General features: G+C 53.5%; 106 protein-coding genes (2 of these 106 cut by a window edge). 23 read left to right on the top strand and 83 right to left on the bottom strand.

What is annotated here, in order from left to right; genetic code table 11:
- Positions 1-133, bottom strand: partial view of a YitT family protein gene (locus AC0YNX_RS21645; protein ID WP_475817790.1) — the 5' portion only. The gene continues 734 nt to the left of window position 1, outside the view; only the first 133 of its 867 coding nucleotides appear in the window; its start codon is at positions 131-133; its stop codon lies beyond the left edge, outside the window.
- Positions 134-858: 725 nt separating this feature from the next.
- Between AC0YNX_RS21645 and AC0YNX_RS21640 the strand changes: the two genes are divergently transcribed.
- From AC0YNX_RS21640 to AC0YNX_RS21630, 3 genes are read left to right on the top strand one after another with little or no spacing between them, the layout of a single operon-like run.
- Positions 859-1,308 carry an Lrp/AsnC family transcriptional regulator gene (locus AC0YNX_RS21640; protein WP_475817789.1) on the top strand — a complete coding sequence of 150 codons (450 nt, stop codon included), beginning with the start codon at positions 859-861 and terminating at the stop codon, positions 1,306-1,308.
- 1 nt (position 1,309) lies between these two features.
- Positions 1,310-1,915, top strand: coding sequence for a chromate transporter (locus tag AC0YNX_RS21635; RefSeq protein ID WP_475817788.1), 606 nt, complete (start codon positions 1,310-1,312; stop codon positions 1,913-1,915).
- An 11-nt stretch (positions 1,916-1,926) separates the two neighbouring features.
- Complete coding sequence (locus tag AC0YNX_RS21630) at positions 1,927-2,463, top strand: chromate transporter (protein WP_475817787.1); 537 nt, start codon at positions 1,927-1,929, stop codon at positions 2,461-2,463.
- Positions 2,464-2,574: 111 nt separating this feature from the next.
- Here the strand turns inward: AC0YNX_RS21630 and AC0YNX_RS21625 are convergent, their stop codons facing one another.
- On the bottom strand, positions 2,575-2,763 hold the full coding sequence (locus AC0YNX_RS21625; RefSeq protein WP_475817786.1) for an H-type small acid-soluble spore protein: 189 nt from the start codon (positions 2,761-2,763) through the stop codon (positions 2,575-2,577).
- Between the two features lie 6 nt (positions 2,764-2,769).
- Positions 2,770-2,934: a hypothetical protein gene (locus AC0YNX_RS21620; RefSeq protein ID WP_475817785.1), complete on the bottom strand. Its 165-nt coding sequence runs from the start codon at positions 2,932-2,934 to the stop codon at positions 2,770-2,772.
- 129 nt (positions 2,935-3,063) lie between these two features.
- Here AC0YNX_RS21620 and ku point away from each other — a divergent pair, with 129 nt between their 5' ends.
- Genes ku through ligD form a run of 3 tightly spaced genes read left to right on the top strand, consistent with a single transcriptional unit; the run spans position 3,064 to position 5,948 of the window.
- Positions 3,064-4,008, top strand: coding sequence for a non-homologous end joining protein Ku (ku, locus tag AC0YNX_RS21615; RefSeq protein WP_475817784.1), 945 nt, complete (start codon positions 3,064-3,066; stop codon positions 4,006-4,008).
- Positions 4,009-5,049: an ATP-dependent DNA ligase gene (locus AC0YNX_RS21610; protein ID WP_475817783.1), complete on the top strand. Its 1,041-nt coding sequence runs from the start codon at positions 4,009-4,011 to the stop codon at positions 5,047-5,049.
- On the top strand, positions 5,046-5,948 hold the full coding sequence (gene ligD, locus AC0YNX_RS21605; protein ID WP_475817782.1) for a non-homologous end-joining DNA ligase: 903 nt from the start codon (positions 5,046-5,048) through the stop codon (positions 5,946-5,948). The genes AC0YNX_RS21610 and ligD overlap by 4 nt, the downstream gene beginning before the upstream one ends.
- 112 nt (positions 5,949-6,060) lie before the next feature.
- Here the strand turns inward: ligD and AC0YNX_RS21600 are convergent, their stop codons facing one another.
- Positions 6,061-6,999, bottom strand: a complete 939-nt coding sequence (locus tag AC0YNX_RS21600; protein ID WP_475817781.1) for an aldo/keto reductase family protein — start codon at positions 6,997-6,999, stop codon at positions 6,061-6,063.
- 157 nt (positions 7,000-7,156) lie between these two features.
- Here AC0YNX_RS21600 and AC0YNX_RS21595 point away from each other — a divergent pair, with 157 nt between their 5' ends.
- Positions 7,157-7,489: a winged helix-turn-helix transcriptional regulator gene (locus AC0YNX_RS21595; protein WP_475817780.1), complete on the top strand. Its 333-nt coding sequence runs from the start codon at positions 7,157-7,159 to the stop codon at positions 7,487-7,489.
- A 74-nt stretch (positions 7,490-7,563) separates the two neighbouring features.
- On the opposite strand, the gene AC0YNX_RS21590 is transcribed toward AC0YNX_RS21595, so the two are convergent.
- The 5 genes from AC0YNX_RS21590 to AC0YNX_RS21570 form a co-directional block, all read right to left on the bottom strand.
- Positions 7,564-8,586 carry an HD-GYP domain-containing protein gene (locus tag AC0YNX_RS21590; RefSeq protein WP_475817779.1) on the bottom strand — a complete coding sequence of 341 codons (1,023 nt, stop codon included), beginning with the start codon at positions 8,584-8,586 and terminating at the stop codon, positions 7,564-7,566.
- 220 nt (positions 8,587-8,806) lie between these two features.
- Positions 8,807-9,388 (bottom strand): RNA polymerase sigma factor, encoded by a 582-nt coding sequence (locus AC0YNX_RS21585; RefSeq protein WP_475817778.1) that lies wholly within the window; start codon positions 9,386-9,388, stop codon positions 8,807-8,809.
- A 92-nt stretch (positions 9,389-9,480) separates the two neighbouring features.
- Positions 9,481-10,659, bottom strand: a complete 1,179-nt coding sequence (locus AC0YNX_RS21580; RefSeq protein WP_475817777.1) for a glycerate kinase — start codon at positions 10,657-10,659, stop codon at positions 9,481-9,483.
- A gap of 88 nt (positions 10,660-10,747) precedes the next feature.
- Entirely contained in the window at positions 10,748-11,956 is a 1,209-nt protein-coding gene (locus AC0YNX_RS21575) for a stalk domain-containing protein (protein WP_475817776.1), read from the bottom strand.
- Between the two features lie 97 nt (positions 11,957-12,053).
- On the bottom strand, positions 12,054-12,686 hold the full coding sequence (locus AC0YNX_RS21570; RefSeq protein ID WP_475817775.1) for a phosphatase PAP2 family protein: 633 nt from the start codon (positions 12,684-12,686) through the stop codon (positions 12,054-12,056).
- Positions 12,687-12,822: 136 nt separating this feature from the next.
- Here AC0YNX_RS21570 and AC0YNX_RS21565 point away from each other — a divergent pair, with 136 nt between their 5' ends.
- Positions 12,823-13,698, top strand: coding sequence for an SDR family oxidoreductase (locus AC0YNX_RS21565; RefSeq protein ID WP_475817774.1), 876 nt, complete (start codon positions 12,823-12,825; stop codon positions 13,696-13,698).
- Between the two features lie 8 nt (positions 13,699-13,706).
- On the opposite strand, the gene AC0YNX_RS21560 is transcribed toward AC0YNX_RS21565, so the two are convergent.
- The 4 genes from AC0YNX_RS21560 to AC0YNX_RS21545 form a co-directional block, all read right to left on the bottom strand.
- Positions 13,707-14,555 carry a protein phosphatase 2C domain-containing protein gene (locus tag AC0YNX_RS21560; RefSeq protein WP_475817773.1) on the bottom strand — a complete coding sequence of 283 codons (849 nt, stop codon included), beginning with the start codon at positions 14,553-14,555 and terminating at the stop codon, positions 13,707-13,709.
- Positions 14,556-14,729: 174 nt separating this feature from the next.
- Positions 14,730-15,683 (bottom strand): glycoside hydrolase family protein, encoded by a 954-nt coding sequence (locus AC0YNX_RS21555; RefSeq protein ID WP_475817772.1) that lies wholly within the window; start codon positions 15,681-15,683, stop codon positions 14,730-14,732.
- A gap of 201 nt (positions 15,684-15,884) precedes the next feature.
- On the bottom strand, positions 15,885-16,172 hold the full coding sequence (locus AC0YNX_RS21550) for a DUF6171 family protein (protein WP_475817771.1): 288 nt from the start codon (positions 16,170-16,172) through the stop codon (positions 15,885-15,887).
- Positions 16,172-17,674, bottom strand: coding sequence for an alpha-N-arabinofuranosidase (locus tag AC0YNX_RS21545; protein WP_475817770.1), 1,503 nt, complete (start codon positions 17,672-17,674; stop codon positions 16,172-16,174). The genes AC0YNX_RS21550 and AC0YNX_RS21545 overlap by 1 nt, the downstream gene beginning before the upstream one ends.
- A 169-nt stretch (positions 17,675-17,843) precedes the next feature.
- Between AC0YNX_RS21545 and AC0YNX_RS21540 the strand changes: the two genes are divergently transcribed.
- Complete coding sequence (locus tag AC0YNX_RS21540) at positions 17,844-17,981, top strand: hypothetical protein (protein ID WP_475817769.1); 138 nt, start codon at positions 17,844-17,846, stop codon at positions 17,979-17,981.
- Between the two features lie 125 nt (positions 17,982-18,106).
- Positions 18,107-18,463 (top strand): YmaF family protein, encoded by a 357-nt coding sequence (locus AC0YNX_RS21535; protein WP_475817768.1) that lies wholly within the window; start codon positions 18,107-18,109, stop codon positions 18,461-18,463.
- A gap of 57 nt (positions 18,464-18,520) precedes the next feature.
- On the opposite strand, the gene AC0YNX_RS21530 is transcribed toward AC0YNX_RS21535, so the two are convergent.
- Together AC0YNX_RS21530 and AC0YNX_RS21525 are read right to left on the bottom strand one after the other, a co-directional pair.
- Positions 18,521-19,141: a TetR/AcrR family transcriptional regulator gene (locus tag AC0YNX_RS21530; protein ID WP_475817767.1), complete on the bottom strand. Its 621-nt coding sequence runs from the start codon at positions 19,139-19,141 to the stop codon at positions 18,521-18,523.
- 5 nt (positions 19,142-19,146) lie between these two features.
- A complete protein-coding gene (locus AC0YNX_RS21525; protein WP_475817766.1) occupies positions 19,147-19,596 on the bottom strand; it encodes a hypothetical protein in 450 nt (149 codons plus the stop codon).
- A gap of 144 nt (positions 19,597-19,740) precedes the next feature.
- On the opposite strand from AC0YNX_RS21525, the gene AC0YNX_RS21520 reads away from it, so the two are divergent.
- Positions 19,741-20,484 (top strand): MOSC domain-containing protein, encoded by a 744-nt coding sequence (locus AC0YNX_RS21520; protein ID WP_475817765.1) that lies wholly within the window; start codon positions 19,741-19,743, stop codon positions 20,482-20,484.
- A 553-nt stretch (positions 20,485-21,037) separates the two neighbouring features.
- On the opposite strand, the gene AC0YNX_RS21515 is transcribed toward AC0YNX_RS21520, so the two are convergent.
- The 12 genes from AC0YNX_RS21515 to AC0YNX_RS21460 form a co-directional block, all read right to left on the bottom strand.
- Entirely contained in the window at positions 21,038-21,823 is a 786-nt protein-coding gene (locus AC0YNX_RS21515) for an ABC transporter permease (RefSeq protein WP_475817764.1), read from the bottom strand.
- Positions 21,824-21,832: 9 nt separating this feature from the next.
- Entirely contained in the window at positions 21,833-22,639 is an 807-nt protein-coding gene (locus AC0YNX_RS21510; RefSeq protein WP_475817763.1) for an ABC transporter permease, read from the bottom strand.
- Positions 22,636-23,613: an ABC transporter ATP-binding protein gene (locus tag AC0YNX_RS21505; protein ID WP_475817762.1), complete on the bottom strand. Its 978-nt coding sequence runs from the start codon at positions 23,611-23,613 to the stop codon at positions 22,636-22,638. Before AC0YNX_RS21505 ends, AC0YNX_RS21510 begins: the two co-directional genes overlap by 4 nt.
- 238 nt (positions 23,614-23,851) lie before the next feature.
- On the bottom strand, positions 23,852-24,925 hold the full coding sequence (locus AC0YNX_RS21500) for an ABC transporter substrate-binding protein (protein ID WP_475817761.1): 1,074 nt from the start codon (positions 24,923-24,925) through the stop codon (positions 23,852-23,854).
- Complete coding sequence (locus tag AC0YNX_RS21495; RefSeq protein WP_475817760.1) at positions 24,922-25,752, bottom strand: ABC transporter permease; 831 nt, start codon at positions 25,750-25,752, stop codon at positions 24,922-24,924. Before AC0YNX_RS21495 ends, AC0YNX_RS21500 begins: the two co-directional genes overlap by 4 nt.
- 9 nt (positions 25,753-25,761) lie before the next feature.
- Positions 25,762-26,598: an ABC transporter permease gene (locus AC0YNX_RS21490; protein WP_475817759.1), complete on the bottom strand. Its 837-nt coding sequence runs from the start codon at positions 26,596-26,598 to the stop codon at positions 25,762-25,764.
- Positions 26,595-27,692, bottom strand: a complete 1,098-nt coding sequence (locus tag AC0YNX_RS21485) for an ABC transporter ATP-binding protein (protein WP_475817976.1) — start codon at positions 27,690-27,692, stop codon at positions 26,595-26,597. Before AC0YNX_RS21485 ends, AC0YNX_RS21490 begins: the two co-directional genes overlap by 4 nt.
- A gap of 194 nt (positions 27,693-27,886) precedes the next feature.
- Positions 27,887-28,366, bottom strand: coding sequence for a DinB family protein (locus AC0YNX_RS21480; protein WP_475817758.1), 480 nt, complete (start codon positions 28,364-28,366; stop codon positions 27,887-27,889).
- 152 nt (positions 28,367-28,518) lie between these two features.
- A complete protein-coding gene (locus AC0YNX_RS21475) occupies positions 28,519-28,785 on the bottom strand; it encodes a hypothetical protein (RefSeq protein WP_475817757.1) in 267 nt (88 codons plus the stop codon).
- A gap of 289 nt (positions 28,786-29,074) precedes the next feature.
- Positions 29,075-29,929: an aminoglycoside 6-adenylyltransferase gene (locus AC0YNX_RS21470; protein ID WP_475817756.1), complete on the bottom strand. Its 855-nt coding sequence runs from the start codon at positions 29,927-29,929 to the stop codon at positions 29,075-29,077.
- A 19-nt stretch (positions 29,930-29,948) separates the two neighbouring features.
- Positions 29,949-30,872, bottom strand: a complete 924-nt coding sequence (locus AC0YNX_RS21465; protein ID WP_475817755.1) for a 5'-nucleotidase — start codon at positions 30,870-30,872, stop codon at positions 29,949-29,951.
- A gap of 31 nt (positions 30,873-30,903) precedes the next feature.
- Positions 30,904-31,461 carry a hypothetical protein gene (locus AC0YNX_RS21460; protein ID WP_475817754.1) on the bottom strand — a complete coding sequence of 186 codons (558 nt, stop codon included), beginning with the start codon at positions 31,459-31,461 and terminating at the stop codon, positions 30,904-30,906.
- A gap of 303 nt (positions 31,462-31,764) precedes the next feature.
- On the opposite strand from AC0YNX_RS21460, the gene AC0YNX_RS21455 reads away from it, so the two are divergent.
- Both AC0YNX_RS21455 and AC0YNX_RS21450 read left to right on the top strand, forming a co-directional pair.
- Positions 31,765-32,709: a GH25 family lysozyme gene (locus AC0YNX_RS21455; protein WP_475817753.1), complete on the top strand. Its 945-nt coding sequence runs from the start codon at positions 31,765-31,767 to the stop codon at positions 32,707-32,709.
- Positions 32,710-32,802: 93 nt separating this feature from the next.
- Positions 32,803-33,726, top strand: coding sequence for a GH25 family lysozyme (locus AC0YNX_RS21450; protein WP_475817752.1), 924 nt, complete (start codon positions 32,803-32,805; stop codon positions 33,724-33,726).
- A 66-nt stretch (positions 33,727-33,792) separates the two neighbouring features.
- Here the strand turns inward: AC0YNX_RS21450 and AC0YNX_RS21445 are convergent, their stop codons facing one another.
- Positions 33,793-34,743 (bottom strand): NADP-dependent oxidoreductase, encoded by a 951-nt coding sequence (locus tag AC0YNX_RS21445; RefSeq protein WP_475817751.1) that lies wholly within the window; start codon positions 34,741-34,743, stop codon positions 33,793-33,795.
- 124 nt (positions 34,744-34,867) lie between these two features.
- On the opposite strand from AC0YNX_RS21445, the gene AC0YNX_RS21440 reads away from it, so the two are divergent.
- Complete coding sequence (locus AC0YNX_RS21440) at positions 34,868-35,749, top strand: LysR family transcriptional regulator (protein WP_475817750.1); 882 nt, start codon at positions 34,868-34,870, stop codon at positions 35,747-35,749.
- 81 nt (positions 35,750-35,830) lie between these two features.
- Positions 35,831-36,058, top strand: a complete 228-nt coding sequence (locus tag AC0YNX_RS21435; protein WP_475817749.1) for a small acid-soluble spore protein H — start codon at positions 35,831-35,833, stop codon at positions 36,056-36,058.
- Positions 36,059-36,229: 171 nt separating this feature from the next.
- Here AC0YNX_RS21435 and AC0YNX_RS21430 read toward each other — a convergent pair whose 3' ends face one another.
- The 13 genes from AC0YNX_RS21430 to ggt form a co-directional block, all read right to left on the bottom strand.
- Positions 36,230-37,021, bottom strand: coding sequence for a phytanoyl-CoA dioxygenase family protein (locus tag AC0YNX_RS21430; protein WP_475817748.1), 792 nt, complete (start codon positions 37,019-37,021; stop codon positions 36,230-36,232).
- Between the two features lie 199 nt (positions 37,022-37,220).
- Positions 37,221-38,357 carry an ABC transporter substrate-binding protein gene (locus tag AC0YNX_RS21425; protein WP_475817747.1) on the bottom strand — a complete coding sequence of 379 codons (1,137 nt, stop codon included), beginning with the start codon at positions 38,355-38,357 and terminating at the stop codon, positions 37,221-37,223.
- Between the two features lie 59 nt (positions 38,358-38,416).
- Positions 38,417-39,736, bottom strand: coding sequence for an amidohydrolase family protein (locus AC0YNX_RS21420; protein WP_475817746.1), 1,320 nt, complete (start codon positions 39,734-39,736; stop codon positions 38,417-38,419).
- Positions 39,736-40,518, bottom strand: coding sequence for an ABC transporter permease (locus tag AC0YNX_RS21415; RefSeq protein ID WP_475817975.1), 783 nt, complete (start codon positions 40,516-40,518; stop codon positions 39,736-39,738). Before AC0YNX_RS21415 ends, AC0YNX_RS21420 begins: the two co-directional genes overlap by 1 nt.
- A gap of 111 nt (positions 40,519-40,629) precedes the next feature.
- Positions 40,630-41,958, bottom strand: a complete 1,329-nt coding sequence (locus AC0YNX_RS21410; protein ID WP_475817745.1) for an FAD-binding oxidoreductase — start codon at positions 41,956-41,958, stop codon at positions 40,630-40,632.
- A 16-nt stretch (positions 41,959-41,974) separates the two neighbouring features.
- Positions 41,975-42,778: an ABC transporter ATP-binding protein gene (locus AC0YNX_RS21405; protein ID WP_475817744.1), complete on the bottom strand. Its 804-nt coding sequence runs from the start codon at positions 42,776-42,778 to the stop codon at positions 41,975-41,977.
- A gap of 34 nt (positions 42,779-42,812) precedes the next feature.
- Positions 42,813-43,613: a creatininase family protein gene (locus AC0YNX_RS21400; RefSeq protein WP_475817743.1), complete on the bottom strand. Its 801-nt coding sequence runs from the start codon at positions 43,611-43,613 to the stop codon at positions 42,813-42,815.
- 14 nt (positions 43,614-43,627) lie between these two features.
- Positions 43,628-44,494, bottom strand: a complete 867-nt coding sequence (locus AC0YNX_RS21395) for a fumarylacetoacetate hydrolase family protein (RefSeq protein ID WP_475817742.1) — start codon at positions 44,492-44,494, stop codon at positions 43,628-43,630.
- Positions 44,472-45,755, bottom strand: coding sequence for an amidase (locus AC0YNX_RS21390; RefSeq protein ID WP_475817741.1), 1,284 nt, complete (start codon positions 45,753-45,755; stop codon positions 44,472-44,474). Before AC0YNX_RS21390 ends, AC0YNX_RS21395 begins: the two co-directional genes overlap by 23 nt.
- 72 nt (positions 45,756-45,827) lie before the next feature.
- Entirely contained in the window at positions 45,828-46,253 is a 426-nt protein-coding gene (locus AC0YNX_RS21385) for a cupin domain-containing protein (protein ID WP_475817740.1), read from the bottom strand.
- A gap of 16 nt (positions 46,254-46,269) precedes the next feature.
- Complete coding sequence (locus AC0YNX_RS21380) at positions 46,270-47,046, bottom strand: cysteine hydrolase family protein (RefSeq protein WP_475817739.1); 777 nt, start codon at positions 47,044-47,046, stop codon at positions 46,270-46,272.
- A gap of 2 nt (positions 47,047-47,048) precedes the next feature.
- Positions 47,049-48,788 carry a CocE/NonD family hydrolase gene (locus AC0YNX_RS21375; RefSeq protein WP_475817738.1) on the bottom strand — a complete coding sequence of 580 codons (1,740 nt, stop codon included), beginning with the start codon at positions 48,786-48,788 and terminating at the stop codon, positions 47,049-47,051.
- A gap of 392 nt (positions 48,789-49,180) precedes the next feature.
- Positions 49,181-50,767, bottom strand: a complete 1,587-nt coding sequence (gene ggt / locus AC0YNX_RS21370; RefSeq protein WP_475817737.1) for a gamma-glutamyltransferase — start codon at positions 50,765-50,767, stop codon at positions 49,181-49,183.
- Between the two features lie 167 nt (positions 50,768-50,934).
- On the opposite strand from ggt, the gene AC0YNX_RS21365 reads away from it, so the two are divergent.
- Positions 50,935-51,411 carry an Lrp/AsnC family transcriptional regulator gene (locus tag AC0YNX_RS21365; RefSeq protein WP_475817736.1) on the top strand — a complete coding sequence of 159 codons (477 nt, stop codon included), beginning with the start codon at positions 50,935-50,937 and terminating at the stop codon, positions 51,409-51,411.
- A gap of 80 nt (positions 51,412-51,491) precedes the next feature.
- Here the strand turns inward: AC0YNX_RS21365 and AC0YNX_RS21360 are convergent, their stop codons facing one another.
- From AC0YNX_RS21360 to AC0YNX_RS21300, 13 genes are all read right to left on the bottom strand, one after another.
- Entirely contained in the window at positions 51,492-52,379 is an 888-nt protein-coding gene (locus AC0YNX_RS21360; protein WP_475817735.1) for a carbohydrate ABC transporter permease, read from the bottom strand.
- Between the two features lie 23 nt (positions 52,380-52,402).
- Positions 52,403-53,299: an ABC transporter permease gene (locus AC0YNX_RS21355; RefSeq protein ID WP_475817734.1), complete on the bottom strand. Its 897-nt coding sequence runs from the start codon at positions 53,297-53,299 to the stop codon at positions 52,403-52,405.
- An 84-nt stretch (positions 53,300-53,383) separates the two neighbouring features.
- Positions 53,384-55,150, bottom strand: a complete 1,767-nt coding sequence (locus AC0YNX_RS21350) for a type 2 periplasmic-binding domain-containing protein (protein WP_475817733.1) — start codon at positions 55,148-55,150, stop codon at positions 53,384-53,386.
- Positions 55,151-55,337: 187 nt separating this feature from the next.
- On the bottom strand, positions 55,338-56,765 hold the full coding sequence (locus AC0YNX_RS21345; protein ID WP_475817732.1) for a helix-turn-helix domain-containing protein: 1,428 nt from the start codon (positions 56,763-56,765) through the stop codon (positions 55,338-55,340).
- Positions 56,762-58,489 (bottom strand): cache domain-containing sensor histidine kinase, encoded by a 1,728-nt coding sequence (locus tag AC0YNX_RS21340; RefSeq protein ID WP_475817731.1) that lies wholly within the window; start codon positions 58,487-58,489, stop codon positions 56,762-56,764. The genes AC0YNX_RS21345 and AC0YNX_RS21340 overlap by 4 nt, the downstream gene beginning before the upstream one ends.
- Before the next feature lie 145 nt (positions 58,490-58,634).
- Positions 58,635-59,426: a ChbG/HpnK family deacetylase gene (locus AC0YNX_RS21335; RefSeq protein ID WP_475817730.1), complete on the bottom strand. Its 792-nt coding sequence runs from the start codon at positions 59,424-59,426 to the stop codon at positions 58,635-58,637.
- A gap of 17 nt (positions 59,427-59,443) precedes the next feature.
- Positions 59,444-62,278, bottom strand: coding sequence for an alpha-L-rhamnosidase-related protein (locus AC0YNX_RS21330; protein ID WP_475817729.1), 2,835 nt, complete (start codon positions 62,276-62,278; stop codon positions 59,444-59,446).
- Between the two features lie 48 nt (positions 62,279-62,326).
- Complete coding sequence (locus tag AC0YNX_RS21325) at positions 62,327-63,166, bottom strand: helix-turn-helix transcriptional regulator (protein ID WP_475817728.1); 840 nt, start codon at positions 63,164-63,166, stop codon at positions 62,327-62,329.
- A 142-nt stretch (positions 63,167-63,308) separates the two neighbouring features.
- Complete coding sequence (locus tag AC0YNX_RS21320) at positions 63,309-64,358, bottom strand: zinc-dependent alcohol dehydrogenase (protein WP_475817727.1); 1,050 nt, start codon at positions 64,356-64,358, stop codon at positions 63,309-63,311.
- A gap of 113 nt (positions 64,359-64,471) precedes the next feature.
- Entirely contained in the window at positions 64,472-64,936 is a 465-nt protein-coding gene (locus AC0YNX_RS21315) for a hypothetical protein (RefSeq protein WP_475817726.1), read from the bottom strand.
- Positions 64,937-66,655, bottom strand: coding sequence for an outer membrane protein assembly factor BamB family protein (locus AC0YNX_RS21310; protein ID WP_475817725.1), 1,719 nt, complete (start codon positions 66,653-66,655; stop codon positions 64,937-64,939).
- Positions 66,656-66,829: 174 nt separating this feature from the next.
- Entirely contained in the window at positions 66,830-68,269 is a 1,440-nt protein-coding gene (locus AC0YNX_RS21305) for a collagen-like protein (protein ID WP_475817724.1), read from the bottom strand.
- Positions 68,270-68,436: 167 nt separating this feature from the next.
- Entirely contained in the window at positions 68,437-69,531 is a 1,095-nt protein-coding gene (locus AC0YNX_RS21300) for a YheC/YheD family endospore coat-associated protein (protein ID WP_475817723.1), read from the bottom strand.
- Between the two features lie 194 nt (positions 69,532-69,725).
- Here AC0YNX_RS21300 and AC0YNX_RS21295 point away from each other — a divergent pair, with 194 nt between their 5' ends.
- Positions 69,726-70,616, top strand: a complete 891-nt coding sequence (locus tag AC0YNX_RS21295) for a hypothetical protein (protein ID WP_475817722.1) — start codon at positions 69,726-69,728, stop codon at positions 70,614-70,616.
- Positions 70,617-70,708: 92 nt separating this feature from the next.
- On the opposite strand, the gene AC0YNX_RS21290 is transcribed toward AC0YNX_RS21295, so the two are convergent.
- From AC0YNX_RS21290 to AC0YNX_RS21230, 13 genes are all read right to left on the bottom strand, one after another.
- Complete coding sequence (locus tag AC0YNX_RS21290) at positions 70,709-72,268, bottom strand: sigma-70 family RNA polymerase sigma factor (protein ID WP_475817974.1); 1,560 nt, start codon at positions 72,266-72,268, stop codon at positions 70,709-70,711.
- Positions 72,269-72,370: 102 nt separating this feature from the next.
- Complete coding sequence (locus tag AC0YNX_RS21285) at positions 72,371-73,276, bottom strand: phosphotransferase (protein WP_475817721.1); 906 nt, start codon at positions 73,274-73,276, stop codon at positions 72,371-72,373.
- Between the two features lie 36 nt (positions 73,277-73,312).
- Positions 73,313-74,212, bottom strand: a complete 900-nt coding sequence (locus tag AC0YNX_RS21280) for a DUF3895 domain-containing protein (protein WP_475817720.1) — start codon at positions 74,210-74,212, stop codon at positions 73,313-73,315.
- A gap of 214 nt (positions 74,213-74,426) precedes the next feature.
- Positions 74,427-75,239, bottom strand: coding sequence for a sugar phosphate isomerase/epimerase family protein (locus AC0YNX_RS21275; protein ID WP_475817719.1), 813 nt, complete (start codon positions 75,237-75,239; stop codon positions 74,427-74,429).
- Complete coding sequence (locus AC0YNX_RS21270) at positions 75,236-76,360, bottom strand: Gfo/Idh/MocA family protein (RefSeq protein WP_475817718.1); 1,125 nt, start codon at positions 76,358-76,360, stop codon at positions 75,236-75,238. The genes AC0YNX_RS21275 and AC0YNX_RS21270 overlap by 4 nt, the downstream gene beginning before the upstream one ends.
- On the bottom strand, positions 76,357-77,220 hold the full coding sequence (locus AC0YNX_RS21265) for a sugar phosphate isomerase/epimerase family protein (protein ID WP_475817717.1): 864 nt from the start codon (positions 77,218-77,220) through the stop codon (positions 76,357-76,359). Before AC0YNX_RS21265 ends, AC0YNX_RS21270 begins: the two co-directional genes overlap by 4 nt.
- A gap of 174 nt (positions 77,221-77,394) precedes the next feature.
- Positions 77,395-78,372 (bottom strand): aldo/keto reductase, encoded by a 978-nt coding sequence (locus AC0YNX_RS21260; RefSeq protein WP_475817716.1) that lies wholly within the window; start codon positions 78,370-78,372, stop codon positions 77,395-77,397.
- 100 nt (positions 78,373-78,472) lie between these two features.
- Entirely contained in the window at positions 78,473-79,351 is an 879-nt protein-coding gene (locus AC0YNX_RS21255) for a fumarylacetoacetate hydrolase family protein (RefSeq protein WP_475817715.1), read from the bottom strand.
- 24 nt (positions 79,352-79,375) lie between these two features.
- Positions 79,376-80,395, bottom strand: a complete 1,020-nt coding sequence (locus AC0YNX_RS21250) for a DUF4432 family protein (RefSeq protein WP_475817714.1) — start codon at positions 80,393-80,395, stop codon at positions 79,376-79,378.
- A gap of 14 nt (positions 80,396-80,409) precedes the next feature.
- Positions 80,410-80,736, bottom strand: a complete 327-nt coding sequence (locus tag AC0YNX_RS21245; protein ID WP_475817713.1) for a cupin domain-containing protein — start codon at positions 80,734-80,736, stop codon at positions 80,410-80,412.
- Between the two features lies 1 nt (position 80,737).
- Positions 80,738-81,775, bottom strand: coding sequence for a zinc-dependent alcohol dehydrogenase (locus tag AC0YNX_RS21240; RefSeq protein ID WP_475817712.1), 1,038 nt, complete (start codon positions 81,773-81,775; stop codon positions 80,738-80,740).
- Between the two features lie 63 nt (positions 81,776-81,838).
- Positions 81,839-82,615, bottom strand: a complete 777-nt coding sequence (locus tag AC0YNX_RS21235; RefSeq protein WP_475817711.1) for an SDR family NAD(P)-dependent oxidoreductase — start codon at positions 82,613-82,615, stop codon at positions 81,839-81,841.
- Positions 82,616-82,634: 19 nt separating this feature from the next.
- Complete coding sequence (locus tag AC0YNX_RS21230; RefSeq protein ID WP_475817710.1) at positions 82,635-83,753, bottom strand: mandelate racemase/muconate lactonizing enzyme family protein; 1,119 nt, start codon at positions 83,751-83,753, stop codon at positions 82,635-82,637.
- Between the two features lie 268 nt (positions 83,754-84,021).
- Here AC0YNX_RS21230 and AC0YNX_RS21225 point away from each other — a divergent pair, with 268 nt between their 5' ends.
- The 3 genes from AC0YNX_RS21225 (at position 84,022) to AC0YNX_RS21215 (ending at position 88,266) form a co-directional block, all read left to right on the top strand.
- Positions 84,022-84,681, top strand: a complete 660-nt coding sequence (locus AC0YNX_RS21225; RefSeq protein WP_475817709.1) for a GntR family transcriptional regulator — start codon at positions 84,022-84,024, stop codon at positions 84,679-84,681.
- 1,045 nt (positions 84,682-85,726) lie between these two features.
- Positions 85,727-86,074 (top strand): Ig-like domain-containing domain, encoded by a 348-nt coding sequence (locus AC0YNX_RS21220; RefSeq protein WP_475817708.1) that lies wholly within the window; start codon positions 85,727-85,729, stop codon positions 86,072-86,074.
- Positions 86,075-86,286: 212 nt separating this feature from the next.
- Positions 86,287-88,266, top strand: coding sequence for a methyl-accepting chemotaxis protein (locus AC0YNX_RS21215; RefSeq protein WP_475817707.1), 1,980 nt, complete (start codon positions 86,287-86,289; stop codon positions 88,264-88,266).
- Positions 88,267-88,688: 422 nt separating this feature from the next.
- Here the strand turns inward: AC0YNX_RS21215 and AC0YNX_RS21210 are convergent, their stop codons facing one another.
- The 5 genes from AC0YNX_RS21210 to AC0YNX_RS21190 all read right to left on the bottom strand — a co-directional run bounded on the left by AC0YNX_RS21210 (position 88,689) and on the right by AC0YNX_RS21190 (position 93,573).
- Positions 88,689-89,498 (bottom strand): phytanoyl-CoA dioxygenase family protein, encoded by an 810-nt coding sequence (locus tag AC0YNX_RS21210; RefSeq protein ID WP_475817706.1) that lies wholly within the window; start codon positions 89,496-89,498, stop codon positions 88,689-88,691.
- A gap of 37 nt (positions 89,499-89,535) precedes the next feature.
- Positions 89,536-90,285, bottom strand: coding sequence for a hydroxypyruvate isomerase family protein (locus AC0YNX_RS21205; protein ID WP_475817705.1), 750 nt, complete (start codon positions 90,283-90,285; stop codon positions 89,536-89,538).
- Positions 90,286-90,422: 137 nt separating this feature from the next.
- Complete coding sequence (locus tag AC0YNX_RS21200; RefSeq protein ID WP_475817704.1) at positions 90,423-91,256, bottom strand: sugar phosphate isomerase/epimerase family protein; 834 nt, start codon at positions 91,254-91,256, stop codon at positions 90,423-90,425.
- A 33-nt stretch (positions 91,257-91,289) separates the two neighbouring features.
- On the bottom strand, positions 91,290-92,342 hold the full coding sequence (locus AC0YNX_RS21195; protein WP_475817703.1) for an oxidoreductase: 1,053 nt from the start codon (positions 92,340-92,342) through the stop codon (positions 91,290-91,292).
- A gap of 121 nt (positions 92,343-92,463) precedes the next feature.
- Entirely contained in the window at positions 92,464-93,573 is a 1,110-nt protein-coding gene (locus AC0YNX_RS21190; RefSeq protein ID WP_475817702.1) for a Gfo/Idh/MocA family protein, read from the bottom strand.
- Between the two features lie 181 nt (positions 93,574-93,754).
- Between AC0YNX_RS21190 and AC0YNX_RS21185 the strand changes: the two genes are divergently transcribed.
- The 3 genes from AC0YNX_RS21185 (at position 93,755) to AC0YNX_RS21175 (ending at position 95,967) form a co-directional block, all read left to right on the top strand.
- Positions 93,755-94,591, top strand: coding sequence for a lysophospholipase (locus AC0YNX_RS21185; RefSeq protein WP_475817701.1), 837 nt, complete (start codon positions 93,755-93,757; stop codon positions 94,589-94,591).
- A gap of 217 nt (positions 94,592-94,808) precedes the next feature.
- Positions 94,809-95,081 carry a CD3324 family protein gene (locus AC0YNX_RS21180; protein ID WP_475817700.1) on the top strand — a complete coding sequence of 91 codons (273 nt, stop codon included), beginning with the start codon at positions 94,809-94,811 and terminating at the stop codon, positions 95,079-95,081.
- Positions 95,082-95,235: 154 nt separating this feature from the next.
- Positions 95,236-95,967: a Stf0 family sulfotransferase gene (locus tag AC0YNX_RS21175; protein ID WP_475817699.1), complete on the top strand. Its 732-nt coding sequence runs from the start codon at positions 95,236-95,238 to the stop codon at positions 95,965-95,967.
- Positions 95,968-96,163: 196 nt separating this feature from the next.
- Here the strand turns inward: AC0YNX_RS21175 and AC0YNX_RS21170 are convergent, their stop codons facing one another.
- The 11 genes from AC0YNX_RS21170 to AC0YNX_RS21120 all read right to left on the bottom strand — a co-directional run.
- Positions 96,164-97,072, bottom strand: a complete 909-nt coding sequence (locus tag AC0YNX_RS21170) for a phytanoyl-CoA dioxygenase family protein (RefSeq protein ID WP_475817698.1) — start codon at positions 97,070-97,072, stop codon at positions 96,164-96,166.
- Positions 97,073-97,154: 82 nt separating this feature from the next.
- Entirely contained in the window at positions 97,155-98,729 is a 1,575-nt protein-coding gene (locus tag AC0YNX_RS21165; protein WP_475817697.1) for an ABC transporter substrate-binding protein, read from the bottom strand.
- An 85-nt stretch (positions 98,730-98,814) separates the two neighbouring features.
- Entirely contained in the window at positions 98,815-99,768 is a 954-nt protein-coding gene (locus AC0YNX_RS21160) for a carbohydrate ABC transporter permease (protein WP_475817696.1), read from the bottom strand.
- Positions 99,769-99,780: 12 nt separating this feature from the next.
- A complete protein-coding gene (locus AC0YNX_RS21155) occupies positions 99,781-100,722 on the bottom strand; it encodes an ABC transporter permease (RefSeq protein ID WP_475817695.1) in 942 nt (313 codons plus the stop codon).
- Positions 100,723-101,128: 406 nt separating this feature from the next.
- Complete coding sequence (locus AC0YNX_RS21150; RefSeq protein WP_475817694.1) at positions 101,129-102,754, bottom strand: response regulator; 1,626 nt, start codon at positions 102,752-102,754, stop codon at positions 101,129-101,131.
- Entirely contained in the window at positions 102,747-104,561 is a 1,815-nt protein-coding gene (locus AC0YNX_RS21145) for a sensor histidine kinase (protein WP_475817693.1), read from the bottom strand. Before AC0YNX_RS21145 ends, AC0YNX_RS21150 begins: the two co-directional genes overlap by 8 nt.
- Before the next feature lie 108 nt (positions 104,562-104,669).
- Positions 104,670-107,003 carry a glycoside hydrolase family 3 N-terminal domain-containing protein gene (locus AC0YNX_RS21140; RefSeq protein ID WP_475817692.1) on the bottom strand — a complete coding sequence of 778 codons (2,334 nt, stop codon included), beginning with the start codon at positions 107,001-107,003 and terminating at the stop codon, positions 104,670-104,672.
- Complete coding sequence (locus tag AC0YNX_RS21135; protein ID WP_475817691.1) at positions 106,969-108,369, bottom strand: MATE family efflux transporter; 1,401 nt, start codon at positions 108,367-108,369, stop codon at positions 106,969-106,971. Before AC0YNX_RS21135 ends, AC0YNX_RS21140 begins: the two co-directional genes overlap by 35 nt.
- A 2-nt stretch (positions 108,370-108,371) precedes the next feature.
- Positions 108,372-109,808 carry a hypothetical protein gene (locus AC0YNX_RS21130; protein ID WP_475817690.1) on the bottom strand — a complete coding sequence of 479 codons (1,437 nt, stop codon included), beginning with the start codon at positions 109,806-109,808 and terminating at the stop codon, positions 108,372-108,374.
- A gap of 647 nt (positions 109,809-110,455) precedes the next feature.
- Positions 110,456-113,014, bottom strand: a complete 2,559-nt coding sequence (locus AC0YNX_RS21125) for a beta-mannosidase (protein ID WP_475817689.1) — start codon at positions 113,012-113,014, stop codon at positions 110,456-110,458.
- Between the two features lie 98 nt (positions 113,015-113,112).
- A protein-coding gene (locus AC0YNX_RS21120; protein WP_475817688.1) for an SdiA-regulated/phytase-like domain-containing protein crosses the window boundary here: on the bottom strand, positions 113,113-115,343 show its 3' portion. The gene runs 238 nt beyond the window's last position; the window shows 2,231 of its 2,469 coding nt (coding positions 239-2,469); its start codon lies off the right edge, out of view; it ends in the stop codon at positions 113,113-113,115.

The following is a 115,343-nucleotide window of genomic DNA, read 5'->3' as shown; positions in this document are numbered from 1 at the left end:
TACCACCGTCAATGATGTTGTTCGGCACAAGAAAAATCTCAAGCGCAACCGCTACAAGCGCAGCGCCAATCGTAAGAAATACAATTCTAAGGAGCAGTTCTAGTTTGGTCATCCGATAATGCTGTTTAGCCATATGATCCCCCCTCAAAGCTTCGCTGAAACGCGAAAAATAAGCTTATTTATCCATTATACCCTTTTTTAAGCCAAAAACCAAATATAAAGCCGTGTTATCTTCATCTTTTAAATATTTACATCTTCCAATCGTCATCTTTCGATATTTTGATGCATTCGTTTTACCCGACTCTCATTCAACTATTCGGCCCCCACTCACCAGCTCCAGCAACCGAAAGTCGCTTTCCCATCTCTAGCGCTCATCCCTCGCCCGTTTCACTTTTGAGAGTCGGATTTCGCGACTTTCTCCTTCGTCCCAGCGCGACGCTCATGGTGAGAGAACCTATATGTTCTCTCACCAATCAAACATTCTGGATCAGCAACCACCATCGCTCGGACCATCACCTTTTCCACTCTGCCCCTACGCCGAGAGCGGCTTTCCCCCCTCTCACACACGATTTCCCGCCATTTCCGCCTCCGAGAGAAGGTTTTCCCGCTCTCAACAAGCATCTCCCGCCATTTTCACCCCACCGCCTGTGCCGAGAGCAGCTTTCCCCTCTCTCGCACACGATTTCCGCCATTCCTGCCGCCGAGAGAGGTTTTTCCCGCTCCCAGCCGTCATCCACTCATGCGCTCACCTTCTCCCAACTCCCTATTGCCCCCGCCGCCAAAATAGGTTACTTTTAAACATATCGAAATAATATATACGCATACACTTACTATTCGCATACATAAGGAGCCAACAACATGCCAATTGACGATATAGACCGCCAGATCATCCGTCTCCTGAACAAGGACGGACGCATGTCCTACACTGACCTCGCGAAGGAGGTCGAGTTATCCCGCGTTGCTGTGCAGGCACGCGTCGCCTCGCTCATGGAGAATGGCGTCATCGAGCGCTTCTCCGCCGTGGTCAATCCGGAGAAGCTTGGCATCAATGTGTCGGCGTTCTTCAACGTCGAGGTGGAGCCGCGCTACCTCTACGAGGTCGCAAACCGGCTCGCCGATGAGCCGGTCGTAACGAGCTTGTATCATATGTCCGGCCCGAGCAAGCTGCATATGCACGCGCTGTTTGCGAATAATCAGGAGATGGAAGCATTCCTCGTCGGAACGCTTTATAAGCTCGAAGGCGTCACGAGCGTCGACAGCCAAGTGCTAATTACACGGTACAAAAGCCGCATGGGAATGAGGTTATAACATGACCACCACCGCTCCAACCTTAAGAACCTACACTCAGCTCTGCTGGGCCATGATGAAGACCGGCATTCTCGGCTACGGAGGCGGGCCGTCGATTATCCCGCTCATCCGCTACGAAGCGGTGACGAAGCACCGCTGGCTGGCGGATGAGGAATTTGGCGAGATTCTCGCCCTCGCCAACGCACTGCCTGGCCCTATCGCGACGAAGCTCGCAGCCTATCTGGGCTACCGGCTCAAGGGCGCACTCGGCGCAATGCTCTCGGTGCTCGCCCACATCCTGCCTTCGTCCATCGCGATGCTGTCGCTGTTGTCCGCGGTGAACTACTTGAGCCACTCCGCCATCGTCCGCGGGATGATCAGCGCCGTCGCACCGGTCATCGCCGTTATGCTCGGCGTCATGGCGTACGAATTCGGCGAGCGCGCCGTGAAGGGACTCGGACGGAAGCTTGGCATCATCATGCTGCTCATATCCTTCGCGTTGCTCCAGCTGCTCGGCGTCCATCCCGCGATTGTGATCGTGCTGTTCCTCGCGTACGGCGCGATGCATTTCAAGCTGCTCAGCCGCCTGCAGCGTACCAAACCAACCGAAGATTCGGCGCAGAAATGAGGCTCGCCTAAATGGAATGGCTCAAACTAATATTTGGCTTCTTCATCGCCAACGTGCTCGGCTATGGCGGCGGTCCATCCTCGATCCCGCTTATGTATCAAGAGATTGTGACTCACTATCATTGGACGGACGATGCGGAATTCTCGAACATTCTTGCGCTCGGCAACGCGCTACCGGGTCCGATTGCAACGAAGATTGCGACCTATGTCGGCTACGAAGCCGCCGGCTGGGTTGGTATTGCCGCAGCGCTGATCGCGACGATCGTTCCATCCGCAATCGCGCTCATCATCCTGCTGAAGGTGCTGAAGAAGCACCGCTCATCGCCTATCGTCAAAGGCATGACGCTGCTCGTGCAGCCCGTCATCGCCATTATGATGGTGCTGCTCACCTGGCAGATGGGCAGGACATCGGTCCATGACATCGGCATCTGGCAAGGGTTAATTATTGCCGCCATCGCCTTCTGGGCGATGCAAATCCGCCGAATCCATCCCGCACTCGTCATCGTAGCGGCATTCGTATACGGAGGACTAATCCTCCCATTAATCTAATCGCCGACTAGGCTTCTGTACTCTCGCTTCCTCCGCCATTCTGATCGCCGCACAACAAAGAGCGCCCCAAGCCTCGGTTATCCGAAGCTAAGGGCGCTCCTCTACTCTAAGCTACTCTTCGCCTTCCTCTTTCAGCCGATCGCACGAGACCGTCTGTGTATTCAGCGGATCGGAGCCAACCTGCACGGTTGCCATCCCATTCACTTCATCCACATTTTCGATCCAGACCGGCTCCCCGCTCAGTTGAACGGAGAATGTATCTTTCGAGCTGTAAATTTGCATTGCACGCTTTGTATCCATTGTTCGCTATTCCCTCGCTTCTTGCTCCATTGTATCCGTGGTGGATTCAGCAATTAACCCGTTGTTCAAGGTCACTTGCCCGCCGCCTAATCCTTCATTCACCATCCGGTCAATGTCCATAAAATAATCTTCGCGGCCTTCATGTGATTTGTCGTTAGCCGTATCGGCCATCTCAGGTTGCCTCCTTCAGATGATGATCTTGGTTCGTGCTAACCAAAAATATGCCCGTTCCGGCTTACTTTCATGCATTTGAGGGAACACTGATACTATCGTTCAATTACAGGGTGAGGGGGAAATAAGATGCACACGGTTTGGAAAGGGGCCATTAGTTTCGGGCTCGTTCATGTGCCTGTCAAAATGTTTTCAGCTACCGAGGATAAAGATATTTCGCTCAAAATGATCCACCGCGATTGCGGGAGCAATATTAGCTACATCCGCAAATGTCCGACCTGCGACGTCGATGTCGAGTGGGACGATATTGTGAAAGGTTACGAGTATGAGAAGGGCCGCTACGTCCTGCTTGAGAAGGACGAGCTAGAGTCTCTGTCGAGCGATGCGACGAAGACGATTACGATCCTGGATTTTGTCGCGCTGGAGGAGATCGACCCGATCTATTTTCAGAAGACCTACTACCTCTCCCCCGATCAGGCAGGCGGCAATGCGTACAATCTGCTGATGGAAGCGATGCGGCAATCCAGCCGTATTGGCATTGCGAAAGTGTCGATACGCTCCAAGAGCTCGCTCGCGGCGATTCGCATTATCGACGACTGCTTGGCGATGGAGACGATCTTCTATCCCGACGAAATTCGCTCTGTCGACCAAGTGCCCGGACTGCCTGAGACGGTAAACGTCAATGAGAAAGAGCTGATGATGGCGCGGATGCTGATCGAGCAGCTGTCGACTCCTTTTGAGCCGGCAAAATATACCGATGATTATCGCGCTCGTCTGATGGATCTCATTCAGCACAAAATCGCCGGTGAAGACGTAAGTGTTGCGCCTGAGCAGCAACGCACGAATGTGCTTGATCTCATGGCTGCGCTGCAAGCGAGCCTTGAGGCCGTGAAGCTGCCGCCAACCGCACCAGGCGGCGTGGATACAGGTGCAGCCAGCAAGCCGCCGGCTGCTTCTGCCGAGCCAGCTCCTGCCGCAGTTTCGGAAGCCGGCAGCGCTTCAGGATCCGAAGTCGTCGCCAAAGTAAAAACACCCCGCGCTCGTAAGACAGCGAAGAAGGAAACGGTGTCCTAGATGTCAGCGCACAATCAGGAGCAGCCGTGGGCAGATGAAGCTTCTGCGTTAGCGGCAAATTTGAGCAGCGGCGGCGCATTGCAGCCGCTCGCTCTTCCGAATGAGCCGATGGCTCCGATCTCGGACGACGAGCTGCCTATCGGGAGCGATTGGGGCTACCAGCTCAAGTGGGACGGCGTTCGGATGCTTGCTCGTTTGGATGGATACGGGAATGTGGAGATCTTTTCGCGGAAGCTGTATTTGAAGAATAGCATCTACCCGGAGATCGTGTCGCTGCTGGAGTCTAAGGCTAAGAAGCTCGGTCCCTGCCTGCTCGATGGCGAAGTCGTCTGGTTTGACGGCGTAAGGCCGAACTTCCAGCATGTCCTGAAGAGAGAACGTTCACGGTCCTCTCTGCTTCAACCTGCCACAGATACGGATGCGAGAGCGCCGCTGAACGGCGGACTTGTCTATGTGCTGTTCGATTTGCTCGCGGATGAGAGCGGCGACCTGCGGCAGCTGCCCTATGAGGAGCGGCATCGCAAGCTGATGGAGCTCTGCCCTGCTGATGATCCACGCATGTTCGTGACGGAGCTGTTCAAGGACGGAACAGCACTGTGGGAGTGGGTGCAGACGAACAGCTGGGAAGGTGTCGTGAGCAAGCGGCTCAGCAGTCCTTATCGGGAAGACAAGAAGCATCGCGACTGGCTGAAGAAGAAGATCGCTATCGTGCTCGATGTCGATATTGTGGGGCTGAAGTGGCGAAACGGCATTGTGGCGAGCCTCATTATGGAGCATGAAAGCAGCTATCTCGGCAGCGTATCGCTCGGGCTGAACGATGCGCTTCGGCGTGTAATTGCATCGACATTTCGTCCACAGGGCTCGCAGCTCGCAGTTGTCGCCTGCCCTTTTCCGGTTATGCCCGAAGATTTGCGTAAAGAAGAAATCCAGTGGTTATCGCTACCGTTCAAATGCCGTGTGACCGGGCTAGAATTCACTTCCGCCGGGCAGCTGCGCCATCCGAAGCTCGTTACTTTCTTGCCGAAGGAGCCGCTCTCATGAGCGCCCGTTCGGTTAAAGGAACGATCGTCGTCGAAGGACAGGAGTTGACTATCAGCAATCCCGAGAAGCTTCTCTTCCCGGAGAAGGGGATTACGAAGGCGATTTTTTTGCAGCGGCTGGCTGCACTCGCTCCTTGGTTGATCAAGCACTGCCAGGACCGGATGCTGACGACGATTCGGTTTCCCGATGGCGTGGATGGCAAGTCTTTCTACCAGAAGAACTGCCCGACGCCAGCTCCTCCTTTCGTCGAAACGGTAGAGCATGAGAGTATCTCGTATGTGAAGCTGACGTCGCTTCCGGTGCTGCTGTGGCTCGGTAACCTGGCCTGTATCGAATACCACGCTTCGTTCGATCGCATCAGCAATCCCGCCTATCCGACCGAGTGGATTCTCGATCTCGATCCAACGCTAACCGAGGAGCCGCGCATTATGGAAGCCACGCTGCTCGTTGGGGATTTGCTTCGCTCGCTAGGGATTGAATCGACGCCGAAGACGTCTGGCGCAACCGGCGTGCAGGTTATCGTACCGCTTGTTCCCGAGCTGACCTTCGATGAATTACGCGTCATCGGGGAGTTCGTCGGCAACTATTTGTCGGACAAGCATCCGCAGCTGTTTACGATTGAGCGGCTCAAGAAGAACCGCGGCGATCTGATCTATATCGACTACTTGCAGCATTACAGCGGCAAAACAATCATCGCTCCCTACTCCCCTCGCGCGCGCCGTGCTGCCAGCGTCTCCACACCGCTCTATTGGGACGAAGTGCGCCGCGGTGTCTCGATTACGGACTACCATTTGCTGAACATCGAAGAGAGACTCTTGCAAGAAGGCGATCTGCTGGACAAAGTTGCTCCTCAGTCGCTTCGGTCGATTTTGCAGTTTATTGGCGGGAAGAATCGGTAGAGGGCAAATAGAGTTGCGTGGAGGTCCTGAATTTCCGAGAGCGGAGTGCCACCGCGCAAACACAAACACACAAAAACCGGACCCGCGAGGGTCCGGTTTTCTTCTTCTACTACTATCCCAAAATCGCTTCGATACGCGTCAACACATCTTCCGACAACTTGATGCCGGATGCGTTCACGTTCTCCACGACCTGCTCCGGACGGCTTGCGCCCACAAGCGCGCTTGCGACGTTCGACTGGCGCAGAATCCACGCAATCGCCAGCTGGCCAGTCGTGATCTCCAGCTCCTTCGCAATCGCGGACAACGCGCCGACCTTCGCGATTTTCTCCTCGGTGATGCCTTTGCGCACCCAATCGAGCTTCGCTGCACGGCTGCCCTCTGGAATCGCAGATACGGAAGTATATTTTCCAGTCAGAAGGCCTTGCGCAAGCGGCGAGAATACGACTTGTCCAATGCCGTTCTTCTCTCCGTACGGAATGACTTCCTTCTCGATGTAACGCTCAAACATGTTGTAAACCGGCTGGCTCACAACGATGCGGTCAAGCAGATAACGGTCTGCAGTCGCAAGCGCGTCTGCCATTTGTGATGCCGTCCACTCGCTAACGCCGGCATATAGAACTTTGCCTGAACGAATCAGATCGTCGATTGCACGAAGCGTCTCATGCAGCGGAGTTTCTTGATCGTAACGGTGGCAATAGAAAATATCGACATAGTCCGTGTTAAGCCGCTTCAAGCTCGCGTTCGCTTGCTCGATGACATGCTTGCGGGAGAGGCCGCGGTCATTCGGGCCATCGCCCATCGGCCAGAACGCTTTGGTTGCGAGAACATACGATTCACGCGGATACGCCTTGATCGCTTCGCCGAGCAGCACCTCTGCCGCGCCGCGCTCGTACACATTGGCTGTATCGAAGAAATTAACGCCGAGATCATAGGCGGTTTCAATCGCTTTCACCGCATTCTCACGTTCAACATAACCGCCATATGTAAGCCAGCTTCCAAGGCTGATCTCACTTACTTTAAGCCCGCTACCACCAAGTTTTCTGTAATTCATCCAATATCCCTCCTGAATCCATTTACGCGAAACCCGCGCAAAACCTATTCTACTTTCATTAGTATAAAATTTAAAGTAGTGAAAAAAACATCAATATATTATACTAATTATATATACTATACTTCTTGTTACTAGCTTCTCAGAAAGGATGGAGTCAATGACTACCAATAATTATATCCCGAAAGTGCCTGCTTTCATCGAGTGCAATATCGAGAAGACCCTTGACGTCATCGGCGGCAAATGGGCATTCCTCGTGCTGCGAGAGCTGTTCGGCGAGAAGCGCCGCTTCGGCGAGCTGCAGCGGCTGATTCCTTCGGTGAGTCCGCGAGCACTGACAAGCACACTGCGACATCTCGAGAGCCAAGGCGTGCTGGAGCGGCATGTGTTCCCGACCGTTCCGGTTACGGTTGAATATTCATTAACGCCGAAGGGCATCGATCTTCACCAAATTCTGCATGAAATGAAGCTGTGGGCCGCGAAGTGGACCTAAACGCAAAAAAAAAAAAGAGCAAGTGAAGAGCGCGCCACCTGATGTGCCGTCCTTCACTTGCTCTTTTTACATTGCTATAGTCCGATAATCCGTTTAATTTGCAGCTTACGCTCACAAGACAGGTCAACGAAGTCCTCGCCTACTTTAACAAGCGGAGCTTCTTCATCATGCGGATTAATATAAACGATTTCCCCTTCGCGGTCATCCGTGAGCACGACCTTCTGGCCGATCATTTTCGTCGTTATATTCTCCAGGAAGACAGCGACGATACGCGGATCAAGCTTGCCGAAATAGCCTTCGCGCAGCTCGCGGACAACTTCATAGAACGGCAGCGCCTTCTTGTACGGACGCTCTGATGACATCGCATGGAAAATATCCGCAACCGCTACGATCTTGCTGAATAGATCAATTTTGTCAGAAGGCAATCCAAGCGGATAGCCCCCGCCGTCTTCCCGTTCATGATGCTGCAGCGCGATAAGCGCCGAACGGTAGCTGATCCCTTCGGTCTTCTTCAGGATATCGTAGCCAAGAACGGTATGTTTCTTCACAAGCTCGAACTCTTCTTCAGTCAGCTTGCCTGGTTTATTAATAATCTCCGACGGGATCTTGACCTTGCCGATATCAGCCAGCGTAGCTCCAAGAGTAAGCGCTGTCAAATCAACTTCGCTTAATTGCAGCCACTTGCCGATCATTGTTGAGAGAATGCCAACGCCGATATTATGCTGATAGGTATAATCCCCTTGCGCCTTGACCGCTTCGAATAATTCGAAGATATTCGGATGCCCAGCAACGCTCTTGACCGCTGGAATGATGTCATTCTCAAGCTCATTCATCGGCACTTGGCCTGATTGCTGAATGGTGTCATACATCGCTTTGGCACGATTCATCACTTGTCCAACTGCTGCGCGAGCCGTCACCGATTGCGATGAATTCCGCTCAAGGTCAACCAGATCGAATAATATGGAGACATTGTCGATGTTATGCTTCTCTAGCAGCGCCAAATGCTCTTCCAGAAGCACGCTGCCTGCCGGAAGGATCGTAACGCCAAAATGATTGACGACGTCATGTTTTAATGTTTTTCCAATAAAATGTTGCATTCAGCGCCTCCAACGACCATATGTATTCTCTCTCCCGAGGAGGTAAATCTTGTATTACTAATAATGTACCATGCCTATGTAGCTAATGTCCCATGGTATTGATTTACAGATTACAAAATGAGACAAAAGAACTATATTCGTGTTAGGTTTTATGCCGAATTATACAAAAAAAGGCAGCGGAGGCCACTGTCTTTTGATTGGTAAGCTATTCAGTTGGAGGTTAAAGCTCTCCCGTCATTAGCGCAGTCGTCCAGCGGTCGACTGTATAGGGCATCGGCGGCGACAGCTTGCGCCTTGCCGCGCGTTTGCGCTTAATGCCTGTTTCCTGCGCGCGAGCGCGGCCCCGAAGAGTCAGCTTGGAGCGGTGAAGCACCATCTTCACGGCGGGAACCGAGCAATTCAACTCTTCCGCAATGTCTTGATACGTGTAGTCGAACACCTCGGCAAGCAGCAGCATCTCCATCTCTCGTTCGGACAGATGCTCGGTTACCCATTCCAGCGTGCCGCGCACGGAAGCATAGTTCGGATCATAATGAGGCTGCAACAGCGCCTCGTCGATCGGAACGATGATTCCGCGCCGCCTGCGATGCGCATCGATGTGCAAATTGCGTGCGATCTTGTTCAATAAGGAGCGCGGATGGCGAAGCTTGCCTGTATCCCGGTAGTGCTTAAATGCCCGAAGAAGCGTCTCCTGCAATAGATCCTCCGACTCCCATTTCGATGCGGTCAAATAGTAGCAATAAGCCCGCACGTGGGGCAGATGCGGCTTCACGTCTTCTTCAAACTCGGTCCACGGTGCCATGCTTCTAATCCCTCCTTACTTTACGTTCATGTTCGTTATTGACCTTAGTCTAACAGCCTATTATGAACATGAGATGAAAATAAGCTTAAGATTTAGAAGGAATTTTCTAATAAACCGAATAGCTGTGCCGCACAGGCTTCGGTAAAGTCCAGCGTCTGAGCCATAGCATCCTCAAGGCTGCAAGGGCCTGGCACTATGGAGAAGGCGCTCACCTTCCCGAGCTGGCGCAGCGCTTCGCCAGACAAGCTCTTCGTGCCGCATAGGATAATAACCGGAATCTCCAGCGGCCGCGCAGCCCGGCATACGCCTGCCGCGACTTTGCCCGACAACGTCTGCTCATCGAGCTTCCCTTCGCCTGTAATGATGAAGTCCGCATCCTTCACTGCCTCCGCGAAGCCGGATGACTCCATCACAACGTCGATGCCGGGACGAATCGACGCATTCATAAAGCCGAGCATGCCGGCACCCATTCCTCCGGCTGCGCCGCCGCCAGCGACGCCGAGCACATCGATGCCGCGAAGCGTCTGAATCTGTTCTGCCAAGCGGCGCAGGCCCGCATCGAGCAGCGCGACATTCTCCGGCGTCGCGCCTTTCTGCGGGCCGAACACCGCCGACGCGCCTTCAAGGCCGCATAGCGTGTTCGTCACATCGCAGGCGATCGTGAACTGCGCTTCCGCTAGGCGCGGATCGAGTGCGGCGTCATCGAGCTTCGCGAGCCGCGAGAGCGCTCCGCCGCCCTCTGCGAGCGGATGCCCCGCCGCGTCCTGCAGCTGCAAGCCGAGCGCCTGCAACATTCCGGCACCGCCGTCATTCGTCGCGCTGCCGCCGAGGCCGACGATGAACTTGCGGTACCCGTGATCCAGCGCATGCTTGATTAGCTCCCCAGTGCCGCGCGTCGAGGTGAGGAGAGGCTGCCGTTCCTCCGGCTGAAGCAGCGGCAGGCCGGAAGCTTGCGCCATCTCAATGACCGCAGTGATGCCGTCGCCAAGCACGCCATAATGCGCCGTAATGCTTCTGCCCAGCGGGTCGGACACGACCGTCTCTACCCGGCTGCCTCTCGTCGCATGGACAAGATTATCCATAATGCCCTCTCCACCGTCCGCGAGCGGCAGCTCCACAAGCTCCGCTTTCGGCGTTATGCTGCGGATGCCCCTTGCAATAGCGGCACATAATTCACGCGCTGACGCGGAGCCTTTAAACGAATCCGGTGCAATGACGATCTTCATCCGGCCAATCGCCCCTTTCATGCCATGTAAGGTTGATACCTTCATTATAACGCCAAGCCGCGCCACATCCACCTATAAAAAAAAGCCCTGCCCGCTCCCTTAGAGGGAGATCAGGCAGGACTTCTATCTTGCACTACGAGTCAAGGAACTCCGTGCTCAGCTCTTCAGGACCTGGCATAAGCAGCCATTTGCCATCCTCTTGCTTCTTCGTATGGAAGACATACAAGGAACGAACAGGCGTAAATTCGCCATCCATCGTGTAATCTATCTTGAACGACACAAGCACCAGCGCTTCCGTTTCGTACATTTCCACAACCGCACTGCGCTCGAGCGTCATTTTCACTTCTGTATCTGGATCGTCGAACACTTCTTTAGTAGAATCCACCTCATCCTGGAAGCCTTCAGCGCCAGGTACGAGCGTTGCAGCGTACGCAGTGATATCCTTCGCGTTCGTAGCTGCCGTTTGCGCGTCCAACACTGCGTCGATCGCAGCTTTGTCCGCATCTTCTACGGTCACTTCTTGCTTCCAAAGCGCGTCGACATCATTAATTTCGCTAGACATCTGCTCGATATCGTAAACCGCCCATTTGCCATTATCTTTGCGAAGCGTATAGACGATTTCGCTCTGCATGCTTGGGTAGAAGCTGTTGTCGCCGCTTACTTTGTACGTATGCTCCAACGTCGACACGACCGCTTCCGCCGCCGAGTATGATTCAAACGTCATCTCGTCATATTCCGTCTTCGTATGCATCCGCGAGAACTGATCGCGAATCGCTTCGTTAATCTCTTTGCCGTACGGTGCTGCCGAATGAATAAGTGCCATAAATGCATCTGCATCCTGCTTGTCCTCAGCTACAACCAATTGGTTCAATACAGCAACGACTTCCGCCTTCTGCGCAGCAGTTGGCCCTTTATCGACAATCGTCACGAGCTTCTTCGTGCCATCCCAGCTCACTGTCTTGTCCGACAATGTAGCGATGAAACGAACGCCAACCATCGTGCGGCCGCTAATCAGCTTCATCTCGCCGTTCACAGGCACCTTCTTGCCGTCAACAAGCGCAGTCGTACCCGTTGGCTGCATTTGAATGCTGCGTACCTCCGACTTTGCTTTGATTGTCTTCGTCGCAGCGTTGTAGTCGATCGAGTAACCGAGCTTCGTGAACAACGTACGGAATTCTACGTAAGTTTTGTCGTTTAACAGAACTGGCGGCGCCGGGAAAATAACCCATTCCCCGTTCAGCTTCACTTTAATATCTTTCTGCTGTGTTGCTGCGGAAGCGGTGCCAGCTGCCATTGTCATGACGATGAGCAAGGCAAGAACAATCCCCATTAAGCGTTTCATAGTAAACCTCTCTTTCAGAAATAACAATAGATTTATAACAGAGTTATTTTATAGATAGTTACAGCTTTTTACAATCCTCCAAATGTTGCATTTGTCCCTACTGTTGCGCCGTATGAACTTGCCTGCTCGCGCGAAAACGGAATAGACGGATGCACATGGCCACCCAGCAGCCGCTAAGCCAATAACCTGCAAGCACATCCGACGGATAATGCACGCCAAGATAGACGCGGGCAAGGCCGATACAGATAATCATGCAAGCACTGAAGAGAAGCAGAGCAATGCGCCATCTTCTAAGGTGAATATGCCGCCAGAGCAAGTAGGTGATGAGAAAATAAAACGTAAACGCCGCCATCGAATGTCCGCTTGGATAGCTGTAGCCCGCCTGTTCCGCAAGCCGGTGAATGTCTGGACGAGCGCGTTTGTAAATGTCCTTAATGACATGATTGAGCAAGGTTGAGCCTAGCATGCCTCCGAGCAAGAGCACCAGCTCCTTGCGGTGCTTCAAATAGATATACAGAATAATAGAAAGAACAAGCAGCGCCGGAATAAGCACCACGGACGAACCGATCATCGATAGAAACTTCGCGAGTGATGTTAGCGTATCGTTCTCCCACCCTTGAACGGTAGAGATGATTGTAAGGTCAAACTGCGAGAGCTGATCGCGCTCTACGAGCATCGACAACACTTGGAATCCCGCAATAGCGAGAAGGAAGAAGACGAGCCAAAGCAATGAAATGAACCCCTTTATTTAAGTTTGGATAGTCGTGACCGTTTCTGTCAGTGAACATCGGTTACACTGATGAAGTGAGATTTCGGATCAAGTTAGGAGCAATGAAACCATTATGACAATGAATATGAATATGAATATGAAACCATTAGAAGGCCGGGTAGCCGTCGTCGCTGGAGCTACTCGCGGCGCCGGACGAGGCATCTCTATCGCCCTCGGCAAGCTGGGCGCAACTGTATATGTAACCGGCCGCAGCACGCGCGGCAACTTGTCCGACATGGGCCGCAGCGAGACAATAGAAGATACGGCGGAGCTCGTCACCGCTGCCGGCGGCAAGGGCATTGCTGTACGCACAGATTACTCCGTAGAGGAGGACATCCGTCGGCTGTATGAGCGTGTTGCTGCAGAGCAGGATGGAAGGCTTGATATTCAAGTCAATGATATATGGGGCGGCGATCCACTCACTGCATGGGGCGAGCCGTTCTGGCAGCATTCTCTGCATAACGGCCTGCTCATACAGAAGCGCGGCGTCCATACGCATATGATGGCGAGCTATTACGCGGCGCCGCTCATGATCGCGCGCGGCTCCGGGCTTATTATTGAAATTACCGACGGCTTCGACTACCGATACCGCGGCAATTTGTATTACAGCCTTGCCAAAGTTTCCGTCATCCATCTGGCGGAGGCGATGGCAGCGGACCTTAAGCCTCATGGGGTAACTGCCTTAGCTCTGACACCGGGCTTCCTCCGGTCGGAAGCGATGCTCGATCACTTCGGCGTGGCGGAAGCCAATTGGCGAGATGCGACGCAGCAGGACGAGCACTTTATTGAATCGGAGACGCCTGCTTTCGTCGGCCAAGCCGTCGCTTGCCTTGCTGCCGATCCTGAGGTGTCCAAGAAGAGCGGCAAAATCCTCACTTCATGGGATTTGTCGGACGAGTACGGCTTTATTGATATTGACGGCAGAAGTCCGCATTGGGGCCGCTATGCCGCGAAGCATGGCTTCTATGAATAGTTAGGCGTTCATGGCAGGTCGATCCAAATCGCTGTCTTATCGTCAGACTTCTTCAGCCGCGGGAACTGCATGCAGTCCGGGTCCGACTCTTCGAGCGCGGTCAGCCACTCGATGTAACGCGTCAGACCCATCTCGCGAACGAGCGAAGCGATCTGGGAGGCGCTGTCTTTGTCCGGTTCGCCGGGCGGCTTCGGAATGTACAAGCCGTCGGAGAAGAGCAGCAGCGCTTGCACATTCGTGCGGCTAACACGGCCGAATTCGGCGTAATCGGCGAACGCCGGATCGCCGTTAATGACGCTATATCCGCCGTCCGCACTCGCAAGCGCTCTGCCTTCTTCGATTTGCGCTTTGCTGTGCTCCCACAGCTCCGCCCGCGTCGTCAGGCCGGCTTCGATGCCTGCTGTCCAGACCGCCTTCGTCCGGTCATCGACATGGGCAAGCTGATCATTCGTCACGATGCGAATCGTGCCGTCCGTATAGTAGACCGCAAGCATGCAATCGCCAGTCTGTGCAAAGTCAATCCACTTGGGCGCGAGCCTCACAAGCACGGAGCAAGCGCTCCACACCGCCTCCTTGCGCTGCGCCTCGATTCCGGCTTCCGCCATCGCTTGGCGCAGCGCGTCATTCGCCTGTCCGAGCAATTCCATGAGGCTGAGCTCAGCATCTACCGATTCGCTGCAGGTTCGAGCTATGAGCTGAGAGGCGAGATAACCGCCGGTTTCTCCGCCTGGTCCGGTGTAAGGAACAAGCGAGGTCGCGCCGTCAATGACGCCATAGATACCTAGCGAATCGTTACTGATGAGCGCATCTTCATTCCATGCACTCACTCCGCGCTGCGTAATTGTTGTTGGTTTCATCTTCGTTAATTGCCCCTCCAGTCGACGTATTGTTCCTGATTCTCGTTTAAGCTTATGATAGACAAGAAACGAAGGCAAATCCAATCCACTCGTCTATTCACGGCGAGAAAAAGCCCGAATCGCGCAATGTTACTTGAGAGCGCAGGTTCGGGCCTTTATATTTGATGTCGCTAACTACCCTTTACGAATCGAGGAAAGGCAGATCTGCGAGGAGAGATCCCACGTATACTTGCCGCGGCTGCCCTCATAGATCATGACGAAGTGTTCCTCCGTCTCTGCAATAGCAGGGAACCAGATTGCGCCGCCATCCTCTGACCCCTTAGCCCCGCAGCCGAAGATCGGGTTGCCGGGATGCGACTCCCAGTTCAGCAAGTCGTGGGAACGCGCCAAGCCGAAGAAGTCTGGCTCATCGGCCAAGTACGCACTAGCCCCGTAAATCATGTAGTAATATTCCTCATCCTGCATCAATCTGACCGTTACAATCGATAGGCTGTCCCATCCACCCGTGCGGTCTTGGAAGATCGGTTCATCCGACACAGGCGTGAAATGAATGCCGTCCTCCGAGCTTGCCAGATGCAGCCGATAGCCGTTGTCGCTGAACATCTGATAAATCATATAGACTTTGCCATCCTTCACAATGACCTCAGGCGCACGTCCATCCATAATTTTGCCGTACTTTGTAAAATGCTCGCCGTCGCTGCTGATCGCAAGCCCCACCGAATCCGGGCCATCGCCAACCGCAGAGTAATAGAGGAACACTTGGTCCTGCCACACGACCGATGCCGGGTCCAGCACGTCCGTGCTATCGAATTCTCCAGGCGCGCCTGCGTCCACGATAGGCTCGCCGCCGTTCAAATCCTGAATCTCAATATTATCTGCCGTTAATTGAATGACTTCCGCGACAGCGAGACGGTCATGGCGCTTGCCGTCCGTTCCCGGCTGAATGCCGTTTCCGCGGTAATAGAGCAGCTGCTTGCCCTTAAATTCCAGAAAATCGGGATTTGCGACCCAAATGCTCTTCCATGTCTCTCCGCTAGCCGGAATAACCGGATTATTCGCCGAATGGCTCCAACGAAGGCAGTTTTGCCGATAGTCGTTCGTAAAGAGATTCCACAATCTTGTACTCATGTCCTTGCCCCTTATATGTAGGATGAATGACAATATCGTTCCGAAAATGGCGAGCTGCTGCTTACATCAATTAGAGGACCATTATGCTGAAGGAAACCTAGCACAATCTCTGCACCTTCGGAATTCGCTTCATTATAAACGATTTCCCCGCTCGTTAGCTCGATTATTCCAAAAAAGAAATGGAACGTTCATCACTTGGCTTCACGCCCACATCGAGCCGCTCGGATGCGGGCAATCCTTCGCCGCCATCTTCGCCCTCACTTGGACGAAGCAGCCGCAATGGGCGCAAGTTGTGGCATATTGGAGCGATGGACATGCTTCGCAGCTTCCAAGCCGCGCCTCGTACTTCGCATCGCTGACGCAGCTTTCCGGATGCAGCGCCAGCTTGCGCAGGACGCGTTCGAGCTGCTCATCCGTCACGTGCACGGAGGCGCTGCAGCCCTTGCAGCCCTCTCTTGGCTCAGCGCCAGCGCTGATTGCTGGCATCATTATCCTGCCTGAAGCACAGCAACCGACGCCGGCGGCAGCGTCACTTGAATGCGACCGTCCGCACTCACCGCGATGCCCGTCAGTTCGACTGGCTGTACTTGCTGCGGCTGCTCCACGGTGTTATGCGAATGGATGGCATCGCCTTGCAGCAATCGGCCGCTAAGAGGAAGCTTGGCCGCGCCATTCGCCGCATCCGCAAGCCCGCGAAGCTCAATCGTCACGACCGCTTCTTCGTCGTGGCTAAGATTGCACAAGCTGACATGGATGCGTCCCTGTTGATCGCGCGTCGCGGAAACGCTCGTCTGCGGGATGGATTCGCCGCCTTGCGTATACGACGCAGGGCGATGATCGACATCAAGCGCCTCCGCATCCTGATGCACTTTGAACATCTCGAAGACGTGATAAGTCGGCGTAACCGTCATGCGTGCGCCTTCCGTCAGAACGACCGATTGCAGTACGTTGACCGTCTGCGCAATATTCGCCATCCGCACTCGGTCATGATGCTTCTGGAAGATATGCAAGGTCGCGGCTGCGACAAGCGCATCCCGCATCGTATTCTGCTGATAGAGGAAGCCCGGATTCGTGCCCGGTTCGACATCATACCACGTTCCCCACTCGTCGACGATAAGGCTGACTCGCTTCTGCGGATCGTATTTGTCCATGATCGTCTTATGTTTGGCCACGAGCTCATCCATCACAAGCGCCTTGCGAAGCGTCAAGAACCATTCGCTTGTCTCGAAGTCCGTCGCAGACCCTTTCTCCGCCCACGTATGCGGAACTGTATAATAATGAAGAGTTAATCCATCCATGTACCGCGCCGCTTCGCGCATGAGCACCTCGGTCCACTCATAGTTGAAGTCATTCGCTCCACATGCGATTCGGAAGATCTTATTGTCGCCGTAGTTGCGCACATACGTCTGGTACCGGCGATAGAGGTCCGCATAATATTCTGGCCGCATATTGCCGCCGCAACCCCAATTCTCGTTGCCGACGCCAAAGTAGCTGACCTTCCAAGGCTCTTCCCGGCCATTAGCCGTACGCTCGGACGACATCGGCGACTCGCCGTCAAACGTCATATATTCAACCCATTCCTGCATCTCTTGAACCGTGCCGCTGCCGACATTGCCATTTATATAAGGCTCGCAGCCAAGCAGCTCGCACAGCATCAGAAACTCATGCGTGCCAAAATGATTGTTCTCCACCACGCCGCCCCAGTGCGTATTAATCATCCGCTTGCGTGTTTCCCTTGGACCGATGCCGTCCTTCCAGTGATATTCATCGGCGAAGCAGCCTCCCGGCCAGCGCAGCACCGGAATCTGCAGCCCGCGCAGCGCTTCCAGCACATCATTGCGGATACCTCTCGTATTCGGGATGCTGGAGTCCTCTCCAACCCAGATGCCTTCATAGATACAGCGGCCCAAGTGCTCGGCGAAGTGCCCGTAGATATTGCGGTTGATGCTGCCAGTTGAACGATCGGTATGAATGACGACGCGGTTTGACATGTAGGATGTGCATCTCCTTTTAGATTATAATATTGAATTAATATAAATATTAATTAATAAATAAAATAGCTACTTATAAGTACATTAAACTACAGACCGTTCTACTTTTCAACGCTTTTATTGGAAAGACTGTTTAGAAAAAGGACTAGAAACGGGCGATACACCTATCATGAAGCCAAGAAACCGGCGATCCCGAATTTCCTTGTTAACGATCCACTATGCGCTGCTGCTCGTTGGTCTTATTTTGCTATTCGTCCTTCTATACCTGGACATTGATAGCCGCTGGGCGATCAATTACGCGATGTGAAAGAAACACTCTACCTTAGAGGATGATTAGCAAGCCTATCCCGCCATTTGCCCAGCACAACACCGCGTTCACCTTAATAGCATGTGGAGAAGTTAACCTCATTTACCAAAAGGAGGAAAAACTGCATGCAAAAGAAACAGCGTACCTTCAAGCCTACTACTCTCTGCCGCAGGCAAAGGCATGACCATGAATTCGAAGGCAGCACGAAGCTGGCGGAAGAGGGTAATGATCGCCATAATCATCGGTTTGCAGGCGTTACCGGCCAAGCGATTCGAGTCGGCAACAATCATGTGCACGAGATTGATATTTCGAATACGGACTTCTTCGATCACTTCCATCAGTTGAAAAAAATTACGACAGGTCCAGCGATTCAGGTTGGCAAAGGCAAGCATGTTCATTTCGTATCCGGCAGAACGACGCGGGTTGACGGCCATGTGCATCAGTTCAATTTTTCCACGTTAATCGATTCGCCTCTCACCTAAAACAAAAAGGTACAGTCCGCTCCTTGCGAGCGATACTGTACCTTTATTTCATTGGGACTACGTGTCCGTGCGGACGGCCTTGCTTACAATATTCACGAGCTCATTTGCATAAGTCTCCAGGCCGACCCGCTTCGTGATGCCCGTGTACGACATGCACTCGCTAATGGCGCCTTGAATGACGCTCGCCATCACATCGACTTGAAATGTGCCGAACTCACCGCTCTGCTGGCCATCGCTTAATATCCGCTTCAGCTCAGTAACGACGGGATCCTCATTGCTTTTCCTATAATGAGGGACATGATCCTGTGTCCGCCGCCCGTGAGCAACGATCTCGAGCAGCGCAGCATTCCGTGCCGGATGCGCTCCCTGGTAAGCCAGACTCGCTTCAATGAACAGCCTCAGCTTCTCCCGCGACGTGCCCACTTTGCCGACCCGCTCCAGAATATAGGAGGACGACTGCTCCAGCAGCCTCATTATCAAGTCGTTCATCAGATCATTCTTGTCGGCAAAATGATACGAAATAAGAGCCGTACTAATACCCGCCCGCTTCGCAATTTGCGACAAGCTTGCGCTTACGTAGCCGATCTCGTCCAGCGTCTTGATTGCTGCCTCGACGATTTGCTCACGCCGCGCTTCTGCGATGAACGATTGCTTGCCCTCCTTGCTGGCATCCTTCATGTGCGCTACCTCTTTTTAAGAATTTGCAGTACGGATCTTACTGTGAAGATCATGGCGACGACAAGGAGCGCCTTGTTGAATGGTGTTGCGAATAGTTGGGAGAAGATTTCCCCTGCTTCCCCTTCGAACAGGCCAATAACAACGCGCACGAGCAGGACGATGAGATTCGCGAATAGGATGAGTGGAATGGCAGAGATGCTTCCCACAAAAAGCGTATAGCCAGCTGCTGACTTGCCAGCGATGAACAATATGGTCGAGAGCAGGCAGAGCATGCCGAGTAGTGTAATGAGTGCTGGGCGAATCCATCCATACCACTCGAAGCTTGGCGGATCGACGATCTCGTGATATTTCTCCCAGGTGTACCAGAGTGCGCATGCTCCGAGAAGAGCGCTTAGAAAAGGTGCGAGCGTGAGCAGCCACTTCGGTGTTTGTTCGTTCAGCTTGGTGTCGTTCATCCGGACTCCCCCCTCAATGATTGGTTGATCAAATAATTTATTGATTGCTCGATCAAACATTAACACGGAGAAATTTGGCAGTCAAGATGGATAAATGCGTATAATAGAACCATCTGATTTTATTTGACGAAAAGAGGCTTATGCATGTCTAACTCAACAATTGGCACCCTTACAACCATTCGCCGTTATCCGGTAAAATCCATGGCAGGAGAGGTTCTGCAGAGCAGTCGAATTGACAGCTACGGCATATACGGCGACCGCTCCTATGCGTTTATTGATGAGACGAAGGAAGGCTGGGATCGGTATTTCACGGCACGAAATGCCTCTAAGTTGTTAAGTTATCAAGCTTCGTTCGGCGAAGATGCGGAGGAGCATACCTTGGGAGCGGACAAGTTCCCGCCACTTGCGATTACTGCCCCCGATGGCCGGCAGCTGCAGTGGAATGAGGAGCTGCTGCAGGAAATCCAGCAGTTTGCCCAGCCGGAGCTCTCCCTGCTCGAACATAAACCTTCCTCGCCGGAGCTGCTCGCTGTAGATGCATCGAGCATTCTCATCGTAACCGATAAGTCGGTGCGAAAGCTCGAAGCCTTGTGGGGCAAGCCGCTCGATCCGCTTCGCTTCCGTGCGAATCTGCTCGTAACGCTTGAAGATGAAGACGGTGACGAGGGCAGCTGGCTCGGCAAACGACTGACCGTTGGCACCGCTGAGCTGCAGGTCGATGAATATTGCGAGCGCTGTTCGATGATCACGATTGACCCCGAGACGCTCGATCGCGATCCGTCGCTGCTGCGCAAAGTGAACGAGGAACTGAATTTAAGCTTCGGCGTTTATGCATCGGTAGTGAAGCCGGGGTATGTGAAGGTTGGGGATGGGGTTTACTTGGTTTAAGAAGGGGGCGGTTTCTTTCACACTAACTTCTACACTTTTGGCTGCTGAGAGCGGGTTTTGCCTCTCTCAGTCAATGAACCCGGGAAATTCTGCCGCTCTCACTCACCGAGAGCGGCATTTTCCTCTCTCACACACTAACTTCCGTACCTTTGCCTGCTAAGAGCGGGTTTTCCCTCTCTCAGCGAGCGAACCCGCGGTATTCTGCCGCTCTCGCGCATTGAGAGCGGCTTTTTCCTCTCTCACACACTAACTTCCGGACTATTCCCTGCTGAGAGCGTGTTTTCCCTCTCTCAGCGAGCGAACCCGCGGTATTCTGCCACTCGCACGCATTGAGAGCGGCTTTTTGCTCGAGAGCACATATACGTGCTCTCACCTTCCATTTGCCGACTTTCCCGCTCCGAGAGAACATATGTGTTCTCTCAGCACCACAAAGTCCCCTAAAACCACCGATTTCTCTCACGAGAGCACATATACGTGCTCTCACCTTCCATTTCGCCGACTTTCCCGCTCCGAGAGAACATATGTGTTCTCTCAGCACCAATCCCCGCTCAACTCAAGAACCCGTTGAGCGGTAATGCCGCACGCCGATGCGCCAGACGAGCAAGCATGGCGCGAGGAATGCGATGCCGATTAGCGGCAGCAACGCGTACATCGGGTGATCCGCGGCGCCGTCGCGTCCGAGGATGTACAGCAGCGGCAAGTAGTTGACGCAGCCGAACGGGATGATGAAGGTGAAGAACCGCTTCACCCACTTGTGATATATGTTCAGTGGGTACTGAATCATCTCCCGGCCGCCGTCCGTGAAGATGTTGGCGACTTCAAGACCCTGCACGGTCCAGAAGCTAACCGACGCGGCAAGTATGAAGATGCCCGTGAAGATTACGATTCCGCTCAGCACCATGAGCACGAGAGCCATTACCTTCAACGCTGTCCAACTCGCGTCTATATGACTGGCAGCCCACACCAATACGCCAGCGCTCAGCAAGAGCCGCCCGATACGGGCGAACTCGAACCGGGAGCCGAACACCTGAACGACCGTGCTGCGCGGGCGAACGAGCAGCCGGTCGAAGTTGCCGCTCACGACGAGGCTCGAGAAGACATCGAATCCCCTAGCAAAACATTCGGTGAACGAGAACGCCATCTGCGTCACCGCGAAACAGAGCACCACCTCGTAGAAGCTCCAACCTTTTAGCTCCCCGAACCGTTCGAACATAAAGTAGACGCCTGCGAATGATGTAAACGGCGTTAAGCACTGGCCGAACGTGAGCAGCAGAAAAGAGCCGCGGTACTGCATCTCTGAGCGCAGCAGCATCAGCATGTATTTGAAATATAGCTTCATCCTCGCACCTCATCCTCCCTGCACAACGACACGCCGCAGCGCTTTGTTCATTAAAATTTTGCCGAGCGCAACCAATCCTACCAGCCAAGCCAATTGCGCCGCGAGCCCCGTCAACGCCTCACTCTTGGACAGATCGCCTGTGAATACACGGAATGGGAAATCTGCGGTCCAGTGAAACGGAAGCATGTAGACGATATTCTGCATCCAGCCCGGCATGAGCGGTACAGGAATGATGAGCCCCGCGAGAAACTCGCCGAAGATACTGAACAAGAGCAGCGATCCGCCTGGCGACATCGTCACGAAGACAGATATGTAGATCAGCATGGAGATAGCAACGACCATTAGTAGCCCGACAAGGAGCACCGCAATGAAGAGCACAAAGGTGAGCACATCAGTAGGCAGCTCGAGCCGATAGGGTCTCGGTAGAAATAAGGTAACAAGGAGTAAAGGGAAGCAGCGAAGCAATGCGCTCGACAATCGCGTCGCGAGGAGCTTGGCGTACCAGAGGCCGTAAATCTCGCTCGGTCTGCACAATTCGTAAGCAATGTTGCCGCTTGTGATGAGTCCAAACAATTCATTATCCCTGAGCCAAAGCATGATAAACACGAGAAAAGCTTGCTTGAGCCAGGTGTAGGTGATCACTGCAGTCAGCGTCATAGGGGGATTCGAAACGGAATGCGCGTAGAACGCCTCAAAAATCATAATAAACATAAAGCCGAAGAAAAACTGTGTCGCAATGCCAGCCAGAGCCGCCGCGCGATATTGAAGCCCCATGCTGATGCGCAGCCTGAATACGGACAGATACGCTCTCATCATATCTCGTATTCCTTATACATCTGCACGATGATGTCCTCAATCGGCTGCGTATCAATGGTGACATCGAGCAGCTCGACCTGTGAAGAGAGGCTTGTGATCGCTTCGGAGATCATCACCTGCTCCGTATCGACGCTAATGATCGCCCGCTCCGGCGTCCAAGATAACAGCGATGCGCCTGGAATCTCGAGCGGCTTCGAGTTCTCGTGATAATCCGCCGTAATCGTCCTTCGCGTGCCGAACCGGCTTCTTAGTCCGGCAACGCTGCCATCGTAGAGAAGCGTGCCTTTGCCAATGAGCAGGATGCGATCCGCCAGCGCTTCAATGTCGTTCATGTCGTGCGTGGTCAGAATGACCGTGACGCCTCGCTCTTTGTTAATCTCCTTAATAAAGTGGCGCACCGCAATCTTCGATACCGCATCGAGGCCGATCGTTGGCTCATCGAGGAACAGAATGCTCGGACTGTGCAGCAGCGAGGCGGCGATTTCGCAGCGCATCCGCTGACCGAGGCTAAGCTGCCGAACCGGCGTGTACAGAAGGCTGCTGAGATCCAGCGTTTCGACGAGCAAGGTCAACGTCTTCTTGTACTCCGCCTGCGGAACGTTGTAGATGTCGCGCAGCAGCTCGAAGGATTCGATCACGGGAACGTCCCACCATAGCTGTGAGCGCTGCCCGAAGACGACACCGATGTGCTTCACGTACTGGACGCGATCAAGCCAAGGGGTATATCCCTTGATCTTGCAGATGCCGCGATCCGGGACGAGGATGCCGCTCATCACTTTGATCGTGGTCGATTTGCCCGCGCCATTCGGGCCGATGTAACCGACGATTTCGCCCGGCGCAATCGAGAACGAAATGTCCTGAAGCGCTTCCACAGCTGTGTACTCGCGATGAAACAGCGATTTGACCGCATGCTTAATACCCGGCTCGCGCTTTGCGACCAGGAAGGTTTTGCTGATGCCTTCTACGGTTATCAATTTCCTGTACCTCCATATTTACATAATTTTAGAAAATGACAGGGAGAAGAGAATAGCATTACGCACAGCAAACTGTCAACAACAAAAATAAAGACCGCTCGCCTATAAACAGACGAACGGACTTCGGCTCCGGGCTTCACACTATAAAACAGGCCCATAGAACACGCCGACAAGCGTATATGGACTCGTCGTGCGGAAGGTTTGTACATGCAACACGTATTTATGCGGACATGCTATGTTACTTTCGGTGCATTTTGAACTCCAGGAACAGGTCGTTATAATGCGAGAGCATCTTCTTGCCCAAGTTGCGGTACACCTCTAGCTTCGCTGTCACTTCCGGGCTCGGATAGAACCGCTCGTCACCTGAGATGTCCTTCGGCAGCAGCTCCAGCGCCTTCTTGTTCGGCGTTGCGTAGCCGACATACTCGGCATTCTGCGCGGCATGCTCCGGATCAAGCATGAAGTTGATGAACTTGTGCGCGCCTTCCACGTTCTTCGCCGTCTTCGGAATGACGATATTATCGAACCACAGATTCGAGCCTTCCTCCGGAACCACGTAGGTCAGCTTGTCGTTCTCGTCGATAATCTCCGCCGCATCGCCCGACCAGACGACGCCAACCGCAGCCTCTTCGTTAGCAAGCAGCAGCTTGATCTCGTCACCGACGATTGCTTTGACGTTCGGCGTCAGCTCCTTGAGCTTGTTTTTCGCCTCCTGCAAGTGCTCCTCATTCGTATCATTCAGAGAATAGTGGAGGCTGTTCAGCCCGAAGCCAATGACTTCGCGCGCCCCGTCCACGAGCAGAATTTGATTGCGCAAGCTCTTGTTCCATAGATCATTCCAGCTCTTGAAGTCGATTCCTTTGACCAGCTCCGGATTGTAGACAATACCGACCGTGCCCCAGAAATACGGGATCGAGTATTCGTTATTCGGATCGAAGGACAGATTCATGTAGCGCGGATCGATGTATTTGAGGTTCGGCAGCTTCGACTTGTCGATCGGCAGCAGCAGGTTCTCTTGTTTCATTTTGTCAATCGCATATTCAGAAGGGACGCTTATATCAAACGTTGTACCGCCCTGCTCGATCTTCGTCATCATCGCTTCGTTGGAATCGAAGGTGGAATAGATGACCTTGAGACCGCTCTCCTTCTCGAATTCCGTAATCAGCTCAGGGTCGATGTAATCGCCCCAATTATAGATGGTCAGCGTATCGGCTCCGGAGTAGCCTTGTGACGAATTAAGCGCAGAAGCGCCGTACATCAGGGCAAAAGCAAGCAGAACGACGAGCACCATCATCCGCATCAGCTGGTTCATTTGTTCACCAGCCCCCATTCCTTGCCGCTGCCATTACGCCCGGATACTTGTCCGCGGGTGCGCCGGTTGATGAAGTAATACCCGACAACGAGCAGCATGGTGAAGACGAAGATCAGCGTAGATAGCGCATTGATAGACAATGCGACACCTTGTCTAGCTCTGGAATAGATCTCAACGGACAGCGTCGTGAATCCGTTGCCTGTCACGAAGAACGTAACGGCGAAGTCATCCAGCGAGTACGTAAGCGCCATGAAGAATCCAGCGAAGATCCCCGATTTGATGAAGGGAAGCATGACCTTCGTGAGCACATTCCATTCTGTCGCCCCAAGATCGCGCGCCGCATCCAGCAGCGTCGGACTCATTTCCTCCAGCCTCGGGAGCACCATAATGACGACGATCGGCACGCTGAACGCAATATGCGAGATCAGCACTGAAGCGAAGCCGAGCTTGATGCCAATCATCGTGAACAGAATGAGGAACGATGCCCCGATAATAACGTCCGGGCTGACGATCAGCACGTTGTTCAAGGACAGCAGCGTGTTCTGATTCGAACGCTTGCGGACATGATGAATTGCTATAGCTCCGATTACGCCGAGTATCGTGGAGATCACTGACGCGAACAACGCAATGACGAGCGTATTCAGAAGGATAATGAGCAGCCTTGTATCTGCGAACACTTCTTTGTACCATTCAAGCGTAAAACCTTCAAAGCCGTGCATGCTGCCGCCGCTGTTGAACGAGTAATAGGACAAGTAGAGAATCGGCGCGTACAGAATCACAAAGACGAGCCAGAGATAAAGATTTGACCATTTTATAGAGCGTTTCATCGTCTGCCGTTACCTCCTTCCTCTCGCGCGATTGCCGGTCAGAATCATAATGATCGCCATCGCAATAATGAGGAACACCGCAATTGTCGCGCCCATGCCCCAGTCCTGCGTCACGAGAAAATGCTGCTCGATCGCCGTACCGAGCGTAATCACCCGGTTGCCCGCAATGAGCCGCGTAATCATGAAGAGCGACAGCGCCGGAATGAACACCGCTTGGCAGCCGGATTTCACGCCATTAATCGTCAGCGGGAAGATGACGCGGCGGAACGACGTCCATGGCGAAGCGCCAAGATCGCGTGCAGCGTCGATGAGCGATGGGTTCAGTTCCTCAAGCGCGTTAAAGATCGGCAGAATCATGAACGGGATGAAGATATAGACCGATACGAAAATAAAGCTGAAATCTGTGAACAGAATCTGCTGCCTGCCGATGCCGATGGTTTCCAGAATGGCATTCGCTGCTCCGTACGTGCCGAATAGGCCGATAAATGCGTAGGTTTTCAGCAGTAGGTTGATCCAGCTCGGCAGAATAATGAGCAGCAGCCAGAGCTGCTTATGCTTCGTCTTGGTCAGCAAATACGCCGCAGGATAACTGACGAGCAGCGAGAACGCCGTAATGAGGAAGGCGTACCAGAACGAGCTGAATGTCATCTTCATATAGACCGGCGTGAAGAAATGCCCGTAGTTGGCGAAGGTGAACTTGCCATCAACATCGAACAGCGAGTCGTAGACGATGAGAATGATCGGCGCTGCCACGAATAGCAGCATCCACAGCAAGTAGGGAATCAGATAGAAATTTCGGGCGCGCGGAGCGACAGTTTGAGTAGGATATGTATCGGCCGTCCTCATGAGTACGACTCCAGCCTTTTGTCGAATTCCTCTTCCGATTCATTGAATCGCATAACGTGAATCGCCTCCGGGTCAAAGGTCAGCCCGATTGTTTCCCCAACCACCGCTTTGCGCGTTGAGTGAACGAGCCACTTGTTGCCCGTTTCGTCCGTGCATTGAATCTCGAAGTGAACGCCGCGGAACAGCTGCGTCTCTACGCGCACCTGCATTTTACCGTCCTCCGGCCGCGTAATCTCCAGATCCTCCGGGCGAATAACGATGTCGATCGGCTCGTTTGGCTGGAGGCCTTTGTCCACGCACTCGAAGGTTTTGCCTGCGAATTCGACGACGTAGTCCGCCTTCATCCGTCCGTCTACGATGTTCGATTCCCCGATAAAATCAGCCACGAACCGGTTGATCGGCTCATCATAGATATCCATCGGCGTACCGCTCTGCTGGATGCGGCCTTCGCTGAGGACGAAGATTTCGTCCGACATGGCGAGCGCCTCTTCCTGGTCATGCGTGACAAAGATAAACGTAATGCCAAGGCGCCGCTGCAGCTCTCGCAGCTCCACTTGCATCTCTGTACGCAGCTTCAGATCGAGCGCAGATAGCGGCTCGTCCAGCAAAATAATTTCCGGCCGATTCACGATCGCCCGCGCAATCGCAACCCGCTGCCGCTGACCACCGGACATCTCGGTGATCTCACGGTTCTCGTAGCCGCTCAGGTTAACGAAACGAAGCGCCTCCTGCACCTTCTCTTGGATCTCCGACTGCTTCATTTTCTTAATGCGCAGGCCGAACGCAATGTTCTCGAACACGTTCAGATGCGGGAACAGCGCGTAATCCTGGAACACCGTATTCACCTGGCGTTTGTTCGCCGGAATATGGTTAATCATTTGCCCGTTAAAATAAATGCTGCCCTTCGTCGGGGCCGTGAACCCGGCAATGAGACGCAGAATCGTCGTTTTGCCACAGCCGGACGGTCCCAGCAGCGTATAAAATTTGCCTCGCTCGATTTCGAAGCTGACGTCCTTCAGTACGGCGGGATCGTTCTCGTACTGCTTGGTCACGCCATCGAAGCGAATAATCGCCTCTGCCTTGTGTGTGTTCATATTCATGCTTTTGACGCACACCCCTTTCGGATAAAGATGAACAATGTCGATTTTTATTCGTATATTCCTTTGGATAGTATAACCAAACATAGCTGGCACATGAAGTATTTTTTGAGTGTGCGTGAATGTGTTTACATAAAAAAAAAACGGTCCGGAATCGCGATCCCGGACAGTCGTAGTTGCGGTAGATGTCGCTAGCTACGCGCCAGCATTGTTTTGTACAACTTAATGACGCTAGAGTGCATCCCCTCGTGGAATAGATTCATGCTGCAAAATTGCTCCGGCGACTCGATGGTGAGTCCCGTCGATGTCGTGTACGGCTGCGGAAGTGTCTCGTGAAGACGATGCGCAATCGCCGCTTCGACCCGCTCCAGCTGACCGGCAAGCAACTGCTCCAGCTCCGCAAGTGTCGGGATGACCGCGTCACTAGGCCAATTCAGCGGGGTGGTCTTGAACTCGAACAATTCCTTGAACCCCGCAGGCAGCTGCTGAGGCAAGTTCAAGTATTGGAAAATGTACCGTTCCAGCACGACATACACATGCCCGAGATTCCAGCGAATCGTATTGCGGAAGCCCTCCGGCACGCGGTCCGCCATCTCTTCCGTCACTCCGTCCATCAGCTTCAGCGTCTGACTCCGCACGAACTTTAATTGCGTGAATAGATAATGCTCCATCGTCTCCACTCCTCATGATTTGGTATGATTCTTCTCAACCATACAATGTTGAGAGAGGTTTTTCCCTCTCTCGGACCGCCAAATGGACAGTTTCGGGACTCGAGAGAGGGTTTTTCCTCTCTCTGTAGCCCAAATGCAGTGAATCGCTATGCTTACTTCTGTCGAGAGAGGCTTTTCCCGCTCTCGGACCACCAAATGGCTAGTTTCGGGACGCGAGAGAGGGTTTTTCCTCTCTCTGCAACCGGTTGTGCTATCGTGTTGCCCACCAGACCAGCTACTTTCGCACATTCCACCGGATTTCCACCTATGTAGTCCACCAGACCAGCTTCTTTCGCACACTCCGCCGGATTTCCACCAATGAGGTCCACCAGACCAGCTTCTTTCGCACAATTCACCGGATTTCCACCAATGTAGTCCACTAGACCAGCTTCTTTCGCACACTATATACTTCTTGGATGCTGAGAGAGCATATTCGCTCTCTCAGTACTCCATATACGCCTTTTCTACCGCTGAGAGAGCGTATCTGCTCTCTCGGTACCCGAAACCGGCAAATTGACCGCGATTTTGATGCTGAGAGAGCGTATTTGCTCTCTCAGCTATCCCCGCATGCCTTTTTCGCCTCTGAGAGAGCATATTTGCTCTCTCGGCAATCAGGGGCAGCCTTTTTCCATGAATGGACTGCACTCTCCGTCTCCGACTATCGCTCTCTCAGCGCTCCAACCTCTGAATACTCCCCAAATACGCGGTCACGCGGCGGTCCAGGTCGTGCGGATATTCGTAGCCGAGCTTCGCCCCGAGACCTGCGGCGAGCTTCCCGAACAAGGCAGTCATCGCGAACAGCGCACGCCAGTTGTCATCCAAGCTCGCGCCTGCATACGTCCGTTCGAGCTCCGCATACGTCTCCTCGTCCAAGTACCGCTTGAACCAACGGCCCTTCTTGCCTGGGTTGATGGCCCAGTCGTGACGCTCCCCGATATGCCACTCGATGACAGGCATAACGTAATTGAAGCGAATGATACTCTCGAACATGTACTTGGCGTAGTATAGCTCATCCCGCCATAAGCTCTTCGCCACATACGTAATGTCCCACCAGAACTCCTTCACCGCCATGTTATACTCCTCGCGGGAAGGCTTCTCGATCAGATAGCCGGTATGGCGCGGAGGCTTCAGCCCCTTCGTCAATTCATCCTTATCCATCAGCACGCTATAGCCGATATCCAGCTCCTCGGGCAGCAGCGGCAGCTCAATCTTCTCTTCCAGCTTCTTCACCACATAAACTTGAAAATCAATTCGAACTCCGTCATCGAACAGCACGAGCCGCGTAATGGACTGCTCATGATTCTCGCGGTACTCGGTCATTACCGTACCGAACTGCTTGATCCACGCGTCGCTCTCGCGGAACGGCGTCGTGTCTGTCACGACAAGCTCGATATCGTAATCCGACAGCTCATCGACCGGTGCGTTCGGATTGACACGGGAGCTGGTCATAATGACCGCCCGGATTAAGCTGTGCCGCTCTGTCCACGCAAGCAGCTGGCGCAATAGTTCTTCTTGTCCTCGCATCTCTAAATTCCGCCCCTTATCATTTCATCGCATTCGTAATGCCGAACGGCACATGCACCGAAGGAAAGCTCCGCGCAATCCCCTCAATATGCCCAACTTGATCATCGAAGAAGATATGCGGCTTAAAAATATTCAGCACTCTGCTCTTATCAATTCCGCCGAGGAAGAATGCTTCATCGACGCGGATATCAAGCTGCCGTAGCGTCGTAATGACTCGCTCATGAGCAGGGGCATTACGCGCAGTCGCAATAGCAACACGTATGCCCGGCTTCTTCGCACCCTTGCTCTCCTCACCGAGCCGCTTCTGCAGCTTGGCGATTTCGGTGAAGAAGCGGATAAGCGGTCCGCCCGGCAGCGGCTCATCCGCCTTGCTGCGCTCATGATCGTGAAAGGCGCGAAGCGCGCCATCCAGCTGAAACACCGACTCCGCCGAGTCGTCGGCAATAATGCCGTCGAAGTCGAATGCGATTCGCAGCTCCTCATCCTCATCATCGTCGATATAATCCGTCGGATAGATGCAGCCAGCCGGATAGCCATGCTGGACCGCTTCCTTCACATCATCCGAATTGCCGGATAGAAACAGTGAAGCGTTGAACGCCTCCAAATATTGAAACGGATTGCTGCCTGCCACAAACACCGCACGGCTAATCGGCAGCCTGTAATGCTCAATCGACTTGAATACGCGAAGGCCTGTATCCGGGTCGTTACGGGACAGCAACACGACTTCCACCGGTTGATCGCGAGAGTCGCCATTCACCCGCAGTAAGCGTTTGATCAGCGGGAATGCAACACCTGGACGTAGAATGTTATTCTCGTTCTCTCGCTGAAAGCTGCGATACTCGTCCTCCCCTTTTTCCTGAAACACAAGGTCTGACTCCGTTAGATTGAACAGCGCGCTGGACGCGACGGCAATGACGAATTTATTCTCTATCGGGTATGGCATACGGCTCGCTGCTCCTCTTCGCTTAATCTCGTTAACCTTCTACTGTGGCAAGTTCTTGCCCTTTATCATTAATCCCGCGAAATACAAAACTCCCCACATTCGCAATCGGCAGCCGCTGATAGACCACCGCATAGCCGTTCTCCACGTCAAGCTCCAAGTCTTTCACCATTTGTACAGGACCGCTATTGCCAATAACAACTTTATGAATGCTCGGATCCTCCACTTTGGCCGCAAGCATCACGTCGTACTCTTTATCATTAACCAGATGCGCACTCCAAGTAATGTCCATCGCTTCCTCATCCGAACGGTGTGACAAGGCTGATGCTGTTCTCACTTGATAGAGAAAGCCCCATTTTTTATAGATCAGATTGGCGGTATGCCGATCTCCCACTGCTGTAATGGCGATCGTGTAAGCACCGAAGCTCTTCTTATAGATAGGTGCCCCCTCTTCGTAAGGGAACGAATGACGCAGAGCCCCAGCCTCACTGAGCGTGTAACCGGACATGAGGAATAGATAATAAACACTAAGCACTAGAGCTACAGCAAGCAGTAGAGCCCACCTTAGTCGCTTCGATTTAAAAACCGCCATACGCCCACCTCCTTTAGCAGAAATTGGCTGTTCTCATCATCTTCCCATCATAAGGCAAGCCAAATGTCAGGCACAACTCCTTCCGAATAATAAAAATGGGCAAAGCAGCACCGATTGTGCATTTCTTTGACGACAATTGACAATAATCGACATAAAACTACCATTCAGACAAGCTTTTCCTGAAAAATATAGTCATAAAGTACGAAGTCGCTATTGCTATGCAGGCGCTTGCAAGAAGCATCTCTTACCCTACTCTCATAAACTAGTATCAACTACACTCTTAGAGAGGAGTCGTGTGCATGAATGCAAGCAAGGGGTCCTGAACATATAAGGATCATCGATGTCTCCCACCATCAAGACATGATTGATTGGGTGAAGGTTAGTGCAGACGGAGTAGCCGGAGCTTTCATGAAGGCGACGGATGGACGGCTCGGCGTCGATTCCAATTTCAGCCGCAATGCGACCGGTGCGCATGCAGTCGGTCTCCCTATCGGGTTCTATCATTATGCGCATCCGGAAGTGAATAACGCGATTGCGGAAGCGAAGCATTTTGTCGAGACGATACACGGGTATGAGTCGCAGTTTCCCCATGTGCTCGATGTAGAAGGCGACGCCGGCAAAATCAAATCCGCCGAGCTGACCAAATGGTGCGTAACTTGGCTTACAGAGGTACAGCGATTAACCAGTCATGCGGTGATGATCTACACTTCGGCCAGCTTTGCACGGACCAGTCTCGGCAAAGACTTAGGACGATGGCCGCTTTGGATTGCCCATTACGGCGTCCTTACCCCCATGGGCAACAACACATGGAGCACGTGGGCAATCTTCCAATATACGTCGAGCGGGCGAATTAACGGAATAAAGAGTCATGTGGATCTTAATGCGATGGAGAAATCATTTTTTGATAAATACACCTTCAGAACGGCATCGGCAGCAACACAAGCAGAAGGGCCGCAGCCGGCTAGCCCGTTCGATATCGTTAAAGTTATGGTGGCTGACAAGCTGGCAGCATTCGGACGGCTGATCGACAATCAAACCTATGTGCCGCTTCGCCAGCTCGGCGACGCGCTTCAAGTGCCTGTCAGGTGGGAGGCTGCGGCTGCAACGCCGTACGTAGATGGACATCCGATTACCAACTTCAAGCTGGTCGGCGGCAAAACGTATATCAGCGTGAGAGCGGCGGTCGAAGCGCTCGGCGGCAAAGTATCATGGGACAAGGATATGCAGCAAATGCATGTCCATCACTAATGGTCGGTATGGGCGAATAGAGGAGCAATGGGCGCGATGTGCTCATACAGTGGTTAGTACAATATCCGTCTTACGGAAAAGGAGCTGAGTGTGATGCAAGCTAGGAGCGCAAGCAATGTGAAAGTCATCGACGTCTCGCATCATAATGGCGTAATTGACTGGAAGAAGGTTAAAGCGGACGGGGTAATGGGCGTCTTCATCAAAGCTAGCGAAGGAACGACGTTTGTTGATAATAAATTCAAAGCGAATGTAAGCGGCGCTTCGGCGGAAGGCATTAAAGTCGGGTTCTATCATTATGTGCATCCGGAGTCGAATACCGCCAAGGCGGAAGCCGCGCATTTTGCCAGCGTGATACAAGGTGTGCAATCGGACTTCCCGCATGTACTCGATGTGGAAGGCGATGCGGGGCAAGTATCGGTAAGCAAGCTGACGCAATGGTGCGTGGATTGGCTGCAGGAAGTGGAACGGCTGACGAAGCACCCTGTCATGTTGTACACCGGAGCATACTTTGCCAGAGATAATTTGACGCAACCGCTCGGTCAGTGGCCGTTGTGGATCGCCCATTACGGCGTTACGACGCCGCTTGCTAATAACACGTGGAGCGAATGGTCGGTGTTTCAATTCTCCGAGAACGAGCGCGTGAACGGCATCGGCGGCGATGTGGATATGAATGCGATGGAAGAAGCGTTCTGGAACAAGTATGCGAATCCGAATATTCCACAGCCGCTCAGCCCGGAGGATGACATCAAAGTCGTCGTCAACGATCAACTGGCCGCGTTCGGGCGGCTCATTGACGGCAGCACATTCGCGCCGCTTCGCCAGCTTGGCGACTCGATTGGCATACCGGTGTGGTGGGATTCCGCCACGTCGACGCCTTACTTCGACGGCAAGCCGGTGACGAACTATAAGATGATCGAGGGCCGCACCTACATCGGCGTACGGTCGGCAGGCGAAATGCTAGGTGCTACGACGATTAAGTGGGATAGCGTGAATAGGAAGGTTTATATTTACTATTGAGGAATGAACAAGAGCAGCCCCCGCCATCTGCTGGCGGGGGCTGCTCTTGTTCATCGCTCGGGTAGCTCAGTCTGCGATATGCAGCACAATGCGACCGCGGCCATGGCCCGTCTGGCTGCGATCCTGCGCTTGCGCCGCCTCGGCCAGCGGGAACACTGCGCCAACTGCTGCTTTCAAGTGTCCCTCGGCAATCAGCGCTGCGATCTGGCCTAGCGCCTCTGCTGCTGGCAGCTTATTCGAGAAGACGGCCTTCACGCCGTGTTCTTGCGCCTTCTCGGGAGATGGCTGGCCGACTAGCGAGATCATTCGCCCGCCTGGCTTCAGTACGGCGAATGACCGAGTCTGCGTCTCACCGCCAACGGTATCAAGCACCAAGTCTACGCCGAGCGAGCCTTGACCGGCGATGTCCTCGAAGCGCTCATTCGTATAATCCACCACGTGATCCGCGCCAATCGAAGAGACGAAAGAAACATTGTCCGTGCCGCACGTTCCGATCACTTCCGCCCCTCTCCACTTCGCCAGCTGCACGGCGTACATGCCTACGCCTCCAGCCGCGCCATGAATGAGGACGCGCTGCCCCGACTGAAGCTCGCCGCCGTCGAATAAAGCCGACCACGCCGTAAGCGCACCTCCTGAGATTGTCGCTGCATCCTCGAAGCTGAGCGTGTCTGGCTTTACAGCCAGGTAATCCTCAGCTGCCGCTACATATTCGGCATAAGTTCCGCTATTCGCGCTTCGGCCGAATACGGCTTCGCCAACATTAAACTTCGTTACACCAGGACCGACGGCCGCTACCACGCCGGCAAGCGATGAGCCCGGCGTATACGGGAATGTTACGGGTCTGAACTGCTTGAACATCCCCTGCCTCACCTTCCACTCAATTGGCAGAACGGCTGCCGCATGGACACGGACTAGCACCTCCCCTGCAGCAGGCTGCGGGCGTTCTATCTCTTCCAGCTTCAGCTCCTCTGAGCCGCCGTAATGATGTACACGAATGGCTTTCATCATCGTTGTCATCGTGCTTGTACCCCCTCTTCAATTCTCTTGTTACCTCAGTGTACGCCTCTAAATACATCATGTATAATACATATTTACTTATGAATTAATAATATCAACATTATGAATAGAGAGGTGCCAGAGGATGGAGCTGCTGCAGCTGAAATATTTTCAAAAGGTCGCCAAGCTTGAGCATATGACAAAGGCAGCTCAGGAGCTGCACGTTGCACAGCCGGCACTTAGCCAGAGTATCGCAAGGTTGGAGGAGAATCTAGGCGTGCCGCTCTTCCATCGGCAGGGCCGGCAAATCCGGCTGAACAGCTACGGAGAAGCGTTTCTTGCCAAAGTCGATGTAGCGCTGCATGCGCTTGAGGAAGGACGCCGCGAAATCGCGGATATGAACGGCACTGAGCGCGGACGCATTCATATCGCGACGACGACGTTGGCACGGTTCTCCGAGATGGTCCGCGCCTATCTCGCGGATTATCCCGATACGAATTTGCACATCACGCAGGTGTCTCCCGAAGAGATCATCCCGCTCATTGAAGCAGGCGACATCGATTTCTGCTACACAACACCGCCGATTGACCGCCCTGGCATACGCGGCATTCCGCTGCTGCATGAGGAGATCTTCATCGCCGTTCCTCCGGGCCACAGGCTTGCGGAACAAGCGAGCCTCACGATTGAAGATCTCCGGAATGAGCCGTTCGTCAGCATGAAGGAAGGCTCGCGCATCCGCTCCATGATGGACCAGTTCTGCAGCCGCCACGCGCTTGCGCCGCGAATTGTCTGCGAAGTGGACGATCCTGCCGCGATGCGAAGCTTCGTCAGCGCTGGCCTTGGCATCGCCTTCTTGTCCGCATGCAAGAAGACGGATGCGAAGCCGCTTGTCCTGCTGCCCATTCAAGAAGCAAGCAGCAAGCGAACAATCCAGCTCGCATGGCTGGAGAAGCGGTACATGTCGCAGGCTTCCCGCGCATTCCGCGATTACGTGACGGACTATTTTGCAGGGGATTCCAAAAACTAACGATTCTGCATATCTCGAAGGGCTATCGCAAACAATGAACAAGTACACGAATCGTCAAATGCAGGAGGAACGGTACTCACAATGAACGCTCAGCGCGCACAAGAAATCGCCGAATCCGCCGTGATGGTGGATGTCACCTATGACGGCCAATCAATCTATATTCAGCATGTCGATGCCGAGAGTGAGACTGCCCGGATATACCCACTCGACCAGCCCAATCAGGAAATTACCGTATCGCTTCATAGTTTGACTGAGCCGTCACCGTTCAAGTCGGACGGTATTCAAATGGTTTGTGACCAGCGCGATTGAAGCTGGCCGCGCACAAAAAAAGAGACCCGCTGGCAACGGGCCGCGGGTCTTAAGAAAATATATATAATAGGGGGTTGAGTCTTATTATAGAGACCGAAGATTAAAACAAGATGAAAATGCTATTGCAGTTACGTTACAATTGCGTGTCAGAATGACACCTTTCACGTAAAGTTAAGTCAGCTTCGGCAGCATTCCTCCGCCAAGCAGATCACCCGGCTCGAAGCCGAGCCCATCTGTTACAACGTGGCCCGCTCCGCTGAACCTCGTGCCATCCTCCAAGAAGATGATCGCAAGCGCCCGGCGCGGCTTGTCGGTCATATTCGCATGCGCGAAATGGAACGTCATGCCGTCATGGAAGGTGCAGCTGCCAGCTTTCATCCGGCAAATAACCGCCGTGTTGCGGTCCACATCCTGCGCGCCTTCCTGCTGAAAAATATCATCGGGCTCAACGAGACTAACGCCTTTCAAATTGCGGATCTTCTGCGATTTCGGCACGAACATCATACAGCCGTTATTCTCATCGACATCATCAAGCGCGACCCAGATCGAGAATGCAACCATCGGCTTGTCGCCTTCGACCGGCCAATACGGACGGTCTTGATGCCAAGGTGTTGGTTTGGAATCGCCTGGCATCTTCAGCAGCGCATGATCGTGGAACAGCCGAATGCCCTCGAACCCGGTCAGCTGCTTGCCCATGTCCGCGAAGCGTTCGCCTAGCACGAACCGCGCCATGCCGCCGTGATCACGCCATGTGTTCACTCGCTGGTTCAACACTTTGAAATACGCGTTACCCTTGTCAGACGTCTGAACACCTCGTCCACCCTGCGCGTTCATCGTCTCGTCCACATGCTGGCGAAGCTCCTCCAGCTCCTCCGGCGACAGCACGTTATCAATTTGAACAAAGCCATTATCGCGATAAAATCTTACCTTATCTTCGCTAAGCTGAATCTTCGAGCTAATCATATTTGATACTCCCCTTCACGCAATAGGATATACCTCTACTGTACATCTGAAAGCGTTATCCTTCTTGGAGGATATGGGGAAAAACTAAGACGATCTGCCAAACAGAGCGCCTATTTCATTCCGATGCTGTCATAGTGGCCACAGATAGAAAGGCTGTTCCAAAGGTCACGAATACCTTTGGAACAGCCTTTACTTCTTCTTATTTGGCTGCGTTCGCCTTTTCGACAAACGCATTCGTGTATGCCTTGGAGATATCTTGGGATTTCTTAATGACGCCGAGATCGAGCAGGTCTTTGTTCATTTCATCCCAGCGCTCGCTTGTCATCGTGCCTACGCCTTTCGTTTCGGCGTCTCCTCCGTAAACTAGCGGCTGGAGCGCTTTCGCGCTGTAAGCGAACTGATCGAGCGACTCATTCGGGTTTTCTTTCAAAATCGCGGGATTGATTTCATCCGAATGATCCTTGTAGTAATTCCAGCCTTTGATCGTCGCGTCAACGAATGCCTGGACTTCATCCGGATGCTCCTTCAGGAACGACTCGGTCGTAATCATAATGTTGGCGTATGGGGAATAGCCATAATCCGCAATCAGCAGGCTGCTAACTTTTACACCTTTTTGGCTCAGGACATACGGCTCGGCTGTAATATAGCTCTGCACCACCGATTTGTCGTCCCCCATGAAGGACGCGAGCTCATAGTTGTATTTCATTTCAGTCGTCTTGCTCAGGTCGAATTTCTTCTTCAAGAATTGCCAATAACTCACGCCGCTGCTGACGAACACCTTCCGCCCGTTCAAATCTTCGATGCCCTTGATGCTTTGCCCTTCATGGTACGTAAGCGACTGCGGGCTCTTCTGGAACGTGCCGAGTATCGCCACAACCGGAAGGCCTTGATCCCGGGCAACCAACACCTCGTCGCTCGAACTCATGGCAAACTGGGCTTTGCCGGAGAGAAGCAGCTGTGTACCCGATACGTTGACGCCTGGAGTAATCGTCATATCGAAGCCGGCATCCTTATAGAAGCCTTTCACCAAAGCGGTGTAGTTGCCGCCGTGCTCCGCCTGTGCGTACCAGTTCGTAATTTGGGTAATTGGAATAAGCGCTTTGCCGGAGGACTCGGTTGTGGAGGAAGATGTATCATTCGATGTACCATTCGATGCATCACTCGACGTATCGGTTGATGTATTGGTGGATGCAGGGGCCGTTGTTTCCTGCGCGTTATTCGAGCTGTTGCCAGAGTTAGACGAACAAGCCGAAACAAGCAGCGTTAACATCAGAACGATTACAATCGGAATGAGGCTTTTTGGGAATTTCACAGTATGATTTCTTTGTTTATCCATCGTTTTTCCCTCCACTTTTCTCTTTAAGTTCGCTTGCTTTTCATTTCATGACCCAAACCCTATGCAAGCTCCTTGTCAATCTCCAAACGACTTTCCTGTACCATCACGCTGACCCATCGGCCTTGGACAGCCACCCAGCGGGACGAAGATCCCTCAACGAGCAGCTGTTCGGCGTTTGCGGCGTCCATAACGGCAAGATCGGCAAGGCAGCCTTCCCGAATGCCGTACGCCGTCAGACCCATCAGGCTGGCAGGCGTTACTGTGATCATCCGAAGCAATGCGTCCGGATCGGAGTCGGAGCCCATATGAGCGGCGTATCCGGTCAACAGCGCGATCTGCGCCAAATCCCCTTTCCCAAAAGGATGAAACGGATCGCGGATGTTATCCGATGCCGCCGCCGTCGCAACGCCCATCTCCAGCAGCTCCTTGACTCTCGTCACCCCCCTTCGTATCGGCCCGTCATCAGCTCTGCCTTGCAAGTAAAGGTTCGCGGCAGGAAGCGTCACCGCCCCAAGCTTCGCGCGGGCCATTTCTTCCATAATCGGATACGCCTCTCGGCTCGGCATGCTGGAGAGCGAGCAGAGATGTCCTGCCGTTACACGCCCTTCGTACCCATGCGCTCTTGTCATTCGGGCGATCGGAATGACCGTGCGGACGTTCGGATCGTCTCTCTCGTCAACGTGCAAATCAATCGGCACATCAAGCCGTACCGCGGTATCGAATAGGTGACGAATGTCTGCTTCCGGATCTGGGTTGATGTGCGGACAGCCGCCAATCCCATCCATCCCAAGCCCAATCAGCTCCTTGGCTAGCTCCGCCGTCGCGTGCGGCGATTGCCCGAATGACAGCATCGGGAACAGCTGCAGCCGAACGAGCCCTTTCAGCGCCTCTTTCGCTTCCAGCGCGGCTTCCACGGTTCGGAACATCACTTCTCTGCCAAGCGCAACGTGCATATCCAAGTGCGTCCGCATATGCACCGTGCCATGCCGCAATCCCATCTGCGCCGTCCGGATGATGCGCTCGCGAATATCCGCCTTGGAGAAGCGAGACGCATGCTCCCCGTAGTTCGCGATAGCTTCCATAAGCGTGCCTGATGCGTTGCCCACCTGCGGAAGCGATAACGCTTTGTCCAAATGCATGTGCATGTCGGCGAAGCCCGGCACCGCGATCCGCCCCTCGAGATCCAGAATCGTGGCAGCCGCACCGTCAGCGCCGATCGCATCTTTCGCAACGATCGGTACCGCATCGTCGCGGAAGATTCGCTCTGCACCGCCTTCAACCGTTATCCATACGCCATCCCCCGCAATCAATTCGTACCAGCGGTCATCTCCGGACAGCGGCAAGCGGGCATTAATGATGTGGATCCTGCCTCCGCGCATCAGTTATCCCTTCCTAGCTCGGATTCGTGCCAAGAGCTCAGCAGCAGCTTGGAAATCCGATTCACGAGCAGGAAGAAGAAGATGCCCATGAGGGAGGCTGACAGTCCGCACGCGAACAGATACGACGTGTTCATCCGCAGCGCTGCTACGGTGATGGCATATCCAAGACCGCCTTTGCTGCCGCCGACGCCTGCCATGTATTCGCCGACAATTGCGCCAATAACGGACAGCGTAGCCGAGATTTTGAGGCCTGCGAGCATATACGGCAATGCGGCGGGAATCCGCAGCTTCCACATCATTTGGAAAGGAGATGCATTATAGAGGAAAAACAGGTTCTTCATGTTATGGTCGGTCGAGTTTAAGCCGATCAGCGTGTTCGACAGCATCGGGAAGAAGCCGATGAGGAACGTGATGAACACGATAGCGTTGAGGCCGGCTCCGAACCAGATGACGATAATCGGCGCAATCGCAATGATCGGAATCGTCTGCAACACGATTGCATAGGGATAAACGCTCTTTTCCACCCATTTGGAGCTTGCCAGCAGAACAGCCCCCAAGACGCCAAGCACGAAGCTCATAACGAAACCGATCAGCGTTTCATAAGCGGTTGTCCACAGCGAATCGAGAAGGCTCGAGCCATTCTCCACGGCGGATCTCACAACATCCGTCGGTTTGGGTACAAGGAAGATTGGAACATCAAACAACCGGCAAACCCACTCCCAGCCTCCCACGAAAATGACGAAGGCCGCGAGCGACGGCAAATATCCAGCCGTTTTCCTCATCCATTCACGCCGAATCGGCGCTTTACTCGATGATGAATAATCTCTGGTGACGAGCGGCATGTCAGTGATGGTTTTTTCCATGCTTGAACCTCCTTCTTGGTAATCCGCCGGTTAGACCGGGTCGGCGACGAGCTTGCCTGGATTCAGCAGGCCAAGCGGATCGTTGATTCGCTTCCGTTCGACCATGCCGCGAAACGTCGCGCTTCGAGGGCTGACAGCCCAGGTATGCGGATCGGAAACCGACACCCCGATCGATTCGAAATAATCGACGATTTCGTAGAGCCGCTCCTCGGTCGAATACCGAATGACCGGCAGTGCGACCGGGATGATATGACCTCCCGCCATCATCCACTCCATATGAATCAACACTTCGCCCGCAAATTTGCCCTTAATCAAGGCAAGCTGCTCCATGAAGCCCGATGCCGATAAGCCTGACTGCAGGTACGTATAAGTCGGATCCGCGCGCAGCGACCATAGCGTCGTGTGGTTCCACGTAAAGTCGGACAAGCTGACGCCTTTGCGATATTGCGAAGGCTCTTTAACGTATCCCATTCTGCCTCCAGCTTGCTTCGCATGTGCGTGTAACTCTTCGAGATAACCCTCTTCCGCCTCCAGCAATACCGCTGCGGAGCCTTTCTCCAGCTTTTTTGCCAGTGGCGTAAAGTAGCTCGGCAACGGCCATTCGCTAAGGCTTACCATTCGTTTCGGAATGGAAGCATCATGCGCAACCGCGTTGCCGAAGACCGCAGCGTCCTCCAGACTGTCGAACTGAAAGATCGATTCTTGCCATGATCTTGCAGGCGCGAGAGGAATGACAACCTCGGTTACGATGCCCGTCGTTCCATAGCTGTGGATGTAATGCTGCACATCCGGCCCCGTCACGACTATCCGCTTCGGCGACTGCTCCATCGTATAAATCGACGCTTCGAGAACGTTGCCATCCCAGAGATTGCCCCAAGTGATCGAACCGATGCCCCCGGAGCCACCGCTGATAAATCCTCCGATCGTCGCGACCATCAGCGTACTCGGGTAGATGCGGAGCTCCTGCCCGGATTCGCGTACCGCCTTTTCCAGCAAACCGAGCTTCACGCCGCATTGGCAGCGGGCATAGCCGTCACCGATTTCGATGATTGCGTTAAGTCCGCTGACGTCAAGCAGAATGCCTCCTTCCAGCGGAACAGCTTGCCCGTAGTTCCCCGTACCGGCACCGCGAGGCGTAATCGGAATCCGATGGGTGTAAGCGTACGCGAGCGTCTTCGCTACATCCTCCTCGTTCACTGCCTTTACGACACCATCGGCGACCTTCCCTTTCAGCTTCCCATCCAGCACCGGGGAGTACCAATAATAGTCCTTCGACAGCTTCTCGACCACAGTGGAATCAAGTACAAGCTTGCTCTCTCCCAGCAGCTCGGCAGCGCCGCTCTCCCATCCTTTACCCACGCTCTCCACCTGCCTTCTAATGTTTTAACGAACTGGATACCTCGCGCACCAGCTCGCCGAAACGAGCCGTCGTGCGGAATTCAACGTCCCGAGGGAAGGAAACGTCGATCGGAATGATGTCCGACACTTTGCCCGGACGAGGCGTCATGACGACGACCCGCGTCGAAAGAAATACCGCTTCGAACACGTTATGCGTAACGAAGAGCACTGTCATGGCCTTCTCTTTCTCCCAAATCGCCAGCAATTCGTCCTGAAGCGTCTGCCTCGTAATTTCATCCAATGCGCCGAACGGCTCATCCATCAGCAGCAGCTTCGGCTTAGACACGAGTGCCCGCGCGATCGAGACGCGCATCTTCATGCCGCCGGACAGCATGCGAGGAAGTGCCTTCGTGTAGTCCTTCAGCCCAACGAGCTCCAGCACCCGCTCCGCCTCTTCCCTGGCCGACTTCTTTGAATCGCCCCGCAGCTTAAGCGGGAGCATCACATTCTCAATAACGGACGACCACGGCAGCAGCGTGTGCTCCTGGAATACGAAAGCCGTACCGTTGTTTTTACGGGCATCCTTCGGCGACTTGCCGAGAATTTCAAGCTGTCCCGAGGTCGGCTCGCTCAGCCCGGTTATGAGCTTAAAGATCGTCGATTTGCCGCAACCGGAAGGGCCGACGAAAGAGACGAACTCCCCCTTGGTCAAATTCAGATTGACTTCCTGCAGCGCGACCGTTCCGTTTGGGTAAACTTTGGATAATCCTTGCATACGTACGATCGATTCTTGACTCAGGTCCATCCCGGTATCGGCGACCCTGCTATCCAGCATCTCCATTCAAAAACGCCTCCCGCCATATGAAGTGAATGTCTTATTTCTTCAGACTGCTCATTTCGAAGCTCGCCAGCTCGAGCAGTGCGCTTGCCATTGCCAAGCCGCCTCGCTGCAGCAGCAACTCTCCGTACTCCACGTCTGCCAACTTTGCGTTGCCCGCAATGCCGGATTCGGAAAGATCGCTCATGAGCCAAGCGAAAGCTTTCGAGCGGAATTGCAGCTGTGCAGAGGAAGGCAGATTCGGAATTTCGTCGGGAGCTTCTTTCATATTCACCCAATGCTTTCTCGCCGCTAGCACGAGCGAAGTTTCAACCTCTCCGCCGTGAATATCCAGCGTCGGCTCCCGGTATTGCAGCGCCTCAGGATCAGCCGTCGCATTCACATGCAATTGATATACAATTAGACCGGTTTCCTTCCGTATGTCGCGCCCCATCAAGTTCAGCAGGTCGACGTTGCCGCCGTGCGTATTATAGAAGACTAATTTGCGGAAGCCGCTAAGCTGCAGGCTCTTGGCGATGTCCATCAGCACGGCCATCAAAGTCGAGGCGGACAGCGAGATGGTACCTGGATGTCCGAGATGCTCCGTGCTCTTGCCGTAAGGCAGAGGAGGCAGCAGCCACACCGGCGCATCGTCCGGAAGCGCTTCGAAGCCGTAGGTTAAGAAGCTTTCATTGATCAGCGTATCGGTATAGGTCGGCAGATGAGGTCCATGCTGTTCGACGGCGCCGATCGGCAGGACGACGATTGCGTCCTCCTTATCGAGCTCCGCGACCTGCTTGCGGCTAAGCCGAGGCAGGAAGTGGGTGTCCCACGCCTTTCCTGAATTGCGAGTTAACATGGCAGAGCCCCCCTTTATTCGGCTGCTACAGGATTGGACAGAGGCAGGAAGCCTTCAATCCGGCCCTGCGCTTCGTCGCCTGCGCGAATGACGACAGGTCCCGGCGTACCTGTCAAGATGATGTCCCCGGGCAGAAGTGTCATGACCCGGGAGTGAAACGCGACGATCCACCATGGGCGAAAACGCATCTGCGAGACGGTATTGCGATGCACCTCTTCCCCGTTCAGTACAGTTGAGATCTCAAGGCTGTGCACATCCTCCGTCTCATCAGCCGTAAGCAATTGCGGACCGATACTCAGGAACGTATCGAAGCTCTTGGCTCTCGTGAGATAACGGGGATTCGCCTCGTGAATGTCCGCCGCGGTCATGTCGAGCGCTGTCGTCAGTCCCGCCACGTAATCTGGCGCCTCTGCCTCGCTTACGTTTCGGCATTCCTTGCCGATAATGATAGCGAGCTCCGCTTCGGCGGTGACGCGTTCCGATTGCATCGGCAAGCGTATTGGCTGCCCCGGTCCGATCAGCGTCGTATCCGGCTTCATGAAGCTGACCGGATCCTCGCCCGGCTCCGGAGGAGCCGGCAGCTCTCCGGCTGGGCGATAGTTCATGCCAATGCCCCAAATTTTGCGGGGATTCCGGTAAAGAAGCCCGAACGAGACCTCCCTGTCCGGCAAAGCCTCCACTTCCAGCAGCAGCCTTGCCTCCCCTTCTTCCTTATACCAGTTGGAGAGAGCTTCCCACCTGCCGCCGATGATGAGTTCACCGACTTGCAGCGGCCAATCCGTATCCAACGCTTCATTAATACGGGAGATCTTTATCCATCCATGAGGCGCTTGAATAGCCGCCTCCTCGTTCTCTTCACTACACAGCGTGGCCAATATCACTCGGAACACCTCTTTTCTCTGCTAGCCGCGCGACCCAATTCAGCAGTTCTCGGTCGAAGCCCGCCGGCGCAATAAATGATAGTCCGATCGGAAGGCCGGATGCATTCTTACCTGGAATCGTCAGCTGAGGAAGCCCCGCCAATCCGGCTATCGCTGTTAGCTGCAGCAGCCGGTAGCGGTAGCGTTCCAGCGCTTCGGCTTCTTCTCCGATTCGCGGCGCTGCGCCCGGCGCCGTCGGCACAACCAGAAGCGCATCGTCTCCGAGCAGCTCCGCAAGCCGTGCGCGCCGCTTCTCTCGATGCCTGCGCATCGGCGCATCCTCCTCTGGTCGAAGCTGCCTAGTCCATTCCATGCGTCCCGCAATATCCGGCGCGAAGACCGGATGCACGTCTTCGATCCACGCGCCGTGTACTCTTCGAATTTCTAGCCCTTGCAGCACGCGAAAGTTAATCATCCATTCCGCCAATCCTTCGGGCGCGACGCGCTCTGAGATTCTCTGCCCGAATTCGGCCTCCAGAGAGGCTATCTGCGCCGCCCATGCGTCCACCGTCTCTTGCTCGGCTAACTCCCAAGCATCCTGCGCAACGATTAGTCTCCGGAAGGGACTAGCTGAAGCTTTAGCAGCATCCTTGCCAGATGCGTCGGATGCGTTGGATGCGTCGGATGCGTTGGATGCGTCGGATGCGTCGCCCTCCGCTTCACCAGGGAGCAGCGCGTCGCCAACCGCTCGCAGCGTCTCTGCATCTCGGGCGAACCAACCGACGGTATCGAAGCTCGGAGCGAGCGGAATAACCCCCTCCAAGGAAACCGCGTCATGTGTCGGCCGGAACCCGTATAGGCCGCAATAGGATGCCGGTACTCTTACGGAGCCTCCCGTATCCGTCCCGATGGCGAAGCGAACATAACCGCCTGCGACTGCAACAGCCGAGCCGCTGGACGAACCCCCGGGAATTCGGCCCGGAGCAGCCGGATTAAGAGGCGTGCCATAATGGACGTTCTCCCCATTCAAGCTGTACATCAGCTCATCGGTGTGCGTCACACCTGTCAATGTCGCGCCGGATGCGAGCAGACGGTCAATCGCTGCGGCGTGGCGTTCCGCGCTCGAATGCGTTCGCAGCCAGTCCGGGTTACCCGCGGCATTCGCATGTCCTCGGACTTGGAACACATCCTTGACGGCAAAGGTCATGCCGTCCAGAGGCCCGTCTCCCGATGGCTGGACTTCTATCGTGTCGTCGATGAAAGCGCGATGCGCATCAGTCATGCTCATTCCCCCTTCTTCTTCGGAGTGCGCCGGCAGCAGCCGCTTCGCACCATTCCGAACAGCTCTTTCAATCTAGCGGACTGCCGACAGCACCTTCAGATCCTCGTCGTCGAGAGAAACGAGCGGACCCGATTTGATCAATGCGGAGAACTTCTCATCCGGAATCATGGTCGTTAGTACATACAAGCGGGATTCTCCCGTATTACGGACCTGATGCACTTCTCCTGGACTAACGATGAAGTATGCGCCTTGGCTGATTGGAATGCTGGTGTCCCCTACCGTTGCGACCCCTTCGCCATGAAGCACATAGAAATACTCAAAGGCTTCGGCATGTTCGTTCGGCGGCGTCTGACCGCCCACGTCGAAGATTTCCACTACGGAGACGAACGGAACCTCGGTACCGTCGCACAAGAGCACGAATTTGTTGCTGTCGTTTGGAGAAATTTTGTAAACTGGCCGTTTATCGAAGCTGCCTGCGATCATTGGAAAAGTTATCATTAGCTGGATCTTCCCTTCATATTGAGGATGGAATCGAGGTATCGACTGCTCGCATGAGGGCTTCCGAATTCGTCAGAAAGCCGTAGCATTGCTTGACGTTGTAATAGGTTGCTTCGATGCAGTAGCTAGGCGAGTTCGTGGCGCAAAGGTCTTTCAAGAGCAGCGCGTCATAACCTGAGTTGACGGCGTCCTGCAGCGTAGCCATGACGCATTGATCGAGATTAACACCCGCGAACAGAATCGTATCCGTCCGCAGATTGCGCAGGATGCTGTCGAGCGGTGTGTCCCAGAAGCCGCTCATCCGGTATTTATCCACCCGGATGTCGCCGGGTCCAACCTCCAGTTCTTCTAGAATCTCCGACCCCCAGCTCCCTTTCTCCAGCACCTTGGAGCCATTGCCCGGCAGCTGCTCGCCTATGCCGATGCCGTCTCCCGTGCCGTTGTAGACATGCAAGACGGAAGGGCTAAGGTTCAACCGATCCGGCCGGTTGCCCCAGTTCAGCCAGATGACAGGAACACCCTCCCGCCGCATTCGCGCCAGGAAAATGTTCTGTCTCTCCACCGGCTCGCGAAGCGGAGTATAATCCGCTCCGATATAATCAAGCCAGCCTCCCGGCGAACAGAAATCGTTCTGCATATCGACGACAATGACGGCCGTTCGGCTCATGTCGATTGTGACGGACTGGGGCTCAGCTTCAATCTCTGCGATTTGTGCTGGCTGCGGAGTTCTCCGAAGGTCGGCCGAATGAGCCGATACCTTCCAATCGTTGCGCCCGCTTCCGATTCGAATCATGCTTACTCTCCTCCTTCGCAATCCGCAAGAGGCAGTTGTAGCCAAGAGCCTCCCGCCATGCCGTATCCAATCGCGACCGTCGCCATTTGCAGGTTATCCGCCTCGGCTTCGTGCACCATTTCCGGTGAGCAGCCGTTCGGATGAAGGGCAAACAGCGGATACGCGCTGCCCGTGAGCTCCAACCGGATCGCCTCCCCTTCGGCAAGCTCGAACGCTAGCGGGCGAAGCTTGACGATTGCTTCGCACCATTCATCACTCTCGCCAGCCTCCTCGCTGATTTCCGTCCGTCCCACGGTCAAAAACTCGGCAGAACCGTCTGGCCTTAGAAGGCTAAGGATCGCGACAAGATCGGTTGGCCCTCCAATCAACTGATATCGCACATCCACAACCACTTGTCCGAATATTCGGATTTTTCTACTTGCAGGTCGTGAGGTATAGACCAAGATTTCATGCCGATCTTGCTGCGTTCTGCGGTCAATGGGCTGATAATTCTCCACAGACATCGGCATCCGGGCATCATAGACGAATGCGTCGCATCCAGCAGGAGCATTGCCCCAACTATCAGCCTTCGACTCTACCGCCTCTTCTAGCCGACCGCTTCCGAGAGCACCGTTCGCGGGCTTCTCGCCGCCCTTCAGCTCGAACAGCAGCTTCCCCGCACCGTCCGTGAACGGAGAAAGTGCAGAAGTCGATCGCCAGACCGCGCTTCCTCTTTCGAAATAAGTCACTTCGGCGTCTGCCGGGAAAAGAGACCCGACTTGCCGCTCCGCGGAATCCATTAACCAGTGGCGGAACCAAGCAACCTGCTGTTCATGAATCCCTCCGTCCGCCTCAGATCCGTGATCGCGTCCGCCGGCATATCGGCCCCACGGGATATGGTCCCAAGGTCCAATCGTTAGCTTGAGCGCCTTGTCCTCGCCATGCTTCCTTTCGCGGAGCGCCTCATAATCAAGCAGCGTCCCCATTAGGAATACGTCATACCAGCCGCCGATCAGAAAGGTTGGAATCGTAAGATCCTTGCAGGCGTTCATCCAATTCCGGCTTTCCCAATACGCATCGTAAACGTTGTGGCTGTACCATTCCTCATAGAACGGAAAGTAGCTGCTCAGAATCGGATGGCTTCCATCTTGCGGCATTGGATATAGCTCTTCATCCGGCGTCCTTCGGCGAATCCTCGTCGTCTCCGCTTCGATTTTCGCTTTGCCGCCAGCCCTCCGCGCACTGTCCCTTGCGAGTTGAAAGCCCCAAGGCACATGCTCGAATACTGCGAATCTGCCTTGCGGGTAGAACATGCCGTTGTAGAGATCCGCTCCGCACATCCCGGGAGCGATCGCTTTCAGTGAAGGCGGTCTGGCCGACGCCGCAGCCCACTGGGTAAAGCCTTGATAGGAGAAGCCGTACATTCCGACACTGCCATTCGAGCCAGGCAGGCCTGCTGCCCATTCAACCGCGTCGTAGCCGTCATCGACTTCATGGACGAACGGGTCAAAATTCCCTTCCGAATCGCCGCGTCCCCTAACATCCTGAATGACGACAATGAAGCCATGCCTTACGTACCAAACCGGATGGGCTTGCGTGACCGTGGAAGCAAGCGTCCTGCCATAGGGCTGTCTCATTAGGAGCACCGGATAACGACCTTCAGCAACAGGTCGATAAATATCTGCATATAGGGTCGTACCGTCTCTCATTACGCAAGGTCGTTTGCTTTCCTTCACCGCTCCGCCGAATCTAACATCCTTCATCCGGACACCATCCCGCTGCTTGTTGTCATATTAGCCAATAAACCCGATATTTCGATAAAGATAACAAAAATTTGGAACAATATATTTCAATTCGAAATGAATTCCGCAAATTTAATTACCATTTGTCGGTGTTGTTGTTTCTCATTATAGCTCCCTTCAATTCCTTGTCAACCTATTTGTGTTAAGTTTCCTAACATATAATTCGTTTTTTTCAGTGGTTTCGCTTTCATTTACCAATTTTATTACATTATACATTCGACATATGCACTAAACGCTCTTCCAAGCGACTTTATATGTTAAGTTAATTGACATAATGGAATTCGCAAAAAGAAAACAGCGATTGCCCTCCCGCCTCATGCAGGAAAACAATCGCCGTATGTCAGTCGGTACGTTTACCAGCCGATCGCCGCTCCATCGCTGCGTGGATCCGTACCTCCTTGCAAAAAGCCTTCATCCGTCATTCGAATCGCCCCAGCATGCCCCATTGCTTGATCGAAACTGCCGACGACCCGAACGTCATGCCCCGCCTCGCCAAGCCGCTTCACCACGGCCGGGTCGATTCGACTTTCAAGCCGCAGCGCCTGGCTTGCCTCGCCCCAGGTACGCCCCCACACCCACCGCGGCTGTTCGATGGCACTCTGCGGATCCATTCCATAGTCGACCATTCGCGTCAGAATGGCTGTTTGCGTTTGCGGCTGCCCTTCACCGCCCTGCGTTCCGTACAAGATCGAAGGCTTTCCGCCTCGCAGCGCCATTGCCGGCATGAGCGTATGGAATGTCCGCTTCCCGGGCTCCAACCTGTTCGGATGCTTCGGATCGAGCGAGAAGAACGAACCGCGGTTCTGCAGCAGAACCCCCGTATCTCCCGCCACTTCCCCGGATCCGAATTCAAAGTACAGGCTTTGTATGAAAGAAACCGCGTTGCCTTCTTCATCGACGACAGCCGCGTATGCCGTATCACCGCCCATCGCTGCAGAAGCCAGCGCGCCGGCTCTGCGCATATCGATACGAGCAGCAAGCTCCGCTGCATATTCAGGACTAAGCAGCCTTTCGAGCGGAATAGACGCGAATTCAGGATCCGTCAGTACTTCGTTGCGGTCGCGGAAGGCAAGCTTCAGACTCTCGACAAGCAGGTGGTAATACTCATAGGAGCCGTGCTCGATATGCTGAAGCGAATAGCGTTCCAGCTGCTGAAGCGCCAGGATGGCGGCGAAACCTTGTGAATTCGGAGGCGCCTGACAGATTTCGTAGCCGCGGTAGGTCCCTTTGAGAGGTTCTGTCCAATAGCCGGTGTGACTTGCAAAATCTTCAAAGTCCATATATCCTCCTGCGCGCTCGACATGCTCTGTGATTCGCTTGGCAAGCTCGCCTCGATAAAAATCTTCCCGTCCCTTCTCCGCGATCCGCTTCAATGTTCCCGCCAAGTCCCGTTGAACGAAGCGCGAGCCTACCTGCTGCACCTCGTCTCCAGGTGTGTAAATACGCGAAGTCTCGGCACTCTTCTTCAGCATCGCCCAGTTCAGGGTGGTGTTCGCATGCTGGTCTGCCGAGAGAGGAAACCCTTGATCGGCGTAAGCAATTGCGGGCTCGAACAACTCTCCCCAAGGCAATCGGCCATAAGCTTCCGCTACGGCTGCCCAACCGTCAACCATGCCGGGAACCGTGATCGCGCTGCGGATGCCTCGGGTAGGTATCGAACCCAACCCTTCGTAAAGCATGCGATTGACGCCATAACCCGCTTTGCCGCTGGCGTTATAAACCCGAACACGTCTTTCGGAGGCTGAATACGTCATCCAAAACGAATCTCCACCCAAGCCGGTCATGTGAGGATACACGACACCCAAACATGCGCTTATAGCAATAGCCGCGTCGAACGCATTACCACCTCGCTGCAGCGTACGCGCCCCAGCCATGGATGCCAGGTGATGCGGACTCGTAATCATTGTTCTACTTCCGGTTATCGATTTCCCCAAGTGCATCCCGCCCCCTCTCACGATATTGTCAACTAAAATAACATGACATGTAGACTTTTATCAACAACATCGTTAAAATGAGCCATATCTCCAACTTAAACGAACGTTTTTTAGATTTTTTGTGAGTTTTGCTTACGCATTGTCATATTGATATTTAGGAGGCTGAATCGGCTATGTCATCCCCGCAGGATATTCCGAACACGCTGCTTGACGCGACCGACCGCAAAATCATCGCGATGCTCCATGATAACAGCCGCATATCCTATACCGACCTGGCCAAAGAAATCGGCCTCTCGCGCGTCGCCGTGCAGGCTCGTGTTAATGCCCTCATGGAAGACGGCGTCGTGGAACGTTTCACGGTCGTCATCAATCCAGAGAAGATCGGTATCTCCGTCTCCGCCTTTTTCAACGTCGAAGTCGAGCCTAAGTTTCTTGACGAAGTCGCCGATCAGCTAGCGACGGAGCCTCCAATTACAAGTCTGTACCACATGACGGGACCAACCAAACTGCATATGCACGGACTCTTCGCCGACAACCAGGAAATGCAAGACTTTCTCTTAAACAAGCTTTACGTGCTTCCCGGCATTATGAGCGTCGATACCCAGGTGCTGATCAATCGGTACAAAAGCCGTATGGGCATGCGTCTGTAAGAACAGCTCGTAACCGCAACGCAAAAAAAACCGCCAAAGCTGGTCCCCCAGCCTCAGCGGTCTCATACTCTCACACCTATCTACTCCTTCACCGAACCCAACATAATTCCCGAAATAAAGAATCGCTGCAGGAACGGATACACCAGCATGATCGGCAGCATGGATGCGAAGATTTTCGCTGCGCCGAGCGTTTTGTCAGAGACGGATGCCAGTCGCTTCACATCTTCGAGCGACTGCATCAGCGTCGGGTCAATCCGCACGACGAGCTGCTGCATATACGTCTGGAGCGGAATGCCGGTCTCGTGGTTGATGAAGATGAGCCCGAGCATGAACTCGTTCCACACGGTGACGATCAGGAACAGCGTCGTTGTCGCAAGCACCGGCATCGACAAGGGCATGTAGATGCGGAACACCTTGTACCACGGACCCGCTCCGTCCATCGCAGCCGATTCGTCGAGCTCCTTCGGAATGCTGCGGAAGTAGTTCACGATCAGAATAACGTTGAAGACGTTCACGAGCATGGGCAGCACGAGTACCCAGAAGTTGTTCATAAGGTGCATCTGACGGACGACGAGATAGAACGGAATGAGGCCGCCGTTGAACATCATGGAGAAGACAAGCAGCCACATGTACACGTTGCGTAGCTTGAACTCCCGCACCGAACGCGACAGCGGATACGACATCAGCAGCGAGATGAAGAAGCTGATGAGACAAGTAATGGCAACCCGCTTCACCGATACCCAGAATGAGCTGAAGAACACGCTGTCCTCATACAGCTTCTTATAGGACTCGATCGTGAACCCTTTCGGGAAGATCGTGACGAAGCCAGCCATTGCTTTGGCAGGCATACTGAATGAAATCGCCAAGTTATGAATAATCGGGAACAGGGATGAGAACGAGATGAGCGCGAGCACGATGATGAGCACGGCTTCTGCTACCTTTGCCCCTGCTGTAACGTTGCGTACCATATAAGCTTCCTCCTCTCTTTTGCCTAGAAAATACGATAGTTAGCGAACCGGCTGGCCAAGGAGTACGAGAAGATGATAAGCACGAAGCTGACAGCGGACTTCATGAGACCGATCGCCGTCCCTATCTCGTAATGGCCTTCCTCAATCCCGGCCCGGAACACGTACGTATCAATGATGTCTGAGGAGTCGTACACGAGCGTATTGTACAAATTGAATATTTGGTCAAAGCCGGCATTCAGCACGTTCTGCAAGCTGAGAGTGCCAACTAGTACGATCGTTGTCGCGATACCAGGCAGCGTCACATATTTCAGCTTCTGCATCCGCGTAGCGCCGTCAATATCAGCCGCTTCATACAGAGAAGGATTAATGCCCGTCAGTGCTGCCAAATAGATGATCGTGCCGAAGCCGAACTCCTTCCAAATATCCGAGCCGACAATGATTGTCCGGAACCAGAAGTTGTCCCCAAGAAACATAATTTGCTCGGTACCAAACAAGCTGTGCAGGATTTGATTAATAATGCCGTCTACAGCAAACAGATCTCTTAGAATACCTGCAAGAAGAACCCAAGATAAGAAGTGCGGCAAGTACACGATCGTCTGCACGACGCGTTTGAACCATTGGAACCGCAGCTCATGCAGCATGAGCGCAAACACAATCGGAACCAGGAAGCCGAAGGCAATCTTCATCAGCGCGATAATGACAGTATTCTTGAACACGCGCAGGGCAACCGGTGTATCGAAGACGAACGAGTAATTCTCCCAGCCTGTCCAAGGCGAACCCCAAATGCCTTTTGTCGGGATAAAATGCTTGAACGCCAGCACAATGCCGCCCATCGGCCAAATGGTGAAGATCAGAATAAGCAGCATGCCTGGAAGCAGCATTAAGTTAAAATGGATTTGCTCGGACCATTTGCGGCGCATCGCATTCCCTCCGCTTTCAAAATTTCTTGTGTGAATGAAGGAAGGACGCAGGGACACTATAGCCCCGCGTCCTCCCCCAACTTCTTATTTGCTAAGTGCTTCATTAATTTCTTTCAGGATCTCATCGCCGCCCTGTGCTTTCCAGTCGCTGACGAATTGGTCAAACTCTTTATCCGCATCGGATTTGCCCATAATGATCTTATGGTACGCCTTCATCTGCAGCTCGTTCAGAGCCGTCAGCTTCTTCTCCATTGTCGGCGTTTGACCGTCGTATGCGGAGTAGACGATATTGAAGCCAAGCTTGGATGCGGAGCCCATTGCGTCATACCAGCTGCGCGTATTCTGCCATTGCAGCACGTTCTTGCTTGCAGGCTGAGTTTGCAGCTCGTCGATATACTTCTTGATGTTCTGGAATGCATCATTGTTCTTGAACGGAAGCGTTGCCGGATCCTTCTCGCCATTCACGGCAGCTACGATATCATTCGCTTGGTTAAGGATATCGTCCGTCCGCATGATGGTCATGCCGCCCCAAACGGTTGATTTCTCGTTGGCGTCTTTATACTTCTCTTGAGTGGTCTTGATCCACCATTCGGTGCCGTCGTTTTCTTTAATGACGTTAAGCCATTTCATTGGCAACTCTGGGTATTTGAAGCCTTTCTTCACGACCATAACGGAATTGGAGGTGTTCGCAGCGCCCATGTTCAGCTTGCCGTTCGACTTGGCAGGGATCGCATATGGCTTCCAGTCTGCTTCAGGTACGTTCTGCAAAGTCATGAACAGCGGGTACCATACGCCCCACCAAGCTTGACCGACGATACCGGCGCGGCCGCTTGCGAGCAGTTCTTGCAATTGACCTGTATCCTTCAGGGCAAAATCTTTCTCAATCAGACCGTCTTTGTACAAGCCTGCGATTGTTTTGAGCGCGTCCTTGATCTGCGGCTGAGTACCGCCGTACACGACGTTGCCTGAAGCATCTTTATAGAACAAGCGAGGGAACGCGTCATATTGGTCGAAAATAAAGCCTGGACCGAACAAGCCGTCCGTCTCGGTCTGCATTTGCATCGCAACCGGAACTGTTGTGCCTTTGCCTGCCGGGTCTTTCTCTTTGAACGCTTTCGCAATTGCTTCTACGTCTTCAATGGTTTTCGGCTCAGCAAGATTCAGCTTCTTGCGCCAGTCATCGCGAATCCAGACGAAGTTGAAATTCTCCAAGCTGCCTTGGTTCGGAATGCCGTAGAGCTTGCCGTCTACCTTATACAAGTCAAGACCGCGGTTGTCCGCCGAAGCGAAAGCTTCTTTAATAGCAGGGGACGCGTATTGTTCATATACGGTCGACAGATCCTCGATCATATCTGCTTCAACGAGACGTTTCACCGTTGCTTGCACTTCGGTAATGTTCTTGCCTACGATTTGGAACACATCCGGGATGTCGTTGCCGCCGATCGACAAGTCCAGCTTCTTCTTGTAAGCATCGCCGTCTTGCGGAGCCATCCAAACAAACTTCGGCTTCACGTTCAGCTTCTCTTCCATAAGCTTGTTGAAGACGTTGTCTTCGTACGATTCGCCTTCAGGGAATTTCGGGTTGTTCATCGTTGGGCGGATCGTCGTGAACTCCACGAGCTCAGGGTATTTGCCGAACGGGTCTGCCACTGCCGGTTCAGCTGCAACATCGTCCGTCTTGTCCGCATTATCTGCTGCTGCAGCCGAGTTGTTGCCGCTCGCCGCTGTATTGTTGCTCTTGCCCTCATTGCTTGTATTGTTGCCGCCGCTGTTACTGCCGCCATTGTTGCTGCAAGCACTTACAAAAACCATCAGCAAAACAAAAACCAAACCTGCCATGCGTTTCATCATTTTGTCTAAAGCCCCTCTCTCTGACAAAGATTCAGTATGTTTGATTCGATTCCAATCATAACTTGCCATTGGATAAGGGCTGTATGGAAAAAATGCACCTTATGACTGAACATTGTCAGAACATCCAGGTGCATCTTACAAATCTCTTGGCGCGGATGACAGTTTTCACTCCCGCGATAGCGACACGTTACCGGGCAGCTGGCGGCCAACGCTTCAAGTCGCTTTGCCCTGTCGATGCCTCGCGGTATGCCTTCGGCGCTTTGCCCGTCTCCTGGCGAAACAGCTTGCGGAAGTACGACTCGTCCGCGAAGCCGCAGCTCGCCGCAATATCCTGCACGGCAAGCTCGGTGTGCACGAGGAGCCGCTTCGCTTGATCCATTCGAAGCAGCCGCATGTAGTCGTTGTAGGTCGCGCCGGTCGTCCGCTTGAAGCAATCGCTGAAGTACCCTCGGCTGAGGTGCACCTCTGCCGCAGCCTCCTCCTGCGTAATGCCATCGTCCATGCGAAGTAGCGACCATTCGATAGACTGGATAATACGCGTCATAATATCCTTGTCGATGCCGCTATTCTGGTCGAGCTTACCCCGAACCGAACGGCGAACGTGCTGCAGCCAGCCTTTCCAATCCGTCCAAGTCTGCAAGCTACCCGCTTCCTCTAGCAGCCGGAATCGATCGTCCCAGCGCAGCATGCTGCGCCATGCCCATACCGTCTGATGAATCGTCTCGGCAATCCGGTTCGGCTCGGGTCGCTGCTCCGCAATCTCTTCAAGCATTCGCTCCCACAGCTCATCCTGATAGAGCCAATCGAAGGAGCGCCACATGCGCAGCCAGTCCTCACGCGGCGGCTTGGACTCCCAGAGCAGCACCTCTTGCATCGAATCATGAATCGCAGCAGCGGAAGCGGCAGGCTCCGTATGCTCCAATACATAGAAAGAATGGCGGCGGACATACATCTCAAGCAGCGCCTTTAGCCGGCTGCGGTCGCGTGTCTGCACATGATGCAGGCAGAACACCGCCCATCTGCCCTGCAGCTTCTCTGCACTCTCGCCTCCCGGCTCGAACGCCAGCTCCTCCGTGAACCAGACGCCGCCGGGCAGCGCTTCGAGCGGACGATCCTTCAGCGCAGGCTGCGCATACAGCTCCTGCACCTTGCAGTCCGGTGCGAGCGGCATGAGCAGCGACGTCGTTTTGCCGAGCGGGGCCGCCGCTGGCTGCGCGCCGCCGGGCTTCTCTTCCTTCGCCGCGAGCTGCATCGCGATGCGCCCGAACAGTCGGTCGAGCTTGTCGTCATCAAGCTCGGTCTTCACGATATAGTCAATCGCGCCAAGCCGCAGCGCGTCCTGTACATATTGAAAGTCCTGATGGCAGGTCAGTATCGCCGTCTCCGTATGCGGATGCTTCTCCTTCACAATACGCATCAGGTCGAACCCGGACAGCCCCGGCATCGACAGGTCGGTCACGAGCAGATCGACCGGCTCGTTCTCCATCCAGGCGAGCGCTTGCTCCCCGCCTTCAAAGTCCGCCATCACCTCCATGCCGTGCTTATCCCATGGCAGAATATGCAGCAGTCCTTTGCGCACAATATGCTCGTCATCTACCAGAATCGCCCGAATCATAGCTGTTCGCCTCCTCTGCCTTTCAGGATCAGTATTGTAATCGACGTCCCCTTGCCAAGCTCGCTCTCGATTCGCAGGCCGGAGCTCTCGCCGTAGTAAGCTTGAATGAGGCGATGCACGAAACTAAGCCCGATCCCCATGCCGACGCTGCGCCCACCGGAAGATTTATCTTCCAACAGCGATTGCAGCCTCTCCGGCGGCATCCCTTCGCCGTTATCCGTGACACACATGACAATGCCCCCGTCCGGACGCGGCGCAATGCTCACCTTGATCATACCGTCACGGTTGCGGAACCCGTGATAGATTGCATTCTCTACAAGCGGCTGCAGCACGAATCGCGGAATCCTCTCGTCAAGCGTCGCCGGATCAATGTCCATCTGCACATCGAACTGGTGGCTGTACCGAATGCTTTGAAGCGCGAGGTAATCATTGATGTTATCGACTTCCTCCTGCACCCGGACATGCGTCCCCTCTTTGCCAAGGTTATAGTGCAGAATGCGCGTAAAATGCGTGATGAGCCGGACGATCTCGTTCTGCTTGTTCATCTTCGCGATAACCTGAACCGTATTCAGCGTGTTATGGATAAAATGCGGATTGATCTGGTGGCGCAGCTTCTCCACCTCGACATTGCTTCTCGCCTTCTCCCGACGCTCGATCTCCTTGAGCAGATCGAAGACGCGCTCCTTCATCGCATAGAACCGGACGAGTACCTCGTCGAACTCGCGCAGCCGGAGCCACTTCTTCGGACGGCGCGCCAGGTCGTCGCCGACGCTTTCGATCTCCCGCCTGAACACATGAAGCGGCCGGTAGATCGTCCGCCAGCAAATAAAGGCAAGCAGCAGACTGAGCAGCAGCGAGAACAGCCCGACGGTAATAAACTTGCGGAACCACGAGTCCACTTCCTTCTGGAACGCATCGCCCTTCATGACAACGGCGAGCTTCCAGCCTTGTTCGCTTGCTGCGATGAATCGCAAGTCATGCAGCGAGCTCTTCTTGTCGTTTGTCCTAAACACAGCTTCCATTGGAAAATGCTCCGGATCTTCGCTGTAGACAATCCGATTATTCGGATCGAGCAGCAAGTGCTTCACGGGCTCCCCGTATTGCACATTGTTAAACAGCCGCTGAAGCGTATTGAAATTGCTCTCCACGTATACATAGAACGAGGTGTTCGTCTCGTAATCGCTCACTTTGCGCGCGAGCGAGAACACCTGCGTATTTTTCTCGTTGTACTTGTCTGTTGACCTGTGAGGGGCGTAATACTTCACGCCGTTTGCTTCAAGCAGCAGAGGATGCTGCGTTACGTCAATCTTGCTGAGGGTTGGATAGCTTTGCATAAAAGGCTCGTTATTCTTCGTATCAAGCAGGGCGATAATGCCCGCGAAAGGACTTGTATAGTTAATAAGCGACATGCGGTCGAGAACGGTAAGCAAAATATCCTTGCGATCCATCTGATCGTCGGATACCATATACCGCTGCACACGCGTCGTAATCGACTTATCGAGCGCCAGCTGCTGTGCAGCGAAATTCAAGTTTTTGAGAATATTGTCGAGGCCGATAAGCTCCTTCTCCAGATTCTCCTGGATCCCGCTCTTCAGCTTGTTCTCCATAAAAGAATTAAAGGAATAGTAGGATAAGCCGCCGAGCAGCGACACTGGAACGATAGAGCTGAGCAGCAGAATAACGATCATTCTGCCTTTGATGGAATCACGGAGCAGCGACAGCATAGGATGACCTCTTTTCTGAAGAAGATTCGTGAAAACCAGTAGGTAGCCCTATTCGACCTCAATTGACAATTCCCTTCCAGAAGGCAACAAAACGGACGCCTTAGCCGAAGGGATCGGCTTAGGTGTCCGCTCGTCGCAACTAAGATTAAACCTCCGCTGCTTCGTCGTAGCGGATTGGAACGATGCCCCGCTCTTTGACGATGGCCAGCACATCCTCGCGCATGAACAAGAGACGCTCGTTGATTCGGTCAGCAACGACCTGCTCGCTCTTGTAATCGTCATTGCCGAATGCACGCATATCTGCTTCATCGTAGCCCGGGTGGCCGACGATAAGATATTGGCCGGGATCGGTGTGCGTAAGGCGTGCAATCAGCGCCTCCACCGGATCGCTCAGCTTATCCGCGCCGCCTGCTGTCTCGGGCAGCTGCTTGCTGTAACGCCGATAATTGCGGATGCCCTCGCGCTCGCACCAGCGGTCGAACGGCTCGGCAATCTGCGGAATCGCCCATTCGAACACCATATGCGAATCGGCATAGCTGATGGCGAAGCCGAGGCTGCGAAGCCGGTCGAGCTGCGCTTGCAGCTCAGCCATCACTTCCTCTATGGCTGGCGGCTGGCTCAGAAAATGCGCCGGCGTGGGCGTAAACATCCAGCTATCCGGTTCAACAAGCGACGGTACTTTCGCCGCTCCGAGAATCGGTCCCCAGCGGACATCGGTCCATTCCGCGTTCAGCGTCCCATGAATGCCGAAGCATACGTCCCGGCGTCCGGCAAGCAGCTCAGCCGCATGCTCAATCGTCGGGCCAACCGCCATCAGTGATACATTGCGGACGATGCCGCCCTCGATTGCATCCAGAATGGCTCGGTCTGCCGTACGGGCACTGCCCGCATCATCGGCCCGCGTGATGAGCCGAATCCGTTGTTCATTCGTCGTCATCGGTAAGGTTCAGCTCCTTATACTTTAACGTTGTGAACGATTCGCGCCGCTAATCCTTCCGGCACTCGTACATAGTCAAACACGCGCACGCCGTTCTCATCAAGATGCCACTTCACTTCAATAAGGCCAAGCGCGTGCGGAACAGCGCCTTCCGCTGAAGTCACTCCGGCTGCTTGCACGTCAATAACGACTTCGCCAAGGCGGCGGTCGATTGTCGGCAGCTGTACGCCAAGCACATGTCTCGACATAAAGTAAGTCGGACAGGACGACCAAGCATGACATAGGCTTTGTCCGAGATCATAATACTCCGGCGTCTGCTTCAGTCCCTTCTGCAGGAACCAGCCCCAGCCTTGGCGCATCATCGTCTCTGCTGTCTCCGTTAAGCCAAGCGCATAGAGACCTTCAAAAATATAGAACGAGAAGCTTGGGCTTACCTTCACGCCATCTTCCGGTCCATACCCGTTCACGAACAGCGATTTCAGCTCGCGCGCGACGTGGCGGCGAACCGGCTCCAGCTGCTCTATCGTGAGCACGCCTGCACGAGCCGCGAACAAGCTCGCATGCGCCGAGTGCGTTGCCTTCTTCTCGTTGTCGCTGTAACAGCCTAGCTCTTCGTTCCAGAACGTCTCGCGGATGGAACGCTCGACAATGGCAATGCGGCGATTCAGCTCCTGGAGATCAGCCTCGCGTCCGATAGCAGCGGCGAGCTTCGCCGCGCTGCGCAGCGCGATCAAGTACGTGCAGCTGAACAAGCAGTGAATGCCCGTAATGTCCATGTAGCCTTTCACAATCGCAAGGTCGCCGTGGAAGCCGCCGTAATGCGCCTCTATACCGCGCTTTACATCCCATTCCGCGTCAAGCAGCATATCCTCCCGCTCATCCGCCAGCTCATGGAACCAAGCGAGATTGTGCTGCATCGCATCCCAATGCGTCTCAATAAGCGAAGCATCTCCGGTCTGCGCATAGTACACCCAGAACCCTTCGAGCGCATTAAGCGCAAAGTCCGAAATCGTGTAGTCGCCCGTATTCGGGTACACGGCTCTGAACTTGCCGGTCGCATCCGGCGACTGCCCCATGAGCTGCAAGCTGCGGCGCATAAGCGCGTGATCGCCGAAGACGGCAAGGTTGTTGTGATATTGAATGATCGTATCGCGGATATATTGTCCGCGTTCGCGCGTCACGCAGTCCGTATACGCGTCCTCCATGTTGACCGCTTCGGTGCGAACGCCCATCTCCCATATCTGCTCAAGCAGCGGGTCGGAGCAGCGGAATGAGCCTTTCTGCTCCACCGGATAGCTTGCCGAGCGAAGCTCCAGCGCCTTCAGCTTCACGTCCTGCTTCGGTCCGCGAACGGTAAGCTGCACATAGCGGAAGCCTCTTGGCTGCGTCAGCCGCCAATCAAGCACCGACTGCCGCTCATCCGCATACGCGCGGTCGCCAAGACCGTACCAGTGATAGTGGCGCAAATGCTTGCCGTCAGCATTCAGATGCTCGCCGTAGGTTAGATCCACGGCAGCGCCGCCAGCGCCTTCGAGCACGATGCGAGGCTGAACAAGCCGCGTTAGGCCAAGGTCGAGCAGCAACGAGAAGCCTTGCGGGTAGTCTGCCAGCTTGAACTCGCGGTCGCTCAGTTCCTCGACTGTAACCGATTCAAACGCATGGCCGAACGACTCCCAGCCGGTCGACATCGTCGGGCTCTCGCCCTGTTCTTCAGCCGTGACGTCAATCCAGCCGCCAACAGCGTCAAGCTGATCATCAGCCGCATAAGGTAGCACTTTGCCGCTAAGCTCGGATTGGAACAGTTGCTCCGAGACGACTGGCGAGCGGCGGAAGGTCACGTTCGACTCCGGGCTCCGGTCCGCCGAAACGACTAGCCCGCGGTTGTTAGGCAATGCTAAATAGTGGTGGAACATATCTTGAAGCGAATCATTTTTGACAAAATATTCGTTCCAGCCTTCACGCAAGCTGACGCGGTGATTCAGGCGCATGCTCATGTCATCCGCATACTGTCCTTTAGCAATCGGCTCGCCATTTATCCATGTGTTCTGATAGAATAGCCCGATTGTAATCTCCATCCCGCAAGGCGCATAGATCCACGTCTTCACCGTCATGAACCGGCTCGTCTGATCTGGCATATGAATCTCGTTCACATGCGGCATCGGCACGCTGAACGCATGAATCTGCTCGCGCTGCTCGAGCGGCAGCAGATGAAGCACCTTCTCCGCGTGCACCGCCTCGCCGGACATGAACGGAATATTCCGCGCTTCCGGCTCGCCCCATGCCGCTTGATTCGCAAGCGCCACGCCGCGCTGCCAGCTGCTATCGTCGAATTCGCACCCGCTCCAGCCGTTCTCATCCAAGCGCTGATCGTAATGATCCGCTGCTTTCAAGAATAAGCTCGACTTCGCTGCATAACGATAAGCCGGGACTGCTGCCGCTTTCCAATTCGCGACACCAGTTGTCAGTTCGGTCTGCTCGCCGCTCGCAAGCGTCACATCGCCCCAAGCCGTAAAACCCGCTTGCGATAGCATTGTAATAAACGTTTTGTGCCCGACGTAGTTGACCTGAACGGCAATGACGTTGCGGCCAACCGTCAGCAGCTCGCTAAGCTCATGCGTATCATAGACCGGGTAGCGCGGGTCGAAGCGGACTGAGCCCGATTGTACATATTCCCCGTTCACATACAACTGATAGGTCGTATCAGCAAACAGATGCAGCAGCGCTTGCGACGGCATCGTAGGCAGATCGAGCGTCAGTCGGAACCGCGCATACAAGTTGCGCCCTTGCCCGCTCTCGTCATACCAAATAGCCTGTGCAGCGGATGGTTTGGCTTTATTAGAAATGGTATTCATTATCACAATTGAGCACGCACCTTTTAAACGATAATTGGATTGCACCTGCTAGCCCTTTGTGGCTCCAAGCAAGGCGCTGCGATATTTTAACGGAGACAGTCCGGTTTTGCTCTTAAAGAAACGGGAGAAGTCGTCGATATCCTCGTACCCCGTCAACCTAGCGATCTCTGCGATTGGCTTGCTCTCACTCTCGAGCAGATGCTTGGCCTTGCGCAGGCGCAGCGACAGCTGCAGCTTGGTCGGCGTAATGCCGAACAGCTTCTTGAACCGCTCTGCGATATACGTCGGATGCATGTAATAGCGCTTGCCGAGGTCGGCGAGATCAATGCGGCGATCCGGGCTGTCGAGCAGCTCGGACAGCATGGCCACGAAGGGCTCCGAATGATCCGACTTCAGCTGCACCTCCGGGTGATGAATCGCGGCATCGACGAGAATGGCAACGAGCTCTAACGCCTTCGCCTTCTTCATTAAGCTATCCGAGATGGACAATGGTCCTTCGGCGAAGCGCCTGTAATCATGGAAGACCGCCTCGAACGCCTCCGGCTTCGGCAGCTGGAAGCAGACCGGGAAACGAAACGCCCTCAGCGCATCCATGCATTCCGCAATCTCTAACGTAAAATGCCACCACAGAAACTCCGTCGGCTCACTTGAATCCTTGACATGATCATGCACTTCGTACGGCGGTATGAACACGACATCGCCTTGGTGGGCATAGTAGTCTTTGCCTCCAATCCGAAGCCTGCAGGAGCCTGTCTTGATATACGACACAATATAATGGGGAAGCTTACGATTGACATGCCGCAGCGCTGTACGCCTGTGGAGATCATGAGCCAGCATGTGCAGCGACGCCTTCTCAATCAACGGCAACGAGGGGTGGCTGAGGTTCATCTCAATAATTCACTCCTTGGACATTTTCTCACTCTATTATACAAGCGGCATTTCTACACTCGTGAGGGAAAACTGTCTGCTGGTGGTGGATTCCCGTCCACAAAAAAAGCTCCAGCGATTGCTCTCCGGAGCTTTATTACAATTAAAATTTCAAAACCACTTGCAGCGCTGGCTCCGCATTGGTATCCAACATCCGGTACGCCGCATCCGCTTGCTCGAATGCAACCTGATGGGTAACGAGCTCCGTCAGCTTCAGTCTTCCTGACCGGGCAAGCTCCATCACCGTACGTTCCATACGCAGCCGATCCCAGCGGTGGGTAAGCTGAGGATTAATGCCGCTAATTTGCGAGCCAATCAGCGAGATCCGATTGTGATGGAACTCCTCGCCAAGATAGAGATCTCGCGCCCCGCCTTGGTAGAAGCCCGCTGTAACGACGCGTCCATTGTAAGCCAAACAACGGATAGCCTCATGCAGTGCGCCTGCTGCACCGGAAATTTCGATCGCTGCATCTGCGCCTCTGCCGCCGGTCAGCTCCTTGATCCGCTTGGAAACATCTGCTGTTTGGCGCGAATTGATCGTATGAGCAGCACCTAGTTTCCGCGAGAAGCCAAGCCGGTAATCATCAAGATCTATCGCGATAACGTCGGCTCCATTCAGCCGCGCAAGCTGTGCGACTAGCTGGCCGGGCACGCCTTGCCCGAAGACGGCAACCGTCTCGCCAATGTGAATATCTGCGTCTAGAACCGCATTAAGCGCAATTACTCCCATCTGCGAGTAGATGCCTGCAAGCGGATCAAGCCCCTCTTGCAGCAGATGCTCGCGCGCGAAGCTTGCGCTTACGATATGCGAGGACTTATGCCCCCACGTGCCGTAGACGATGTCGCCTTCCTTAATGCCGTTAACGCCGCTGCCCAGCTCCGTTACGACGCCAACTTCTTCGTAGCCCCAGCAGCCGCGCACGGGGTACAGCGATGATGCCTCTTCTGTGCGCGTCTCGAATAGGCGCGTTTCTCCGTTGAATTGCTTTTGTACGAATGGATTTACGCCCCGGTACGCTGTCAACTGCGTGCCCGCGCTTATACCCGAATACAATGTGGACAGCCTTACTTCCTCCGCTTGCAATGCAGGCTCATCAATTTCAACCCAAGCCGCTTCCTTCGGTGCGACAAAATCCAACCTCCGTGCTACCACGATACCGCCGCCCTCTCCTTATATCTTCTTATGCATGTATCTTAGCATCATGAGGATACGGGGCTCTATCTCTGAAGCGAAGTCGTTTTTGTCATTTCCACAGATTATCGGTATTAATCGGGCCGCTTCGCTCGCGGCGCCCGAAGCCTGGAAACCACTCGATCAATGTCATGCTCGTAAGACGGATTACCCTTGACGTAGAACAGTACGACATTGGCAAAATGGTACCGCTTATTCGCAACCACATCTGCTGCAGCCGTATGGTCCTTAAATTCATTCACCCCAGTTGAAGCGGCAGCCGTCGATGGATAGATGTAAATAAATACGGACGGGTCTTGCTGCTCCTTGCCAATTGTATAGAGGCTCGGCTTAACGCCGTTGTATTCTTGCGCGAATACGGAGTTCGGCGCGACATCGTTACTCTTCTGCACCAATCCGATTCCTTGCTGATCGAATATGCTTTGAATTTCCGCTAATGAGAAGTTCCTCTCGTTGTCCCTGCTGCTGCAACCCGGCAGGATTACGCCAATAGCTACTGCAATGAGGATGAAACCGGCTAATCGTCTGTTTCTGCTCATCTAAGTTGTCACTTCCACAGTTCGTGGCCCTCCGTTCCATACGACTTTAACGCCAAGCAGGCTGCCTGCATCGCTGATGGGGAGATATAAGCTGTTATTCAGCACGACCGGAGAAGAGACGAGCGCGACCTGCTTCTTGTCTGTACCTGTTACCGCATACGGAACCCCAGCTTGAATGCTGAAAGTATGGCCGCCAAGTGTGATGACGGCTTGTTTCGCTGCAGCGTCATAGGTGACTTTCGCCCCGAGCTCCTCGGATAGGAACCTGAGCGGTACAAGCATCCGATTATGAATTGTCATCATGCTTGGAGTGATCGGCTTCGTCTTGCCGTTGAGGCTCAGCGTAGCTTCCGCTTTCTTGTACGCGCTCTCCGGAGTGCTCGCGTCTAACGGTCGTGTCAGCTCCGCAGGCAGGGCGAAAGCATACAGCTTGCCTTCCGCTTGCACAAGCAGCTGGCTGTCCGACACTTGGAACTGCCCGTAGCTGCGGGCAGGCGTCTGATAGCGGAACAGCGCTTTGCCCGTGGTGACGTTCAGCGCATAAACTTCGCCGTCTGTCTGTCCGACGAACATGCCGGATTGGATGAAATCGACGCGGCTCGCTGGATTATCCAGGCCTTCGTAATAGATAGCGGTCTGATCGGCAAGCTTGCGCCCATGGATCCCCATGTTATTGTCGTTGCGATAGAACAGCTTGCCGTCATACGGTCCCAGAATCCACGAGCCGTTGTCGCCCATTAGGGATGGCTGAATGGTTGCTTGGTCTGCGTTGAAGTTATATTTGTACAGCTCTTTGTCCTGTGTGGAGATGTAAAGGTTACTCGAGTCCATTACGATTCTGCTCGCGTATTGGCCTAGCGGGTCGGTGCCCTCTTTGATCGGTACGAATGACTTGCTGGCTGTGATCTTGCCAGTAGCCAGGTCAACAACATCGATGTCGACCACGTATTTGCTGCTATCCGTCTTCGGCCAATCGTCAACCATATAGAGCTTCGTGCCCTCGGACTTCAGCAGCTGCGAGTGGCTGCCGCTGAGCTGCCATAGCGTCTTGCCTGTCGATGCATCTACGGCATACCACGTATTGTACGTGATCGCGCCGGATTCGATTGAGGGATTCAGCAGGACATTGCCAACCTTCTTCATGAACTGAGAACCTCTCATAGCGTTATGCCAGTTTTCTTTGCCTGTCGTGAGGTCAACAGAGACGAGCCCTGACCCTGTCGTCAGGTATAGCGTGCTGCCATCGATGGAGAAAGAAGACAGTGTATCGGTCTTCACGAGCTGATAAACACGTTTGCCTTTGCCCGCTGCGTCGACACGGTAGATGCTGTTATCGGTCTGACCGTTCACATAGATGGAGCCGTTCACCGCAACTGCGGAACCGGGCTTCAGCTTGGAACCGTAGGTCCAGAGCAGCTTGCCGGTCTTCGCGTTCCGCGCATGCAGCTTGCCGCTTGCTATGTAGTAGAGATTGCCGTTCGACAGCGCAAGCACAGGCTGCTCGCGGTTCTCCGCCGTCGGCTTGTCCAGATCCGCCGTCCAGAGCGGCTTCGCCTGAGGCACTTTATTCTCCGAGCTAAGCATCGTGTCGATGGCATAGCTTGTTGTATTGTTGTTTGTCTGCGCCGAAGCAACCTGCCCCTGCGCCGCGCAAGTTGTAAGCACGGCAGCCGCCAGCAGGCCGAGCAGTTTATGTTTCATCATAAATTTATGGTTCATTGGTAAGAAACCCCCTCTTTAGAGTGGTCTGGGAATAGTATTTCACCCAAGATCACCCTCTAGACGGGGAGTGAGAGAAAAAGGTTACAGGGGGAGGGAGATTGCATCACAGTCCGTCTCACCAGTTATATCAACGCAAAATCGCAGATTTGCGATCATGTAGTTCACCCTGTATTATGCAAGTCGCGTTATAACAAAATGTGCGGAGACAGGCCTTGTTCCTCCTGCAACAGGAGTAATCGTTAATGCAGCAGGATTGCCGGTTGGATTTCGCAATGTGAGAATTGAATTGGGGACTGTTGTTTGTACAAGAGCCATTCCTACGATTTGAGAAGTGCCTGTAGCACGGCCAACCACCGTATAAGCTAAATCAACACCATTTAGCGTCAAAATCAGTTGCCCCGCTTCGTCAATACTCACCTGAAACAAGACCATATAAGTCCCGATCGCAGACAGGTTAAATGTACTGGGACCGGTGCGGACGATTCCCCCTCCACTAGATGGTCCATCTTGCGGAAAACTGACGTCAGTGCCCGGGGCTATCGTTGCCGCATTATCCGGAGGCATCAATGCAAAAAAATCCGCAAAGTCTAGTACACTTCCGGTTGCGCCTGTAGCTCCCGTGGCTCCTGTTGCTCCGGTGGCTCCCGTGGCTCCCGTTGCTCCGGTGACTCCCGTGGCTCCTGTGTCTCCCGTGGCTCCCGTGGCTCCTGTGTCTCCCGTGGCTCCCGTTGCACCAGTGACTCCAGTGGCTCCGGTTTCACCTGTGGCTCCGGTGACTCCAGTGGCTCCGGTTTCACCTGTGGCTCCTGTGACTCCCGTGGCTCCCGTGGCTCCCGTCATTCCTGTAGCTCCAGTTGCTCCTGTAGCTCCTGTAGCTCCGGTTTCTCCCGTGGCTCCTGTTGCTCCGGTGGCTCCCGTGGCTCCCGTTGCACCAGTGACTCCCGTTGCACCAGTGACTCCAGTGGCTCCGGTTTCACCTGTGGCTCCGGTGACTCCCGTCGTTCCTGTTGCTCCCGTGGCTCCGGTGGCTCCCGTGGCTCCCGTTGCACCAGTGACTCCAGTGGCTCCGGTTTCACCTGTGGCTCCGGTGACTCCCGTCGTTCCTGTTGCTCCCGTGGCTCCGGTGACTCCCGTGGCTCCTGTTCCGCCGGTTGCTCCCGTAGCTCCTGTGACTCCCGTCGTTCCTGTTCCGCCCGTGGCTCCCGTTGCTCCTGTGACTCCCGTCGTTCCTGTTCCGCCCGTTGCTCCCGTAGCTCCCGTGGCTCCGGTGACTCCCGTCGTTCCTGTTCCGCCCGTGGCTCCCGTTGCTCCTGTGACTCCCGTCGTTCCTGTTCCGCCCGTGGCTCCCGTTGCTCCGTTGACTCCCGTCGTTCCTGTTCCGCCCGTGGCTCCCGTGGCTCCTGTAACTCCAGTGACTCCCGTGGCTCCAATAGCTCCGGTTTCACCAGTGGCTCCTGTGACTCCCGTTACACCAGTTACGCCTTGAGGGCCTTGAGCCCCCGTTGGACACGGGTGACAGATACCTTCCGGACCCTCCGGACCTTGCGGCCCTCTCGGACCTTGCGGGCCAGGTGGCCCCGGGGGCCCCGGGTGGCCTCGAAATCTTCCCATAGGTGTATGCTCTCCTTTATTAAGGCTGAACACCTTATGACGATCTAATTCTTTTTGAAGTTTATTCCAAATGGCGAAACTTGATGCAATTCGAGAACATATTAGACTCACACGCCCGTTACTCCACAAACCAAAGGAGCTGCCGTGCTGCAGGCTCCTCAACTTATTTACCGTATATGAATAGAGGTTTCACTCACAGGTTCTGCGGAATCGTGTGTGAAACCTGAAGAACGGGAGAGATAGTAAGCATATTCCAATGGTCTGCTATAAACTAGATTTTTATGTTTTAACGTTTTCATGTCTTTGTATATGCTTTTTTGAGGTTTTCCGTTCAGTTCAATTATCCACAGCTTACCTTGTTCGTCTATTGCGAAATCCACGCTCAATTCTCCCAATGCACCTATGTGAGATTCTGCTACTTGCGCAGCCGCAATGCTTACCTCATGGAGAGATTGGAAAATCTCATTGGTTTTATCCTGACTGAATATTAAGGGAATAACTTCTGCAGCATCATAGATGAATTCACACATACTCGTGTTGTAATAACGTTCATAAGCCACTCTGCATGCGAGTGTGGAAACCGTCCACTCTCCCAAACTATCTTTTTGAACAAGGACGCGAATATCAAAATATCGGCGATTAAGCTTCTGGATAAATACCCCTTGCTGAATCATATAGTTCTCTGAACCGAGAAGTTCATTTAATTTTTCCTGATAGCTTTCATTTTGTCTGCAAATATACCTCGGAGCCAAAGAGTACAAAGATATCTTGACATCCCCTTGATTCGTTTGTTCAACCCGGTATACAGACTTCCCCTTGAATCCATAAGTAGGCTTAATATATACGACATGATATTTATCTAATAGTTCTGAAACATTCGCTTGGTCATAAAGAAAAGTTTCTGGAATATACGGGTTAAGCTCTGACTGTTTTAACAGGTTATAGAGATCCCATTTATTGAAAAAGTTAATCTTATTGAAGCATTTGTTCTGGCCAATTACGTTCTCAAGACGTTGAATCGTAATTGTTTTTTTGTTATATGACCGGTTATAAACGACATGAGGAAAAGCGAAGGAGCTTTGTTTCCATACGCCCTTATTCAAGCTGAGTCCGTTAATACGCTGATTCTCCCAATTAATATCTGATGGAGTAAAGGCGAAGAGGTGAAGGTTCAGACGGTTATAACGCTGATAAAGCTCCAAAACACTCTTTCTATCACTTTTATTAGATACTAAAATCCCTACTAATGGCCGATTCTCCACTCTCTCCACTCCCTAGTCTACAAATCTATAACAATCTAATCTGGGAGTAGATATTTTGAAAGGGACAATCACATAGTAGGAAGGAAAATCGGGCAGAAATCACCACCCATTTTTCATTTATTTTAGGCATTTATTGCCAGTAATCTTCGTCCGCTTGAATATGATGAAGCACCTCAATAATAGGAGATGAATCTATGGGTAGAAGTAAATGTCCTCCGGGTCCTCCGGGACCGGAAGGACCTCGAGGGCCCCGAGGACCAGCAGGGCTTCCAGCAGAAGGAGCCCAATTACTTCAAGGACTTGCTGGAGCAATCGGAGAAGCTGGACCTGCCGGGCTTGCCGGAGCGCTTGGACCAGCTGGATTAGCAGGACTTGCCGGAGCAATTGGCGAGGCTGGACCAGCTGGGCTTGCAGGACTTGCAGGCGCACTTGGAGCAGCTGGATTAGCAGGAGCAACTGGACCAGCGGGACCTGTGGGACCTGCGGGACCAGCAGGAGCTGCAGGACCAGCGGGAGCAGTAGGACCACCAGGACCAGCAGGACCTGGGGGATTAATTCCATTTTCAACGGGGATCATTATTAGCGGTGCTACAGTCGTATCAGCTGCTCCCATTTTAATGGGTTTTGGAAATCACACGGTTGAAGTTATTGACGGTTCCGGGGAATCGACTATGCCTCCCGAAGCAGGTGGTTTTGCTTTCCCAATTCCCTTTGCAGGTACGGTTCAAAATTTACAAATAAGCGCAGATCTACTGGTTGCTTCCGTAGTTTCTATAAATACCCTCGGTCTTCAATACGATTTCACAGTGTTCCTCGCTCCATCAGTTCCAAACAACGGGATTGATCATAGTTCTTCGCCTTACGTGACCACTCCACTAACGGGCTCGCTAAGATTCGGATTTCCGAACAATATCATTACAGCAGGCACTTTCCGAACTGCAACGAATATAAATGTGGGATCGTTAGTAGTTGCTGCAGGTGACCGTATTGGGATTCGTGTAAGAACGCTTGAGTCGACGGATCCCTCTGCAGCTGATATCACCCAACTTTCATTTAGCGCCAGCCTATCTTACACTCCTTCTTAATAGCCGCCTTTCTGAATAAATCATAAACAATACCACTAAACTCCCGTTCAATGAAAAGACGGCAGCCATTGCAGGCTGCCGTTTCTTCGTGTTTATTGAGTTATCAACTGTCCTTGATCCGAATCCCAGCGCCACGTTATCTCATCATGCAGCTGCAGCCCCCCGTACCAATCATCAATGCCATTGATCCTCACCCAGTCCTTCTCTCCCGCAGCTACTTCCATTCCGAGTTCGGTTAATGCAAGCACGCATTGGTCAAAAGACGGTTCCGTGTTCGTCTGATAATCAGCAAAGGAATGCGGTCCTTGTATCTCGATCAGTGCGTTCGGCTGTTCCGACATTTGCTGAATTCGGTACCAAAATTCCGTATCACCCATTCCGAGCTCATTTAACCGGTTCCCCAGTTCCTTGAAAGTCTCCCGTGGAGCTGTAATACCAGAACGGATAAGCTCCAACGTTATCTGCTCTACAATGCCTAGACCATTCTTAACGGACGGAAGCCTGGAGGCATGCAGTTCAAGCGCAGCATGAGCGAAGGGAAGCGCCGACGTGTCTTCTTGCAAAATGCCAACATGCTGTTCAACATCTGAGGAAACGTAGGCCTCCCAAATTCTTTTGCCCGTCTCGAGCTCATTTGGTCCGATTTGGTGCCACGTGCCCGATAGCTTCTCCAACTGCTTCGTTGTAAGCTGTCCAAGCCCTCTAAATCGTTCAATCCCAGGGTAATTGCCTATGCAGAGCAGATTCAGCTTCGTATCGCCAAGCTCCTGCCCCGAGAACCAATGCAGCAGATAGCTTAGCATGAGCTGGTCGAACAGATCGTGCTCGAACCACAATACGACTTCATCGTACTTGTGGAAATGATTCAACATCTCCTGCTGTGACTCGCAGTTCGATATATAGATGTCCTGCGGTATACCGGTTTTCTCCAAATAAGCTGCCCTGAACGCTCTCTCTTCGTGACCATTCATGTCAAGAAAGGAGGGTCCTACCGGATATACTTCTCGCCAGACTAGAATATCCCCGCGAATGTTGCCTTCCCTCAGCTTATCACCAACATGGTCTCCGTTAACGATATGAAGCATCGTTCTTCCTCCTTCATAAATATCGTTGAACATGGATACAAAGTCGGCGACAAGCAGCGACGATCGCAGCTTCTTACGGGCATCAAACAGCCGTTTCTTGAGTACGGATGGGGAAACGGACAAGTAACTGGCTATCTCTTTCATGGAATAACCTTGAAAATAATAGAGTTGCACCGCAAGTTTCAAGTTGCTGGACAAGCCCTCCACCGTTTGATGGAGCTTCTCCTGCCACTCTCTTCTTTCCGCAATCAGTTCCACATTGAACGCCTCATCGTCCATGACGATGGCTTCATCCAGCGGAAGGATTGTATGTTTCTTGCGACGGATGTGGCGATAACATTGCCGTTCAACAACGACCTTGAACCAGCCCGGGAACGCCTCCGTTTCTTGAAGCTTGTTCAGATTGGCGAAGGCCTCCATGAACGCTTCCTGAACGGCATCCTCCGCCTGATACCAATCTCCGAGCTTTGAATAGGCTGTTGAGAATGCCATTTCGTTGAAATGCCGGATAATCTGATTCCATGCGTTATGATCGCCTAGCTGAGCCTCTTGGATCCAGTTCCTCACGTCTAGCACGCTTGCACCTCCTTTGCGCAGTTCTATATACAAAGTGCCGGGATTGGGATGAAAGGTTACTTGGTCATTGAAGGATTAATAGACTTTATTGAGTTATACGAACAATGCCCGCTGTGCAAACCACCGATCCAAATCGACTGACCCTTGCACGCCTAACAGTCGGTAGAAATAGCGGTATACTTTGCGGTATTTCGATATATCGGGAGGATCTAAGATCGTCGAATACCCCTTGATGAAAGAAGCAGCCGATTTCTCGTCCAACACATACTCCAATCCAACAAAATCAAAATCTCGGGGACCCACTGCATACGCCTCAACATCCACGATCGCTGACAGCATCCCGTCTTCAATGAGGAACTGTGAAGGATCCAGATCAATAAACACTGGACAGAAGTGATCAGGCACCGGCAGAACTCCAAGTTCAAGTATCACTTCATCAAGCTGCGCCTTTATCTGGCTATCATTCGCATAATCGCGTTCGACGAGCTGTCGCATGGTTTGGGACAGACGGGTATGGAAGGATTCTTGTTGCCCGATTTGAGTGCAGGCGAGGTTTCCGAAGTAGTCATAACGTTGCAGGTGTACGCGGGCCAACCAGACACCTAACTGCTGCAGAAGAGCATCGGATTGCCCGACAAACAACTGCAAAGCTTTGCCGTTCATCTTCTCGACTACAAGATATTCCTGTCCTTCGATAACCTGATTCGCATGAACTCGCGGTACCGGAATGTCAGGAATGGAACTTAGCATGGTGGCATTTGCTTCGAAGTGACGCATTCGTCTGGGATCGATCCCGAACAGATCATAACATCCCCACCAAAACTCACGACTCGGTGCTTGAGTCATTCTAGACGAACGTACGACATGCTCCTCCGAAGCTGTCTTAACTAGCCAGACATCGCTGGCATGCCCTGAATAACCAGGATCGAGATAGGTAATCTGTTCGATAGGTTCATGAAAGAGTTGCTGAAGCTTGGAATGGACATGAGCTTCGCTCAAGGATATTCCCCTCTCTAATCAATTAAAATCATTCTTTTAGAATGTATAATAGCGATCTTCTGAGTTTGAGGAAAGCAGCTGTATTCCGTCTAATCCTTCAATGTAAGTACAAACAGCCACAAAGATTTTGGGCTTATTGGTAAAGTAGTACCTAGCTGCTGGCGCATGATGTTTCTCAATCAGCAACTCGCAAATGACTCGAGCACTCTTCACACCACTTTCAAGGAGCTTTCGTGTCGGTGTCTGCAATTCAAATGGCAATTCGAATTCGGGAACTATCTGTGCTGCAGCTGCAGCATCATCTTCCCAAGAGAATAAATCATGGGTTTCTTGGTTAACCGGTTTCGGAATAACCAATTCTCTAGGTTCAGCAGCCGGTCGTTGTTTCTGAACAGTTCGATGCTTGAGACTACGAATCTGTTTCTCCAGTAGCGGCAAGCCGAGCGACAGCTGCGCCATAATGTCGGACCGGATATTCCCTTGTATGAGATCCGGATCAATCTGCCAGTTACTTTGAATTTTCAGCAGAACTTCATCCAGCTCATAATCAACTGCGTCGAAGCCTTTCATTATGGCGGCCACGATACTTGCATCTATACCCAGGTGTTCTTTCAAATGCTCGATACCGAATTTCATGATTTGTCCGGTTTTCTTGTGCTGCACATGATGCTGGTATCGCAAGGATCTTCCGCATTCGCATTTCAGTTCGCTGCTTATTCTTCCTGCGTCGATGTATCCGGTATAGATCCATTCATCTAGTAGAGCTTCAACTTCCTCGGGATCGGCGTCTGCTGGAACATGCGCTCCTTTTTCTTTCGCCATCGCATTCGCGAAAGCCGTTCGACGGCCTCGAATCATTTGATCAGAGAGATATCGCTGCTGTTCAACACTTAATGTGGCTAAGATTTCATCACGTTGTTCCACTGTTAGAATCAAGCTTATCCCTCCCGAAGCTAATAAAGAAAAAGGACAAAGCACCATCTCACTCGCCCAAGGCAGAGAATAAGTAGCCTGTCCCTATAGATTATATAAAGTATTGTCCAATATTTACAAGAAGAGTTAGCTGCCTCTGAATGATCCATTTCCCAAAAAAAGGGACATCCTCCGAAGCCACCTACCTTCTGGCAGCTTCATTAGATATCCCTCTCCACTACTCGCCCTCGGGGAAGTAGCGCAATATCGCCTCGCGAACCCCGACTACATCGGCAAGCACGTCCATCTCGCCATCCTCGAGATACTCGATTGAGAAGTGCCCGCGATAGCCGCGGCGAGCCAGCGTGCCGAGCATCCAGTCGAAGTCGACGTCGCCCTCACCTAGATGCGTCTGCATGCGGTCCCGCGCGGCATCGCGGACGTGGACGTGAACGGTATATTCCATCAGCCATTCCGTCTCCTGAATAGCGATGCCCTGCATGACAAAATGGCTCGGATCATACACGAGCTTCACCTCCGGCATCGCCGCAACCAACGCCCGCGCTTGCTCCAGCGTCTCGAACGGGCTGTTGATGTGCAGCTCGAGCGCGAACTCGACACCAGCAATGCGGGCAGCCGCGTCATACTCGCGGAGTGTGGCGACGCAGTCCGCCAGCACAGCCGGCCATGGACGCGAAGCGTCATTGTTGCGCGGTTGAATTGCCGCAATCTGCACGCCATATCGCTGCATGAGCCGAATCAGCGCGGCAATCTCGGCGCGCCGCCGCTCACACGCCGCGTCCGAGCGGTCATGCAGCTGCGGTCCCGTTCCGGTGTTAAGCGCCAGCGGAACGAGCCCATATGCTGCCAGCCGCTCATCAAGCCGGCTCACCGTTCCTTCCCAATCGGCAACGAGATCGCTCGGATTCACATGGACCCAGCCGTCAATCGCGAGCAGATCAACCGAGCGGAAACCAAGCTCCGCAACGGTTCGGAGCGCTACATCTAGAGAGCTCCCGCAGCGGAGTGAAGTAGAGCACGTAATCGTCATCGCACACCGCCCTCCTTAGCCTCAACCGCTTGCTCTTCTGCAATAATAAGGTCCAGCGGGAAAGCCTCCTGCATGACCGGAAATTCAATCTTCGCCCGCAGACGCGAGGACTCGAACACCGCAATCAGCATCTCAAGTCCGCGCAGCGCAATCGCTCCATCGAGCGGATGCGGCGTACCATGCCAGATGGACTCCGCCATCGCGCCGAATACGCCAGCAAAAACATCCCTGCTCTGCTCCGCCTCCACCTCTACCGCGCGCCAGCCGCCTTCCACAGTCGAATCCGACAGCAGCAGCGGAGGCTGACTGCCATCGCCGCGGCGCCAGATGCTGCCCGTAGTGCCGACAATTTCGAAGCTCTGATAGCCGCCGCCACGCGGCTGCATATCTCCGCAATGCAGCTCGCCTCGTACGCCGCCATCGAACTCGTACATCGCAATCGCGCCGCTCTCCACGGCATGACCGTAACGTCTGCCCGTATAAGCATACGGATTGGCAGCGGCCTCCTCCGGCGAAACCGGCTCCTCGCGGTATATCTGACCAAGCGCCCAGCGCACTTCCCGCTCATGCAGCAAGTAGAGCATCGAATCCGCCAGATGCGAACCGTCCGACAACAGGTCGCCTGCGCAGGAGGCGCGGATAGACCGAACATCGCCAATCGTGCCGGCATCGATCAGCTCACGCATCTTCCCATACACCGCGCTCATCCGGCGCTGATGCCCGACAACGAGAACCGCTCCCCTCTCCCGGCAGACGCGGACCATCTGGCGCGCATCGCCAAGGTTTGTCGCCATTGGCTTCTCGCAGTAGATGCCTCGCACGCCCGCATTCACTGCAAGCTGAACGAATGGCGCATGCGTCACGTTCGGCGTCGCAATGATGACAACGTCCGGCTGAACTGCCGCCAGCATCGCCGCATAATCCGTATACACGCTCACACCAGCATCCCTCTCGAGCACGCCTAGAGCAGCACAATCTGCAGCAACCTTTTTCGCCGTCTCCTCATTCAGATCACATACAGCCACAAGCTTATAATCTTCCGAGACAGCAAGCGCTGCCGCCTGATTCTTCCCCATATTGCAGCCAACGACGGCTGCGCGAAGCGGACTCACACGACTCATTCCCCATCACCATCCAATGCACGAATATAGGCAATCGACTTCTCAAGCGCCGCAACAGGCGACATGTCCGAAGGGCAAATCATCTCAATCTCCATAATGAGCTCATCCGGGAAAGGCGCATGCGCAAGGAGCAGCTCATAGCAAGCCTGCAAAGGCACATCCCCCTCCCCAAGAACAGAACCCCCCACTTCAAAATGCAACGGATTCGCATGAAGCACCGGACGAACCTGATGATCTTTGAAATGCGTTCCGATTACATAAGGCGCAGCCGCCTGAAACGCCTCAAGCGGTCTCTCGCCAATAAGAAACGTATTGCCCGTGTCAAGGAACAACCATAGATTCGGCGTATTCCGGCATACCGTCACGAGGTCCGAGCAGTAGAAGTCAGCATGATTCTCAATGGCAAACCTCGTTCCGAGCTCCTTGCAGCCTGCCGCAAGCGGAGCCAGCGCATTAGACAGCCGCTCCAATGCATCGCTCAGCGGTATTCGCTTATCGAACCGGCTCGTGTAATGCGCCTCCGTCATCACGATTGCAGGCTTCTTCACTTCGCATAGCTCCGAGAGCTCCACCAGAATCCGCTCATTGCGAGCTGCGACCTCGTCCGCTTCCAACGTAATATACGGGTAGCCCGTGTAGACCGCCAGCTCCATCCCCGTTTCGTCAAGCTGCGCCAACAAGCTGCGTCGCTCCTCTACCGGCAGCTTCATCAAGTCATGAAGCCCGGTAGAGAACACTTCGAACCCATTCTGTCGAAGCATCGCCAGCCGGTCTATCATTACATTGCCTGTATGCGCCGTCAGTTCGCCGTACCACGGTCCGGCAAAGCCCCATTTTCCGATCTGAGTCCATCTACTCATGCAACAACCCTCCGCCTTCTCTTCCTTCTTACCGACAGTGTATCACCTCGCAAAATCATCCCAACACCGCATAACCCGAGCACTATTCGTCATTTCTACAGCCAGCCTGAAAGCATAGCAAAAAGCCGCAGCCTCCCCTACTGGAGAAGCTGCGGCGTTTAACTCACCAATCTTCTATTGTCCTATTTCAAGATAACGAAGCTGCTCCGGCGTCAGTACCAAATCGCCAGCCTTGCAGCTGTCTTCCAAGTAAGCCAGCTTATTCGCCCCGATTAGAGCAACGACTGGGAAAGGCTGCGAGGTGAGAAACGCCAGCGCAACTTGCGATCCGCTCACGCCAAGCTCAGCCGCAAGCGACTGCGCCCTGTCGAGCCTCGCGTAGCTCTCCTCATTCGCATAATTGCGGATGACCGAACCCGCGCGCCCCCCCTCCGGCTTCAGCTCCCTGCCGTAACGGCCGCTGAAGAAGCCCGACGCCTGCGAGGAATAGGCGAATACGGCGACATCCTTGCGGTCAGCGTACCAATGCTGTTCCCGCTCATCGAGATCGATAAGATCGCCTGGTAGCACCGCCGGATTCAGAGCCGCCAAATTCCAGTGCGGCTGACTGCCGATGAAAGGCGTAAGACCGTTCTCCCGTGCATAGCGGTTCGCAGCGTCGATCCGTTCGCTCGTCCAGTTGGATGCGCCTATGTATCGCACACGACCCGAAGATACCTGCTCATGCAAGGCGTCCATAATCGACTCCACCGAACGCTCCGGATCATCGCGGTGCACCCAATAGAGGTCGATATAGTCCGTCTGCAGCCGCTCCAAGCTTTCGAACAAATCGCTGCGAATGGAGTCCGCATCAAGCCGTTTCTGCGAGAAATCCGACATCGGCGGATGTGCGCCTTTGGTAGAGAGCAGCACGCGGTCACGTGCGCCGCGCTCTTGCAGCCAGTGGCCGATCATCGTCTCGCTCGCTCCGTCGCCTCCTGGCACCCAAGCGCCATACACATGCGCCGTGTCAATCAAATTGCCGCCAAGCTCCACATAACGATCTAGCAGCGCAAAAGAAGTTTCCTTATCCAGTGCTGTGCCGAAGTCTGCCGTCCCTAGTCCGATTACCGCTGGTGTCAATGATGTGCCGACGATGTTGCCATACCGCATGCCTCTCATCTCCTTATGGTTAGAAAGAATGATAAAAAAAAGAGCCCGAACAACATTCCTGTATGAACGAGGATGCTAATCGGGCCTTGCTGCTGCGCTGCTATTCTGCGATCATGCGATTTGTCAATTTGCCAAGCTTCTCAATCTCAATTGTAACAACATCTCCAGCCTTAAGATAGACTTGTTTCTCCGGCGGATAGCCCATGACGACTCCTTCAGGCGTACCTGTAAGGATGACATCGCCGGGCACAAGCGTCATATGCTGCGAAATGTAGCTGACAATCTCGTCCACGCGGAAGATCATATCCGATGTATTCGAGTCCTGACGCACCTCGCCGTTTACGATTGTACGGATCGCCAGATCGTTCGGATTGCCGACTTCATCGGCGCTCACGAGGTAAGGACCGAGCGGCGAGAAGCCGTCGCAGCTCTTGCCGAGCAGCCACTGCTGCGTCCGCATCTGCAGATCGCGAGCGGACAAGTCATTGACGTTGCAATAGCCGAATACGTAGTCGAGCGCTTCTTCCTTGGACACATACTTTGCCTTCTTGCCGATAACGACAGCGAGCTCTGCCTCGTAATCCACCTTCACGCTTACCTTCGGCAGCGCTACATCATCCCCGTTGCCGCACAACGTGTTGTTGAACTTGTTGAACAGAATCGGATATGCCGGAATCGGCGAGTTCGTCTCTTCCGCATGCTTGCGGTAGTTGAGGCCAACGCAGATAATCTTATTCGGAGCCGGCACGCAGGCGCCGAGCTTCAGCTCTTCTTCCTTGCGAAGCGACGCGCTACCTGCGCTTGCTGCGAGTGTCTGAAGCGCGTCAAGCGCAGCTGCTCCGCCTTCGATAGCTTCATGAATCGAGAGCGGCACCTGTGTGCTCGATTGAGCAGCAGCGGTAGCAACATCGATGACTCCAGCGTCTGTCACGACGCCTAGCTTGCTTTGTCCATTTTCAATGAAATTGATCAGCTTCATAATCGCTTCTTAACCTCCATGTATCTACGCTTCCGGTACATATGCAGTGCCCGTCACTTCACCGTCGGCATCAATGTTGTCTACTGCGGACAACCCTTCATAGACGCTCGCGACGATGCTGCAGGAAACCGTTTCCCCCGGCTGCAAAGTTTGATGCGTGCCTCGTTCGATGCCGTCCTGCAAGCCCACCGGATACCCGGTGCACGGCTCCAGTACAACCGTTTGCAACTCTCGCCAACCGCCGTAAGAGGCGAACATCCAGCAGCTTGGCAGCACTTCATTATCATAGCTGAGGCCGAATCCGATGCCTTCTCGCGTATGCGTAAGAGCGCACCAGCCTGCCTTCATATCTGTCGCATATTGAAACTCGCTGACGCCGGACTCTGGCGAGAGCGCCTGGCGCATATCATGCTTCTCGCCGTTGTCGTCCTCGGCGTACGGCCATTCGTACGTAAAGTTCGTCTTCCCTGTACGCGGCGTCCCGAAACCCTCCACCATCATATGGCGCGCCGGCAAGTCGATGCGGGAGTGTTCATCCGCCGCCATCGCCGCGTGGAGTTTCCATAGGTAAGGCTGCGGTCTGCGGCCGAGATTCGTAATCGTATGCTGGAACCGCAGCTTCGCTTCGCCTGCACGCAGCGTAATTCGTTTGCTCAGGCGGCTTGCCGTAATCGGCGTTTCCACCCACATATGCAAGGTCACTGCTTCCTCGTCAGCACGCTCAATTGCGTACTGCCATTGCAGCGTCCATATCTCTCCGTGATCAGTCAGCATCTCATCATTAATTGACTCTGCAATATCGTTCGGATACAGCTCGTCCCAGCCGCCGAAGAAATGATCGTCATAATTCGTATGCAGCCCCACCTTGCGAGGCTTGATACGCGGATGCTGCCAGAGGAAGTCCTTGCCCCTTGGCTTGAACGTAATCTGCCAGATCTTCGCGCCAAGATCCGGCATGACGACGACGCGCAGCTGCTCATTCTCTATCACGACAGTCCGAATATCGTTATATGTCCAATTGGTATCTACCGTAACTGGTGGCACAGCGGCAACAACTCCTATTCCGTAATCGTTGCAAGCAAATCTGCACGCAGCGGCGTGAAGGTTTCGATGGCGACCGAATCCTCGAGCGCCTTCACTTCATGCACCGCATCACCTGGCACGACGATCTGCTCGCCTGCACCAGCAATGATGGTCTCTCCGTTCATGGTCATTTCGAGCTTGCCGCTGATGACGAACGTCAGCTGTTCATGCGGATGCGAATGCGCCGGACCGATCGAGCCGGTCTTGAACGTAATCATCATGCTCATCATTTCTTTGCCTGGCGGGAAAATTTTGCGGGTAATGCCTTCGATTGGCGAATGCCATTCTTCGAAACGCGGCATGTTACGATGCACCTCCTGGAATGAGCAGCACTTTGGATACGTTGCCCGGCGAGCCAAGCAGCGTCTCGAACCATTTCGAACCTTCGCTAAGCGGCGCTTCGATGACACCTTCCGAGAGGCCGATACGGCCTTCCTCCAGCCACTGCAGAGCCGTGCGGAAGTTCATCGCGGAGTAGGCAAAAGAACCCGTCATCGTAATTTCGCTCCGAATCGCCAAGTTGATTGGCAGCGCAGATTCTTCCTCGTGCAAGCCGGTGAAGACGGTACGCCCGCCTGTCGAACAAGCCATGACCGCTTGCTTGCGCGTCATCCCTGCGCCAACGGCATCAATGGCGATGTTCACGCCAGTGCCGCCGGTCAACCGCTTCACTTCCTCCAGCGTATCCACGCCCGCTGGGCAGATCGTATGCTTCGCGCCAAGTCTGCGCGCGATTGCCAAGCGGTCCTCATTCATGTCGACCGCGATAATTTCCTTCACACCATACTGCAGCACAGCTTGCAGCGTGAGCAGCCCGATCGGTCCCATGCCGAGGATGAGCACCTTATCCGTCGGCTTCGCTGCCGCCAGCTCCGCCACGCGCACCGCACAAGCTGTCGGCTCGGCCATTGCTGCGGTCTGCAGCGACATGCCATCTGGCACCGCATAGACGAATGCGGCTGGAATCTTCACATATTCCGCGTTGCTGCCCGGCAGTGCCGCCGATAGCAGCTTGCGGGAGCCGCAAAGCTGCTGCTTGCCCGTTAGGCATTTCTCGCATTGTCCGCAGGTGACAAGCGGATTCGCTGTTACGCGCTGGCCGAGCTGCCATGCGCCCGACGCTTCCACGCGGCTACCCATCGCGGCAATCGTGCCCGAGAACTCGTGGCCGAAGATCATCGGCGGCTTGCGCAGCGAATTTTTGCCGAGATAGCCGCTCAGCTCAGAGCCGCAAATGCCTGTGAAAGCGACATGGATTATGACTTCGTCTTCGCCCGCGATCGGTGTGTCGACTTCTCTTATATTCATTTCTTTCGGACCTTCATAGATAAGTGCCTGCATCGAATGCTGCTCCTCTCTGGATTAAAGAGGCGCAAGGCTTATGAGCCCGCACCTCTCTTGGAATTAGAATGTAATCGACAATCCGCCGTCGACTGGAATAACCGCACCGCACATATAAGATGCATCCTCCGAAGCCAGGAAAGCGATAACGCCGGCCACTTCCTCCGGCTGCCCCTGACGTCTTTGGGCGATTTTGCCGCGGGCGACATAAATATCTTGGAACCAGTCCGTCTCATGTTCCTTCACGCCGTCGACGACCGACATCGGCGTCTCGATGAAGCCAAGCGCGACCGAATTGACGCGAATGCCGACATTAATTAATTCTAGTGCCGTGTTACGTGTTAACTGGTCCATTGCGCCTTTGGCCGCGTTATAGCTCGAAGACTCTTCCAGCGCACGGCTGCTGTTAATAGAGGAAACATTGATGATGGCGCCTTGCGTTCGGGTTGTAGTCATGAGCTTGGCAGCCGCTTGCGTGCAGAGGAACGTGCCATTCACGATAATGTCGAACACTTTGCGCCAATCCTTCATCTCCGCTCCGAGGAAACGCATCGGCTCGAACGTTGCTGCATTATTCACGAGAATATCGAGCTTGCCGTAGGCTTCCTCGATCTGCGCGAACATAGCTGCAACAGACTGTTCATCCGAGACGTCGCCGGCGATGAACTTCGCCTTGAAGCCCTGCTCCAGCAACGCGGCTTCCGCCTGCTGTCCGACATCGGCGCGGCGTCCCGTGATGATGACTGCTGCCCCTTCGGATGCGAGCCTTGTTGCCGTCGCGAAGCCGACTCCTGTCGCGCCGCCTGTAATGAAGGCGACTTTTCCTTCGAACCGCTTCATATGTGCTGCGCCTCCCTTATTAGTTGACGCGGTATTTATTAACAATGGCTTCGTCCACCGTAATGCCAAGACCTGGACGATCCGGCACGTGCACGTAGCCGTCCTTGAACGTGATTTTCTCGGATACGAGCTCACGCGCAAGCGGCGAAGTCGAAGCCGTATGCTCGATCATGAAGCCATTCGGAATCGAAGCGGCAAAATGCGTGCTCGCCGCAACTAGAATGCCTGTCTTAAACGCATGCGGCACCACCAGCTTATGACGCTCATGCGCCATATATGCGATCCGTTTGCCTTCGGTCAGACCGCCGCAGCGGCCAAGGTCAGGCTGCACGATGTCGTGTCCGCCCTCTTCGATGAGACGACGAAACGCGGTAACGCCGCTCTCCTGCTCGCCGCCTGCCACGCGGAGCGAAGTCCGTCTCGACAGCTCCTTGTAATCAGCCAAGTTCTCCGGGTGAAGCGGCTCTTCCAGCCAAAATACGCCGTACTTCTCATACACTTCCGCCATGCGAAGCGCGCCTTTCAAGTCCCATACGAGACCACCGTCGATCATAATGTCGATATCCGGGCCAACCGTCTCGCGAATTGCGCGAATCTGCTGCTCGTCGAATTTCGCATCGCGGCCGATCGGGCCCCAGCCGAACTTCATGGCTTTGTAGCCTTCTTCGGCGAACTGGCCTGCAAGACTAACGGCCTCTTCAATTGTGTCCGGCATGAGCGAGCTGGCGTAAGCCTTCAGCTTGGAACGATACGTCCCGCCGAGCATCTCGGATACCGGGCGACCAGCTTTCTTGCCGGCGATATCCCACAGCGCCATGTCGATGCCGCTCATCGCGTGCATTGCTGGACCTCCGCGACCGAAGTAGATGGTACCGCGGTACATTTTGTCCCAGAGACGGTCAATCTCAAGCGGGTTCTCGCCAATTAGTAGCGAACGCAGACCTGTCGCTATGGAATGGGATGGAGGAGCGTCGATACATGCTTTTGCCACGAGTGGAACAGAGTCGACCTCGCCGTAGCCTGTAATGCCTTCATCGGTATGAATGCGGATCAGAAGCGTATCTTGCGTGCCGTCGCAGCGTGCAGCATCAAGGTCGGGAATACGCAGGTAAATGGATTCAACTTCGGTGATCTTCATTAAGATCCTCCATTCGCAATTAGATGTAAGCCGGTATGTGAATATGAATATGATGCAGTAAAACGCTTTCACTAGTTGGGTTTATTGTAAGTCCGAATTTCGCATATTGTCAACAATATTTATCTTCGGTTCAAGTTGCTGATTGTCGACAAAGTACAATGTGGTGCATTTTGCAGCGATTCGGGGTATACTGGGTTTATTATGGAAAGCGTTTACCAATCGTGTAACGCTACCGTCTCTAAGTTAGTTGCCGAAGGAGCTACTACTAATGTCCGAGTTTACATTTAAGCAGCAAGCCAACACGTCGCTTCGCGAGAAAGTGACGAATGATCTGCGGGAAGCGATATTGAACGGTCATCTTCTCCCTGGCGCTCGCATTAAGGAGATGGACATCGCCGAGCAAATGGGCGTCAGCCGCGGACCGATTCGTGAAGCAATCCGCCAGCTGGAGCGCGAGGGACTGCTGCTGTCGTATCCTTACAAGGAAACCGTCGTAGCTGATCTCGACGCCGATGAAGTTCAAAACATTCTCATGCCGATCCGCTTCCATATTGAGTGGTTCGTTGTGAAGCGGTATCTGGACAAGCTCGATGACAGCTTCTTCGAGAAGCAGCAAGCGATTATCGAAGAGATGCGCGTATCCGTCGAGAACGGCGAGAAGAGCCGGCTGGTCGACCTCGACATCCTGTTCCACCAGTCGATTCTGGAGCTGGCGACCGAGCGGACCGTCATGCTGACATGGCAAAGCATCGTCAACCAGATTCGCCTCCACTTCACGAAGAACATCTCCTTCTATAACCTCGACAACATGGAGCGAGATCACCAAGAGCTGATGGATGCGTTCCGTACCAAGGATCTAGACCTGATCCAGCAGGCGATTCTCAAGCATCTGGACAGCGATGATAATCTGCTGTGCTTTACGAAGTAGACGTGTGCCGCTGATGCGGGGATGCGGGAGCTGAGAGAGGGGATTGGCTCTCTCGGGTGCTTTATGGCGGGGCTTCCCGCCGGTTTGCCTGCTGAGAGAGCGTATTCGCTCTCTCAGCTCTTTTTTTTGACCGTTTCAGGGCGTGAGAGAGCGTATTGGCTCTCTCGGGTGATTTCCGGTGGGATTTCCCGCCGGTTTACCTCCCTAACTTGCTACGATTGTAGAAGAGTTCAATGTACCGATACTATCAACGTTCTGCCACAACCATTTATCACCCTCCCTTACCTCAGCTCAGCTCAGCTCACCTCAACTCAACTCACCATACCCGGGTTCCCTATCCAATAGCGGCTTTTGCCTCTCTCAGGTAACTTTTTTAGCCATACGCAGGCCGAGAGAGGCTTTTGCCTCTCTCAATCCCACAATCATGCTATTTTCTTCGATTTTCTGCTCCGAGAGAGGCTTTTCCCGCTCTCGGACCACCAAACTCATCATCTCGTGCGTTAAGAGAGGATTTTACCTCTCTCAGCAAAATTGTATTTGCCGATTGGAGTTGCTCGAAACCCTGAGAGTCGAAAAATGCAACTCTCAGCTCGCCAATCCACGCCGGAAATGCTTGCTGGAAACCCTGAGAGTCAAAAAACAAGACTCTCAGCACAAAATCAGCCGTAATTCTGCTCCGAGAGTCGAAAGATGCGACTCTCAGCTCGCCAATCCACACCGAAATGCTTGCTAGAAACTCTGAGAGTCAAAAAACAAGACTCTCAGCCCAAAATCAGCCGCTGTTCTGCTCCGAGAGTCGAAAAATGCGACTCTCAGCGTCAGATGGCTGCTATCGATCACCGGAACGGGCATTCCCTCCTGTTTTCATGCCTGTTTTATGCCTGTTTTCATGCATATCTTCCCGCTCGTTTTCCCACATAACTTCCCATATGTCTTCCCACATGTTTTCCCGCCCGTTTCCAGCCTCCTCTTGCTCCCCACCCCCGACTAAACAAGCAAGCCTCCCGGCCATACTGGTCCTATCACACACGAGGAGGCATGCAGGTTGAGACGTTTTCTCATACTTTTTGCGGGCATTGTAATCGTTGCGTTAGGTGCTGAAGTATACCTTGCTAACAACTGGATACTGCGGACCTATCCCATCAATGGCGCGGTTAATGTGCCGATGGATGCTCGGATTACGGCCAACTGGAAAGGTACCCGCAGCAACGATCTAGGGATAGCGCTGCGTTACTCCGATGCTCCGAAAGACTACATCTACGGCACTGTTGCAGGTACGCGGTTCGGACTATCTTTCCGCCCAGCGCATGACTTGGACCCCGGTCGGAACATCGTTGTCACCGTGGAGGCTGGCAGAAGGCATTACCAATTCGCTTTTACAACAAGCCAATAATCCTAACTTTGAAGCTAGCAGAACATCCAGCGGCTATTCCCTTGTTTTCACAAATTTATAATATTTCTGTGAGCAAAGTTAACAGCATTCTAACTTTTACCAACTGTTTTTCTCTAATTTTCTAAATAGTTTTCGACGATAGTTATTGATGGCGCTGAAGCTATCAGACAGGTTAGCCCGCCCAATCAATTAATGAAAGAAGTTGAAATGTATTGAAACGCAAGCTCTTTTCTCTTACTCTGCGGAATAAGCTCATTCTAGCTTTTACCGTCATTTTGCTCGTACCAAGCCTTACGATCGGGTGGTTCTCCTACCAGACCGCCAAATCCCAGATCGAGAGTCGGATGAACATGACGGTCACCGAAAATGTGCGCGTCCTCGACGAAATGCTAACCGGCTACATCCAGCCGATCGCCACAGACGTTGATTATTTAGCTGAAACTTTCCAATTGGACACCGGCCAGCCGACAGCTACCTCTAACCTGCAGACGTTGATCGCTGCATTCCAAAAGGTACATACCGGGGTCGATACCGCTTACCTCGGAACGAGCAAAGGCGAAATGCTGCTCAGCCCGCACCAGGACCTCCCGGAGGATTTTGACCCGCGCACTCGTCCTTGGTATGAAAGTGCGATACAGGCTAGCGGCAAAACCATCATTACGGAGCCATACATTAATGCTACGGATGGCAAAGTCGTCGTAACGATTGCCAAAGCAACCCCAAATGGAGCAGGCGTAGTCGGCGTGGACCTGAATCTTAATGCGCTGAGCAAGCAAATTGAAAGTGTGAAGATTGGCAAGGAAGGCTATGTCTCCATCGCCGATCACTCCAAGACATTCCTGATCCACCCTCATGAGCAGCCTGGGGCAAAAGTACCTGATGAAATTGCGACGCCGATGTATGCGGCAGAGACGGCCTTTTTCACCTTTGATGAGAAGGGCAGCACGATGCGCGAATCCGTGACGACGAATAAGCTGACAGGCTGGAAGCTTGCAGGCACGTTCAGCGTGAATGAGATCGACAAGGATGCGGCGCAGATTCTGAACCAGACGCTGCTTGTTGTGGTGATCTGCCTCGTAGCAGGCGCAGCGCTGATCTATATCATTATTCGTGCGATTGTACGTCCAATTCGCGCGCTCATTCATGTGTCGGAGCAAGTCAGCCGAGGCGATCTGACCGTATCGCTTGATGTATCTGGTGCCAAGAAGGATGAAATTACGAAGCTCAGCACAAGCTTCAATGCGATGATTATATCGCTGAAGTCATTGCTGACCGAAGTGAACGAGACGTCTCACCAGCTCGCCGCCTCATCGGAGCAGCTCTCCGCCAGCTCGGACCAAACTTCAATGGCCACGCAGTTTATCGCTGAAAATATCCAGCAGATGGCGACTGGCTCCGAGAAGCAAGTGAAAAGTGTGGAAATCGGCTCTTCGTCTGTTAGCGAGATGTCCAGAGGCGTCGAAGAAATCGCAGCGAATGCGCAATCGGTCACGGATGTTGCGGCGCAAACCTCCCACATCTCCGCAGAAGGCAACTCCGCAATTGAGACGGCTATTACGCAGATGCAGTCGATTGAGCGGACTTTTGAAGAATTGTCCCATGTCATCACGGAGCTGACGCAGCAATCGGCTGAGATCGGTCAAATGGTAAATATGATTCAAGATATTTCGACGCAGACAAACCTGCTATCCTTGAATGCATCCATAGAAGCAGCCAGAGCAGGCGAGCATGGCAGAGGTTTTGCCGTTGTTGCACAAGAGGTGAAGAAGCTCGCGGAGCAAACCGCCGCGTCATCGAAGAGCGTCATTGAGCTGGTCCAGTCCATGCAGGGCGGAACCGAGCGAGCAGTTGATTCAATGAATGCAACGAGTATCGAGGTTACAGCCGGAATCGCGGTTATCAGCCGCGCAGGCGCGTTGTTCAAGCAAATTCAGGGCTCTGTTCTTGAGGTTGAAGCTCAAATCAAAGAAGTATCACAAGTGTCGCAGCGAATTTCAAGCGATGGTCACGAGACCGTTAACGCGATCAATACGATCTCCGGTGTCGCCCAAGAATCTGCACTCGCCACGCAAAATGTATCCGCCGCCGCACAGCAGCAGCTCGCATCCATGGAGGAAATCGCCGCGTCAGCAGCTTTCCTCACGCAGATGGCAGAGGATCTGCAGAAGCGTGTGGAACGGTTTAAGCTATAGGTTAGTTGGTTTATGCTGGGCATTGAGGCTTCGCACCTTCGGGTGCGGGGCCTTTTTGTTGTTGGATAGGTTGGGAATCTGAGCCGAGTGTGAGCCAAAAGGGGCACCAGAGGTGAAACAGTGGTTGTAGCTGGTTTACTGGACCTCTAAAGCTAAATTTGCCCCGAGTGTATCCCCCAGGGATACTCTTTACCTCCAAACATTTCTTCTCCATGTGTGTCCCTCAGGGACACACTTAGCTTCGAAACTACCATTCTTTCTCCATGTGTATCCCTGAGGGATACTCTTCTCCTCGAAACTACCATTCTTTCTCCATGTGTATCCTTGAGGGATACACTCTAATAAAAGCTCACCGGGATTAATATCCCTATCCCAGGCACAACCAAAAAAGGCACTCCCCACCAACGAGAGCGCCTTTCCTATTAAATCAGCGCCTTCAGCGGAAGCTCCGGCAGGTCCTTCGTCCGCTCGGCGTAGTCGCCGCAGAGGGCGTCGACTTGCTCGAGATGAACCCTCCGCGCAGGCCCGGAGCTGCGCAGCATGGCAGAGCCATAATAGTGCTCGCGCCTAAAATGCGCATGCAGCAAAATGTACGCGCGCAGCTCATCCAGCGCATCATCTGCAAACCGCTCGCACAGATTCAGCGTGAACATGCGCCGATGCGTATTGCCGCCGAACGAAGCGTGGAACAAATTGTGGTCGAAGACGAGCACATCGCCCGGCACTACATCCAGCGATACAGCCGGCACATCCGGTCCCGCAACATCAAGCGCCGTCTGCGATTGGCTTACGCGTTTCACATCGACGCCGAACTGGTCGTCTAGCCGGTGGCTTCCCGGAATAACGCGAAGCGCGCCATTCGAACCGTCGAGCGTATCGAGATAGAGCGCGATCTTCACATGCCTGCGCGCACGGTTCTCGCCATCGCGGTGCCAGCCAGTGTCGCCTGTGTAGTAGTTACCGTCACTGCCCATGTAGTTGAAGTCATCACCGAGCAGCGACTTTGCAATGCCCGCAATCCGGGCGTCATCAATTAGGCTGCACAGCTTCTCGCGCTGATCGGCGAAGGGCACGATCATCGTTCTTTTTGACCCGTCGTGCTTCTCTTCCAGCATCGGGAATACCGCTTCAAACTCTTCTGTAATCCACGTGATGTCCGCCTTCAGCAGGCCTGATAGTTTAATAAATCCAAAGGTGTCAAAGAACGCAAGCTGCTCTTTCGTAAGCTCCATCCATCTCACTCCTTCTCATCACATAACTACATTCAAGCTATGAACCAAGCAGTGCTTTTAAACCGTCAGCAGGTGCCGCCACCGGAAAATATTCCAGCCCCATATAGCCTTCGTACCCCGCCGCATCAATTGCCTCGAAGATTCGGCCGTAGTGCAGCTCGCCCGAGCTCAGCTCATGTCGCCCCGGATTGCCCGCCGCATGGAAATGTCCAATTAGCTCAAGGTTTGGGATAATATTCGCCAACACGTTGCCCTCCATAATCTGCTGATGATAGATATCGAACACCAGCTTCACATTCGGACTGCCGACTTCACGAATAATATGGAACGCCTCTTCCGAGGAATACAAATAATAGCCTTTATGATCAACTAGCGTATTCAGCGGCTCAAGCACAAGCGTAACGCCTGCTTCCTCAAGAAGAGGCGCTGCAATCTTCAGCCCTTCAATAATTGACCGCTGCTGCTCCTCACGCGGCACGCCAATCAACTCCGCACCTGCTTGAGCAATCAGCACTTTGCAGCCAAGCTGCTCTGCAGCCGCGATGGATTCACGGAGTCCCTCCACAAAACCATCCCGCTTAGACGCATCCACCAAGCTTTCCATCTTCGTGCATACGGATGCGATACCAAGACCAAGCTCGCGAGAGACACGCGCGACCTTCTCCACATCTTTGTCCCACCAGCTCCAGAACTCAATCGTGTCATAGCCAATCTCGCGAATTTCCTCCATGCTCGCATAAAAGTCCTTGCCTCTATAAACGGCGTCGATGCACACCGATAACTTCATCTGTTACCCTACTCTCCATGTGGAATTGCTACTTATTAACTTGACAGCGCTACCATTTGTGTCAGTCACGGTATACAAAAACTGAGCGCCGGCAAGCCTGCCGTAAACGCCCAGTTTCAATTTAATTAATATTGCGATTACTCGCCTGCAACCTGATACGTTTCCTTCAGCGTCTGCAGCCCTTTCACCGCTGTTTCCAGCGCGGTCTGCGAGCCGAAGTCCGCAATGAACAGCTCCACAGAGAGGTAGCCGCGGTAGCCTGCCGCGTAGAGCGTCTCGGCAATTTCCTTCGAAGGCGCGATGCCTTCGCCTGGGAATACCCGCTCGGCATCCGTAATGGTCTCGCGGCTCGGAGAAGCCGGGTAGTCATTGGCATGCATAATGCCAATTTGGCTGCCCTGCAATCCCTTCAAATCTTCAACTGTGCTGCCGCCCGTGTACATGTGGAACGGATCGAGCAGCATCTGTGCATCCGCGAGGCCCGATGTGCGCATCACTTCGAGCGCTTCGTCGACGCGGTGAAGCTGGCTCGCGCGGCCCCAGAACTCGACATACAAGTCGATGCCGATTTCGCGGCCAAGCGCCGACAATCTTGCGAAGTGGCGACCCATATCGCTAAGCGACACGTTTGCTACATCGCCGAACGGCGGCGCAGCAGCAGCGCGGCAACCAAGATCAGCCAACATGCGAAGCTCGCGCTCCGCTTGTACGAAAGCTTCCTCGCGGATTGCTTCGTCCTGATCCGCCCATTTGAAGAAGGCGATCGCGTTCACGAACGCGACGTTATGCTTAGCCAGCGCTTCGCGAATTTCGGCAGCAGTGCCGCCGCCAGCAAGATAACTTTCGATACCGGAAACCCATAGTTCGATTCCCTCATAGCCTGCTTCTCCGGCAATTGCGATTTGTTCCACTACATTCAGTTGATAAGGAAATAACGTTGATGCGTTTAATGACGTTTTAAACGGAAACATCGTTGCACTCTCTCCTCTTCACCGCGATTTTGGTTACAGATTAATCGGCAGCTTCCTGCCTTCTTCACTGCTCTGCAGTGCTAATTCAATAATTCGAATGGCGTTTCTTGCTTGCTCCGGCTTCACCTCAAGCTCAGCTTGTCCAATGATGTTCTCGTATACATTGTTGTAATAATCGGCATAAGACCCGGCAATCGTCTCGACAACGCCCTCAATATGGAGATCGCCGATCGACGTGTTCAGCTTGCCCCACAGCTCGCGGGGCTCTTTGCCCCAGTTCGGCGTATTCGGTTGTCCGCCGTTAATAAGCGCCCGCTCTTGAGGGTCAACGCCGTACTTGATGAACGTGCCCTTCGTGCCGTGCAGCACATAGCGAGGCGTCGCTTCGCGCACGAAACGGGAGGAACGCAGATTGATCTTCAGGCGATCGCCGTAGAACAGCGTCACATCGAAGTAATCATGCGCTTCTGCTCCTTCGCGCTGCTTGCGAACATCGCCGCTCACCGCATCCGGAACGCCGAATAACGTAAGCGCTTGATCAAGCAAGTGAACGCCAAGGTCATAGAAGATGCCGTTGCCAAGCTCCGAGCCTTCGCGCCAGTTGGTGGATCTCAGTACCGGATCGAAGCCGTCCCAACGGAATGTAGCTTCTCTCACGTCGCCGAGCACGCCTTGGCTCAGCAGCTCTTTCAAGGTCAAGAAGTCCCCGTCGAAGCGGCGGTTGTGGAAGATGCTGAGCACTTTGCCCTTCTCCTTGGCAAGTGCAATAAGCTCATCCGCTTCGGCAGCTGTAGGCGTGAACGGTTTCTCCACGACAACATGCTTGCCTGCAAGCAGAGCTTCCCTCACAAAATTGTAGTGATCGCTGCTTGGCGTTGTCACAATAACTAGATCTATCGAAGGATCTTCATACAAATCGCGTACATCCTTGACGACATTAACCCACGGATAACGCTCCTTGGATTGCTCGCTCCGGCGTTCGACGACTGATGCTAATTTAAGACCTGGAACTGCAGCAACGACCGGAGCATGGAATGTTCTTCCGGCAAAGCCGTAGCCAATCAGGCCTACACGGACTTGATTCATTGTACAAAACCCCCATTTTGTCACTTTTGGTGAAGCCTCTCGAATGCTTCTAGCAACAGTATACAACAAGTTTGGGCTTCTAAGGCGTTAAAATATGTTTCTTTATGTTAGAGTTTGTTGCTTATTGATCAAGCTGGTTATAAATAAGCCCTAGTGGCAGCGGAGCAGGTCGCTCGCAGCGTGCCGTAATGGCAACATGCTTGTCCGTCTTCGACGATTCCAGTATGCCGATTGTTATATCGAGCACATGGCGCGACAGCTCTCCGCTTGCGCGGTGCGGCCTGCCGGAGCGGATCGCATAGGCCATATCTGCAACGCCGATGCCTCGGGAATTCTGTGAGAAGCTATGCGAATACGGGAATTCCTGAACTTTGCCGCTACGCTGCTGCAATGTAATTGCACCGTCGAAGCTATTCGGATCGTTCACTTGCAGGATGCCTTCAGTACCGTAAATCTCCAGTCTCGGCGTGTAACCGAAGCTTTCTTTGGCCACTTGCAGGCTTGCCACTGCCCCATTCTCGAAATCAAGCGTAGCTGTCACATGAAAAGGCGCGCCAACCGGAACCGTCTCGCCGTATGCAGGCGATTGCGGGTTACTCACTGTAAACTCGCTGTGCACCGAGCCAGCCGAACCGCTGACGCGGCGAACAGGACCGAGCAAATGAACGAATGCCGTCAAATAGTACGGGGACATATCAAAAAGCGGGTCCCAGCCCTTCTGCAAATATTGGCGGAAATTCGGATGCATGCCGTCCCACGCGCTGCCCATCAGAATGAGGCCGCTTGCCATATAAGGCTTGCCGATCCAGCCATCATCGATGATCTTGCGCGCCGTCTGCAGCCCGCCACCCAGGAAGGTGTCTGGTGCGATGCCGACACGAAGACCTTTTTCACGAGCCAGGTGAAGTACCTGGTCTGCATCTTCTCTTGTGAAAGCGAAGGGCTTCTCCGCATACACATGCTTGCCGGCATGAAGAATCTGCAGATTCACTTCCGTATGGACTTGCGGGGATGTTAAGTTAATGACGATTTCGATCTCAGGGTCAGCCAGCAGCTCTTCTACGGAGCATGCTTTGGGAATCCCATATTGCTCCGCGCGTTTGCGCGCCATCTCGAGGTTTAGGTCGGCCACTGCCGATACCTCCAGAATCGCGAACATCTTCGTACAATTCTCCAAGTAAATGTCGCTGATCATTCCGCAACCGATGATGCCGATCTTCGTTTTTTGCATAACACTCACCTTTCCAAGCATGCTTGCTGCATATTATGAAACGCTTCCATTATTCATTTCATCTCTGAGGGGTGAATCTCCTTCTTTTTGGAGAAGCTGGTTCGGTTGTCAATTTCAAATCGAGCCTTATTATGGTAAAGTTTTCAATAAGAGCAGTCATAAGTTTAGGAGGTGCACCGGGATGAATGAACGCAGCTTTGAGCTCGTATGCGGGGATGGTTCGCGGCGGTTTGCAGCGGAGTGGCGGGAAGCCAGTGATGAGCCGATAAAAGGCGTCATTGCCATCGTGCACGGCATGGGTGAGCATCTCGGAAGATATACGCATGTTGCAAAAATGTTCACGGAGAGCGGTTACGCCGCTTTTGGGTTCGACCAATGCGGGCACGGCCGCACCGAAGGCAAGCGCGGGCATACGACTTCGTATGATGCGCTGCTGGACGGCGTCGGCGCGATGCTTGCGGAAGCACGGCGGCGCTATCCAGGCCAGCCGATCTATATATTCGGGCACAGCATGGGCGGCAATGTTGCGCTGAATTATATTTTGCGGCGGAAGCCGGATATTGCCGGGGCCATCATTACCGGGCCGTGGCTGAAGCTCGCCTTCAATCCGCCGCCGCTGCAGGTCATCGCTGCGCGAATCGTCCAGCGGTTGTTCCCCGCGTATACGACGTCCCGCCCGATGAAGGGTGATCACTTAACGAGCGATCCGGTTATGCTCCAGCGGTATCAGGAAGATCCGCTCGGTCACGGCTCGATTACCGCGAGGTTCTTCTTCAGCGTGCAAACAGCCGGACTGTGGGCCTTGAAGCACGCGTCCGAATGGAAGGTGCCGCTTCTGCTCATGCACGGCGGCAACGACAAAGTAACCTCCATCCATGCCAGCAGACAGTTCGCCGAATCTGTCGGAGCATCGCTCTGCACATTCATGGAATGGCCCGATTACAAGCACGAGCTGCACAATGAAGTGAATCGCGAGGATGTTTTCGGCGTCATGCTGGATTGGCTTGCGAAGCATTAGAACGAAGTTAAACAGCCTGAAGTGAATGCTGTGGAGGAGGTTCGATTATGCTGGATGACAAAGAGAAAATGCTCTATGCAAAGTCTGCATTATAAACAACGACGGTTGTTTGTATAGAGCGATATAAGTAAACCGTCTAACTCCTGAACGGGTGAAATCCGTTTATAATGAGACTTTGCTTCCTTAAAATGATTAAACTTTAAGGGGTAGAGTGATCATGAAATACGTTAGCGCTGATAATTTACCAGATGAATTATTAAGGGAAGTTCAGAAATACATGAATGGTGTCATGGTCTACATTCCCAAACCGGAAGGGCTTCGCAAAGGTTGGGGCGTGAACTCTGGCAGCCGTGCCTATATACAGCAGAGGAACGTTGAGATTCGTCAAAAGTTCGCAGAGGGTGCTTCCGTTGACCAGCTCTCCGAGCATTTCTTCCTTTCCTGCGATAGTATTAAGAAAATTGTTTATACGAAAGTGAAATCGAAATAGAATACTTCGCTATATGAGCCACATTGGGTTTATTTTCTGATGTGGCTTTGTTATGTAAAGAATGGTTCAAAACTGTTTGTGACATACAATTGCTCCTATTAAATCGTTATCATTAACCACATCAACATAACGAAATGAGAAGGAGACTTTCCTTATGACACAGCCTACATTAAGCTATACCATTTGGTTCTCGCAACGGACCGGGAGCACATTGCTAGGTGAAGCACTCGCCTCGACAGGCGTCGCAGGCAACCCGGCCGAATGGCTTCATTTTCAATACAATGACCCTTTAACGATTACGCGCGAGGATCTTGAACAGAAGTGGCAGCATGGCACTACGCCGAACGGTGTCTTCGGGATCAAGGGTGGCTTTGAACAGCACTGGATTGACGCGTTCCGACCATTGTTCGGGCTCCCAGAGCATGCTTCTCGGGCTGAAGTGTGGAGTACCGCCTTCCCGAACTGCTCTAAGCATATTTATATGACGCGCCGCAACAAAGTCAGACTCGCCGTCTCTTGGTGGCGCGCGATCGTCTCGGGAGAGTGGCATCGCAAGTTTGGCGAGAAGCCGCAGGAGCATGATATTGCGGATAAGTATAATTTTGACGCGATTCGTCATTTGCTGATTGAAAGCACAATGTGCGAAGCCGCGATGGAGGACTTCTTCTCAGAGTCGAACATCTTACCGATGACGATTGTATACGAGGACTTTATTCAGGACTATGAAGGAACGGTCATGCGAGTGTTGGAGTTTCTCGGCATCCAGGGGGAACAGGTGAACATCGCCCCGCCTGCCCTCGACAAACTAGCCGATGACGTTGCCGAGCAATGGGTGCAACGATTTCGTGAAGAGAGCCAACGAGATTGGGAGAATAGACGATGGTAGCTAAGTACTAGAGGCGATTAGTCGGTACTGGGGCTAGGTGATCCTCCATACTGAGAGTCGGAAGAAATTAGATCGCGAATAACGACGGATGTAGCTGGGCTACTGGACCCTTTGGCTAGTTTGAGTAACTTTCGGCGCATGTAGAAAGCAAAAAAGGCTGTCGAGTTCAACCTAACCCACTCGACAGCCTTTTAATTTACTCAATCGCCCGCTTAATGCTCAGCTCCAGCGGCGAATACGCCGTGCCGTCCTCACGGCTGAACCGCATCCGCTCCTTGAGCGGTGTCGTGCGGTTGCACATAAAGCGAGTCACGCCGCTATGATTCTGCGATGGCGTGTGATAGAGAAACGGATGGCACAGAATGACGTCGCCAGGCGAGCTCGTCGTCTCAATAACGCGCAGGCGTGTGCCGTGCTCATCCACAAACGCGTTCTGCATGAATTTCTCTACCCGATTCGTACCCGGCAGGAACGAATCGTCCGCCTGGCCGGTCAGTGCGGCAAGCCACGGATGCTGCAAATTGCACTCATCAATGCCCTCCTGCGGGCCGACGCCATCCGGCTTGCCTGCCAAATAGCGGGCGACTACCTGATGCGAGCCCTCCGCAATAAGCGTTCCTCCGCCTTGTGGTCCAATCTCGGAGAAGATGCACAAGCAGAGCAATCCTTGCTCCGGCGCATCTACAAAATGACGGAAGTGCGCCCCATCCCAGTGCCATCCCTCAGATGACACACTCCATTCCGAATCCCCGCCGAGATGGAAGTTTACCGGCCACCATCCCCATGTCGGGTAATTCCGGTCCGGGTCGCCGTTCCACATGACTTTCTCCGTCCAGCGGTCCTCACCAATCAAATCTTCAATCGCTTCGCCAAGCCTCTCCGAGTTGCAGCGATCGAATGCCTCGCTCCGAAACGATTCCTTCATGAACAAGATCGGACGCGTCCACGTCGCACGATTCTCCCGATCAATGTCATACCGCCGCACCTGCTCCCATAGAAAGTCTTGGCATTCAAGCGCCAGCGACTCCGCGAACGCTTTCTCTACCTTCACCCAGCCAAGCTCCATGAACTGTTCAATCTGCGCATCCGTCAATACTTTCCCCATCTTTTCCCCTTCCCTTCTCCATCCAAGTTAGCAAAAGCAAAGGCTAGCGCATCTGCACACGCTAGCCCCTCCTGCATCGTGCTTATTTGGACGATTGCCATTTATCCAATTGCGATTGCACTTCTGTGTACACTTTATCCATGCCGATTGCTTTCATTTTATCGAGGAACTTCGGAAGCACTTCATTTGGATCTACAGTACCTGTTTCCAGACCTGGCGCAAACTCCTTGTATGCATTTTGGAATGCAGCGACTTCATTCTTCACTGGACTCAGGTCGAAGTTAAAGCCTAGCAGTTTCGATTCGACCGCTTCTTGGTTGAACTTCTCGAAGTTTGTCCACTTGTTCGGGTCTTCATTGTTGAACAGATAGTCATTGAACATGTTGCCGAACATCCAAGCTGTACCTGGGTTGTAGCCGGAAGCGGATGGGTCCATACCGTCTGGGAATGCAATCACATTATCCGACTTCTTCACATAGTGCTGGCCTTCGATACCGAACGACAGCAGGTTCACCAAATATTTGTCCGTATACAGCAGGTTCAAGAACATCATTGCACGCTCTGGGTTTTTGGACGAAGCAGAGATCGCCATCATCGAACCAAGTGCATCTCCCGTGCGGATAATTGGCTGCGTCAAGTTCACTTGAACCATCGGAACGCCATGGGAGTTTGTTTTCTCTGCGTCTTTACCAGGCTTCAATGAATCCACGAAAGCGAACCATTGACCTGCTTTAATGGCACCGTCAAAATCCTGCAGAGTCGCTGCGTCCTTGTTGATATAGCCTGCTTGGTACCACTTGCGAGTCAGATCAAGCTGTTCTTTGAAACGCGGATCTGCGAACGCATTGAACACCTTGAAGCCATCCACGTTACGATCAACGGCTGCGCCGCCGTCACTTGGGCCAAGAACGAACTCCATTTGACCTTTGAACGCTACATTATTGCTGATGGGATTAACCGTGCCGTTCATCAAGAACGGCGTCACGCCCGGCTCGTTCTTCTTAATGGTATCGAGGTATGGCTCCAGATCCTCCAGCGTCTTGATTGTGCTGAGGTCGATCTTGTACTTATCAACAAACTTCTTGTTGAGCAGGAGTCCGAGCTGGGAAGCGATTTCCTTGTTCACCGGCAGACCGTAGTTTTTACCACCGATGAGGCCGCCCTTCAGCAGAGATGGATTCAATACCTTTTTTGCATCCGGCGCATATTTGTCGATCAGATCGTTCAGAGGCAAGTAAACGCCTTTTTGTACACGGGTCTGGAAGCTATCCCAGTCTGCTGCCCAGTTAATATCATACTCTTCGTTGGAAGCGAACTTGAGGTTCATTTTGTCGCCCCAGCTGCCCCAGTCGATGATATTCAGTTCCAGCTTCGCATTAATCTTGTCTTTCAGATATTTGCTTGCTTCTTCATTAATGAGTCCAATATCCTTCTGTGGAACGCCAGGCACGAACATCTTGAGCGTCACTTCCGGCAAATCCGCTGTCGCGTTTCCTCCAGCTTGCTTGTTCGCATTGGAGCTGTTACTGCTGGAATCGTCGGCTGTATTACCCGAGGAGTTAGCGGAGTTATCTTTGCTTCCGCAACCCGATAGAATCAACATCATGGACAACAAAAGCGTCAAAGCGGTGACCCAAACCTTTTTCGACCTGTTCATGTTCATCCTCCTAAAAATGATTCTGTTAGTATTGTTAACCGGCAGCTGCCGGGTGAAACCTCGCTTCGCCTTGCGTTATACGACGTTAACCTTTCACCGCGCCAATCGTTAAGCCCTTAACAAAATACTTCTGGAAAATCGGGTACGCCAGAATGATTGGTCCCATGCCGACAATCGCCATCGCCATTCGAACCGTCTCGCCAGGGAGCTTCGCAATCGCGCCGCCCGCATTTCCGTTATTGGCCGAATTGGCAACGAGAAACTGTAGGTTCATCATCGTTTTGTACATCAAGTATTGCAGACTGACCATCTGATCTTGCTGAACAAACACCAACGAATTGAACCAGTCATTCCAGTAACCAATCGTATAGAACAGCGCGATCGTCGCCAGCACCGGCGTGGACAGCGGCAGAATAATGCGGAAGAAGATGCGAATCTCGCCTGCGCCGTCAATGCTTGCCGATTCGATAATCGACGGGTGAATCGACGTCTGGAAGAACGTCCGCATGATGATTACGTAGAAGGCGTTGAACAATAGCCCCGGCACGATGAGCGCCCATATCGTATCGCGCATGTCGATCCAGTTCGAGAACACGATATACCACGGGACGAGGCCTCCGCCGAAGATCATCGTGAAGAACAGGAAGAACGAGAAGAAGCTGCGATAGCCAAAATCTTGCCGAGAGAGCGGGTAAGCGAACAGCGCCGTCATAAGCAGACCAGCAAGCGTGCCGACTACCGTAACCAGGATCGAGATGCCATAGGCATGAGTGATCTGTGATGCATCGTGCAATAGGTACGAATAAGCATCCAGACTGAAGTGTCGCGGAATGATGTTATATCCGTGCAACGTAATTTCCTTCTGATCGGAGAAAGACACGGCCAGCACGACAACAAGCGGGAATAAGCAAAGTATCGTATAGATCCAAAACAGCACATTCAGCACCGCGTTCGACACGCCGGAAATGGCGTTGATTTCCTTCGACTTGGCGGGAGTTTTCGCATGAACGGCGGAAGACTGACTAATTGCGGTATCCATGTGTGAATCCTCCTAGAATAGTGAATTGTCCTTGTTGATTTTGCGTACAACCCAGTTCGAAGCCATGACGAGCACGAATCCGACCGTTGCTTGATAAACGCCTGCCGCCGAGGACATCCCGAGATCACCGAGCCGCAGCAAAGCGCGGTAGACATACGTATCAATCGTCTGTGTAACCGGGTACAGCGCCCCTGCATCAAGCGGAACCTGGAAGAACAAGCCGAAGTCCGAGTTGAAAATCTTGCCGATCGAGAGCAAGGTCATAATCGTGATGACCGGCGCGATTAGCGGGATCGTAATCTTCCTGATTTGTTGCCATTTGGAAGCGCCATCGATGAGAGCGGCTTCATAATATTCGTTGTCGATACCGATAATCGCAGCGAGATAGATGACGCTGAGATATCCGATGTTCTTCCACAAGTTGACGATTGGCAGAATGAACGGCCAATATTTCGTCTCGGCATACCAGGAAACCGGCGGGAATCCGAGCGGCTCCAGCACGCTCTTATTGATGTAACCGAACTCTTGACTGAAGAGGGACAAGCCCAGGTAGCCGACGATGATCATCGACAGGAAGTACGGCAGGAACATAACGCTTTGGAAGAACTTTGCCATGATCCGACTGCGAATCTCGTTCATAGCTATCGCCGCTGCCACGGCCGCAACTGTATTCACAACGATGAAGATGGCGTTGTACCCGACTGTGTTCCGTGTAATGAGCCATGCATCAGGCGTCTTGAACAGAAACTCGAAGTTCTTGAAATGGTTCCAATCGCTCCCCAGAATGCCTTGGTGATAATTGAAGTCCTTGAACGCAATGATGATGCCGAACATCGGCAAGTAGTTGTTTAAGAGCAAATACAGCGTACCCGGCAGCAGAAGCAGCAGCAAAAACTTATTTTTGTTCAACTTCTTGAGCATCGAGGGCTGCCGAAGCGCCACTTGTTTCCGCATATGTGTTCATCCTTTCTCATCTCATCTTGCTGTTGAACTCATTATAAGACAGAGCTTTGAGAGGGAAGGAGAACCTAATATGACCGAAGTAACGTTTTTGTGATTCGCGGGGAGGAATAGAAGCCGGTGAAGATACCGTAGCCTCCGGTCGGTATGGGTCTCCACTCGCTGTTGTCCCCGTATTTCTTAGATTTAATCAAAGCTGAAGCTGACGAAATTCGGGGACAAAGGCGCAAATGAACTGCGTAGCTTAGGCAACGCAGTTCATTTCGCCTAGGCGACCGCTGGCGCTGTTCCGACTCCATACCGACCTCCGGCCACTCTCCTTCACCGGACTTCTAAGTAGGGTAACAAAAAGGCCATCTCCACAGTTGCAATGTGGAAATGGCCATGTACACACCACTACTTACCCAAGCGATTGATACCGTTTGCGGAATTCATGAGGAGTAATGCCGACCAGCTTCTTGAATGTTTTCGTGAAATAGGAGACGTTCTCGTAGCCTAGACTATCGCATATATCACTAATTCTCATATTCGATTTCGTGAGCTCCTGCTTCGCGCGGTTCATCTTCACTGTAATGATATATTCCATCAGAGACATGCCTGTCTCCCGCTTATACAGCCGTGACAGGTACGCCGAGTTGAGGAACACGGCCGAGGCAATCTCTTCTCTGGACACGCTCTGAATATTCGCTTCTACGTACTCTTTCACTTTCTCGACGATCGCCGAGCTCTCCGACTTATTCCGGTCAAAATATTCTGCCGTAGCTAGGATCAGCTTGCGTGCCCAAGCCAGAAACTGCGGCAGCGAGCGAGTCGCGCTGCTCGCATCGTTCAGCTTCGAAGCGCCCATGAAACGGCGGACAGAGCCGCCCTTCTGATGCACGGATTGATACACGAAGCCAAGAAGCGTGTGGTACAGTGCATCCAGCGTCTCTGCATTCACGCCAGAGGCCGCATCGCCTTGGAACAAATCCTCGATCTGGCGCATAACGGTATCCGTCTTGCCAGCCTCGAGCAGATGCGTCCATTCCATGAGATCGAATGTGAACGCAGGCATTTTGCGAGGGACCAGCGCATCCGCATTGCCGTAATCGTCCAAGAACAGCACCTTGCCTGTCGTTACGACATTGCTTTGCTCCAGCTCGATGAGCCTGTGATAGATAAGCTTCACCTCGGACAGAGGAACTGCCGTGCCGATATAACAAGAGATATGGCAGTAGAAATAACGCGCACAGGCATCTATATACTGCTCGCATGTTTTCTTCAGCTTATCCTTCTCTTGCACAGACGAATTCTGAATATGCAGCAGAGCAAACAGTATTCCGCCTCGATCTTCAATGACGTCGATATCCTGCTGCCTCGCGCTGAGCATCTCGCCCGCTGAATTGCGAAGCGCATACTCCAAGATGCGCTCCTCTCGCTCCGTAAACTCTTGCTTCCACTGCTCCACACTAATGAGAATCGGCAGAATCATCGTATCCGCACCGAGCTGCACTTGATACGTATCCCTGATTTCGTGAAGCTGATCCGCATCCAATTGGATTCGCTTGGACAAGTAGTCCTGCCAGAACAGTTCCTTAAGCAGAGGCTTCTGCGCTTGCTGCTGCTTGGAGAATGTCTTATACATCTCCTCTAGCTGCCTGGCTTCCTTCCGGCTCTCGACTTCTTTCAATGCACGGCCAGCAACGCTTTGCAGCTGCTCGTGGCGAATGGGCTTTAGCAAATAATCGAACCCGGAGAGCTGCAGCGCTTGCTGCGCATAGCTGAAGTCAGCATGGCCGGTCAGGAAGATCGTCACCGTAGCCGGAGAATGCTCATTCACCCATTCCAGCAGCTCCATGCCATTGCAGCCGGGCATTTCTATATCGCTGATCATGACGTCAACCGGCTGTTCAAGCAGAATGCTCTTCGCTTCTTCAGAGTCATAGGCACAGAGCACTTCCGAGAAGCCAAGCTGCGCCCAATTGATGCTCGTCTCGATCGCTTCTACGGCATAAACCTCGTCATCAACAAGAAGCAGCCTATACATATGAATCTTCCTCCTTGCCGAGCCCAGATGGAATTCTTAGAATGACTTCCGCACCCTCGTTCGCACCAGCGTCTCCTTCGCTCTCTTCGGTACGGTTACGGAACAGAATGCTCGCCGCACCTGTATACTTAAGGGCGATCCGATTCTGTACGTTCAGAATGCCAAGGCTCTTCGCCCCTGCCATCTCCGCAGTCGAAACCCCGGTCCTGAACCGCTCCAGCGCTTCCTCGGAGAAACCGACGCCATTGTCCGCAATGACGATCTCCATCACTTTCGGATCTTGAGAGAACGGCCGGACCTCAACGGAAACATGAAACACATGCTTGCCAATCTTCATGCCGTGGATGACAGCATTCTCTACGAAAGGCTGAATCATGAGCGGCAGGATGCTTCGCTGCTTGTACACCTCAGGCACTTTCATTTCATAGGTTAATTTGCGCGGAAAACGAAGCTTCTGAATCTCCATGTAATTGCGAATATGCTCCGTCTCTTCTTCAAGCGTAATGAACTCGCGGTTCGCTCGCGTAATAAAACGGAAGAAGTCGGACAAGTGAAGCGCCATCTGCTCGATGAGCTCTGTCCGCTTAAGCTTGGCTAGGCTGTGAACGATGTTTAATGAATTTAAGTAAAAGTGCGGATTAATCTGAGACTGCAGATGCCGGAATTCAGCTTCCTGCGTCTTCAGCATCTCCTCGTACACATTGATTTTCAAGGATTGAATTTGGCCTACCATTCCGTTGAATGTCTCATTCAGAAATTCAAACTCCTGCGTAGGACTCGCGCCAAGCCGAACGGAGAAATCACCTTGCGCCGTCCGCCTCATGCCGCGGATTAGCGCACTCATTGGCTTGTTCAGTACCTGCTTAATCAGGAACGAGAACAGCAGCAGCACAAGAACGATACCAAGCGGAATTAAGTAGAGCGCTCTCTGGAAATACGGGAGTTTCTGCAGCATGGCATTATCCGGTATCGTAACGGCAAGCGTAATCGGCGCTTGAGTGACAGGAAAGCCCACCAGCATATAATCTTTCTTATCAGCGTTATTGCGAATAATCTGATACGTCTCAGATTCATCCGTTTTGCCTGCCAGCAGGTGCAGCATATTATGGAGACTCGCCTTATCCCAGGTCGTCTTCGTCAGCGGATCCGCATCGTTCGAGATGAGCATCGCCTGCCCGTTTGGACCGAGATCAACGGATCGCAGCGCTTTCATTAAACTCTCTACTGGAATGAGCGCTCCGACAAACACATTAGGCTCAGCTTGAATTTCCTCCAATCGAACGAGGTAATACTGACCGTCCTGTACGATGATCTGCCACGTATGTTGCTTGCTGAGCATGCCGCTATGAATGAAATCAGTCAGCGTCTGGTTCATCTTTTGAGAGGCCAAATACTCACCCTGCGAAGCAATCAGCTCGTTATATTTCTCCGTATAGGTAAAGAACGTATCGACAACCACGAAAGAATTGGAATTGATCTCATTCTGGAAGCTGTTGAAGATTCGCTGCTTGGCGAAGAAATAGTCGCTGCTGGACTGCGGATACAGGTTCAGCGCAATCAAGTCGGAATAGGTCGGGTTGCTGGAAACGAGCCGCAGCAAGTAATCACTGACTTTGCCGAGGCTGCCGTCAATCTGATTGACGTGCGTCTCAAGGAAGCCGGCTGTCGATTGCGATACTTCGTCGCGGACAACCTTCATGGCATAAATATTTTGCATAATTAAAGCAACAGCTAAGGGGACGATGATAAAAATGAACCCCGCCAGCAGCCTGACGCGCAGTGATCGCAGAAGCATCATCCGATTCATCTTATCTCTTCCCCTCGTTCATATCTATGAATGTATACATGCTGTTCCCGAGATTACTATAGCAGGAGCTCGAAGCAATAGCTAATTCCAGTTATTGAGGAGCTAGAGCTAGCCTTCAATGACGAGAACAGCCGACAGCTCCGGTTGTTGCCCATCCCCGATAGTCAGCTTGTAGCGCCCTGGATCAGGAACGAAGCGCATCGCTTTGTCCCATTGGCTGAGAGCTTGCAAGCCGAGCTCGAACGTGACGGTTTCGGACTGCCCTGGCTCCAGATGGATTTTGCGAAAAGCCTTCAGCTCGCGCTTACGTGGCGTCACGCTCGATACCCGCTCCGAGCCGTATAGCTGAACAACTTCCTTGCCCGCGTGCTCGCCGCTGTTCGTTACTTTCACGGACACCGAGACTACGCCGCCTTCTTGCAGCTGTCCTGCCGAAATTTGCGCTGCGCTGATCGAGAAATCGCTATAATCGAACTTCGTATAACTAAGACCATAGCCGAATGGATACAGCGGCAGATGCGAAGCATCGACATACACCGAGGCATGGTTCGACGCCTTGAGATTATACGATACCGGCAATTGCGAGGTGGAAGCCGGGATCGACACCGACAGCTTGCCGCTCGGATTCGCCTGCCCGAAGAGCAGCTCCGCGATGGCAATGCCGCCTTCTTCGCCCGGATACCAGGCGGTGAGAAGCGCCGGAACATGTTCCTTGATCCATGGAATCGCATGCGGACGACCTTGGATCAACACCACGACAACCGGAGTTCCTGTTGCATGAATAGCCTGCGCCAGCTCCAGCTGCAAGCCGCCAAGCGCGAGGTCCGCCACATCCACGCCTTCACCGCAGTCCATCTCGTTCGGCAGTCCGGAGTCTACAATCGCCGCGCCATTGTCAGCAAAGCGAAGACCGAAGTCACGTGCGCTGCTGCCGCCCATGACGAGCACGGCAACGTCAGCTCCATGCGCAGCTTGAACAGCGTCTTCGAAGCCTTCTCTAGACGTGCTTCGAATGCCGCATCCGCGAGCGTAAACGACTTCTGCCTCGGAAGCTGACGCCCCGAGCAGCTGCTTAATGCCCTGCAGAACAGTCGTGCCTCTGCCTTCCGGCTGAATCGGCGTATAGTCGCCAAGCTGATTGTACAGACTGTTCGCGTTCGGTCCGATGACGGCAATTCGGCTGATGGCCTGAGCCGAGAGCGGCAATAGATTGTTGTCGTTCTTCAGCAGCACGACCGATTCCTGTGCCAGCTGTTTATTCGTGCTGCGCGAGCTAGGGCGCTGCAGCACTTCGGCTGCCGCAGCCTCGTCGCCGTAAGGGTTCTCGAACAAGCCGAGCTCAAACTTCAGGCGCAGCACCCGCCGTACCGCGCGGTCAATAATCGCTTCCTGGATCAGCCCTTCTTCCATCGCCTCTGCAATGGCGAGATAAGACTCGTTCCATAGATTCACATCAACGCCGGCATTGATCGCCATCGCTGCTGCTGCCTTCGGGCTTCCCGCTTGCGGAATCAGGCTGTCCACCGCGCAGCCGTCGGACATCACGATCCCTTGGAAGCCAAGCTCGTCCCGAAGGATGTCGGTGAGCAAGTGCTCGTTCGCGTGGCATGGAATGCCATCGATTTCATTGTAAGCCGCCATAACTGCGAGAGCGCCGGTATCAACGCCAGCCCGAATGCCGGCCAGATGCATCTCGCGAAGCTCACGCTCACCGATTGTCGCCGCCCATGCGTTATGCCCGCCGACGCAAGCGCCTTGCGCGGCAAGATGTTTCAGGCAAGCGACAACCTTGCCTTCTTGTGCATCGGCCAGCTGCCCATCGCGCTCGCCTTGCAAGCCGCGGACAACCGCAGCCGTCAGCTCGCTGCCGAGGTATGGATCCTCGCCGAAGCACTCTTCCGATCGGCCCCAGCGCGGATCGCGCAGCATATCGAGGGTAGAGACAAGTCCGATGTGTCCGCCGCGAGCACGGATTTCGGCTGCCACAGCAGCGTAAGCCTCCTTGCACAGCTCCGGATTCCACGAAGAGCCGACGCCGATATTCGTTGGCAGCATCGTTCCGCCGAGCGCTTGATGACCGTGAGGGCACTCCTCAGACAGAAGTGCTGGGATGCCGAGCCTCGTATTCTCGACCAAATAGCGCTGAATTTGATTCACTACCTTCATGCCCTCATACGGCGGAATGCCGTTCTCGAAGGTCACTTTGGACCAAGGGTCCGCACGGAATATGCCATAAATCGCGCCGACGCCATCCCCGAACTCCACTTCCTCGCGGAAACGCTCCGTCAGCTCGAAGCTCTCGCCTCCGTCCGATTTCGTATAAGCCTCCCAGCCGAGCATGCGCTGATTCAGCTGTCCAATCTTCTCCTGCTTCGTCATTCGTCCGAGCAAATCATCGATTCGCTCATCAACGGGCAGTGATTTGTTTTTGTACGCTTCCATAAACTTCAACTTCCTCCTTCAAGCTTGTCCTAACCCGCTTCGTGCGTTGCGGTTTACCCTTTACTCTCCAGCGCCGGTAGACCAGTAATCCACGGATGCCTTCATCCAGCGTCATAGCGGCATACACGCCGATAATGCCCCATCCGAGCACAATACCGAGGAGGAAAGAGCCTCCAACGCAAATCGTCCATATAAAAATTAAATTCGTTACCATGATGTACTTGGTATCGCCAATGGCAACAAGCGCAGTGTTAAACGCCATATTAACCATTTTAACTGGCTGATAGAGCAAATTCATTAAAATGAGCAGCTTTACGATCGAAATAATATCGGCATTGCCGGTGAAAATCTTTATTATCGGCCCGATCTGCCATGTTATCAGCAACAGCACGCATGCAACCAACGCCATACCTGTGTAAAAAGCTCGATATGCGCTTCGATATGCCTCTGCTCGCCGCCCGGCACCGTGCAAGTAGGCAACTTGGATTTGCAGCGCCATCGCAATGGACCAGCCCATAATGACAATTAGCTGCTCGAGCGTTCCCATGTAGGTCCGAGCCGCTAACTGCTCTGCGCCAAGCGAAGCTGCGATGGCGAACATGAGCAGCTGCGAGATCGAGTACGACGCTTGCCCGACGCCCATCGGCCAGCCGATTCGCAGCAAATCCCTCAGCAGCGTACCATTCCAGCCTTGAAATTGCTTCCAGCGCAGACGAAGGGAGTACGCGCCGCGCAGAACGTAGAGCTGGACCAGACAAGCGATTGACCTGCTGCATACGGTAGAGATCGCAACGCCGGTTAAGCCCCACTGCGGGAACCCGAACGCGCCAAAAATAAATCCATAATTACCGATGACATGCAGCACATTCATGCCTAATGAGATGTACATCGTACTCTTCGTATTTCCGGTACTCCGAATGAGCGCGCTCATGGTAAAGTTAAGGGCGCTAAAAAGCAGCCCTAATCCGACTATGCCGAGGTACGGTGTTGCCAGCGGGATCAAGCGCTCCGGCACTTGAATAAGCCTTGCGATGCCGGAAGCGCCGAGCCAAGAAGCTAAGCCGATCACTGTGCCTGCTATTGCAGCAAGCTTGACCGACATTGTCACGATCCGCTTTGCCTCGTCTTCCTTGTTCGCTCCGAGCTTCTGAGCGATCAGGACGGCGCTTCCGCTGCTTATCAAGGTGAACAGGATGTTAATAGACGAGAAATATTGATTGCTAATGCCGGTAACCGCAACGGCATCATCCGAAATGTGGCTGACCATCACCGTATCCGCCGTGCCAAGCGCAAACTGCAGCAGCAGCTCGATCAGAATCGGCCAGGCAAGATGAAATAAGGACATGCGAGTGCGAGTGTGATTCACGACTACTTACTCTCCTGAACCGCCCGCAAGTCGAGCGCAATATCTACCTTATAGCTCGGGCTGCTCAGCATCAGCGGGCCTCCGTCATGATGGATCTTTTCAAGCTGAACCGCATTCCCTGATCTCGGGTCTACCCATTTCACCACATAGTTGCCAGCTGGAACCTGCAGCGCCAGTGAAATTTTCCGATCGCCTTCGAAGACAGTATACACCTTCTTATCGCCAAGCAGCTCTCCATGATGGACGTACAGCGCATACTGGCGACCTGCTTCACTAATGTGCCTTATGTTTGCATCCGGTATGTCAGTGCTCAGAATGAACTCTCTATCGACACGCATCTTATGAAACTCGAACCGGTTCATGAATGCAGCGAGATTGCGCAATGAACTAAGAAGCTGCTCATTATCCTCCGTTCTTCCGCCCGGATTATCGACCGTATAGCAGCCGTTCAGCTGATTGAACGCCGCGCCGCCTCCGACGATGAATTCCCAAGCTTCCACACGCGAAGCGCTGATCATATCGCCATTGTACCAGCTTGGATAATAGCCTGTCTCATTCAGCTCAATCGGCTTCTCAAGGTCATATCTCGTATCGAGCGCCTCGATGCCGCCGATCTCCGTCCAGCCGTTATGGTTGATGTACTGCGCGACGACAATGTCTGTTCTCGGATCGCTGGCGAAGTCCAGCTTCGTCTCTAGCTGCTGTGCAATGAGATGCTTATTCGGCAGCTGCCGCTCCGTCTCGATGACCGCATCCAGCAACCTGCTCACCCATGGAATGGCAAGCTCGGCTGGCGTTCCCATCATCGTCGGCTCGTCACATATTTCGAGAATGACGTTCGTGTACGGGTTTACTTCTTGTACGATTTTGCATACGTAGGCTTCTAGTACGGCAGTGAGCTCGGGATACAATAGCGTCTGAATACCTGTATGATCACAATCGCCAATGCCTTGAATGTTGTTATTCGCATTTATTGGGCTACTCGGCCAACCCTGCTCGTACTGACAATTGAAGAAGCAGACTTCCACGACAATGCCTCGGCGGTCCGCTGCCGTGATGAATGCTTTTAACCTCGCAAAATACTCCTCATCCCACTGATATAAGTCGAATTTGAAGCCTCCGTCCGCAGCACCTTCTACGGCGCTTCGTGCCCAAGGTACGATCAGATCGCCATGGTTCGGCGCAAGCGTGTTGTTATCCGTAAACATGCCGCTAACCTCAGTGTAAGCACCCGGATAAATGCGCGTATAGTTCAGCCCGTACGCTTCCAGCGTATCGAGATAAGCTTCGTAGTCAAATGCACGATTGATAACCGCTCCGTAATGCTCGGCGGAAGTCAGGAGCAGAATCGGTTTCCCGTCCCTCGCGTAATAGTGGGGATTGTCTTCGTATACATGGAGTTGACCTGCAGGTTGTTGTTTAAGCTCTTGGTTGCTCATTGATTTGTCCTCCTGATCGTGGTTTAAGTTCGCGATAGTTAATGTGAAAAGGCATCGCAGCATCGTTACCTTCAATTATAGGAGAGTCGCTAAGTGACCTAAATTATCTTTCATGACCGATCTAACGTTTTTGTGCTGTCGCAACTCAACTTGAGCGCAGCACGAATACCCGCGGTTAGCGCCGCGGGTTAGCTGGATTGGGATGGTGGGAGGGGATTCGGCTGCTGAGAGCACGTATATGTTCTCTCGGCTTGTGCTGCTTGCACGACCCGTTCTCGCTAACGGACTCCAGAGTCGCTATTCGGCACATTTCGCGCGTTTTCAAATTCTAACGGACCCCAGCGGCGTTATTATGGTCAAATGGACTTCTTTGAGCTGAAAATCATGCAAATAACGTCGCTGGGTTACGTTACATTCTATAAAGTGCTCTAATGGGTACAATAAGGTGCCTACGTTCCGTTAGCCGGACCCCCATCTGCATCCTCATCTGCATCTGCTTGCGCCTCTGCTTCGGCCCACTACCATTGCTCCCTCTTCGCATTGCCACCACCGCCAACGCTGCACAATGGCGGGAACCCCCTCGACTAACCGCCGCCGTCATCTACCCTTACTGTGCGCAAGGAACCAATCGCGGCTCCCCACCCACTCTATCGAATCACAAAATCAATCATCGACCGCACCTTCACATAGCCCGGCGATGCTGGCGCAAATGCCACGCCATCACTCGGATTCCGCTTTTTAAACTGTACGGTTACCGGAATGCCCGGGATCAGATCGAAGAAGTTATCGGAGAAGATACCCTCCTCTTCGGACTCGAGCCACACCTGCTTCGCCAAACTCTGCGCCGTCAGCTGGAAGGTTGTCCCCTCACTACCATCGAGCACGACGATGTCAATATCGGGACACTCCAGCGCCAGATGCTTCGAATAAACCAAATAATGCTCGGCACGAGCAACGACTTCGCCGCCGCCATCTACAAACTGCCCCACCAAGACCACCCGTTCAGGGGCATACGAACCGAACCGCTCGCTCGCCGAGATCGTCAGCACAAGTGCAGCCCCATTCGCTGGTGCCACTACCGCAGCCGGGCAGCTATCCCGTACGAGCAGCCCCCCATCAAAATCATACAAGTGCCATTCGAGAATCCCCTCAATCGGCACCTGCTTGTCAGACACCAAGTGGAAGGTAAGCGCATCCTCTTGCTGGTCGATCGAGAGCAGCACATCGCTGAAGCTGCGCTTCGCCGCATACTGAATGGCCTTCCACCTGCCAAGGTAATCCATGCTGGACCAAGACGCGACCGGCCAGCAGTCGTTCATCTGCCAGTAGAGCGTACCCATGCAATAGTCCATTTTCCGCCTATGCGCTTCAATTGCCCGCTTCATTCCTTCTGCTTGCAGCACTTGGCTCATGTACAGGAATGACGCGAAGTCCTTCGGCGCCTTCAAATACTTGTCGGCGTATTCCTTAATCAAGAAGTTGCCCCGACCGTTCTTCTGATGATGAAGCATCACTTCCGAGTCAAGCGCCATCTCGCCCTCAGCCTCAGACGCATATGTACGCACCGTCTTGTATTCGGGAAATGACTGAAACCCGTACTCGCTCATGAACCGGCCGATATTGTCGTTATACTTCTCGAACGGCTCCGATGCATGCCATACCGCCCAGAAATGAATATCCCCATGTGCGGAATCGTTCGTTGCATGTTGCGCTTCATCATTCGTCACGCCCTGCATCGGCGAAGACGGCCAGTACGCGATGCCCGGCGCCAGCTCTTCCACAACTTCAGGGAGCACGCGGTGGAAGAGAGCTTCATAGTCGCGCCAGATTGCCTCGCGCTGCTCATGGGAATACAGCTTCTTCCAGCCCCAGCCGCCCTCTTCCGAGTAATGCGCCCATGCGCTGTCAATTTCGTTATTGCCGCACCAGAGCACGATGCTCGGATGGTTGCGCAGCCTCCGCATATTGTCCTGCGCTTCGGCACGCACACTGTCAAGAAAAGGCTCATCGCCGGGATACATGCTGCAAGCAAACATGAAATCCTGCCACACCAGCAGGCCATGCTCGTCGCACAGCTCATAGAACAGATCCTGCTCATAGAAGCCGCCGCCCCATACGCGAAGCATCGTGAAGTTCGATTCCACCGCGCTTGCGATTTCGTGCCGATACCGCTCCGGAGTTACTTCGTTAAAAAAGCTATCGTTTGGAATATGGTTCGCGCCTTTAGCAAACACCGGAATGCCATTTACTTCAAAATAAAACGAAGAGCCGTACGAATCCGGCTTGCGAACGAGCTTCACGCTGCGAAGTCCAGTACGGACGGACGCGCTCGCCACATTCGCCGCCCCTTGCGTCAGCACCGCTTCGAACGTATAGAGATACGCTTCGCCGAGCCCGCGAGACCACCAGCGTCTCGGCTGCTCGATCTCAAGCGGCCACTCTATCGTCTGCTTGCCTGGCTGCAAGCCAATGATGCCGCCCCATTGTTCGCCATCTGCGGCAAGCTTCAGCTCATACGCGCCGCCTATCTCCGACTCGAGCTCAAGCACAGCGGTCAGCTTCGCCCTTGCTTCAGTCACCTCATCCTGGCGGATGAACAGATTACGGATGCGCACACCGCTCCATCCCTCCAGCGAGACAGGCTTGCAGATGCCGCTTGTGACAAACCGTGGGCCCCAATCCCAGCCATAATGATAGGGAGCTTTGCGCGTGAAGACACTCACCTTCTTGTCGTCAAGCTCTCCCATCGCCGAGTCGTCATTAGGTGCAGGCAGCCCGTAGCCCCGTTCCGCCAGCTTTGCCAGCCCTTCCGTTATGGGCGAGCGAAACCGAATCTCGATTCGGTTTCCTTGCTCTCGCAAGTACGGCTTTACATCCGCGGTCCACGTACGAAACATATTATCTGCAGAGAGCACATGCTCGCCATTCACGGACACATCGGCGTACGTGTCGAGCCCTTCGAGCACAAGCTCCAGATGACTTTGCTCGAACAGCGCCGCCTGCACATCGAATTCAGCAGCATACTCCCAATCCTGTTTATCGATCCACTGCAACTTCTTCTCATTGGTTCCGGCAAAAGGATTCGGGATCAGCTTGTTCTTTAATAAATCCGTATGCACACAGCCCGGTACATAGGCAGGCAGCCAGCGATTGTCATTGCTATTTTTAAACGTCCACTTGGTTATGTTCATTCTCATCCTGCTCATACAAGCCTCCGTCGATGGGTAAGTTAGTCCCCTTCATCTTAAAGGCGCTGAACATGGACAATCTACGGAGTAAAAGAACCAACTTAACGCTTTTATGATCAGTTTGCTGCTTGATATTGAATCAAATCCATATGAAGCTCAGACTCCGCGCCGCTGCTCACTCGGATCGCATCGTAATATCCCTCAACGGTATACCGCTTTACGTCATGCTTCACAGGGTCAATCGCGATAACCTCTGTATTCATATTTGTTGTTGCAGCATCCCCTTCTTGAAAATGCCGGCTGACGTCAGACTGATTGCTGTGTACGACTGCGAACAACACGCCTTTGTACGATGTCAGCGAACCGATATCCGCGTAATTCTGACCGAATACTTGCTCCACTGCTCGCTCGTTCAGATCAATCCGCAGAATGCGATAGCCCTGCACCAGATACAGGCTGCCCGATGCTTCGTCCATGACAAGTGAGCTCTCGCCCTGCGGAGTTCGGTCATATATGCCGTCCGGGTTCCCACGCGGGAATGGCAATGTGCCGAGCCACTTGCCCTGTCGGTCGAACCGCTCCATACGGTGATCCAGCAGCACAACCACCTCGTCTTTATATGGAACGATATGCACATGCGCTCTCGCATTCTCATTCACGCCCAGGTAGAAGGCGCGATGCCTCTGCTGCCGTTCCTTATCCTGGTACAGAAATCCGTTCAAGTAATACCAGGTCAGCCCGCTCTTCGTGTCCCGGTACCATTCCCCCGGCCAGAACTCACGCTCCTCCTGCTCCTTCTTCGAGACAGCTTGATAAGATTGCGCTTTAGAACGACTCTGCTTCAGCGTCATATCCGTCGTTACCGTCTGCACATAAGAAGTCACTTGCAGCTTGCTCCCACTCTGCGTCAGCACATTGGGATACGGGACTTTGAGCTCCGCTACCACTTGAAGCTGATCGTTTAACTTCACTACGCGGGATGCTTCCGTATCTGCGACAATCCAGCCGTCTTGCAGGCGAATGAAATCTCTAGCGCCGTTCCCGTCAGCAGCCTCTCCGATCTCGACCGTGACAGTAACGGGCATTTCTCCTAGCACATTCATCTGTCCGTCTTGATAGGCGTAGAGCTGGCGATCGACTAGCACATACCAATCCGAGCCAAACTTGCGAAACGTCTTTGCAGCGCTGTAATCAACTTCGGGATGAACCTCATCTAAGGCCTGCCACACTTCATCCGGAATCGGTGCATTCGTATTGGCTTCCTCAAGCTTTGGCGCACTAACCTTGTGACTCCCCAGCTCCGCATCCCAAGGCGGCCTTGGTTCTTGTTTCACGGTGAAATCGATGCTGTCCTGCAGCGGGGAAGACCATATCTGCTCCTGCGGCACGGCTGAGGTGTAGATCAAATCACGCCAATCAATCGTCTGCTTCTTCCCAGCTACCTCATACGTTAGCAGCGACTTCTGCGAGGACGCGAGCTGCGCCCCGGCCGTAGAGAATTGACGATAGCTCGGCGGATACTCGGATACAACTCTCCAGTTCTCTACCCCATATTGAAGCACCTCCAGCTTGCCCTCGGACGAACGAGTGAACGTCGTTTCGTTCAGCGCTTGCCAGCCTTCCTCCCACAGCCGCTGGTCGGTCTGCAGCAGCCTTAGATCTTGGTTCAAGAACGCCATCCATTCTTTGCCGGATTGATCTCTAAGCAGCCCCATGATCCGCGGCATATCCTCTTCCATGAACGGCATGAGCTTCGCATCCACTAATTCGTAACCAAGATAGCGGCTCACCATCGAATAAGGCTTCTCATAATAGACCATACTGCCCCTCTGATCCGCAAAGGCATAAACGGTTACTCCCTCCGCAAGCCGAAAGATCCTCGGTTCAGCCAAGGAGTACGTCTCCGCAGCGGAACGCTTCATGTCCTGGACAGACAGCTCCACGCGTCCGCCTTCTACCGTTTTCCACTGCTTCTGGGAGGGCTCGAGCACATACTCGTTCCTCGTAGTTGTGTCCTTCCATTGTGCGAGGAAGAGATTCGGCTCCTTCGCTAATCCCATGGACAGCACATCTTCCGGCCCGAAAAAGCTCTTCTGCTCGCCGAGCACTGCCGCGTCATCTGAAGTACGAATAATGAGCCATGAGCCGCGCTCTGCGCCAGCTTCTGCTTCTCCGCTAATGAGCTGTGTGCCAATCAGCAAATATTCTCCGTTCAACCAAGCTTGCGAGGCGAGTGAAGCCTGCCAAGTATAAAGGGTCCGTGCGGCTTCCGCTCCATTGCCAGAGCTGTAAGTGAGCTGATGATTTTGTGCGAAAATGATCTGTTTCCCGTCCTGCCACAGCACTT

The sequence above is a fragment of the Paenibacillus sp. J31R98 genome, from assembly GCF_056269245.1.
This window is presented reverse-complemented; position numbering and strand designations above follow the sequence as displayed.

Excerpts from the sequence above, each read along its gene's own strand:
- AC0YNX_RS21460 (WP_475817754.1), bottom strand. The coding sequence starts at position 31,461 with ATGGCGGTTTTTAAATCGAAGCGACTAAGGTGGGCTCTACTGCTTGCT.
- AC0YNX_RS21515 (WP_475817764.1), bottom strand. The coding sequence starts at position 21,823 with ATGAAGCTATATTTCAAATACATGCTGATGCTGCTGCGCTCAGAGATG.
- AC0YNX_RS21355 (WP_475817734.1), bottom strand. The coding sequence starts at position 53,299 with ATGCGCCGCAAATGGTCCGAGCAAATCCATTTTAACTTAATGCTGCTT.
- AC0YNX_RS21375 (WP_475817738.1), bottom strand. The coding sequence starts at position 48,788 with ATGAAGGATGTTAGATTCGGCGGAGCGGTGAAGGAAAGCAAACGACCT.
- AC0YNX_RS21560 (WP_475817773.1), bottom strand. The coding sequence starts at position 14,555 with ATGAAACCAACAACAATTACGCAGCGCGGAGTGAGTGCATGGAATGAA.
- AC0YNX_RS21440 (WP_475817750.1), top strand. The coding sequence starts at position 34,868 with ATGGAGCTGCTGCAGCTGAAATATTTTCAAAAGGTCGCCAAGCTTGAG.
- AC0YNX_RS21580 (WP_475817777.1), bottom strand. The coding sequence starts at position 10,659 with ATGAAGGTATCAACCTTACATGGCATGAAAGGGGCGATTGGCCGGATG.
- AC0YNX_RS21635 (WP_475817788.1), top strand. The coding sequence starts at position 1,310 with ATGACCACCACCGCTCCAACCTTAAGAACCTACACTCAGCTCTGCTGG.
- AC0YNX_RS21315 (WP_475817726.1), bottom strand. The coding sequence starts at position 64,936 with ATGAGCAGAAACAGACGATTAGCCGGTTTCATCCTCATTGCAGTAGCT.
- AC0YNX_RS21305 (WP_475817724.1), bottom strand. The coding sequence starts at position 68,269 with ATGGGAAGATTTCGAGGCCACCCGGGGCCCCCGGGGCCACCTGGCCCG.
- AC0YNX_RS21400 (WP_475817743.1), bottom strand. The coding sequence starts at position 43,613 with ATGTTAACTCGCAATTCAGGAAAGGCGTGGGACACCCACTTCCTGCCT.
- AC0YNX_RS21210 (WP_475817706.1), bottom strand. The coding sequence starts at position 89,498 with ATGGAGCTTACGAAAGAGCAGCTTGCGTTCTTTGACACCTTTGGATTT.
- AC0YNX_RS21630 (WP_475817787.1), top strand. The coding sequence starts at position 1,927 with ATGGAATGGCTCAAACTAATATTTGGCTTCTTCATCGCCAACGTGCTC.
- AC0YNX_RS21275 (WP_475817719.1), bottom strand. The coding sequence starts at position 75,239 with ATGACGATTACGTGCTCTACTTCACTCCGCTGCGGGAGCTCTCTAGAT.
- AC0YNX_RS21345 (WP_475817732.1), bottom strand. The coding sequence starts at position 56,765 with ATGATTCGGGCGATTCTGGTAGATGACGAGCATATTGTGCGCAAAGGA.
- AC0YNX_RS21360 (WP_475817735.1), bottom strand. The coding sequence starts at position 52,379 with ATGGTACGCAACGTTACAGCAGGGGCAAAGGTAGCAGAAGCCGTGCTC.
- AC0YNX_RS21490 (WP_475817759.1), bottom strand. The coding sequence starts at position 26,598 with ATGAGGACGGCCGATACATATCCTACTCAAACTGTCGCTCCGCGCGCC.
- AC0YNX_RS21565 (WP_475817774.1), top strand. The coding sequence starts at position 12,823 with ATGAAACCATTAGAAGGCCGGGTAGCCGTCGTCGCTGGAGCTACTCGC.
- AC0YNX_RS21270 (WP_475817718.1), bottom strand. The coding sequence starts at position 76,360 with ATGAGTCGTGTGAGTCCGCTTCGCGCAGCCGTCGTTGGCTGCAATATG.
- AC0YNX_RS21500 (WP_475817761.1), bottom strand. The coding sequence starts at position 24,925 with ATGAACCAGCTGATGCGGATGATGGTGCTCGTCGTTCTGCTTGCTTTT.
- AC0YNX_RS21195 (WP_475817703.1), bottom strand. The coding sequence starts at position 92,342 with ATGAATCAAGTCCGTGTAGGCCTGATTGGCTACGGCTTTGCCGGAAGA.
- AC0YNX_RS21160 (WP_475817696.1), bottom strand. The coding sequence starts at position 99,768 with ATGGATACCGCAATTAGTCAGTCTTCCGCCGTTCATGCGAAAACTCCC.
- AC0YNX_RS21240 (WP_475817712.1), bottom strand. The coding sequence starts at position 81,775 with ATGCAGGCACTTATCTATGAAGGTCCGAAAGAAATGAATATAAGAGAA.
- AC0YNX_RS21485 (WP_475817976.1), bottom strand. The coding sequence starts at position 27,692 with ATGAACACACACAAGGCAGAGGCGATTATTCGCTTCGATGGCGTGACC.
- AC0YNX_RS21175 (WP_475817699.1), top strand. The coding sequence starts at position 95,236 with ATGACACAGCCTACATTAAGCTATACCATTTGGTTCTCGCAACGGACC.
- AC0YNX_RS21230 (WP_475817710.1), bottom strand. The coding sequence starts at position 83,753 with ATGAAGATCACCGAAGTTGAATCCATTTACCTGCGTATTCCCGACCTT.
- AC0YNX_RS21425 (WP_475817747.1), bottom strand. The coding sequence starts at position 38,357 with ATGGATAAACAAAGAAATCATACTGTGAAATTCCCAAAAAGCCTCATT.
- ggt (WP_475817737.1), bottom strand. The coding sequence starts at position 50,767 with ATGCACTTGGGGAAATCGATAACCGGAAGTAGAACAATGATTACGAGT.
- AC0YNX_RS21585 (WP_475817778.1), bottom strand. The coding sequence starts at position 9,388 with ATGGCACCGTGGACCGAGTTTGAAGAAGACGTGAAGCCGCATCTGCCC.
- AC0YNX_RS21185 (WP_475817701.1), top strand. The coding sequence starts at position 93,755 with ATGAATGAACGCAGCTTTGAGCTCGTATGCGGGGATGGTTCGCGGCGG.
- AC0YNX_RS21480 (WP_475817758.1), bottom strand. The coding sequence starts at position 28,366 with ATGGAGCATTATCTATTCACGCAATTAAAGTTCGTGCGGAGTCAGACG.
- AC0YNX_RS21265 (WP_475817717.1), bottom strand. The coding sequence starts at position 77,220 with ATGAGTAGATGGACTCAGATCGGAAAATGGGGCTTTGCCGGACCGTGG.
- AC0YNX_RS21170 (WP_475817698.1), bottom strand. The coding sequence starts at position 97,072 with ATGGGGAAAGTATTGACGGATGCGCAGATTGAACAGTTCATGGAGCTT.
- AC0YNX_RS21435 (WP_475817749.1), top strand. The coding sequence starts at position 35,831 with ATGAACGCTCAGCGCGCACAAGAAATCGCCGAATCCGCCGTGATGGTG.
- AC0YNX_RS21380 (WP_475817739.1), bottom strand. The coding sequence starts at position 47,046 with ATGATTCGAATCGGAAGCGGGCGCAACGATTGGAAGGTATCGGCTCAT.
- AC0YNX_RS21530 (WP_475817767.1), bottom strand. The coding sequence starts at position 19,141 with ATGAAGGATGCCAGCAAGGAGGGCAAGCAATCGTTCATCGCAGAAGCG.
- AC0YNX_RS21640 (WP_475817789.1), top strand. The coding sequence starts at position 859 with ATGCCAATTGACGATATAGACCGCCAGATCATCCGTCTCCTGAACAAG.
- AC0YNX_RS21205 (WP_475817705.1), bottom strand. The coding sequence starts at position 90,285 with ATGAAGTTATCGGTGTGCATCGACGCCGTTTATAGAGGCAAGGACTTT.
- AC0YNX_RS21595 (WP_475817780.1), top strand. The coding sequence starts at position 7,157 with ATGACTACCAATAATTATATCCCGAAAGTGCCTGCTTTCATCGAGTGC.
- AC0YNX_RS21340 (WP_475817731.1), bottom strand. The coding sequence starts at position 58,489 with ATGCTGTCGCTGCTCCGTGATTCCATCAAAGGCAGAATGATCGTTATT.
- AC0YNX_RS21255 (WP_475817715.1), bottom strand. The coding sequence starts at position 79,351 with ATGAAGCTGATCAATTTCATTGAAAATGGACAAAGCAAGCTAGGCGTC.
- AC0YNX_RS21165 (WP_475817697.1), bottom strand. The coding sequence starts at position 98,729 with ATGAACAGGTCGAAAAAGGTTTGGGTCACCGCTTTGACGCTTTTGTTG.
- AC0YNX_RS21590 (WP_475817779.1), bottom strand. The coding sequence starts at position 8,586 with ATGCAACATTTTATTGGAAAAACATTAAAACATGACGTCGTCAATCAT.
- AC0YNX_RS21545 (WP_475817770.1), bottom strand. The coding sequence starts at position 17,674 with ATGTCAAACCGCGTCGTCATTCATACCGATCGTTCAACTGGCAGCATC.
- AC0YNX_RS21535 (WP_475817768.1), top strand. The coding sequence starts at position 18,107 with ATGCAAAAGAAACAGCGTACCTTCAAGCCTACTACTCTCTGCCGCAGG.
- AC0YNX_RS21525 (WP_475817766.1), bottom strand. The coding sequence starts at position 19,596 with ATGAACGACACCAAGCTGAACGAACAAACACCGAAGTGGCTGCTCACG.
- AC0YNX_RS21625 (WP_475817786.1), bottom strand. The coding sequence starts at position 2,763 with ATGGATACAAAGCGTGCAATGCAAATTTACAGCTCGAAAGATACATTC.
- AC0YNX_RS21540 (WP_475817769.1), top strand. The coding sequence starts at position 17,844 with ATGAAGCCAAGAAACCGGCGATCCCGAATTTCCTTGTTAACGATCCAC.
- AC0YNX_RS21200 (WP_475817704.1), bottom strand. The coding sequence starts at position 91,256 with ATGTTTCCGTTTAAAACGTCATTAAACGCATCAACGTTATTTCCTTAT.
- AC0YNX_RS21190 (WP_475817702.1), bottom strand. The coding sequence starts at position 93,573 with ATGCAAAAAACGAAGATCGGCATCATCGGTTGCGGAATGATCAGCGAC.
- AC0YNX_RS21335 (WP_475817730.1), bottom strand. The coding sequence starts at position 59,426 with ATGACGACGAATGAACAACGGATTCGGCTCATCACGCGGGCCGATGAT.
- AC0YNX_RS21405 (WP_475817744.1), bottom strand. The coding sequence starts at position 42,778 with ATGGAGATGCTGGATAGCAGGGTCGCCGATACCGGGATGGACCTGAGT.
- AC0YNX_RS21125 (WP_475817689.1), bottom strand. The coding sequence starts at position 113,014 with ATGAGCAGGATGAGAATGAACATAACCAAGTGGACGTTTAAAAATAGC.
- ligD (WP_475817782.1), top strand. The coding sequence starts at position 5,046 with ATGAGCGCCCGTTCGGTTAAAGGAACGATCGTCGTCGAAGGACAGGAG.
- AC0YNX_RS21470 (WP_475817756.1), bottom strand. The coding sequence starts at position 29,929 with ATGCGAGGACAAGAAGAACTATTGCGCCAGCTGCTTGCGTGGACAGAG.
- AC0YNX_RS21415 (WP_475817975.1), bottom strand. The coding sequence starts at position 40,518 with ATGAGGAAAACGGCTGGATATTTGCCGTCGCTCGCGGCCTTCGTCATT.
- AC0YNX_RS21575 (WP_475817776.1), bottom strand. The coding sequence starts at position 11,956 with ATGAAACGCTTAATGGGGATTGTTCTTGCCTTGCTCATCGTCATGACA.
- AC0YNX_RS21150 (WP_475817694.1), bottom strand. The coding sequence starts at position 102,754 with ATGTATAGGCTGCTTCTTGTTGATGACGAGGTTTATGCCGTAGAAGCG.
- AC0YNX_RS21600 (WP_475817781.1), bottom strand. The coding sequence starts at position 6,999 with ATGAATTACAGAAAACTTGGTGGTAGCGGGCTTAAAGTAAGTGAGATC.
- AC0YNX_RS21420 (WP_475817746.1), bottom strand. The coding sequence starts at position 39,736 with ATGCGCGGAGGCAGGATCCACATCATTAATGCCCGCTTGCCGCTGTCC.
- AC0YNX_RS21350 (WP_475817733.1), bottom strand. The coding sequence starts at position 55,150 with ATGATGAAACGCATGGCAGGTTTGGTTTTTGTTTTGCTGATGGTTTTT.
- AC0YNX_RS21430 (WP_475817748.1), bottom strand. The coding sequence starts at position 37,021 with ATGATTAGCTCGAAGATTCAGCTTAGCGAAGATAAGGTAAGATTTTAT.
- AC0YNX_RS21295 (WP_475817722.1), top strand. The coding sequence starts at position 69,726 with ATGGGTAGAAGTAAATGTCCTCCGGGTCCTCCGGGACCGGAAGGACCT.
- AC0YNX_RS21310 (WP_475817725.1), bottom strand. The coding sequence starts at position 66,655 with ATGAACCATAAATTTATGATGAAACATAAACTGCTCGGCCTGCTGGCG.
- AC0YNX_RS21495 (WP_475817760.1), bottom strand. The coding sequence starts at position 25,752 with ATGAAACGCTCTATAAAATGGTCAAATCTTTATCTCTGGCTCGTCTTT.
- AC0YNX_RS21155 (WP_475817695.1), bottom strand. The coding sequence starts at position 100,722 with ATGCGGAAACAAGTGGCGCTTCGGCAGCCCTCGATGCTCAAGAAGTTG.
- AC0YNX_RS21245 (WP_475817713.1), bottom strand. The coding sequence starts at position 80,736 with ATGCCGCGTTTCGAAGAATGGCATTCGCCAATCGAAGGCATTACCCGC.
- AC0YNX_RS21225 (WP_475817709.1), top strand. The coding sequence starts at position 84,022 with ATGTCCGAGTTTACATTTAAGCAGCAAGCCAACACGTCGCTTCGCGAG.
- AC0YNX_RS21620 (WP_475817785.1), bottom strand. The coding sequence starts at position 2,934 with ATGGCCGATACGGCTAACGACAAATCACATGAAGGCCGCGAAGATTAT.
- AC0YNX_RS21260 (WP_475817716.1), bottom strand. The coding sequence starts at position 78,372 with ATGCGGTATGGCAACATCGTCGGCACATCATTGACACCAGCGGTAATC.
- AC0YNX_RS21365 (WP_475817736.1), top strand. The coding sequence starts at position 50,935 with ATGTCATCCCCGCAGGATATTCCGAACACGCTGCTTGACGCGACCGAC.
- AC0YNX_RS21550 (WP_475817771.1), bottom strand. The coding sequence starts at position 16,172 with ATGATGCCAGCAATCAGCGCTGGCGCTGAGCCAAGAGAGGGCTGCAAG.
- AC0YNX_RS21450 (WP_475817752.1), top strand. The coding sequence starts at position 32,803 with ATGCAAGCTAGGAGCGCAAGCAATGTGAAAGTCATCGACGTCTCGCAT.
- AC0YNX_RS21610 (WP_475817783.1), top strand. The coding sequence starts at position 4,009 with ATGTCAGCGCACAATCAGGAGCAGCCGTGGGCAGATGAAGCTTCTGCG.
- AC0YNX_RS21465 (WP_475817755.1), bottom strand. The coding sequence starts at position 30,872 with ATGCCATACCCGATAGAGAATAAATTCGTCATTGCCGTCGCGTCCAGC.
- AC0YNX_RS21330 (WP_475817729.1), bottom strand. The coding sequence starts at position 62,278 with ATGAATACCATTTCTAATAAAGCCAAACCATCCGCTGCACAGGCTATT.
- AC0YNX_RS21520 (WP_475817765.1), top strand. The coding sequence starts at position 19,741 with ATGTCTAACTCAACAATTGGCACCCTTACAACCATTCGCCGTTATCCG.
- AC0YNX_RS21130 (WP_475817690.1), bottom strand. The coding sequence starts at position 109,808 with ATGAGCAACCAAGAGCTTAAACAACAACCTGCAGGTCAACTCCATGTA.
- AC0YNX_RS21445 (WP_475817751.1), bottom strand. The coding sequence starts at position 34,743 with ATGACAACGATGATGAAAGCCATTCGTGTACATCATTACGGCGGCTCA.
- AC0YNX_RS21325 (WP_475817728.1), bottom strand. The coding sequence starts at position 63,166 with ATGAACCTCAGCCACCCCTCGTTGCCGTTGATTGAGAAGGCGTCGCTG.
- AC0YNX_RS21145 (WP_475817693.1), bottom strand. The coding sequence starts at position 104,561 with ATGAATCGGATGATGCTTCTGCGATCACTGCGCGTCAGGCTGCTGGCG.
- AC0YNX_RS21510 (WP_475817763.1), bottom strand. The coding sequence starts at position 22,639 with ATGATGAGAGCGTATCTGTCCGTATTCAGGCTGCGCATCAGCATGGGG.
- AC0YNX_RS21235 (WP_475817711.1), bottom strand. The coding sequence starts at position 82,615 with ATGAAGCGGTTCGAAGGAAAAGTCGCCTTCATTACAGGCGGCGCGACA.
- ku (WP_475817784.1), top strand. The coding sequence starts at position 3,064 with ATGCACACGGTTTGGAAAGGGGCCATTAGTTTCGGGCTCGTTCATGTG.
- AC0YNX_RS21390 (WP_475817741.1), bottom strand. The coding sequence starts at position 45,755 with ATGACTGATGCGCATCGCGCTTTCATCGACGACACGATAGAAGTCCAG.
- AC0YNX_RS21385 (WP_475817740.1), bottom strand. The coding sequence starts at position 46,253 with ATGATAACTTTTCCAATGATCGCAGGCAGCTTCGATAAACGGCCAGTT.
- AC0YNX_RS21455 (WP_475817753.1), top strand. The coding sequence starts at position 31,765 with ATGCAAGCAAGGGGTCCTGAACATATAAGGATCATCGATGTCTCCCAC.
- AC0YNX_RS21555 (WP_475817772.1), bottom strand. The coding sequence starts at position 15,683 with ATGAGTACAAGATTGTGGAATCTCTTTACGAACGACTATCGGCAAAAC.
- AC0YNX_RS21140 (WP_475817692.1), bottom strand. The coding sequence starts at position 107,003 with ATGGAAGCGTACAAAAACAAATCACTGCCCGTTGATGAGCGAATCGAT.
- AC0YNX_RS21180 (WP_475817700.1), top strand. The coding sequence starts at position 94,809 with ATGAAATACGTTAGCGCTGATAATTTACCAGATGAATTATTAAGGGAA.